Origin of the sequence: Limnobacter parvus, assembly GCF_024623725.1 — a bacterium.
Lineage (GTDB): Bacteria > Pseudomonadota > Gammaproteobacteria > Burkholderiales > Burkholderiaceae_B > Limnobacter > Limnobacter parvus.
On sequence record NZ_JANKHG010000015.1, the window covers coordinates 1 to 86,743 of the forward strand.

General features: G+C 51.9%; 83 protein-coding genes, 5 tRNA genes and 1 other RNA gene. 49 read left to right on the forward strand and 40 right to left on the reverse strand.

From position 1 onward, the window contains the following. The first annotated feature begins 69 nt into the window (after positions 1–69). Both NSP04_RS04940 and NSP04_RS04945 read left to right on the forward strand, forming a co-directional pair. Positions 70–447, forward strand: coding sequence for a hypothetical protein (locus NSP04_RS04940; RefSeq protein ID WP_257511228.1), 378 nt, complete (start codon positions 70–72; stop codon positions 445–447). After that, positions 447–1,541 carry a hypothetical protein gene (locus NSP04_RS04945; RefSeq protein ID WP_257511229.1) on the forward strand — a complete coding sequence of 365 codons (1,095 nt, stop codon included), beginning with the start codon at positions 447–449 and terminating at the stop codon, positions 1,539–1,541. The genes NSP04_RS04940 and NSP04_RS04945 overlap by 1 nt, the downstream gene beginning before the upstream one ends. A 694-nt stretch (positions 1,542–2,235) precedes the next feature. On the opposite strand, the gene NSP04_RS04950 is transcribed toward NSP04_RS04945, so the two are convergent. Continuing rightward, positions 2,236–2,312: transfer RNA gene (locus tag NSP04_RS04950), tRNA-Met, on the reverse strand. 127 nt (positions 2,313–2,439) lie between these two features. Between NSP04_RS04950 and NSP04_RS04955 the strand changes: the two genes are divergently transcribed. From NSP04_RS04955 to dusA, 11 genes are all read left to right on the forward strand, one after another. Beyond that, positions 2,440–2,934 carry a DUF4442 domain-containing protein gene (locus NSP04_RS04955; RefSeq protein WP_257511230.1) on the forward strand — a complete coding sequence of 165 codons (495 nt, stop codon included), beginning with the start codon at positions 2,440–2,442 and terminating at the stop codon, positions 2,932–2,934. Positions 2,935–2,943: 9 nt separating this feature from the next. Continuing rightward, complete coding sequence (locus tag NSP04_RS04960; RefSeq protein WP_257511231.1) at positions 2,944–3,159, forward strand: DUF1289 domain-containing protein; 216 nt, start codon at positions 2,944–2,946, stop codon at positions 3,157–3,159. 457 nt (positions 3,160–3,616) lie between these two features. Next, the gene (gene scpB / locus NSP04_RS04965; RefSeq protein ID WP_306815261.1) at positions 3,617–4,234 is read left to right on the forward strand and encodes an SMC-Scp complex subunit ScpB; all 618 of its coding nucleotides are present in this window, start codon (positions 3,617–3,619) and stop codon (positions 4,232–4,234) included. Continuing rightward, the gene (gene rluB, locus NSP04_RS04970; protein ID WP_257511232.1) at positions 4,203–5,654 is read left to right on the forward strand and encodes a 23S rRNA pseudouridine(2605) synthase RluB; all 1,452 of its coding nucleotides are present in this window, start codon (positions 4,203–4,205) and stop codon (positions 5,652–5,654) included. Before scpB ends, rluB begins: the two co-directional genes overlap by 32 nt. Positions 5,655–5,836: 182 nt before the next feature. Further along, positions 5,837–6,340 (forward strand): ribosome maturation factor RimP, encoded by a 504-nt coding sequence (gene rimP / locus NSP04_RS04975; protein ID WP_257511233.1) that lies wholly within the window; start codon positions 5,837–5,839, stop codon positions 6,338–6,340. Positions 6,341–6,349: 9 nt separating this feature from the next. After that, positions 6,350–7,819, forward strand: coding sequence for a transcription termination factor NusA (gene nusA, locus NSP04_RS04980; protein WP_257511235.1), 1,470 nt, complete (start codon positions 6,350–6,352; stop codon positions 7,817–7,819). 80 nt (positions 7,820–7,899) lie between these two features. Beyond that, positions 7,900–10,725 (forward strand): translation initiation factor IF-2, encoded by a 2,826-nt coding sequence (infB, locus tag NSP04_RS04985; RefSeq protein WP_257511237.1) that lies wholly within the window; start codon positions 7,900–7,902, stop codon positions 10,723–10,725. 26 nt (positions 10,726–10,751) lie between these two features. After that, complete coding sequence (rbfA, locus tag NSP04_RS04990) at positions 10,752–11,153, forward strand: 30S ribosome-binding factor RbfA (protein WP_257511238.1); 402 nt, start codon at positions 10,752–10,754, stop codon at positions 11,151–11,153. After that, positions 11,137–12,159 carry a tRNA pseudouridine(55) synthase TruB gene (truB, locus tag NSP04_RS04995; protein ID WP_306815267.1) on the forward strand — a complete coding sequence of 341 codons (1,023 nt, stop codon included), beginning with the start codon at positions 11,137–11,139 and terminating at the stop codon, positions 12,157–12,159. Before rbfA ends, truB begins: the two co-directional genes overlap by 17 nt. Further along, the gene (gene typA / locus NSP04_RS05000) at positions 12,156–13,976 is read left to right on the forward strand and encodes a translational GTPase TypA (protein ID WP_257511240.1); all 1,821 of its coding nucleotides are present in this window, start codon (positions 12,156–12,158) and stop codon (positions 13,974–13,976) included. The genes truB and typA overlap by 4 nt, the downstream gene beginning before the upstream one ends. 72 nt (positions 13,977–14,048) lie before the next feature. Further along, positions 14,049–15,038: a tRNA dihydrouridine(20/20a) synthase DusA gene (gene dusA, locus NSP04_RS05005; RefSeq protein WP_257511241.1), complete on the forward strand. Its 990-nt coding sequence runs from the start codon at positions 14,049–14,051 to the stop codon at positions 15,036–15,038. A 492-nt stretch (positions 15,039–15,530) separates the two neighbouring features. Here the strand turns inward: dusA and NSP04_RS05010 are convergent, their stop codons facing one another. From NSP04_RS05010 to wrbA, 3 genes are read right to left on the reverse strand one after another with little or no spacing between them, the layout of a single operon-like run. Beyond that, entirely contained in the window at positions 15,531–16,961 is a 1,431-nt protein-coding gene (locus NSP04_RS05010) for an FAD-binding oxidoreductase (protein ID WP_257511242.1), read from the reverse strand. A gap of 4 nt (positions 16,962–16,965) precedes the next feature. Then, the gene (locus NSP04_RS05015; RefSeq protein ID WP_257511243.1) at positions 16,966–17,349 is read right to left on the reverse strand and encodes a DUF2069 domain-containing protein; all 384 of its coding nucleotides are present in this window, start codon (positions 17,347–17,349) and stop codon (positions 16,966–16,968) included. Then, entirely contained in the window at positions 17,349–17,954 is a 606-nt protein-coding gene (gene wrbA / locus NSP04_RS05020; RefSeq protein WP_257511245.1) for an NAD(P)H:quinone oxidoreductase, read from the reverse strand. The genes NSP04_RS05015 and wrbA overlap by 1 nt, the downstream gene beginning before the upstream one ends. A 50-nt stretch (positions 17,955–18,004) precedes the next feature. Here wrbA and NSP04_RS05025 point away from each other — a divergent pair, with 50 nt between their 5' ends. The 10 genes from NSP04_RS05025 (at position 18,005) to NSP04_RS05070 (ending at position 27,618) form a co-directional block, all read left to right on the forward strand. Further along, positions 18,005–19,372 carry a YihY family inner membrane protein gene (locus NSP04_RS05025; protein ID WP_257511248.1) on the forward strand — a complete coding sequence of 456 codons (1,368 nt, stop codon included), beginning with the start codon at positions 18,005–18,007 and terminating at the stop codon, positions 19,370–19,372. A gap of 179 nt (positions 19,373–19,551) precedes the next feature. Further along, on the forward strand, positions 19,552–19,785 hold the full coding sequence (hfq, locus tag NSP04_RS05030) for an RNA chaperone Hfq (RefSeq protein ID WP_008248719.1): 234 nt from the start codon (positions 19,552–19,554) through the stop codon (positions 19,783–19,785). A 37-nt stretch (positions 19,786–19,822) separates the two neighbouring features. After that, entirely contained in the window at positions 19,823–20,944 is a 1,122-nt protein-coding gene (hflX, locus tag NSP04_RS05035; protein WP_257511250.1) for a GTPase HflX, read from the forward strand. Positions 20,945–20,981: 37 nt separating this feature from the next. Continuing rightward, positions 20,982–22,295: an FtsH protease activity modulator HflK gene (hflK, locus tag NSP04_RS05040; RefSeq protein WP_257511251.1), complete on the forward strand. Its 1,314-nt coding sequence runs from the start codon at positions 20,982–20,984 to the stop codon at positions 22,293–22,295. A gap of 2 nt (positions 22,296–22,297) precedes the next feature. Next, entirely contained in the window at positions 22,298–23,164 is an 867-nt protein-coding gene (gene hflC / locus NSP04_RS05045) for a protease modulator HflC (RefSeq protein WP_257511252.1), read from the forward strand. 69 nt (positions 23,165–23,233) lie between these two features. Further along, on the forward strand, positions 23,234–23,413 hold the full coding sequence (locus NSP04_RS05050) for a DUF2065 domain-containing protein (protein WP_257511253.1): 180 nt from the start codon (positions 23,234–23,236) through the stop codon (positions 23,411–23,413). A gap of 27 nt (positions 23,414–23,440) precedes the next feature. Continuing rightward, the gene (locus tag NSP04_RS05055) at positions 23,441–24,637 is read left to right on the forward strand and encodes an ATP phosphoribosyltransferase regulatory subunit (RefSeq protein ID WP_257511254.1); all 1,197 of its coding nucleotides are present in this window, start codon (positions 23,441–23,443) and stop codon (positions 24,635–24,637) included. 3 nt (positions 24,638–24,640) lie between these two features. After that, positions 24,641–25,942 carry an adenylosuccinate synthase gene (locus NSP04_RS05060; protein WP_257511255.1) on the forward strand — a complete coding sequence of 434 codons (1,302 nt, stop codon included), beginning with the start codon at positions 24,641–24,643 and terminating at the stop codon, positions 25,940–25,942. A gap of 35 nt (positions 25,943–25,977) precedes the next feature. Next, the gene (locus NSP04_RS05065) at positions 25,978–26,451 is read left to right on the forward strand and encodes a phosphoribosyltransferase (RefSeq protein WP_257511256.1); all 474 of its coding nucleotides are present in this window, start codon (positions 25,978–25,980) and stop codon (positions 26,449–26,451) included. A gap of 210 nt (positions 26,452–26,661) precedes the next feature. Next, the gene (locus NSP04_RS05070) at positions 26,662–27,618 is read left to right on the forward strand and encodes a DUF481 domain-containing protein (protein ID WP_257511314.1); all 957 of its coding nucleotides are present in this window, start codon (positions 26,662–26,664) and stop codon (positions 27,616–27,618) included. Positions 27,619–27,752: 134 nt separating this feature from the next. On the opposite strand, the gene NSP04_RS05075 is transcribed toward NSP04_RS05070, so the two are convergent. Next, positions 27,753–27,839, reverse strand: a tRNA-Leu gene (locus NSP04_RS05075). 44 nt (positions 27,840–27,883) lie between these two features. On the opposite strand from NSP04_RS05075, the gene rnr reads away from it, so the two are divergent. From rnr to htpG, 4 genes are all read left to right on the forward strand, one after another. Continuing rightward, the gene (gene rnr, locus NSP04_RS05080; protein ID WP_257511257.1) at positions 27,884–30,394 is read left to right on the forward strand and encodes a ribonuclease R; all 2,511 of its coding nucleotides are present in this window, start codon (positions 27,884–27,886) and stop codon (positions 30,392–30,394) included. A gap of 14 nt (positions 30,395–30,408) precedes the next feature. Beyond that, the gene (rlmB, locus tag NSP04_RS05085) at positions 30,409–31,143 is read left to right on the forward strand and encodes a 23S rRNA (guanosine(2251)-2'-O)-methyltransferase RlmB (protein WP_257511258.1); all 735 of its coding nucleotides are present in this window, start codon (positions 30,409–30,411) and stop codon (positions 31,141–31,143) included. Between the two features lie 18 nt (positions 31,144–31,161). After that, a complete protein-coding gene (gene parC, locus NSP04_RS05090; RefSeq protein WP_257511259.1) occupies positions 31,162–33,483 on the forward strand; it encodes a DNA topoisomerase IV subunit A in 2,322 nt (773 codons plus the stop codon). A 95-nt stretch (positions 33,484–33,578) separates the two neighbouring features. Continuing rightward, on the forward strand, positions 33,579–35,477 hold the full coding sequence (gene htpG, locus NSP04_RS05095) for a molecular chaperone HtpG (protein WP_257511260.1): 1,899 nt from the start codon (positions 33,579–33,581) through the stop codon (positions 35,475–35,477). Positions 35,478–35,482: 5 nt separating this feature from the next. On the opposite strand, the gene NSP04_RS05100 is transcribed toward htpG, so the two are convergent. The 4 genes from NSP04_RS05100 to NSP04_RS05115 all read right to left on the reverse strand — a co-directional run bounded on the left by NSP04_RS05100 (position 35,483) and on the right by NSP04_RS05115 (position 38,778). Further along, positions 35,483–35,944, reverse strand: coding sequence for a hypothetical protein (locus tag NSP04_RS05100; RefSeq protein ID WP_257511261.1), 462 nt, complete (start codon positions 35,942–35,944; stop codon positions 35,483–35,485). 144 nt (positions 35,945–36,088) lie between these two features. Next, complete coding sequence (locus tag NSP04_RS05105) at positions 36,089–36,676, reverse strand: outer membrane lipoprotein (protein ID WP_257511262.1); 588 nt, start codon at positions 36,674–36,676, stop codon at positions 36,089–36,091. A gap of 69 nt (positions 36,677–36,745) precedes the next feature. After that, entirely contained in the window at positions 36,746–37,921 is a 1,176-nt protein-coding gene (locus tag NSP04_RS05110; RefSeq protein ID WP_257511263.1) for a vWA domain-containing protein, read from the reverse strand. A 14-nt stretch (positions 37,922–37,935) separates the two neighbouring features. Next, on the reverse strand, positions 37,936–38,778 hold the full coding sequence (locus NSP04_RS05115; RefSeq protein WP_257511265.1) for an AAA family ATPase: 843 nt from the start codon (positions 38,776–38,778) through the stop codon (positions 37,936–37,938). A gap of 196 nt (positions 38,779–38,974) precedes the next feature. Here NSP04_RS05115 and NSP04_RS05120 point away from each other — a divergent pair, with 196 nt between their 5' ends. Both NSP04_RS05120 and NSP04_RS05125 read left to right on the forward strand, forming a co-directional pair. Continuing rightward, positions 38,975–39,316, forward strand: coding sequence for a c-type cytochrome (locus NSP04_RS05120; RefSeq protein WP_257511267.1), 342 nt, complete (start codon positions 38,975–38,977; stop codon positions 39,314–39,316). 22 nt (positions 39,317–39,338) lie between these two features. Further along, on the forward strand, positions 39,339–39,671 hold the full coding sequence (locus tag NSP04_RS05125) for a c-type cytochrome (RefSeq protein ID WP_257511269.1): 333 nt from the start codon (positions 39,339–39,341) through the stop codon (positions 39,669–39,671). A 325-nt stretch (positions 39,672–39,996) separates the two neighbouring features. On the opposite strand, the gene NSP04_RS05130 is transcribed toward NSP04_RS05125, so the two are convergent. The 7 genes from NSP04_RS05130 to fdxA form a co-directional block, all read right to left on the reverse strand. After that, complete coding sequence (locus NSP04_RS05130) at positions 39,997–40,431, reverse strand: DUF1841 family protein (protein WP_257511270.1); 435 nt, start codon at positions 40,429–40,431, stop codon at positions 39,997–39,999. Between the two features lie 22 nt (positions 40,432–40,453). Beyond that, entirely contained in the window at positions 40,454–41,548 is a 1,095-nt protein-coding gene (locus NSP04_RS05135) for a hypothetical protein (protein WP_257511271.1), read from the reverse strand. Next, positions 41,545–42,177 (reverse strand): endonuclease III, encoded by a 633-nt coding sequence (gene nth / locus NSP04_RS05140; RefSeq protein WP_257511272.1) that lies wholly within the window; start codon positions 42,175–42,177, stop codon positions 41,545–41,547. Before nth ends, NSP04_RS05135 begins: the two co-directional genes overlap by 4 nt. Positions 42,178–42,184: 7 nt before the next feature. Continuing rightward, positions 42,185–42,853, reverse strand: a complete 669-nt coding sequence (locus NSP04_RS05145) for an RnfABCDGE type electron transport complex subunit B (RefSeq protein WP_257511273.1) — start codon at positions 42,851–42,853, stop codon at positions 42,185–42,187. Continuing rightward, positions 42,828–44,063: a polyhydroxyalkanoate depolymerase gene (locus tag NSP04_RS05150; RefSeq protein WP_257511275.1), complete on the reverse strand. Its 1,236-nt coding sequence runs from the start codon at positions 44,061–44,063 to the stop codon at positions 42,828–42,830. Before NSP04_RS05150 ends, NSP04_RS05145 begins: the two co-directional genes overlap by 26 nt. A gap of 114 nt (positions 44,064–44,177) precedes the next feature. Then, positions 44,178–44,984, reverse strand: coding sequence for a ferredoxin--NADP reductase (locus NSP04_RS05155; RefSeq protein ID WP_257511276.1), 807 nt, complete (start codon positions 44,982–44,984; stop codon positions 44,178–44,180). Positions 44,985–45,016: 32 nt separating this feature from the next. Continuing rightward, the gene (fdxA, locus tag NSP04_RS05160) at positions 45,017–45,340 is read right to left on the reverse strand and encodes a ferredoxin FdxA (RefSeq protein WP_257511277.1); all 324 of its coding nucleotides are present in this window, start codon (positions 45,338–45,340) and stop codon (positions 45,017–45,019) included. 213 nt (positions 45,341–45,553) lie between these two features. Between fdxA and NSP04_RS05165 the strand changes: the two genes are divergently transcribed. Genes NSP04_RS05165 through NSP04_RS05175 form a run of 3 tightly spaced genes read left to right on the forward strand, consistent with a single transcriptional unit; the run spans position 45,554 to position 47,695 of the window. After that, complete coding sequence (locus tag NSP04_RS05165; protein ID WP_257511278.1) at positions 45,554–46,240, forward strand: LutC/YkgG family protein; 687 nt, start codon at positions 45,554–45,556, stop codon at positions 46,238–46,240. Position 46,241: 1 nt separating this feature from the next. Then, positions 46,242–47,369 carry a TRAP transporter substrate-binding protein gene (locus NSP04_RS05170; RefSeq protein WP_257511279.1) on the forward strand — a complete coding sequence of 376 codons (1,128 nt, stop codon included), beginning with the start codon at positions 46,242–46,244 and terminating at the stop codon, positions 47,367–47,369. Between the two features lie 50 nt (positions 47,370–47,419). Continuing rightward, positions 47,420–47,695: a polyhydroxyalkanoic acid system family protein gene (locus tag NSP04_RS05175; RefSeq protein ID WP_257511280.1), complete on the forward strand. Its 276-nt coding sequence runs from the start codon at positions 47,420–47,422 to the stop codon at positions 47,693–47,695. Positions 47,696–47,712: 17 nt separating this feature from the next. Here the strand turns inward: NSP04_RS05175 and NSP04_RS05180 are convergent, their stop codons facing one another. Next, entirely contained in the window at positions 47,713–48,675 is a 963-nt protein-coding gene (locus NSP04_RS05180) for a Rossmann-fold NAD(P)-binding domain-containing protein (RefSeq protein ID WP_257511281.1), read from the reverse strand. On the opposite strand from NSP04_RS05180, the gene NSP04_RS05185 reads away from it, so the two are divergent. After that, a complete protein-coding gene (locus NSP04_RS05185) occupies positions 48,667–49,695 on the forward strand; it encodes a CDP-6-deoxy-delta-3,4-glucoseen reductase (RefSeq protein WP_257511282.1) in 1,029 nt (342 codons plus the stop codon). The two genes, NSP04_RS05180 and NSP04_RS05185, sit on opposite strands and share 9 nt — an antisense overlap. Positions 49,696–49,703: 8 nt before the next feature. Here NSP04_RS05185 and NSP04_RS05190 read toward each other — a convergent pair whose 3' ends face one another. From NSP04_RS05190 to NSP04_RS05205, 4 genes are read right to left on the reverse strand one after another with little or no spacing between them, the layout of a single operon-like run. Further along, the gene (locus NSP04_RS05190) at positions 49,704–50,435 is read right to left on the reverse strand and encodes an ABC transporter ATP-binding protein (RefSeq protein ID WP_257511315.1); all 732 of its coding nucleotides are present in this window, start codon (positions 50,433–50,435) and stop codon (positions 49,704–49,706) included. Positions 50,436–50,457: 22 nt separating this feature from the next. Next, entirely contained in the window at positions 50,458–51,231 is a 774-nt protein-coding gene (locus NSP04_RS05195; RefSeq protein ID WP_257511283.1) for an ABC transporter ATP-binding protein, read from the reverse strand. Further along, positions 51,228–52,337 carry an ABC transporter permease subunit gene (locus NSP04_RS05200; RefSeq protein WP_257511316.1) on the reverse strand — a complete coding sequence of 370 codons (1,110 nt, stop codon included), beginning with the start codon at positions 52,335–52,337 and terminating at the stop codon, positions 51,228–51,230. Before NSP04_RS05200 ends, NSP04_RS05195 begins: the two co-directional genes overlap by 4 nt. Further along, positions 52,337–53,302: a branched-chain amino acid ABC transporter permease gene (locus NSP04_RS05205; RefSeq protein WP_257511284.1), complete on the reverse strand. Its 966-nt coding sequence runs from the start codon at positions 53,300–53,302 to the stop codon at positions 52,337–52,339. The genes NSP04_RS05200 and NSP04_RS05205 overlap by 1 nt, the downstream gene beginning before the upstream one ends. A gap of 168 nt (positions 53,303–53,470) precedes the next feature. Here NSP04_RS05205 and NSP04_RS05210 point away from each other — a divergent pair, with 168 nt between their 5' ends. After that, complete coding sequence (locus NSP04_RS05210) at positions 53,471–54,601, forward strand: branched-chain amino acid ABC transporter substrate-binding protein (RefSeq protein WP_257511286.1); 1,131 nt, start codon at positions 53,471–53,473, stop codon at positions 54,599–54,601. A gap of 187 nt (positions 54,602–54,788) precedes the next feature. Further along, positions 54,789–55,769, forward strand: a complete 981-nt coding sequence (locus NSP04_RS05215) for a tripartite tricarboxylate transporter substrate binding protein BugE (protein ID WP_257511287.1) — start codon at positions 54,789–54,791, stop codon at positions 55,767–55,769. Between the two features lie 67 nt (positions 55,770–55,836). Here the strand turns inward: NSP04_RS05215 and NSP04_RS05220 are convergent, their stop codons facing one another. Further along, entirely contained in the window at positions 55,837–56,145 is a 309-nt protein-coding gene (locus tag NSP04_RS05220) for a c-type cytochrome (RefSeq protein WP_306815263.1), read from the reverse strand. A 92-nt stretch (positions 56,146–56,237) separates the two neighbouring features. Between NSP04_RS05220 and NSP04_RS05225 the strand changes: the two genes are divergently transcribed. Next, positions 56,238–56,465, forward strand: coding sequence for a TIGR04438 family Trp-rich protein (locus NSP04_RS05225; RefSeq protein ID WP_257511288.1), 228 nt, complete (start codon positions 56,238–56,240; stop codon positions 56,463–56,465). Positions 56,466–56,482: 17 nt separating this feature from the next. On the opposite strand, the gene ilvD is transcribed toward NSP04_RS05225, so the two are convergent. Continuing rightward, the gene (gene ilvD, locus NSP04_RS05230) at positions 56,483–58,171 is read right to left on the reverse strand and encodes a dihydroxy-acid dehydratase (RefSeq protein WP_257511289.1); all 1,689 of its coding nucleotides are present in this window, start codon (positions 58,169–58,171) and stop codon (positions 56,483–56,485) included. 145 nt (positions 58,172–58,316) lie between these two features. Between ilvD and lgt the strand changes: the two genes are divergently transcribed. Then, positions 58,317–59,138: a prolipoprotein diacylglyceryl transferase gene (gene lgt / locus NSP04_RS05235; RefSeq protein WP_257511290.1), complete on the forward strand. Its 822-nt coding sequence runs from the start codon at positions 58,317–58,319 to the stop codon at positions 59,136–59,138. Here lgt and NSP04_RS05240 read toward each other — a convergent pair. The 6 genes from NSP04_RS05240 to NSP04_RS05265 all read right to left on the reverse strand — a co-directional run bounded on the left by NSP04_RS05240 (position 59,135) and on the right by NSP04_RS05265 (position 62,115). Further along, a complete protein-coding gene (locus NSP04_RS05240; RefSeq protein WP_257511291.1) occupies positions 59,135–59,950 on the reverse strand; it encodes a sulfite exporter TauE/SafE family protein in 816 nt (271 codons plus the stop codon). The two genes, lgt and NSP04_RS05240, sit on opposite strands and share 4 nt — an antisense overlap. 74 nt (positions 59,951–60,024) lie before the next feature. Further along, a non-coding RNA gene (ssrS, locus tag NSP04_RS05245) (6S RNA) lies at positions 60,025–60,204 on the reverse strand. Positions 60,205–60,214: 10 nt separating this feature from the next. Further along, positions 60,215–60,547 carry a cell division protein ZapA gene (locus tag NSP04_RS05250; protein WP_257511292.1) on the reverse strand — a complete coding sequence of 111 codons (333 nt, stop codon included), beginning with the start codon at positions 60,545–60,547 and terminating at the stop codon, positions 60,215–60,217. 1 nt (position 60,548) lies between these two features. Next, a complete protein-coding gene (locus tag NSP04_RS05255; RefSeq protein WP_257511293.1) occupies positions 60,549–60,776 on the reverse strand; it encodes a hypothetical protein in 228 nt (75 codons plus the stop codon). 105 nt (positions 60,777–60,881) lie between these two features. Further along, positions 60,882–61,700 (reverse strand): 4-hydroxy-tetrahydrodipicolinate reductase, encoded by an 819-nt coding sequence (gene dapB / locus NSP04_RS05260; RefSeq protein ID WP_257511294.1) that lies wholly within the window; start codon positions 61,698–61,700, stop codon positions 60,882–60,884. 7 nt (positions 61,701–61,707) lie between these two features. Continuing rightward, the gene (locus tag NSP04_RS05265; protein ID WP_257511295.1) at positions 61,708–62,115 is read right to left on the reverse strand and encodes an outer membrane protein assembly factor BamE; all 408 of its coding nucleotides are present in this window, start codon (positions 62,113–62,115) and stop codon (positions 61,708–61,710) included. Between the two features lie 206 nt (positions 62,116–62,321). Between NSP04_RS05265 and fur the strand changes: the two genes are divergently transcribed. Next, on the forward strand, positions 62,322–62,750 hold the full coding sequence (gene fur, locus NSP04_RS05270; protein WP_257511296.1) for a ferric iron uptake transcriptional regulator: 429 nt from the start codon (positions 62,322–62,324) through the stop codon (positions 62,748–62,750). A gap of 17 nt (positions 62,751–62,767) precedes the next feature. Here fur and recN read toward each other — a convergent pair whose 3' ends face one another. Further along, positions 62,768–64,423, reverse strand: a complete 1,656-nt coding sequence (recN, locus tag NSP04_RS05275; RefSeq protein ID WP_257511297.1) for a DNA repair protein RecN — start codon at positions 64,421–64,423, stop codon at positions 62,768–62,770. After that, positions 64,413–65,366, reverse strand: coding sequence for an NAD(+)/NADH kinase (locus NSP04_RS05280; protein ID WP_257511298.1), 954 nt, complete (start codon positions 65,364–65,366; stop codon positions 64,413–64,415). Before NSP04_RS05280 ends, recN begins: the two co-directional genes overlap by 11 nt. A 79-nt stretch (positions 65,367–65,445) precedes the next feature. On the opposite strand from NSP04_RS05280, the gene hrcA reads away from it, so the two are divergent. From hrcA to dnaJ, 5 genes are all read left to right on the forward strand, one after another. Next, entirely contained in the window at positions 65,446–66,462 is a 1,017-nt protein-coding gene (hrcA, locus tag NSP04_RS05285) for a heat-inducible transcriptional repressor HrcA (protein WP_257511318.1), read from the forward strand. A gap of 65 nt (positions 66,463–66,527) precedes the next feature. Beyond that, entirely contained in the window at positions 66,528–67,634 is a 1,107-nt protein-coding gene (gene hemH, locus NSP04_RS05290; RefSeq protein ID WP_257511299.1) for a ferrochelatase, read from the forward strand. 147 nt (positions 67,635–67,781) lie between these two features. Beyond that, positions 67,782–68,390 (forward strand): nucleotide exchange factor GrpE, encoded by a 609-nt coding sequence (gene grpE, locus NSP04_RS05295; protein ID WP_257511300.1) that lies wholly within the window; start codon positions 67,782–67,784, stop codon positions 68,388–68,390. 138 nt (positions 68,391–68,528) lie between these two features. Then, positions 68,529–70,478 carry a molecular chaperone DnaK gene (dnaK, locus tag NSP04_RS05300; RefSeq protein WP_257511301.1) on the forward strand — a complete coding sequence of 650 codons (1,950 nt, stop codon included), beginning with the start codon at positions 68,529–68,531 and terminating at the stop codon, positions 70,476–70,478. Between the two features lie 150 nt (positions 70,479–70,628). Continuing rightward, complete coding sequence (gene dnaJ / locus NSP04_RS05305; protein WP_257511302.1) at positions 70,629–71,762, forward strand: molecular chaperone DnaJ; 1,134 nt, start codon at positions 70,629–70,631, stop codon at positions 71,760–71,762. A 504-nt stretch (positions 71,763–72,266) separates the two neighbouring features. Here the strand turns inward: dnaJ and NSP04_RS05310 are convergent. From NSP04_RS05310 to NSP04_RS14955, 9 genes are all read right to left on the reverse strand, one after another. After that, the gene (locus tag NSP04_RS05310; RefSeq protein WP_257511303.1) at positions 72,267–73,145 is read right to left on the reverse strand and encodes a segregation and condensation protein A; all 879 of its coding nucleotides are present in this window, start codon (positions 73,143–73,145) and stop codon (positions 72,267–72,269) included. 12 nt (positions 73,146–73,157) lie between these two features. Beyond that, entirely contained in the window at positions 73,158–73,340 is a 183-nt protein-coding gene (locus tag NSP04_RS05315; protein ID WP_257511304.1) for a DUF3460 family protein, read from the reverse strand. Positions 73,341–73,385: 45 nt separating this feature from the next. Next, on the reverse strand, positions 73,386–75,092 hold the full coding sequence (locus NSP04_RS05320; RefSeq protein WP_257511305.1) for a SulP family inorganic anion transporter: 1,707 nt from the start codon (positions 75,090–75,092) through the stop codon (positions 73,386–73,388). 8 nt (positions 75,093–75,100) lie between these two features. After that, on the reverse strand, positions 75,101–77,179 hold the full coding sequence (gene metG, locus NSP04_RS05325) for a methionine--tRNA ligase (RefSeq protein WP_257511306.1): 2,079 nt from the start codon (positions 77,177–77,179) through the stop codon (positions 75,101–75,103). Positions 77,180–77,256: 77 nt separating this feature from the next. Continuing rightward, positions 77,257–77,349: transfer RNA gene (locus NSP04_RS05330), tRNA-Leu, on the reverse strand. Positions 77,350–77,364: 15 nt separating this feature from the next. After that, positions 77,365–77,438: transfer RNA gene (locus NSP04_RS05335), tRNA-Cys, on the reverse strand. A 66-nt stretch (positions 77,439–77,504) separates the two neighbouring features. Beyond that, positions 77,505–77,580 (reverse strand) — tRNA-Gly (locus tag NSP04_RS05340). 163 nt (positions 77,581–77,743) lie between these two features. Continuing rightward, complete coding sequence (queC, locus tag NSP04_RS05345) at positions 77,744–78,448, reverse strand: 7-cyano-7-deazaguanine synthase QueC (RefSeq protein ID WP_257511307.1); 705 nt, start codon at positions 78,446–78,448, stop codon at positions 77,744–77,746. A 100-nt stretch (positions 78,449–78,548) separates the two neighbouring features. Further along, complete coding sequence (locus tag NSP04_RS14955) at positions 78,549–79,235, reverse strand: response regulator transcription factor (RefSeq protein WP_306815266.1); 687 nt, start codon at positions 79,233–79,235, stop codon at positions 78,549–78,551. Positions 79,236–79,642: 407 nt separating this feature from the next. On the opposite strand from NSP04_RS14955, the gene NSP04_RS05355 reads away from it, so the two are divergent. From NSP04_RS05355 to NSP04_RS05380, 6 genes are all read left to right on the forward strand, one after another. Beyond that, positions 79,643–80,278 carry an RNA polymerase sigma factor gene (locus NSP04_RS05355; RefSeq protein ID WP_257511308.1) on the forward strand — a complete coding sequence of 212 codons (636 nt, stop codon included), beginning with the start codon at positions 79,643–79,645 and terminating at the stop codon, positions 80,276–80,278. An 8-nt stretch (positions 80,279–80,286) separates the two neighbouring features. After that, a complete protein-coding gene (locus NSP04_RS05360; RefSeq protein ID WP_257511309.1) occupies positions 80,287–80,703 on the forward strand; it encodes a hypothetical protein in 417 nt (138 codons plus the stop codon). A gap of 14 nt (positions 80,704–80,717) precedes the next feature. Beyond that, the gene (locus NSP04_RS05365) at positions 80,718–82,628 is read left to right on the forward strand and encodes a peptidase domain-containing ABC transporter (RefSeq protein WP_257511310.1); all 1,911 of its coding nucleotides are present in this window, start codon (positions 80,718–80,720) and stop codon (positions 82,626–82,628) included. A 20-nt stretch (positions 82,629–82,648) separates the two neighbouring features. Further along, positions 82,649–83,986 carry an HlyD family type I secretion periplasmic adaptor subunit gene (locus NSP04_RS05370; RefSeq protein ID WP_257511311.1) on the forward strand — a complete coding sequence of 446 codons (1,338 nt, stop codon included), beginning with the start codon at positions 82,649–82,651 and terminating at the stop codon, positions 83,984–83,986. 167 nt (positions 83,987–84,153) lie between these two features. Beyond that, positions 84,154–85,653, forward strand: a complete 1,500-nt coding sequence (locus tag NSP04_RS05375; protein WP_257511312.1) for a TolC family protein — start codon at positions 84,154–84,156, stop codon at positions 85,651–85,653. 100 nt (positions 85,654–85,753) lie between these two features. Further along, on the forward strand, positions 85,754–86,743 hold a 990-nt coding region (locus tag NSP04_RS05380; protein WP_257511313.1), incomplete at its 3' end, for a hypothetical protein.

Here is an 86,743-nt window from a genome sequence, read left to right on the forward strand (position 1 = left end):
GACGGGAAACAGTGTCATACGTGGGTCAAATTTCGACGCAAATCTTTACCCTAAGTGGGTCAATTTTGGATGCAACTCAACACCCGATTCCACTTGGACTTTGAAAAGGCGAATAAGGCCAACGGAAAAGCCCAGGCCATCATCTCCTCTCACTCGCCCTTTCTAGTCTCTTCGCTGCCCCACGAAGCAGTGTTCCATTTCAAGAAGGTCAATGGTGCGACGCACATGGCGAATCCACCAGGAGAAACCTTTGGCGCATCGTTTGACGTGCTGATCAAAAAGCACTTCAACCTGCGTGCAACGATTTCCGAGACGGCTGTCCAGGAAATTCGCGAGCGGCTCGCAGATCAGCAATTTACGAATAAACAGAAGTTGGACTGGCTCGAAGACTCAGTCGGCGAGTCGATGGAACGCTCGTACCTCATCAACAAGCTGAGGGCTGGCTGATGCTGTTCGAGATCAAACCGAATCTTCAACAGTCTGCGGTGTTTGATGGTCTCAACCGCTTTTTGAGAGAAACGATGCTGGCCACGCTTGAAGGTAGGACCATAGACGAAACACACCTTCCGGTGGGCCTTTGTGCAGCAATAGCTGGAAATCAGCCTACTCGCACAGCCGTTGATGCTCTCTCTGCGAGGTTGTCGGCGCTTGATCGACGGCAAAAACAAGCACTCAAGGACTCGCTTGCGCTGAACACAGATCCTTGCGTTTTCCTGTCTGATCGGACAGCGCCGCTGCCAGACATACCTGATGCGGTGTTTCCTGTCCTGAAGACTCTCGCAGTTCACCTGTTTCAGCGCACGGCGAAGCTCAGTGGCGTGGAGCAGGCATGTGGTGAATGCATCAACGACCACTACGCTCGCTTCCGTAACGGCAACGCACCAGGCAATGGCAATGTGTGCTGCGCTTGCGGAACGGAGTACCTTGCTCAGGAGGTTCGGGCTGACGAGAATGACAACGAGCAGTGGCGTGGCCCGTACGATCACCTTCTGGCAAAAGATCTGTATCCGCTATACGGAGTCGATCCTAAGAATTTGCTGCCCATCTGTAACACCTGCAACTCCAAAGCCAAGCTGGCCAAAGACTTGGTTTTCAAGGATGGGGTCCGTCGCCTCAGCTTTTCGCCGTGGACCGAACGCGCGTCGTTTCAAGAGATCGAGGTGGTTGTAGATGACGCGAGTGATTTGTTTCCGCGCGTGGTCGTGAACTTTAGGAGCGCTGATTCTGATCGACAAGAAAAGCTCGCGACCTGGGATGACGTCTACCAGATCAAGTCCCGTGTGGAGGGTGAGTTCAGAGAATTGGGAGCAAAGTTGGCCGAAGATGCTCGCGCGCCGGACGATGCATCCTTTTTGGAGAAACTCCGAGAGGCTGGGCTTGCCAAAGCCCAAGCACCAAGGCTGACGCCCTTCAACTACTGGCGCGCGCGCGTCTACGCGGCGGTAAGTGGCATGAATCCACTAAGCCGAGAGGCTTTGCGCCAAGCGTCTGCACCCACGCCCCAAGCGATTCAGGACATGGAGGCGCTGTTCTTCCAGTGAACAGCGGTCTATGTGCAGAAAAGCTGCTCCCGATCAGTGCGCTGGTGACTGCTAGGAAAGGGGCATGTCCAGATTCTTGTATAAACCTGCCGCTCAGGAGCAACATGCTGATCGACCACTTTGGCCGATTACCGGCCATAGCACCGGTACCTCTAGTTTCAATACTCAAACACCGCTCCCCGAAGGTCAGCCAGGTAACCCGCGTCCATGAACCAAGCGTTGGTCAAAAATCATCTCTCTGTGCCCAGAAAATCCAAATTTCCGCGCAACTGAGCATAACAACACGCTATGTCATCTAGCCTCAATACCAATCCAGTAAATGATCTCAGCCAAACCATGGGCACAACCTGGGCACATCTTAGGCACATCCTATTAATAGTCAATTTCCATCCTGAAGGTCACGAATTCCCGAAAATTTCGCACAAAATTTCACTTCACAAACTCGAAAATCCACGACCTTCAGGTTGATTTCCCAAACGGTCATTGGGCACAAAAATGTGAATAGGAAAATTCAAGAAATTTTTACAGATGTGCCCTGTTGACCGTTACTAGGTTTGACCGAAGGTCACAAAAGGGAAAGTGGGTTAAATCGGGGTTGGGCACCAGTTAGGCACATTTTGGGCACACGCTATTGGTGGCCTAGAAAACAAAAAAACCAACCACCGCTAAGTGATTGGTTTTAATGATAAAAATTTGGTTGCGGGGGCAGGATTTGAACCTACGACCTTCGGGTTATGAGCCCGACGAGCTGCCAGACTGCTCCACCCCGCGTCTGGTAAGAACGAAACTATAGCGACTTTTCCACTTGTGTGCAAGTGCACAAACGCAGTTGAGCGCCTGAACTCAACGTCAAAAACCTTTATCCTACTGAAACCACAAGAAAAATTCGCAGTAAAAAATGTTCAAAAAATTCCTGAAAAACCTGTCTGACAAGCCCGAGTTCATGCGCAGGGCGATGAATTTTTATTCACCACTGCGCGGCGCGGGTATTCATGTTCACCACATCAGCGCGAATTTCGACGAAGTTGAAGTGCACATGCCGCTGACCCGTCGCAATAAAAACATCATGGGCACGCACTTCGGTGGTTCGCTTTACGCCATGGCTGATCCATTCTTCATGCTAATACTGATGAAGCGCTTGGGGCACCAGTACCACGTGTGGGATCAAGAGGCCAATATTCGTTTCGTGGCGCCCGGCACATCGCTGGTGAAAGGTGTTTACCAAGTCGATGAGCAAACGCTCGATGAAATCAAATCCAAAGCGGCCACAGGCGAAAAGGTTTTGCACACTTTCAGCACCAACATTACGCACGCCGATGGCTCAGTGGTCGCGCAGGTCAGTAAAGTGCTCTATATTCGCCTGAAGAAGCAATACCGTCCCAACTCCAACTAAAGCAGCATCATGTCCAAATCCGAATACACCAACCTTCCTGTCTGGCCCGAGGCCGATACCCCCTGCGTGGGTTTTTGTTCAACCAACCTGGGCGACAACATCTGCATGGGTTGCGGCCGCACGCTCGACGAGGTGGACGGCTGGCTTTTTAAAAGCGACGAAGAGAAAGAAGCCGTTTGGACGCGCATACGCCAAGCGGGTGTTGGGTATCGCTGGGAAAGCTGAATCCAAAGGGTGGAAGTTACTCTAGAGCGCATGCTCAGTTTTTAATCAACCAACCAAAAACTGTACAAAATCAATAGGCTGAAAATTTTATCCACAGCGAATCAGGAAGGTTTTCCCCGTGCACTGTGGATAAGTTTCAGCGGCTGTGGGGTAAGCCACCGTGGGGATGTTGCGTGCACTGTTTGGATGCAATATGAATTTGTCTCCGACCTTCAAGGGTCACTTTTAGATACGGCTCACCTTGGTGGGCCGTTTTTTTAGAATCCATGGATCAATCCAGTGGTTGCCGATCTGTCGATAACGTGGTTACAATGCGCCAACGGTTTTTAATTTGCCCACAGCGCACTTGTATCACCCTGCGCACCTGCACCCCACTGGCAACAGCCTTTTCGGCCTGCAGGGCCAACCGGCACTAATTCCCATCAACACCAGAATTTCTTAAAGTGAGTCCGCCTGGATGGATCCCCAGCGCGCTAAAAACATATTAGAAGCAGCTTTGCTGTGCTCGGTTGAACCCATCGCCGTCAAGGAATTGACGCGTTTGTTTGACGAAGCCATTGATTCGTCTGTAATTACGACCCTGCTCGAAGACCTTCGCAGGGATTGGACGAACAAAGGACTTGAGCTGGTGCAGGTGAAAACCGGCTGGCGATTCCAGACCCGTGACGACATCAAGCGTTACCTGGAGCAAATGAATCCTGAAAAGCCGCCGAAGTATTCGCGTGCCACCATGGAAACCTTGGCGATTATTGCCTACAAACAGCCTGTTACTCGCGGCGACATTGAATCCATTCGTGGCGTTACCGTGTCTACTCAAGTAATGAAATCACTTGAAGACCGGGGCTGGATAGAGGCGATCGGGCACCGGGACGCCCCAGGCCGACCCGCATTGTGGGCAACCACAGCCCAATTTTTAGCTGACCTGAATTTGGCCAGCCTAAGCGAACTGCCAGCGCTGGACGATGAAAAAGACCAGCAACTGGCTGATGAACTACAGAAAGTCATTCCTTTCGATGTGGGTGACAGCGACAAAACGGAACACGATGAGAACGAACAACAAGCGCAGAGCAACTGAAACACCCAACACACCGAGAACAACTGAGACGGCGTGGGAATCTACCGCAGTTAATGTGGATTCGGAAGGATCGAATCTGGAATGGGGTGAAGTGCTTGACCAGGTTGAAGGACTGAAGTCTGAAGACGCAGGTGGCGCCAACAAAAACCGCAGCAAACTGAACGTGCGCCTGGACCCAGAGCTGGCACCCAAGCTTCACAAAGTGCTGGCCGATTCCGGAATGGGTTCGCGCCGCGAAATGGAAGAACTCATTGTTGCAGGCCGCGTTTCCGTGAATGCTGAACCAGCTCACCTTGGCCAGCGCGTGTTGCCCACCGACCAGGTTCGGGTGAACGGCAGGCTGATTCAGCGCAAAAACAAATCCAAGCCTCCGCGTGTGTTGATTTATCACAAGCCAGCTGGCGAAATTGTGTCGATGGACGACCCACAAGGCCGCACCACCGTATTTCAAAAGCTCCCCAAAATTGCCAACGGCAAGTGGATTGCAGTGGGGCGTCTTGATTTCAACACCGAAGGCTTGTTGCTGTTCACCTCGTCTGGCGAATTGGCCAACCGCTTGATGCACCCCCGCTATGAAGTACAACGCGAATACGCCGTTCGTATTTTGGGCGAATTGACCGAAGAACAGCGCGAACAACTTTTAACCGGCATTCAGCTGGAAGACGGGCCCGCGAAGTTTCTGTATGTCGATGTGGCGGGTGGCGAAGGCGCAAACCGCTGGTACAAAGTGGGTTTGAAAGAAGGCCGCAATCGCGAAGTTCGCCGCATGTTTGAAGCCTGCAAGCTGACTGTTAGCCGCCTGATCCGCACCCGCTTTGGCGACATCATGATGCCGTCCACTCTGAAGCGTGGCCGCCACATGGAAATGGAAGCGCTCGAGGCCATGTCTTACATGCAGTCTTTGGGCCTGAAAGTGGATGAAGCAGCCCAAGAAGGCGCGATTCGCCGTGAACAGAAAAACCTTGGCTCAAAATACAACAAACGCCGCAGCGGCCAGCCTTTGATCGACCCCGGCCTGGCATTCACTACACCCACACAAACTTACCTCACGGTTTCAGGCGCTACTGCAGCAGCAGCGCTAAGCAACCAGAACAATTTGTCTTCTGCGGGTGGTTCTGCCCGACGTGGTAGCAATGGTGGCACGGGAGGTGCCGGCGGAAACGGGCGCACAGGCGACCGAAATGGCAATCGCGCTGGCGCCAATGGCAGTGGGGCGGCTGCACCCGGAAAGTTCGCAAGTGCGGGCAAGCGTACCGGTGGTCCCAGAACGGGCGGACCTTCTGCCAACCGTGGGCCAGGCCGTGGCAATAGCGCTGGCAATGGCGGCGGCAATGCTGGGGGTAACGGCCCAGTGAATGGCAATGGTGGTTCTGCCCAAAAGCCCCAGCAAAGACGACGCAGAAAGGCCCCAACCGTGTAGTTCTGTGCTGGAAATGACTTGAAAACAAAGGCAGTTTCGGTTATTCTCTGAGGCTGCCTGAGCGCCCACTCCAAAAAGGGTGTCTCAAATGAAGTGGGCTTACAGGCCCATTTTTTTTTGGCAGGTCGGTTTTGGCGTACCGCAAAGTACATAGAACAAGTGAATAGGCGAAGAGAAGCGAAGTGATCAATCCTGAAGAATTTGTTGGCAATTCATGGTCTGGCGTGTGGTCAGAGCAATGGGTAACCGAAGCCGACGCCGTGATTGTCTCGCTGGGCCTTGAAGTGGCTGACATTGAACGCGAAGGCAACGGCCTGCTTCGCATCATGATCGATTCGCCCAACGGCGTTACCGTTGAAGACTGCGAGAAGGTTAGTCACCAGCTAACCCACCTGTTCACCGTAGAAAACGTCAACTACGATAGGCTCGAGATTTCCTCGCCGGGCGTAGACCGCGTGTTGCGTCGTAAAAAAGATTTCGAACGATTTCTGAATGAAGAGGTGTCCCTGAAATTCAAACGGGCCGTCAACAATCAGAAGCAGTTCAAAGGTGTATTGCAGCATGGCAAGGCCCAAACATGGGGTGTATTGGTTACACCCGATGGAAAAAACGCCGAGCCTTACTTGCTTGATTTTGAAATAGCTGATTTGGCGGGTGCCCGCTTGGTCCCCCATCTAAAGTTTTAGGAGCCCTGAATGAGCCGTGAGTTGCTTTTATTGGTTGATGCGCTAGCGCGTGAAAAGAATGTTGAAAAAGACATCGTATTTGGCGCGCTGGAATTGGCATTGGCTTCCGCAACCAAGAAGCGCTTCGATGAAGAAGTCGACGTGCGCGTGTCCATCGACCGCGACACTGGCGACTACGACACCTTCCGTCGTTGGGAAGTGGTGACCGAAGAAGACTTTTACGATCCTGCTTACCAAATGGTGCTTGATCAAGCACTTTCGCACGACTCTGAAGCTGAAATGGGCGACTTCATCGAAGAAGAACTCGAGCCCATCGAGTTTGGCCGCATTGGCGCTCAAGCAGCCAAGCAAGTTATTTTGCAGCGCGTGCGCGATGCTGAACGCGAACAGATTCTGACCGACTTCTTGGACCGTGGTGACAAAATTGTCATTGGCCAGGTCAAGCGCATGGAACGTGGCGACGCCATCATTGAAAGTGGCCGAATTGAAGCGCGCCTTCCCCGTGATCAAATGATTCCCCGTGAAAGCCTTCGCCCCGGCGACCGTGTTCGCGCTTTCCTTTGGAAAGTGGATCGCTTGGCCCGTGGTCAACAAGTTATCTTGTCTCGCACATCGCCAGAATTCATCAAGGCTTTGTTCGCCATGGAAGTGCCTGAAATTGAGCAAGGCCACCTGGAAATCAAAGGCGCTGCCCGCGACCCCGGCATGCGTGCAAAAATTGCTGTGTTGGCACATGATCGCCGCATCGACCCCATCGGCACCTGTGTGGGTGTTCGCGGTTCACGTGTACAAGCGGTAACCCAGGAATTGGGTGGCGAGCGAGTAGACATCGTGTTGTGGTCCGAAGACCCCGCCCAATTCGTAATCGGCGCATTGTCGCCAGCCACTGTGCAATCCATTGTGGTGGATGAAGACCAGCATGTCATGGAAGTGGTAGTGGACGAAGCCGAATTGGCTCAAGCCATTGGCCGCAGCGGACAGAACGTTCGCTTGGCCTCCGACCTAACTGGTTGGCAAATCAACATCATGACCCCGGAAGAGTCTGAAAAGCGTTCCGAGGAAGAAGTCGGCAAGCTGCGTGAGCTGTTCACCACCAAGCTGGACGTTGATGAAGAGGTGGCCAACATTCTGATCGAAGAAGGTTTCACCGGTCTGGAAGAAGTGGCGTACGTACCCATTGCTGAAATGCAGGAAATCGACGCATTTGACGATGAAACGGTCGAATTGCTGCGCACAAGGGCACGCAATGCCTTGTTGACTGAAGCCATTGCCCGTGAAGAAATCGTTGAAGGTGCTGGCGACTTGATGTCTCTCGAGGGTGTTGATGCTGATTTGGTGGGCAAGCTGGCCGCAGGTGGAATATCAGACCGCGAAGCCTTGGCTGAGTTGGCCGTGGATGAGCTTGTCGAAATGACAGGCATTGAAGAAGATCGTGCACGCGACGTCATTATGAAAGCGCGCGCACATTGGTTCGAATAAATCGAATCGGGTTATACAGTTTAGTTGAGACGAATCGGGCCACGTGGCCCGGTCAGCAAGGGAATTTGAAGGAATAGTAGATGACCAGTACCACAGTCGCACAGTTTGCCGCAGAGTTGAAAATGCCCGCCGATGTTCTTTTGGAGCAGCTGAAGTCTGCTGGCGTGAGCAAAGCCTCTGAGGCAGATGCAGTTACTGAAGCGGACAAGGGCAAGCTTTTGGAAAGCCTGAGAAAGGCGCACGGATCTGAAAGCGGTCAGAAGAAAATTACCCTTACCCGCAAGCAGACCAGCGAAATCAAACAAGCAGGCCCAGGCGGCCGTGCTCGCACTGTTCAGGTTGAAGTTCGCAAAAAGCGTGTGTTTGTTCAGCGTGCGGAAAAAGCGGGCGAAAGTGAGCCTGTTATGGAAGTTCAGCTTGAACCCGCTGAGCAGGCCCGCCGCGATGCGGAAGCACAGCGCCAAGCCGAATTGAAATCCCGTCAGGAAGCTGAACTGAAAGAAAAACAGGCCAAGCTTGAGCAAGAGCGTGAACGTGAGTTGAAGCTTCAGGAAGAAGCACGTCAGCGGGCTGAGGAAGAGCGCTTGGCACATGAGGCTGTTGAGCAGGCCAAAGCCGAAAGCGCGCGGCCTAGCCAGGCTGAGGAAGAGGCTGACGCCAAAGATGAAGCCGCTTTGGCGGCTCGTGCTGAAGAAGTCAGAGCCCGCGAACAGCGCGCCGCTGACGCCTTGAAAGCTGAGCAGAAAGCCAAAAAGGCAGCCGAAGACGCAGCCAAAGCCAGCGCCAATCAGGAACGTGCCCGGAAGGCTGCGGAGGCTGAGGTGGCTGCCATTAACCGCATGATGTCTCAGCCATCCAAAGTGATGAAAGCTGAAGAGCCGGTTGAGCCACCAAAGGCTGTTGTCAAGAAGCCTGAAAAAGCTGTGGTTGCCGCAGTGGCGGATGATGCATCGGTTGAGCGAGGTCGCAAAGGCGTTCGCCCTGTTGGTGCCAAAGAAGAACCAGGTCGCCGCCGCGGTGGTTTAAAGACACGTGGTGAAACAGGTGTTGGCCGTACAGGTGCGGGTGGCTGGAAAGGTCCTAAAGGCAAGAACAGTCGCCACAACCAGGAACCAAGCAACTTCAATCAGCCCACCGAGCCGGTTGTACGCGACGTACACGTGCCCGAGACCATTACTGTGGCTGAATTGGCTCACAAAATGTCCATCAAGGCAGCCGAAGTCATCAAATGCCTGATGAAAATGGGCCAGATGGTGACGATTAACCAGGTTCTTGATCAAGACACCGCGATGATCGTGACTGAAGAACTTGGACACAAAGCAATTGCCGCCAAGTTGGATGATCCGGAAGCAATGATCGAAGAGGCGGGTGTGGTTCACTCCGAAGCGCCTTCTGTTGCGCGTGCGCCTGTCGTTACCGTGATGGGTCACGTTGACCACGGTAAAACATCGCTACTTGATTACATCCGCAGCGCCAAAGTGGCCTCTGGAGAAGCGGGCGGAATTACGCAGCACATTGGTGCTTACCACGTTGAAACTGAACGCGGCATGATCACCTTTCTGGATACCCCAGGTCACGAGGCGTTTACCGCCATGCGTGCCCGTGGAGCCAAGGCAACCGACATCGTGATTCTGGTGGTTTCCGCAGACGACGGCGTGATGCCCCAAACCATTGAAGCGATTCACCATGCCAAGGCAGCCGGTGTTCCGCTGGTGGTGGCGATTAACAAAGTCGACAAGCCCGACGCCAACCCGGAGCGCGTGAAGCAAGAACTGATTACACACTCAGTGGTACCTGAAGAATACGGCGGAGACTCGCCGATGGTGCCGGTTTCAGCCAAAACGGGTCAGGGCATCGACGACTTGCTGGAGCAAGTATTGTTGCAAGCTGAAGTGATGGAGCTGAAAGCCCAAATTGAAGCGCCGGCCAAAGGCTTGGTTGTGGAATCACGGCTGGACAAAGGTCGTGGCCCAGTTGCCACTGTGTTGGTCCAAAGCGGAACCCTGAAAAAGGGCGATGTGGTGTTGGCAGGTTCTGCTTTCGGTCGGGTTCGCGCCATGATCGACGAAAACGGTCGTTCAATTGATTCCGCAGGCCCCTCAATCCCGGTTGAAATTCAAGGTTTGAGCGATGTACCCGCCGCTGGTGAAGAAGTTATTGTGTTGCCAGACGAACGCAAAGCCCGTGAAATCGCTTTGTTCCGTCAAGGAAAGTTCCGCGATGTGAAACTGGCCAAGCAACAAGCCGCCAAGCTGGAAAATATGTTCGAGCAAATGGCAGAAGGCGAAGTGAAGAGCCTGGCCGTTATTTTGAAAGCCGATGTGCAGGGTTCGCAAGAAGCCTTGTCACATGCTTTGCAGAAACTGTCTACCGATGAAGTCAAGGTTCAGGTTGTACACGCTGCCGTGGGTGGCATCAGTGAATCGGATGTGAACCTGGCCGTGGCCTCCAAAGCGGTCATTATTGGCTTCAACGTGCGTGCTGACCAGGGCGCCCGCAAAACTGCCGAGAACAACGGCGTGGACATTCGCTACTACAACATCATTTATGACGCTGTAGACGAAATCAAAGCCGCCATGACCGGCATGCTGACACCTGACAAGAAAGAAGAAATCATCGGAAACGTTGAAATCCGCGAAGTGTATAAGATCTCCAAAGTGGGTTCGGTTGCAGGCTGTATGGTCACCGATGGTTTGATTCGCCGCAGTGCAGGTGTTCGTTTGCTGCGCGACAACGTGGTGGTGTGGACAGGTCAATTGGCTTCGCTGAAGCGCTTTAAGGACGACGCCAAAGAAGTGCGTCAGAATTTCGAGTGCGGTTTGCAGTTGCACAACTACGACGACATTCAGGTTGGCGACATCCTGGAAGCATTTGAAGTGAAGGAAGTGGCCCGTACGCAACTGTAATGGTTGCGAGGGTTTAAAAGGAAAGTATGCGTCACAAGAAAAAAGCGCCAGCCAGGGGTATTCGGGTTGCCGAGCAAATCCAGAAAGACCTGGCTGAGTTGATCCCCCGTGAGTTGAGAGACCCACGGCTTGGGTTTGTCACGATCACCGATGTGGAACTGACACCCGATTATGCATATGCAACCATTTACTTTTCGGTGTTAACTGGCTCTGCCGAAACCACTGAAGAGGCATTAAATGATTCATCTGGTTTTTTGCGAAATCTGATTTTCAAGAAATTGCACATTCACACGGTGCCCACTTTGCGATTCAAGCATGACCAGTCTGTTGAGCGTGGCGCTGAGATGGCCCAGATTATCGACCGAGCCCTGAAAGGCGAGGGCGGAGGTGCCACAGGTACGGATGGTGGCAATGGTGGTGGCGATTAAAAGGCAAAAGCGTTCGTTGTCGGGCGTGCTGTTGTTTGACAAATCAAAAGGTTTTTCATCCAATCAGTCTTTGCAAATTGTAAAGCGTTTGTATTTCGCTGAGAAAACTGGTCACACGGGCACTTTGGACCCTTTGGCGAGCGGATTGTTGCCCTTGATGTTTGGTGAAGCCACCAAGTTTGCAGCTGATTTGATCGAAGCCAGTAAAACTTATCGAACAACGGTTCGATTGGGTTTTTCAAGCACCACAGGTGATGCGGAAGGTGAATTGACCCAGGTAACTACCAGGGCGCTTGAAAGTATTTCGGAAGAAGAGGTAAAACGCGTGTGCGCGCAGTTTGTTGGTGAAATTCAACAGACGCCCCCCATGTTTTCTGCATTAAAGAAAGACGGCAAGCCTTTGTACGAGTATGCTCGCGAAGGTATTGAAATTGACAGGCCCACTCGAACGCTTTTGATCCATCGATTGGATGTCATAAAGGTTGAGCACAATGCCAAAGACGGTAATCCCGACTGCAGCATTGAACTTGAGGTGAATTGCAGCAAAGGCACCTACGTGCGCACCTTGGGTGAAGACATCGCCAAGGCCTTGGGCACGGCGGGCTATCTCACAGAATTGCGCAGAACCGCAATTGGTGACTTGAAAGTGGAACGCGCGTACACCTTGGAAGCACTCAAAGTGCTCGGTGAATCGGAAACCCCCTTTGACGCTTTGGATGCGGTACTTTTCCCGGTCGATGCCCTGTTGGGCAGCTTGGGTGAGGTCAAATTGAACAATGAGTTTGCGCGGCGTTTTTCGCACGGGCAACGATTGCCACTGGATTTGGTCGACGCCAAACCGGGGCGAGTGCGGGTGTACGGAGAAGCCCCTGCACAGGATGTGAACAAGGATTTAAACAGTAAGGCCTTCAAAGGCGAGCCCAGTTTTATGGGCACAGGCATTTTAGAAACGGATGGGAAGGGCGCCTTGCTTCGACCCGACAGATTGATTCAGGTAAATCTATGACACGCGCATTACGTAACGTTGCAATTATCGCCCACGTGGACCACGGCAAAACCACACTGGTAGACCAACTTCTTCGCCAGTCCGGCACTTTCCGAGATAACGAAAAACTCGAAGAGCGTGTCATGGACAGCAACGACATTGAAAAAGAGCGTGGCATCACGATTCTGGCCAAAAACTGTGCCGTTGAATATGAAGGTACCCACATTAACATCGTAGACACCCCAGGACACGCCGACTTCGGCGGTGAAGTGGAGCGCGTGTTGTCGATGGTTGACTCGGTGTTGCTGCTGGTCGATGCCGTTGAGGGCCCAATGCCCCAAACCCGCTTTGTAACCCGCAAAGCTCTTGCCTTGGGCCTAAAGCCAATCGTGGTGGTGAACAAAGTAGACCGCCCCGGTGCGCGCGTAGAATGGGTTATTGATCAAACTTTCGACTTGTTCGACAAGTTGGGTGCGACCGACGAGCAAATGGACTTCCCGGTTGTTTATGCGTCAGGCCTGAATGGCTACGCAGGCGACACGCCCGACGTGCGCGAGGGCACCATGCGCCCCTTGTTCGAAGCGATTCTGAAACACGTGCCTGTGCGTGACGACGACCCAAATGGTCCATTGCAGTTCCAGATTACGTCACTGGATTACAACAGCTACGTGGGCAAGATCGGCATCGGTCGTATCAAGCGCGGCACGGTTCGTGTGGGTCAGCAAGTGACCTGCATCAACGGACCCGACGGTACACCTTTCAATGGTCGTATCAACCAGGTGTTGAAATTCCGTGGCCTGGAGCGTGTTCAGGAAGAAGAAGCACAAGCAGGTGACATTTGCCTGATCAACGGTATCGAAGAAATTGGTATCGGTACCACCATATGTGCAACTGATGCAGTGGAAGGTCTGGAAATTCCGGCGATTGACGAACCGACATTGACCATGAACTTCATGGTAAACACCTCGCCATTGGCTGGCCGTGAAGGCAAGTTTGTGACAAGCCGCCAATTGCGTGATCGTTTGCAGCGTGAATTGAAAGCCAACGTGGCTTTGCGCGTAAAAGACACAGACGATGACACGATTTTTGAAGTGTCTGGCCGAGGTGAATTGCACCTGACTATTTTGTTGGAAAACATGCGCCGTGAAGGCTACGAGTTGGCAGTTTCCCGCCCACGCGTTGTATTCAAGGAAATTGATGGTGTGAAGTGCGAGCCCTATGAAATGTTGACCGTGGACGTGGAAGATTCACACCAGGGCGGCGTGATGGAAGAACTGGGCCGTCGCAAAGGTGACTTGCTTGACATGTCACCCGATGGCAAAGGCCGCGTTCGCTTGGAATACAAAATTCCAGCCCGCGGCTTGATCGGTTTTCAGGGCGACTTCATGACTTTGACTCGTGGTACGGGCCTGATCAGCCATGTGTTTGACGAATATGCGCCTGTGCGTGAAGGTGGTTCTGCCGAGCGCCACAATGGTGTTTTGATTTCTCAAGACGATGGCGACGCTGTGGCCTATGCCTTGTGGAAACTTCAAGACCGCGGACGCATGTTTGTTTCTCCGGGTGAAGCGCTGTATGAAGGCATGGTGATTGGCATTCACAGCCGTGACAACGACCTGGTTGTGAACCCCATCAAGGGCAAGCAACTTACCAACGTTCGTTCCTCTGGTACTGATGAAGCCGTGCGCCTGGTTCCACCAATCCAGATGAACCTTGAATACGCCGTGGAATTCATTGCTGAAGACGAATTGGTGGAAATTACACCGAAGAACATTCGCATTCGCAAGCGTTTCCTGAAGGAACACGAGCGCAAGCGCGCAAGTCGCGACGCAGCGTAAGCTGGATTTGGCTGGTGTTCAGCCGGATTTCAAAATGGGCGTGGCTTTGGCCTCGCCCGTTTTGTTTGTAAAATGCAAAACATGATTCACCAACCCAGAATTCTTTCAGTGGCACCGATGATCGATTGGACCGACCGGCATTGCCGCAGGTTTCATCGGTCAATTACTCAGCACACTTGGTTGTACACCGAGATGATCACCACCGGTGCACTGGTGTTTGGTGATAGAGAGCGCTTTTTGGCATTCAATGAAGAAGAGCACCCTCTGGCTTTTCAGATTGGTGGCAGTGACCCCTATCACTTGGCTGAGTGCGCCAAATGGATTGAACAAGCGGGCTACGATGAATTGAATTTGAATGTGGGTTGCCCATCAGAGCGGGTTCAAAAAGGTGCTTTTGGCGCTTGTTTGATGGCGGAACCAGCCTTGGTGGCAGACTGTGTGAAAGCAATGCGAGATGCCTGTACGCTTGAGGTGACGGTGAAGCACCGCATCGGTCTTGATTACGATGAAAGCGAAACCATGCTGTATGAATTCGTCGGGAAGGTGAGTGAAGCAGGTTGCCAAACATTTATTGTTCATGCTCGCAATGCAGTGTTGAAGGGGCTTTCACCCAAGGAAAATCGCGATATTCCTCCGCTTCGTTATGAAGTGGTCAAGGGCTTGAAACAGCATTTCCCGCAGTTGCAGTTTATTTTGAATGGCGGTATTACCACCCTTGATGAAATTCAAAGTCACTTGCAGTGGGCAGACGGCTGCATGATCGGTCGCGAGGCCTATTCCAACCCATGGTTGATGTCTGGGTTTGATGCGCTTGTTGGTAAGCCGACAGCGTCGAAAACAAGGTTTGATGTAATCGATGAATTGCGTGGCTATGCTGAACAGGAACTCGCAAAAGGCGAGTCGATTCGGAATATCACCAAATCCTGGTTGGGTTTGTTTCATGGGCAGCCAGGTGGGCGCTTGTATCGGCAAGTTTTATCGGATTCAACCTTGTTGAAAGCGAACAGTTGGCAGGTTGTTGAAGATGCGCTGGCGAAAATGGCCAAGCACGCAACTGCATAGTCAGCGAAAGTTTGCCAATCAGCGCGATTCCGGTCACTCGGCGCGAGTGAAAGCCCAATCAGCGCGAGTCCCAATCGCTCGCCTGAAAACCTGTAGATCCCTTTTTGAAATTCACACTGACTCACCGATCGCGGCAAAAAAGATGGCCGCGTCTCGGTGTTGGCCCTCGGCCAAACGTGGCGTGTGAATTCAAACGGGCAGGTTTTCTTGAAGGCGAAGCGATTGGGACATTGCTGCCGATTGGGCCGTAACCTGGCCGGTGATTCATCACGCACCAGCCAACTCGGCAGAGGGTTTGCTTGTTCCGCACTTCAAGGAAACCGCCCCGTTTGATTTCAGCCGCAGCGGCCGGCCCATGGTCGGCACAAAATTCGGCCATTACTTTTGCCGAATTTTGTGAGCAAGGCTGGATATCAAAAAGGGATCAAGCGGTTTTCAGTGCGGAACGGGCAACCCCGACAAGGTGGCAATGCAAGCTGCAACGCATCGACTTCAAATCAACACCAGCTTCCCCGGGTTGAACAAATTCTTCGGGTCCATTGCCTGTTTAATTGCCACGAAAGCCCCGTAATTGCTGGCGCTTGTGATTTCGCGAAGCAATTCAGCTTTCAACTGCCCAATGCCATGCTCAGCCGACACAGTGCCACCACACTGCAAAATCGTTTCATGCACCAGCTCGTTCAATAGCCCTTGTTGTTGTTTTAGAAACGCTGCAGAATCGACGCCTTTTAGTGCCGACAAATTGAAGTGCAAATTGCCGTCTCCCAAGTGACCAAACAACACTGGCCTCACTTCTACGCCGTATTCCTCAATTGCGTTCATGGCCATGTCATGAAATACCGGCAGTTGAGAAACTGTACACGCCACATCGTGTTTCACATTCAAGCCTTCCTTGGCTTGGGCCTCTGAAATGTTTTCTCGCAACGCCCAGAAGGTTTCGATTTCCCTGCCGTTTTGGGCAATCGCAATGTTGCGCACGCTGGTTTGCTCTTCCAGCAGAGCCTCCAAAGTTTTTGTCACTTGCTCGCGCAACGCTGGTTCTGGTCCAAGTGATGTGAACTCAGCCAGAACATGGTCGCTGGCACCCGGGCAGGTGGGTGCTTTGGCTGGGAAGTGGGTTTGAACCACATCAATTGCGTTGGCATTCATCCATTCATAGCTACTGAGTTCGCTGAACAAGCGGCTTTGTAAAAAGCCGAGTGCGTCGACCGCAGCCTGAATGTCGTCTACGTTTAACCAAGCCACACAGCGGCTTTTGGGGGCAGGGTACACCTTCATGCAGGCAGTGGTTACTATGCCCAAAGTGCCTTCCGATCCAATCAACAAATGGCGTAAGTCATAGCCGGTGTTGTTCTTGCGCAAGCCGCGCAGGTCGCCGCACAAACCGCCTTGTGCATTCACGTATTCCAGGCCAAGGCACAGTTCACGCGTGTTGCCGTAACGAAGCACAGCCACGCCGCCTGCGTTGCTGGCCAAGTTGCCGCCGAGTGTGCAGGTGCCCTCAGAAGCAAGGCTGAGCGGAAAAAGAAGATCGTGTGCCAGCGCATACTCTTGAATTTCATGCAGGGTGTAGCCCACGCTGGCTGTTAAAGTCAGGTTACTTTCATCGATTTCCAACGTTTCACGAATTCGGCCTGTTTTCAAAACCACATGGGCTCGTCTGGCCGCGCTACCTTCGGCTGCCGGCACTGCCCCCCCCACCAAACCTGTATTGCCACCTTGGGTGGAAATGGCCACATTAAACTGGTCGCACAATTTCACAATGCCTTGTACCTGCTTTGTATTTGCGGGCTCAAGCACGGCCAATGCAGTGGTTTGGTAACGTTTTCTCCAGTCGGTGCAAGCATGGTCAATGTCAGCCTGTTGGGCTTTGATAATCAAACCCGGTACTTGTTTCTGCAGCTGATCAAGGAATTCTTGCATGGAGTTAAGCAGCCTTGGTTTTGGGAATTTTGTAGGTGCGTGCATACACGCTGACGCTGGCAAACAGCACAATGGTAAGAACCACCTCAAGCCCTGCCATCAATTGGGAAGCCAATGCCGGGTCGGAACTTGCACGCGTTGCGCCTTCTGCAAAATACAGCCAGACCAGCAGAGACGTTACCTGGTAGGTTCGTACACGTTGCTTGAAAATACCAGGCACAATCAACAACAAGGGCAACACCTTTAAAACCAGCCAGCTGCCACCTGGGCGAATGGGCGCAATAAATAGTTCCCAAGCCACGCAAAGGGCGATAAGTGCCAACAAACTGGAAACGGTTACCCAGTATGCTTTTTTGCGGGTCGATTCTACTTGCCGGGTGCTGCTCATCAGGATTTGTCCATGTGTTGAAGGGCCAATGCGGCTTTGGCCAAACGCGCACCCTGCGCGCGGGCCAGTGATTTTTCATGTTCGGAAATCGGATTTTGACTCTGCCCGCCTGCCCAGTGGCTTACACCATAGGGTGTGCCGCCGGTGGTGGTGTCATTCAATGTCTGTTCGGAATAAGGAATGCCGAGCCAAAGCATGCCGTGGTGGATCAGGGGCAGGGCCATGCTGGTTAGTGTAGTTTCTTGCCCGCCATGCAAGCTGCCCGTGCTGGTAAACACGCAAAATGGTTTGTTGATCAAATCGCCAGCCAGCCAATTGCCAACGGTTCCATCCACGAAATACTTCATGGATGCGGCCATGTTGCCAAATCGCGTGGGTGATCCCATTGCTAGCCCAGCACATTCTTTCAGGTCGCTCGGTTCTGCATAAGGGGGGCCGTGTGCAGGTATGTCGGCCTCGGTCGCTTCGGTGCTTGCTGATACGGTGGGAACGGTGCGTATCCTCGCTGTAACACCTTTGACCGAATCAATGCCCTGGGCAATTTCGCGGGCCAGTTGTTCAGTGGAGCCGTGGCGGCTGTAGTACAACACCAATACTTCAATCATGCTTAAGGGTTATCATGGGGGCTGTTGGAACCCCTATTGTATCGAAGCGCATGAGTTCAGCCGCAACCTCCGAAACAACTGAGACCAAGAGTTTCAAAGCCGTCAGTCAGCCTGTCGAAGAAAGCCAAACCCGCCGTGCACGCTTCATGCGTGGCGCGCGCCGTGCATTCAGTGTGGCCGATGTTGAACTGTCGCCCATGAATTTGCGTTGGTGGATTGCATTTACCCGCTTGGTGGGCCTTCGAATCAGCAGACAACAATTGCCCCAAGTGGCTGCCAGCCTTACCTTCACCACGGTGTTGTCATTGGTGCCTTTGGCCACAGTCGTGTTGGCAATTTTTACAGCTTTCCCAATGTTCGATCGCTTGCAGTCTTCCTTGCAGGGCTATTTAATCGAAAGTTTTTTCCCGGAAACATTGTCCGAAACAATTTTGACCTATGTCACGCAGTTTTCGGACAAGGCCAAGGGCCTGACCGCAATCGGTATAATTTTCCTTGTCATCACGGCCTTGACCACCATGTTCACGGTCGACCGAGTATTCAATCAAATCTGGAACGTTAAGCGTCAGCGTTCCACAATCAATAAAGTGTTGTTGTATTGGGCTGTGCTTTCATTGGCTCCAGTGCTGATCGCCCTGAGTATCAGTGTGTCGACCGCTTTGATAGGTGAGACCACGAGTAGCGTGAACCCGCTGCTGGGTGGCATGTTCCCAGTTCTGAACTTGATTCCGATAACGCTTACCGTGCTGGCTTTTGCATTCATTTACCGGGCGGTACCGAACAGGGCAGTTCACTGGAAAGATGCGCTGGTGGGTGGTGTGTTGGCCTCTGTCTTGTTCGAAATTTCCAAAAAGGCCTTTGCTGCTTACATCACGCATTTTCCAAGCTACACGGCGTTGTATGGGGCTTTGGCCGCTTTTCCCATCTTTTTGCTCTGGATTTATTTGAGTTGGATCATTGTTTTGTTGGGTGCAAGCACGGTTGCTGCTTTGCCAGTGGCTCGCACAGGTTATTGGAGACCCAGTGACCGACCGGGCGAGCGTTGGTTGCAAGGTTTAAGCGTATTGGTGGAGTTGGAAAAATCCCGCCAACAGGCAAGGCCCGGCATGACCATGGAAGAATTACGCGTGTTTGCCAAGGTGCCGCCCGATCAGCTGGATGAAATTTTGAGCCAACTGATTGATCACGGAGTGATTGGATTGCTTGCGAATGTTCGCGGCGACGACCAGTTCGCGTTGATTTGCGACCCTGCGAATATCAGCGCAGAAGTGGTGGCCAAGGCGCTGTGGTTTGATACCTCTTTGACTGCCGAATGGGCAAGTCGATTGCCGCAGTCGACAGCGCGTTTGAGCCAGTTTCAGGACGAGTTCATTCGGCTGCCTCGCTTGTCTCAGTGGTTGGAGCGAACACCCGCCTGAACAGGTGATGTCAACGGAAGTAACTCTTTGGCGTTTGATTTGAACTTTTTGTGAAAAAAGAGTGTCCATATCAACAAAAGAAGGGCTTCTATTTGGCACCCATAGGCGCTTTCTGTACACTAAGCGTGACGAGCCAAAAGCTCTGACATTTAATAATATCAACACAGTCTGGAGCTGTTATGAGTAACAAAGGGCAATTACTACAAGACCCCTTCCTCAATTTGTTGCGCAAAGAGCATGTGCCCGTGTCCATTTACTTGGTCAACGGCATCAAGCTTCAAGGCCAAATCGAGTCTTTTGATCAATACGTGGTTTTGCTGCGTAACACTGTGACCCAAATGGTTTACAAGCACGCTATCTCAACAGTTGTGCCCGGCCGTTCAGTTACATTCACCCCAGAGGTGAAGGAGTAAACCTTATCTTCGCTTTCCAAACACCCCATGGTTTGTTATGACTCGTAGTTGCCTGGTTGCACTCGATTTAGGTCAGCACGAGTTTACTGAAAGCGTCGATGAACTCGCTCTATTGGCCACCTCTGCTGGTGCAGAGGTGATCGGCGTGTTCGTGTCCAAACGACGCTCCCCGGATTCAGCAACTTTTATTGGTTCTGGCAAGGTGCAAGAAATTCTTGCGCACTGTGAGGCCGAGGAAGTCGAGCTGGTCATTTTTAATCACTCCTTAAGCCCTGCCCAACAGCGAAACCTGGAAAATGCAATGGGGCGGCGAGTGATCGACCGTACGGGCCTGATTCTTGATATTTTCGCGATCCGTGCTCGCAGTTTCGAGGGCAAGTTGCAGGTTGAACTGGCCCAGCTGCAGTACATGGCCTCACGCCTGGTTCGCGGCAATACCAATTTGTACGGGCAGCAGGGCGGTATCGGCATGCGAGGTCCTGGTGAAACACAGCTGGAAACAGACCGCCGATTGATCGGTGTGAAAGTAAAGCAGTTAAAAACCCGGCTCGAAAAGCTGCAAAAGCAGCGCCAAACGCAGCGCCGCCAACGCGAGCGTCGTGGGCAGTTTACGGTGGCTATCGTTGGTTACACCAACGCCGGAAAAAGTACTCTGTTTAATTCTGTGGCCAGCGACAAGGCCTTTGCTGCCGATCAGTTGTTTGCAACGCTTGATACCACCACCCGACGCGTGTGGCTTGCACCCCGCGTCGACATGGCTTTGTCTGACACGGTCGGATTTATTCGCGACCTGTCGCACTCATTGGTCGATGCGTTCAAAGCAACCTTGGAAAGTGCGGTGCATGCCGACTTGTTGCTGCATGTAGTTGATGTTAGTTCGCCGGTGCGGCACAGCCAGATCGAAGAAGTGAACAAGGTATTGCTCGAGATTGAGGCTGGGGATGTGCCCCAAATCATTATCTGGAACAAAATAGACGCCTGCGAGCGTTCGGTGGAAGTCGAGCGCAACGAGAATGGTAAGATTTTGTCCGTGGCGGTGAGTGCGCGCTATGGTTTGGGCTTGCTTGAATTGCGTGAATGTTTGACTGAACTTGCAGTGGACTTTTACGCTCAAACCCGTGGGAAAGACACTCAGTCGGACGAATTGCAGTGGGCTTGAACTTCAACAACAAATTTTTTCAGCAGTAGGAACAAGCATGTCAATGAATGATCCGGATTGGGGTAGAAATTCATCGGGAAATCAAAACAACGATGAACCGCCGAAACCCCAAGATCAAGACAATCGCAGACCTGGTGGTCGACAAGACGGGCCACCCGATCTTGATGAACTCTGGCGCGATTTTAACAATCGCGTAAATCGCCTGTTTGGTAAAAAAGGCGGCGGCAATGGCGGTGGTCCACGCGGCCCGTTTGGCGGTGGTGCAGGCAGCGGTGGTCCCAGTATGGAAAATGCCGGCAAGGGTATCACTGTGGTACTTGTTGTTGCAGTGTTGGTGTGGCTGGCCAGTGGTTTTTACATTGTGCAGGAAGGTCGTGAGGGTGTGGTCTTGCAGTTTGGCAAGTACAGCCACACGTCGATGCCAGGTTTTCAATGGCGCATGCCTTACCCCATTCAGTCGCACGAAGTGGTGAATTCGTCTCAGGTTCGCATTATTGAGGTGGGATATCGAAACGATGTCAAAAGCAAGGTGCTGCGTGAAGCCCTGATGCTGACTGAGGATGAAAACATCATCGACATTCAGTTTGCCGTGCAGTACCGCTTGAAAGATGCGGGTGATTACCTATTCAACATGGTCGATCCGGACGAATCAGTAAAGATGGCCGCCGAGACTGCCATTCGCGAAGTGGTTGGTCGAAATGCAATGGACTTTGTGTTGTATGAAGGCCGTGAGCAGATCGCCTTGAACACCGCCGAAGTTATACAGGAAATTCTCGACCGCTACGGCGCTGGCATTTTGGTGTCCAGCGTGACCGTTCAAGGTGTTCAGCCGCCTGAACAGGTGCAGGCCGCATTTGATGATGCCGTGAAGGCCGGTCAAGACCGTGAGCGCTTGAAAAACGATGGTGAGGCTTACGCCAACGACGTCATTCCTCGTGCCCGAGGCAATGCCGCCCGCTTGGTGGAAGAGGCCAACGGTTACCGTGAACGAGTAATCGCGCAGTCTGAGGGTGACACCTCCCGCTTCAAAGCCATTTTGACTGAGTACGAGAAGGCACCGAAAGTCACGAAAGACCGTCTGTACCTGGATGCGATGCAGGAGATTTATTCGAACGTAAGTAAGGTGATTGTTGATACCAAAAACAACAGTCAATTGTTATACCTTCCTTTGGATAAATTGATCGAGAAAAGCGCGCCCGCTGGTGTGGACAATTCCAGTGCCAGCAATGCTGCCGCGGCGGCCAGAGCGGCTGAAACAAGCCCATCGGCGCCGCGCACCACCACAACAACTGAAGGATTTGACACAAGCGCGCGAGATGCCATGCGCAATCGCGACCGGGGAGCACGATAATCATGCCTAAGATATTTGTAGTAATAGCGGCTGCGTTGATCGGCTTTTTCGTGGCCAACACCTGCCTGTATGTTGTTGATCAGCGCCAATTCGCGATTGTGTTTGCACTGGGCCAGGTTGAAGAGGTACGCCAGGAACCTGGCTTGTATTTCAAGCTACCCGCACCATTCCAAAATGTGATTTTTCTGGACAAGCGCATTCAAACAATTGATACGCCTGAGCCTGAACGGTTCATTACTTCTGAAAAGAAGAACCTGTTGATCGATTCTTATATCAAATGGCGAATTGTTGATCCGCGCTTGTATTTCGTCCGCTTGAGTGGAGACACCCGTTTGGCACAAAGCCGCATGTCACAGGTTGTGAAGTCGGCTTTGAACGAAGAAATCACCAAACGCACCGTGCCTCAGATGGTTTCTGGCGAACGCACAACCGTGATGAACACCGTTGTGGAGAAAGTGAAGGACGAAGCCGAAGAAATTGGCGTGGAAATCTTGGATGTTCGCTTGAAGCGGGTTGATTTGTTGCCAGAAGTGAGCGAATCGGTGTTCCGACGCATGGAAGCTGAGCGCAAGCGGGTTGCCAATGACCTACGAGCCACGGGTGCTGCTGAGGCTGAACAAATTCGCGCGGATGCCGATCGACAGGTTGTGGTAATTCTGGCGGAAGCGTACAGAGAAGCACAAACTATCAAGGGGGAGGGTGATGCAAACGCCGGTTCGATTTATAATGCCGCTTTTGGTCGCAATCCTGAGTTCTATTCCTTTTACCGCAGTTTGGACGCTTACAGAAAATCTTTGACGTCCAAGTCTGATGTGATGGTTGTTGATCCGCAGTCCGATTTCTTCAAGTTCCTGCAAAAATCGCAGTAAATTGGGAATTATCGCGAACGCGGCATCAATCCGCCTTTGCACGAAAGGTCTGGCTCTGGAAACCGTGAAATGAGCGAGACCTTTTGGTTGGCCCTTGCCCTCGTGCTGGTTCTCGAGGGCATTATGCCTTTTCTTTTTCCCAAGCAGTGGAAAGAGACCTTCCTCAAGATCGCTTCACTCACAGAAGGTCAGATACGTTTTGTGGGGCTGGTGGCGATTCTCGTCGGTATCACGCTTTTTTTGTTTTAAAACACTCGCTTAAGAGTTGGAATAGTCATGTCTGCTTGGCTTTTGCCAGAGTCCGTTGCCGATGTTTTGCCTTCCGAGGCCCGGCGCATTGAAGAATTGCGAAGGTCTTTGCTGGACCGGTTTCGCGTGTACGGCTATGAATTGGTCATGCCGCCCATGTTGGAATACACAGAATCGTTGTTGGGCAACGCCGATGCGTCGCTGAATTTGCAAACTTTTAAGTTGCTGGACCAAGCCAGTGGCCGCATGTTGGGTTTGCGGGCCGACACCACCCCACAAGTGGCGAGAATCGATGCGCATATTTTGAATCGCAAGGGTGTCACCAGGCTTTGTTATTGCGGCCCGGTGCTTCACACGCAGGCTTTGGGTTTGCACACCACCCGTGAACCGATGCAATGTGGCGCTGAGCTTTATGGCTGCGGCGGCGTTGAGGCCGATCTTGAAATTCTGAATTTGGCAGTTGATACACTGAACCTGTCCGGTTTGAAGGGTTATCGTCTTGCACTGTCACATGCAGGTTTGCTTGCCGCTGTGGTCGACGGCGAAGGTTTTAGTGATGAACTGATTCGCAGTTTGCACAGTCGTTTGGCGCAGAAAGACCGCCCGGCACTTGAGGGGTTGCTGCTTGACGCATCCAAGGCATGTCGGCAACACGTTCTGGCCTTGTTGGGTTTGTACGGTGCTGTCGGGGGAAGTAACTGTGTGCTGAATCGAGCCGCTGAATTACTGCCCAGAAATCCCAAAGTGGCCGCGGTGCTGAATGAGTTGCGTACATTGATTGCCCGCCTGCAAGAAACGGTGTCGGCCATGCCAACGCTTATCCTTGATTTGGCAGATTTGGCCAGCTTTGATTATCACAGCGGCCTGATTTTTTCGGCTTATGTGGAAGGTTGTCCGAATGCAATTTTGCGTGGTGGCCGTTATGACGATGTAGGCGCTGTGTATGGCCGCGCACGGCCAGCCACTGGTTTTTCAGTGGATTTACGCGAATTGGTTTCGTTACAGGCAGTTCATTCAAAACCCAAAACAGCCATCCGTGCGCCTTGGGTTTACGACACTGAATTGATGGCTGTAATACGCGAGTTGCGCGGCCAGGGTGAGGTGGTGCTTCAATCGCTGCCCAATACCGCCCAAGAAGAAGAAGAGTTTGTATGTGATCGGCAGCTTGTACAGGCCAACGCCGTGTGGAAAGTGGTGCCGATTGGCATGAATCAGGAGATATAAGACATGAGTTTTCGAAATGTGGTGGTAATTGGTACCCAGTGGGGCGACGAGGGCAAAGGCAAAGTGGTTGACTGGTTGACTGACCATGCCCAAGGCGTTGTTCGCTTCCAGGGTGGTCACAATGCTGGCCACACCTTGGTTATTGGTGGAAAGAAGACCATCTTACGTTTGATTCCCTCAGGAATTTTGCGTCCTGACGTTCAGGTGTTCATTGGCAGTGGTGTGGTGTTGTCGCCTGAGGCGCTGCTCAGTGAAATCGATGAATTGCAGGCGAGTGGTATTTCTGTTGAAAGTCGCTTGAAGATCAGCGAAACCTGCCCTTTGATTCTCGATCATCACATTGCTTTGGACAAAGCCCGTGAAGCCAAGCGTGGCGATGCAAAAATTGGCACCACAGGCCGGGGCATTGGCCCAGCGTATGAAGACAAGGCTGCTCGCCGCGCTTTGCGGGTTCAGGATCTGTTTCACCCTGAAAAATTCCGCGCCAAGCTCGATGAAGTGCTGGATTACCACAACTTCGTGCTGACTCAGTATTTGGGTGCCGCGCCAGTGGATGCGCAGGTGGTGTTCGACAAAGCGATGGCCTTGGCGCCACGTATTAAAAACATGGTGGCCGATGTGCCCACCTTGCTGCAAAAAGCCAATGACGAGGGCAAGAATTTGCTATTTGAAGGTGCACAAGGGGCGCTGCTTGATATCGACCACGGCACATTCCCGTTTGTGACCAGCTCCAACTGCATCGCTGGGGCGGCCTCGCCCGGTGCGGGTGTTGGCCCCCAGCGCTTGCAATATGTGCTGGGTATTACCAAAGCCTACGCCACACGTGTGGGTTCTGGTCCATTCCCCACTGAACTGTTTGACGACACGGGCATGTACTTGGCCAAAAAGGGCAATGAATTTGGCTCTGTAACGGGGCGCCCGCGCCGCTGTGGCTGGTTCGATGCTGCCGCTTTACGCCGTACTATTCAACTCAATGGTGTTTCTGGCTTGTGTATTACCAAGCTGGACGTACTGGATGGCCTTGAAATCATCAAGATGTGCGTGGGTTACGAGCTGGCCGATGGCACCAAGACTGACATTCTGCCTTTTGGTAGCGACAAGGTTGAAGGCTGCAAGCCGATTTTTGAAACCTTTCCGGGTTGGAAGGGCACTGCTTTCGGTGTAAAAGAATTTGATGACTTGCCGCCAGAAGCCAAGACCTACCTGAAGCGTATGGAAGCTGTGTGTGGCGTGCCTGTTGACATGATTTCAACTGGACCAGACCGCGACGAAACCATTGTGTTGCGTCACCCCTACAAGGCCTGAACTTAGAAAGCGCTTGATTTCCTGAGCTGTATCGCATGAATAAACTGCATGTTGATTATGAGCAGTATCACCACCTGATTGATCGGGTGGTTGATGCGGTAGAAAGCTCGGGTTATCAGCCTGACCTGATCTTGGGAGTTTCCCGGGGTGGACTTTTTCTGGCCGATGGTTTGTCACGTTCCTTGCGCAAACCCATGGCGGTGATCGCTGCATCTTCTTACCGCGAAAGTAGCGGTACATCCCAGGGCGACCTGCAAATTTCTTCCACGATTGCATCGGTAGTCCCTGTTGCTGGTCAAATTCTGTTGGTCGATGACCTTGCTGATTCAGGCCACACACTTCGGGCTCTTTGTACGCATTTAAAGCAGTTTTGTCCGCAAATTGAGCAGCTGAAAACCGCAGTTGTGTGGGTTAAGCCTTCTTCGGTTTTCAAGCCTGATTATGCAGCGCAATATCTTGAGTCGGATGCATGGATCGTACAGCCTTTCGAGACCCGCGACTTTACGTGAAATTTATTGTTAACTTCTAATAAAAACCGCTGATTTGTAGTCTAAAAACCCGCAAAAGCCAGTGTGGTATCCTAACGGTCACTTTCAATGTATCAAGGAGACCTAGGGACAATGCCCTTTTTGAATGAAGTAAACCTCAAATTCCCCACCCCCTGTTCCAGATTAGTACTTCTTAGTGCTTCAATTTTTTCCCTGCTTGGTACCCCAGTGATGGCTGCCAGTGTGGTGCTTGAAAACGGTGATCGTTTGACCGGCGAAGTCATCAAACTTAGCGACAATATTTTGACTTTCAAGTCGCCTTTGTACGGTGAAGTGGAGTTGCCATGGAAAAAAGTGACCGAGCTAATAAGCGACGATGGCGTGATTGTTCAACTTAAAAATGGCAACACCGCAAAGGGCCGTGTAGCCCTGAGCGCGCAAGGTGATTTGACAATAGATCAAGGAAATTTGGGGCAGTCCAGCACTTTGACGAAAGCGGATGTGGCATTGTTCAACCCCCCGCCGGTGGACAATTCGGTGAAATACAGTGGACGTGCCAATTTAGGCGGTGTGTTCAACCGGGGGAACTCGGAAGACGATGCTTTGAATTTTGATACACAGTTTATCGCCAGAACACCGGGAAATAGGTACACAGTAGAGGCGGAAGTAAATGAGGCGGATTCAGCTGGAATAACAACCACATCGAACCGCTATTTACTGACTCAGTACGATGCGTTTCTAAGCGAAAAAGACTATCTATTTGTGAATGCCAAAGCTGAGCAAGACAAGTTGGCTGACTTGAATTTGCGTACTTCACTGGGCGGTGGTTACGGTTATCAGTTTCTTGAGACTGACATTGTAAAATTGTCGACCGAATATGGTTTGGCTTATATCAATGAGGATTATGAAATAGCGCCTGATGAGTCGTTTCCGTCACTAAGTTTTGGTCTGGATTACGAGCGGAAGTTTTGGAAGAAGAAATTGGTTTTCTTCAACAACTATGACTTGTCAGTTAGTTTGGAAGACACGGCAGATGCATTATTCGGGACCAAAGTGGGGGTTCGAGTGCCGATTGTTGAAAATGTAAATGTGGCCACGCAGGTGAATTTGGATTATGACAACATGCCGCCACCTGGGGTTGAGAAGACCGACACCAGTCTGATTTTCAGTGTGGGTTACGGTTTTTAGCCGCAAGCAAAAGGCGAATTTGTGCTGCTTTCATCAGTGGCAATGCAAATTCGCTAAGAGCCTTTGAAATTCAGAAAAGAAGCTGGGAAAGTGCTGTACACTTCGATGAAACGCACAAGAACAGAGAAAACAGTTGGTGCCCAGGAGAGGACTCGAACCTCCACAGTGTTACCACCACTAGGACCTGAACCTAGCGCGTCTACCAATTCCGCCACCTGGGCACAGGTGCGAGCCGTGAATTCTAATGAAATAAATAAATTTGTCAATGCATAAAACAGAAATAAAAATCCCAAGTCGTGAAGACATCCTGGCTGTACTGCGCCAAGCGCAAGCCCCCTTAACCCGCGAACAGGTTTATGAACACCTGAAACTTTCGGAAGACCAAGTTCCGATAATTGAAAAACGACTGAATGCCATGGAACGTGATGGGCAATTGATGCCCAACCGAAAAGGCATGCTTTTACTTTCAACCAAACTTGATTTTGTGGCGGGTAAGGTGGCCGGCCACCGCGATGGTTTTGGTTTCCTGATTCGTGATGATCGAGGGCCTGACGCATTCCTTTCACCGCGTGAGATGCAGAAAGTACTGCACGGCGACCGAGTGTTGGTGAGAATTACCGGCACCGACCACCGTGGAAAGCCAGAAGGGACCATCGTCGAAGTCACCGAGCGTAAGACCAATCGCCTTGTTGGGCGACTGGTTTCAGAGCGTGGGATTTTGCTGGTCATTCCCGAGGACCAAAGAATCAAGCACGACATTCTGGTGTCGCCCAAAGATGTGGGCAATGCCACACCTGGAAAGGTAGTCACTGTAGAAATTATTGAACAGCCCACGCGCCATTCCCAGCCGATCGGCAAGGTGGCCGAGGTACTTGGCGAGCTGGACGACCCCGGCATGGAAATCGAAATTGCTGTTCGCAAGTTCGATGTGCCATATGAATTCAATCTGCTGACGATGAACCAGGCTGAAAGCATTCCCAGTGAAGTTGAACACAAAGACTTGAAGGGTCGGGTTGATCTTCGCGATGTGCCGTTTGTGACCATTGATGGTGAAGACGCCCGCGATTTCGATGATGCGGTGTATTGCACGCCGTCGAGTGACACCAAGGAAGGGTGGCGTTTGTTGGTGGCGATTGCCGATGTAAGCCACTATGTGTTGCCCGGCACGCCGATTGACCAAGAGGCAACCAAGCGAGGCACGTCTGTTTACTTCCCGCGCCGGGTTATTCCCATGTTGCCCGAGAAACTGTCCAATGGCCTTTGTTCGCTGAATCCCGGGGTCGATCGTTTGGTGCTGGTGTGCGACATGATTATCGGCCCCAAGGGCGCGATCAAGGCCTACCAGTTTTACAATGGCGTTATTCATTCTGCTGCACGTTTAACCTACAACCAGGTTTGGGATGCGCTGACTGATTCACAAAGCATGACTGCGAAAGCCATGGGCCATGTGTATGGCGATGTCGAAAATCTCTACACCTTGTTCAAGGTACTTTTCGAGTCGCGCCAGCGCCGGGGTGCAATGGAAATTGACACCGTGGAAACGCAGGTGATGCTAGACCCAGATGGCAAAATCGATAAAATTGTTGCGAAGCGGCGCAATGATGCGCACCGCTTGATTGAAGAATGTATGTTGGCCGCCAACGTGTGTGCAGCTGATTTTCTGGAGCGCAGCAAGCACCCCAGTTTGTACCGCGTACATGAAGGTCCCACTGTCGAGAAACTGCAAAACCTGCGCACCTTTTTGCGTTCGGTTGCCTTGACACTGGATGGTGGCGATGACCCCACAAGTCTGGATTACGCCAACCTGATGAAAAAAATTCAGGGGCGCCCCGACCAGGCTTTGCTTCAAACCATGATGCTGCGTTCCATGCAGCAGGCCATTTATACGCCGCACAATAGCGGGCACTTTGGCCTAGCGTATCCAGCCTATGCGCATTTTACTTCGCCAATTCGTCGTTACCCGGACCTGATGGTTCACCGAAGCATCAAGGCCCTGCTGGGTGGCAAGCGCTATGTGCCGATGCCACTGGACGAACGCGAATTCGAGGATTACGACCCGAAGCGCAAGGTCGACAAGGCTGAAGAAATTTCGCGTTGGGACCAATCAGGTAACTGGTTTTCATCAACCGAACGCCGTGCTGATGAAGCGTCGCGCGATGTGATGTCGTGGTTGAAATGTTTCTTCATGAAAGAACGTGTGGGCGACACATTCCAGGGTCATGTTTCCGGTGTGACCAGTTTTGGTTTGTTCATTACGCTGGATGCCTTGTACGTAGAAGGCCTTGTGCATGTGTCTGAACTCGGTACGGAGTACTTCCAGTACAGCGACAGCCTGCATGAACTGCGTGGTGAGCGCAGTGGCATTCGCTACCGCTTGACCGACGCAATCAATGTGCAGGTTTCTCGCGTAGATTTGGATGCGCGACGAATTGAATTCCGCCTGGTGCAGGGCGTGAAGTTTGAAAGCCTGATGCGCGAGCCTGCAAAACCCAACGGCAGGGCAGGAAACCGCCCGCAACGCCAACAGGGTCGCCGCACCAACACTGCCCAAATGCAGGCGGCGGTTCAAGATGCGGGCAAAACCGCACCTGTGTTGCCACCGGAGGAAAACAGCAATTCCCGCGGCGTGAACAAGAAGCGGGCTGCTGATGAATCCCGCAGCAAGGCTGCTGCTGAGAAAAAGCGCAAGGAAGAAATTCAAAAAGCCAAGCGTGTCAGCAATCTCAAGCCCGCCACTGGGTCTAAAATGCGCACTGCAGCAAAAAAACCTAGATAAGCGGAGCGTACCAATTGGCCATTTTGTATGGTTTTCATGCCGTGTCGGCCCGGGTAAAAACTGCCCCGGCCAGCGTGGAAGAGGTGTTGGTTGACCAACATCGCAAAGACAAACGCATGCAGCAATTCATCGACAAGTTGAAAGCTGCCGGCGTAAAAGTTAGCCTGGCTGATTCTGACCGCCTTGAAAAAGCGGCAGGTCACAAACAGCACCAAGGCGTGGTGGCATTTGCCAAGGAATTGGCAAAATCCAATGATTTGTTTGAAATCATTGAAACCAATGGCAAGAACACCTTGCTGTTGGTGCTTGATGGTGTCACCGATCCGCACAATTTGGGCGCTTGCCTGCGCAGCGCCGATGCGGCAGGTGTGCATGCAGTTGTTCTGCCCAAAGACAAATCGGTGGGTATTACCCCAGTGGTGTCGAAGGTGGCCTGTGGCGCGGCCGAAACCGTGCCGGTAATCACCGTGACCAACCTGGCCCGCACGCTGGAAGAAATTCAAGACGCGGGTGTTTGGTGCATCGGCACGGCAGGTGAGGCCAGCGACACCCTGTACGACGCTGATTTGAAAGGCCCCATTGCTTGGGTGCTGGGTGCAGAAGGCGACGGCATGCGTCGCTTGACCCGTGAAAAATGCGATCAACTTGTGCAAATTCCGATGATCGGCAGTGTTGAAAGCTTGAACGTGTCGGTGGCCAGCTCGGTGTGCTTGTTCGAAACCCTACGTCAACGTCAATTCTCAAAATAAGAAAACTCGAAGCACTGCATGGAACAACTTACCCTGGACGCCCCGCCACCCTCTGGTGACGATTCTGAAACGATTACCCTTGGACTGTACGCCGAGCGCGCCTACCTTGATTACGCCATTTCCGTGGTGAAGGGCAGGGCCCTGCCAGAGTGTTCAGACGGGCAAAAGCCCGTTCAGCGCCGAATTTTGTATGCCATGAATGAAATGGGTTTGGCCAACAATGCCAAGCCTGTGAAATCGGCCCGTGTGGTGGGCGATGTGCTGGGTAAATACCACCCGCACGGCGACCAGGCTGCTTACGATGCGCTGGTGCGCATGGCACAAAACTTTACGCTGCGTTACCCCTTGATCGATGGCCAAGGCAACTTTGGCAGCCGAGATGGTGACGGTGCAGCCGCCATGCGTTACACGGAAGCCCGCCTAACGCCGATTGCCAAGCTGCTGCTGGATGAAGTGGACATGGGTACGGTTGATTTTGTACCCAACTACGATGGCAGTTTTCAGGAACCCAAGCTGCTGCCTGCCCGCTTGCCCTTTGTGCTGCTGAATGGTGCTTCCGGTATTGCGGTGGGTATGGCCACCGATATTCCGCCCCACAACATTCGGGAAGTGGCTGCGGCCACCATCCATTTGATCAAACACCCAAATGCGGATTTGGACACCATCATGGGCCATTTGCCGGCCCCTGACTTTCCGGGTGGAGCACAGATCATTTCCCCTGCCAGTGCAATGAAAGAAATTTACGCGGGTGGCCGTGGTTCGATCAAAGTGCGCGCGAAATGGGATATTGAGGAAATGGCGCGGGGCCAGTGGCAGTTGGTGGTGAAAGAATTGCCGCCCAACACCAGCACCGCCAAAGTACTCGAAGAAATTGAGGAGTTGACCAACCCCAAGGTGAAGGCGGGCAAGAAAGGCCTTTCTACGGATCAGCAAAACCTGAAAGCGCAGGTGCTGGCCATGCTCGATGCCGTGCGCGATGAATCGGGCAAAGAGAATGCAGTGCGTTTGGTGTTCGAGCCGAAGAGCCGCAATGTGTCAGTTGAAGAGTTTTCGAATTTGCTGCTGAGCCACACCAGCCTGGAAACCAACACCTCGATTAACCTAGTGAGCATCGACAATGCAGGCCGCCCGGGCCAGCGTGGTTTGATCGCCATGCTGCTGGACTGGATTGAATTTCGCAAAGTGTGCGTAACCCGCCGCAGCCAGCACCGCTTGGGGCAGGTGAATGACCGCATTCACGTGCTGGAAGGGCGGCTGATCGCCTGGTTGAACATTGATGAAGTGATCAAGGTAATTCGCGAAAGCGATGAACCCAAGCCTGCACTGATTGAAGCATTCAAGCTGAGCGAACGCCAGGCCGAAGACATTCTTGAAATTCGACTGCGCCAGTTAGCCCGCCTTGAAAAAATCAAGATTGAACAGGAATTGGGCAAGCTGGCCGAGGAAAAAGCAGACCTTGAGGCCTTGCTGGCCGATGAAGGCAAACTGAAAACCCGCATCATCGGCGAAATTCGCAAAGACACCGACACCTACGGCGATGATCGCCGCACCTTGATTGAAGAAGCAACCAAGGCCAGCATTGAGGTGAAAGTGGTGGAAGAGCCCACCACAGTGATTGTTTCGCAGAAGTTCTGGATTCGAAACCGGCAAGGCCATGGGCACGATGAAGCGCAATTCAGCTTTAAAGTGGGAGATGCCCTGCAAGCCGCTTTTGAATGCAAAACCACCGACAACACCTACTTGTTTGGTGCAGGCAATGCGCTGGGCAAGGTGTTCAGTGTGCCGGTTGCCGCTTGGCCTGGCGGCCGCGGTGACGGCATACCCGCACAAAGCCTCGTCGAGCTGAATGGAGGCACCCTGAGCCATGCGCTGGCAGCACCTGCTGCCCAGCCAGTGTTCTTGGCCAGCAGCGCAGCCTATGGCTTCTTGGCGACCGCAGGCAATATGGAAAGCCGCATGAAGGCGGGCAAGCAGTTCATCAGCCTGAATCCTGGCGAAAAACTGTTGCAGCCGGTGCTGTTGCAGCCTTCAGACGACCGCGTGGCGGTGCTGGCGGAAAGCGGGCGTTTCCATGTGTTTATGCTGGACGAATTGAAGCAGCTTTCTGGCGGTGGCCGGGGTGTGCAGTTGTTGCCGCTTGATGAAAAAGACACTTTGCTGGCTGCAATTGCATTTGGCCCAAGCGACAGCCTTGTGGTGGCGGGTACTGGGCGGGGTGGTAAAGACCGTGAAGAAATACTGAGGCCTGCATTACTGGTTGAACGCCTTGGAAAGCGGGGCCGCAAGGGTAAGGAACTGGACATCAAGTTCAAGGCCGATGCGCTTCGCAAAGTCGTCTAAAAATGAGCCCTTCGGGGCTCTTTTTTTGTCTTGAAATTTCAGCTTGAATCCCCATATGCCCCTCATTCCAAACAGAACATGAAGGGAGCAATAACATGGGTGCAATGAAGGAAACAATGGGTTTTCAAACGGAAGTGAAGCAACTTCTGCATTTGATGATCCATTCCCTGTATTCGAACAAAGAAATTTTTCTTCGCGAATTGGTTTCCAACGCTTCGGATGCCTGCGACAAGCTTCGTTTTGAAGCCATCAACAATGCAGGGCTTTTCGAAAACGACAGTGAACTGAAAATTCGCGTGGGATTCGACAAGGAAGCTCGTACAGTCACCATTGAGGACAATGGAATCGGCCTAAGCCGCGAAGATGCCATTGAACACCTAGGCACCATTGCAAAAAGCGGCACGAAAGAGTTTTTCGGCAAGCTAAGCGGCGACCAGCAAAAAGACGCGGCTTTGATTGGCCAGTTCGGCGTGGGTTTTTACTCAGCCTTCATTGTGGCTGACAAAGTAACCGTGCGATCACGCAAAGCAGGCCTGTCGGCCGCTGAAGGCGTGGAGTGGGAATCCAAGGGCGACGGTGAATTCAGCGTTGAAGCTGTTGAGAAACTGGACCGTGGCACACAGATTGTCCTGCACCTGAAAGCCGATGAAGACGAACTACTTTCCGGCTGGAAATTGAAATCCATTCTGACCAAGTATTCCGATCACATTTCCCTGCCCATTCAAATGTTGAAAGAAGAATGGGACGAAGAAGCGGGCGGCATGAAAGCCACCGGCGAATGGGAAAATGTGAACAAGGCCAATGCGCTTTGGGCCCGCTCGAAAAGCGATATTACTGCCGAGCAGTACAACGAATTTTACAAAACCATCAGCTTTGATTTCGCAGACCCGCTGGCTTACACCCACAACCGCGTTGAGGGTGGTCGTTCCGAGTACACATCGTTGTTGTATGTGCCGGCCAAGGCGCCTTACGACCTGTGGGACCGGAACCAGCAAAAGGGCATCAAGCTGTATGTAAAGCGAGTGTTCATCATGGACGACGCTGAGCAGCTGATGCCACCGTACATGCGCTTTGTGAAAGGTGTAATCGATTCTGCCGACTTGCCATTGAATGTGTCGCGTGAAATTTTGCAGGAAAGCCGCGATGTCAAAGCCATTCGCGAAGGTTCAGTTAAAAAAGTGCTGGGCCTGCTGGAAGACATGGCCGCAAACGAAGCCGAAAAATACGCCACATTCTGGGGTGAATTTGGCCAGGTTTTGAAAGAAGGCATGGGCGATGACCCGGCCAACAAAGACCGCATTGCTAAACTGCTGCGTTTTGCCTCCACTCAAAGCGAAGGCGAGGCCCAAACAGTTTCGCTGGCCGATTACCTGGGCCGCATGAAGGAAGGTCAGGACAAGATCTACTATGTGACTGCCGACACGTATTCAGCCGCCAAGTTTAGCCCTCACCTGGAAGTGTTCAAGAAAAAAGGTGTGGAAGTGTTGTTGCTCAGCGACCGCGTCGATGAATGGATGCTTTCTTACCTTCAGGAATTCGAGGGCAAGGAGCTGCAAAGCTGTGCCAAGGGTGGTTTGGACCTGGGTGCGCTTGAAGACGAACAAGACAAAGAAACCAAGAAAAAGGTCGAAGACGAGTTCAAGGATGTACTGAAGAAGGTGGAAGGCCTGCTGAAAGACCGCATCAAAGAAGCTCGGGTGACCTTGCGCCTAACAGACAGCCCGGCCTGTATTGTGGCAGATGAGGCGGGCATGAGCGAGCATTTGAAGCGAATGTTAAAGCAGGCTGGTCAAAATGCGCCAGACACCAAGCCCATTCTTGAACTGAACCCTGAGCACCCTTTCATTCAACGTTTGAAGATTGAAAGCAGTCACTTTGATGAATGGGTCAATGTGTTGTTTGATCAGGCTGTATTGGCCGAGGGCGGACAACTGGAAGATCCAGCTGGTTTTGTTCGCCGCTTAAACATGCTGCTGTTGACCGTAAAGGCCTGAGTATTTTAATGAGTCAAGGGTTGGGCTTGATTACTTAAGGCCCAACCCAAACGGCTTTGCAGTGCATTGGCCAAGTAAAGTGATTGTTCAAAGAAACGTTGCACATATTTCAAATCGGCTTGGGTTAGCAAAGTTTCTTGCCAGCGCAGTTGAAATTCCGATTTGTTTTTGTCCTCCCACATATACACGGGCAAGCGGACACGTTCCATCAATGAATTGAATTGCAAACACTCTTTGCGAATTTCGTTCACATTGCTGTGTTCATCGTTTTCTATCACGCGATGGATGCAGGTAATTTCCATCAAGCCCTGGTCCATTTCCTTGATTTCAAGCCACGCATTCGGCGAGCTGGACATCAGCTTGATCGGGTTCTTCTTCACTGCGTCATCCTTGTAATACGGGCATTTGAGTTGACCTATCCAAGAGGCCAAAGCATTCAGTAATTCTTGATTGTTCAATGAGGTCATGGTGGTGTTGGTTCTCAGTAAGGGCAGCAGGAATTAAACCTGAGTGCCTCGTTGACTGTAGTGGTTCCACCAATTGCCGCTTTAAATGAAAAAGGCCACCCATTTCTGGGTGACCAAACGAATCCTGTAAACAGATGAGCGGGTTTACAGGCTAGAGGTGATCTGACCGTTGACTACTTTTACACGGTCGCCAGACTGCCAGCTTGGTGCGTTGCTGAAGCTGAACACGTCTGAACCGCCATTGTCGTACTGCACAACAACGTCATACTGTGTGCTCGACTTGCGATCTTTCTCGATTTTGTTGCCCAGCACTGCACCACCAACCACGCCGGCCGCCGTGGCAACCTTGTTGCCGCTACCGCCACCAATCTGGTTGCCCAACAAGCCACCAACTACGCCGCCAGCCACAGCACCGATACCGGAGCCTTCGCCTTGAATGGTGGTTTGACGAACTTCAACCACGCGGCCACAGGTGCTACAGGTTGCCGCAGTTTGAACAGGAGCTGGTTTTGCAGCTGCCTTTGTGGCTGCTCGTTTTTCAGCAGCTTCCTCTTTGGCCTTGGCTTCATCTGCAATGCGTGCTTCTTCTTCCATTTGGGCGATTTCTTGGTCGCTCATATTGGCTTCGCTACTGGGTAGCATGCCTGTCATGGATGCAATTGCGATTGCGCTGGCCAAAATAATGGCTACAGCAGCAGTAATGATCAATGGGTGAGTACGTTTATTTTCCATTTTCTATCTCCACACGAAATGTGTTTGTGTTGCTAATAACGAGGAGGGTCAGAAAAAGGAATACAAGGATTACTTACTAAGATATCGCATTGCAGTTTCGAGCCCACCGACCGTTAGGGGGTGCATGCGGTGTTCCATTACTTTTTGAATGATTTCAACGCTTTGGCGATATTGCCACAGCCCTTCGGGTTCCGGATTCAGCCAGACGGCCTTCGGAAAACGATCAAGAAAACGGCGCAACCACACTGCGCCAGCTTCCTTGTTATTGTACTCGACCGAGCCTCCAGGCTGGAGTATTTCGTAGGGGCTCATCGTGGCGTCGCCAACAAAAATTAAGCGGTAATCGCTGTTGTACGTGCGCAGTATGTCTGTGCTCTGAAATCGCTCGCTGTGGCGACGGTGGTTTTTTTTCCACAAAAAGTCATAAACGCAGTTGTGGAAGTAATAAAACTCCAAATGTTTGAATTCGCTTTTCGCTGCACTGAACAATTCCTCGGTACGGCGAATGTGATCGTCCATCGATCCACCCACATCCAGCAGCATCAAAACCTTTACTGAATTGTGGCGTTCAGGGCGCATTTTCAAATCCAGCCAGCCTGCATTGCGCGCAGTGGACTCGATCGTGTTGTCCAAGTCGAGCTCTTCCTGCGCACCTTCACGTGCAAAGCGGCGCAGCCGTCGCAGGGCAATCTTGATGTTGCGGGTCCCAATTTCCAGCTCGTCGTCATAATCCTGATACAAGCGTTGGTCCCACACTTTCACGGCACGGCGGTTGCGGCTTTCATCCTGACCAATGCGTACACCTTCCGGGTTGTAGCCATTGTTGCCAAAAGGTGACGTACCGCCCGAGCCAATCCACTTGCTGCCACCCTCATGGCGTTCCTTTTGTTCCTTCAGCAATTCTTTCAAGCGGTCCATGAGTTTGTCGAGCCCACCCATTGCCTCAATGGCGGCCATTTCCTCAGGGGTGAACTCGCGGTTGAAACGCTTCTCCAGCCAGTCTTTGGGCAACTGGGCGAACAAATCCATGTTCTTTTCCAGCCCCTTGAAATAGCTGCCGAATACCTGGTCGAAGCGGTCATAGAACCTTTCATCTTTGACCAGGGTAAGGCGGGACAAATGATAAAAATTGTCCAGGCTGGGCGTCATGAACTGTGCCTTCATCCCTTCAAGCAGGGTGAGGTATTCCCGCACAGTCACGGGAATTTTGGCATCGCGAAGTTGAAAGAAAAAATCCAGTAGCACAGCAAAAACCCTAATCAGCGACCCTGGCGGGCCATGAACACCAAGCGGTTAAACAGCTCTACATCTTGCTCGTTTTTCAGCAAGGCGCCGTGCATGGGTGGAATGGCGTCTTTGCCATCTTTGGCTTGCAGGGCACTGGCTGGAATGTCTTCGGCCAGCAACAGGCGTAGCCAGTCGATCAGTTCGGATGTGGTGGGTTTTTTCTTCAGGCCAGGCAAGGCGCGAATGCCAAAAAAACTGGCCATGGCGGCGTCTAGCAGTTCTTTCTTCAGGTTCTTGAAGTGCACGGCCACGATGCTTTCCATGGTGGCTTTGTCAGGAAACTGAATATAGTGGAAGAAGCACCGGCGCAGAAACGCGTCTGGCAGTTCTTTTTCATTGTTCGAGGTAATGATCACGATGGGGCGGTGCTTGGCCTTGATCAATTGCTTGGTTTCATAGCAAAAGAACTCCATGCGGTCGATTTCGCGCAGCAGGTCGTTGGGAAACTCGATGTCGGCCTTGTCAATTTCATCGATCAACAACACCACGGGCTTGTCGCTCTCGAAGGCTTGCCACAACACGCCCTTCACTATGTAGTTGGCGATGTCTTTAACCCGCTCGTCACCAAGTTGAGAATCGCGCAGGCGGCTAACGGCGTCGTATTCGTACAAACCTTGTTGGGCTTTGGTGGTTGACTTGATGTGCCACTGCATCAGCTCCAGATTCAATGATTCAGCCACTTCCTCGGCCAGTAGGGTTTTGCCCGTGCCAGGCTCGCCTTTGATCAACAAAGGGCGTTGCAGGGTAATTGCGGCATTTACTGCCAGTTTCAGGTCTTCCGTGGCGACGTAGGTTTTGCTACCTTCAAAACGCATTTTTGTAATTCCTTGTAATTCGATAGGGTAAGTGTAAGTGCAATTTAGGGGCGATTTGCTGAATTTTTCATCCAAATTGGCGCTTTCAGCAAGCTGTTCATAGACTAAGTGCCCGATCAACCGTAAAATGGCAAGGTTTTTGTCCAGCGCCCTAGAGCGGCTGGCCACCAATTACATTTGTTGACGAGAGAGCGAGATGAAACGTATCGGTTTGACTGTTCGCGCCATGGGCGCTATGAGCTTGTTGGCGGGCTTGGCTTTTGCTGCCCCAGCCCAGGCTGTTGAAGGCAACGCCGAAGCTGCCGCGTCCAAGAAGTCCATGTGCATTGGTTGCCATGGTATTCCAGGCTACAAGGCCAGCTTCCCTGAAGTTTACAACGTGCCTTTCATTGCCGGCCAAAATGCCAAGTACATTGAAGCGGCTTTGCTGGCCTACAAAAAAGGCGACCGCAAGCACCCGACCATGCGCGGTATTGCTGAAACCCTGACTGAACAAGACATCGCTGATTTGGCCGCGTACTACGCACAAGCCAAGTGATTCGCAACAAGGACACATTGAAATGAAAACTACATTCGCAATAGCGGCTGCTTTGTTTGCAGCGTCATTTTCTGTTCAGGCTGCCGATATTGCAGCAGGCAAAGCCAAGGCGGAAGCACAATGTGCGGCCTGCCACGCTGTTGAAGGCAATTGGAACAAGACCATGGACCCTTCCTACCCCAAGCTGGCCGGTCAGCATGCTGACTACCTGGCCAATACGTTGAAGCAGTATCAGAAAGGCGGACGCAACAACGCAATCATGACGGGTATGTCAGCTGGTTTAAGCCAGCAAGACATCAAAGACCTGTCGGCCTTCTTTGCGTCGCTGGAAGGTGATTTGTATCTGAAGAAGTAAGCTGATCACTGGCCTATGCTTATAGGCCGGGCCTGTTTGAAAGAACCTGCGTGGATTTATTTCTACTGCGGGTTTTTTTATTGCCTGTATTTTCGCCAATTCGGCGCTGCTTCAGGCCATCTCGTCGTGGGTTGCCTGTTCCGCACTGAAAATCGCTTAATCCCTTTTAGAATTTATCCTTGCTCACAAAATTCGGCAAAAAGGATGGCCGAATTTTGTGTCGGCTTCCAGCCGAACGCTGAGGCTGAATTCAAACGGGGCAATTTTCTTAAAGTGCGAAACAAGCAAACCCACTGCCGATTGAGCAGAAACTTGCGCCGATCAATCAAACCCCGCTGTGTTCCAGAATGCATTGAATGTAGTTGTCACTGCTGAAAGCCACGCCATTTTTTTGTTGCTGATAAATTTGTTCAGCCAAACATTCAAACACTTGGTGTGCTGCCTTGTGTTCATCACCCATTTTGGCGCAAAGTTTTGTAAACGCATCGCGAATACCCGGCGGTTGGTCAATGCTGACTTGCTCGGCCACAGCCAAATGCATGGACAAATGCAGAAACGGATTGCTTTGCCCCGCTTCCACTGAATAATCCGCTGCCAGAATTGCTTCAGGTTCGGCATCAAAAATCGGAAAGTATTCCGGGTGCTGGGTCATCCACTGCAAGGCCAGACTCTCGGCCTCGCTAAGCGGATCTTCCTTGTGGTATTTCTTCCAGCTGTTCAGGAAAAACAGGCGTGCTTGGTCTCGAGTCGGGTTGAACATGGGTTAAATCACCTTTGCGGGTTCACACCTGCGGGCTGTTAAACAGACACAGGCTAAGTCGATTGTTTCTGGGTGGTGTAACCACCGTGTCGCCGTTGTTGAGCCAAGCCGCTTGCCCGAACACGCCAATCCATTCAGTTTCCGGAAAGTGGTTTAGCACCGTGGCAATGTCATTGTCATCGGCGTGGCACATTTGGCTGCGCTCAAAGCCGGCAAACAAAATGCCAATCTGGGGGGCGTTCTGATCAAAATGCTTGTTCACGGCAGGCATCCACTGCTTGATTTCCCGGTCAATGGCTTTCGGCGTGCGGTGAGCCAAGCGAACCATTTGCCCTTTCAGCACTGGTGCGGCCAAACCCAAGGTGCCGTCTGCATGAATTTCCATCACGGGTATCCAGCTTTCGCCTTTTTCATGCACCACTTGTAGCCGCAAGCCGACTGGGCGCGGTTGCTCACTGGGGCATTTCAGGGCCACTGCCGCTTTTTCTTCAGCCACTTGAATCAGGAAAAGCCCGTTGCATTCACTCACTTCTTTGGCAGGGCTTAGGAAGGTGAGCCCCTCTGAGTTGAGCAACAGGGGGTTTAAAACCAACAACTCGGTGGAGCAAATGGCTTCACCGCTTATTCGACCATGTTCAACACGCGGCATTTTTGCGTAATTGGCGCCATAGGACAAAAGCCCCAAGGTGTCGGCCGCAACAATGCTTGAGTCGGGCTCGCACTCAGCAATTTCCCAATGGTCTGAAAGCACCTGTTCATGTTCTACCATGCACAAGGTAAGCGCTGCATGGTCAGTTGGAATGCCTTCTTGGCGTACTTCGAATTCTTTGCCGAACACGGCCACCAAAATTGCAGGTTCGTTGCTGAATACCTGACCCTCGCCCAGCAGGCCCGAGGCGCAACCGCCCCACACATTCATGCATTTGGTTTTACCCACGCAGTGTTGCGCTATTTCTTGCAAGATGGGTGCGAAGTGCGGGGTGCAAAGCAACACAACCCGGCTGATGTAGTCCGAATGCCTGCGCAAGCCTGCTTTCTGAACAGCGTCCTCGATGACGCGCTGCGCGTTATCCAGCGTGGCCTCTTCAAATATCTGAACACAAATTGCGTGGCTCATATTGTCTTCTTTTTGAATTCGCACAAGTCCACGATACTACAACGAGTGCATTCAGGTTTGCGTGCCTTGCACACGTAGCGTCCGTGCAAAATAAGCCAGTGGTGGGCGTTTAGCATGAATTCTGGGGGCACCAATTTTAAAAGGCGCTTTTCAACTTGCAACACATCTTTACCGGGTGCGATGCCGGTTCGGTTGCTGATGCGAAAGATATGGGTGTCTACCGCCATGGTGGGTTGACCAAATGCGGTGTTTAATACGACATTGGCTGTTTTACGGCCCACGCCAGGAAGGCTTTCCAAGGCGTCGCGATCGGCCGGCACTTCGCCATTGTGCTTGTCGCGTAGTATCTCAGCAGTTTGTACCAAGTGTTTTGCCTTGGAGCGGAACAGCCCGATTGTCTTAATGTACTGTTCAACACCTTCTACGCCCAAGGCTGCGATAGCGGCGGGTGTATTGGCCACTGCGAACAGTTTGCGGGTGGCAATGTTTACACCTTTGTCGGTTGCCTGTGCGCTAAGTAGTACGGCAGCCAACAATTCAAAGGGTGTGGTGTATTCAAGTTCGGTTTTCGGCTCGGGGTTGGCCTGCTGAAAACGCGTGAATATTTCGGTGCGCTTTTCTTTGTTCATGACATGTTCAGGCTTCTGTGGTTTTCTCGGCTTGTCTGCGTGCACGTGCCCTGGCCAGTGCGGCTTGAACCACGGCCTTCTTGGCTGCGGCGTCAGGGCTGGGTGAATCATCAAGCTCATCCAGTTTATGAATGGCTTTGGCTTCAAGGCGCATGGCCTGTTCTTCTTTTTGGCGTTCCAGGCGAATTTCACGGTTTTGCATGCGTGCGCGTGCAGCGTGTGCCTGGGTTTGATCCCAATCACTGAATTCAGGCAGGAACACCATGTCGATGCAATCTACAGGACAGGGCGGTATGCACAACTCGCAACCTGTGCATAATTCAGCCAGCACGGCATGCCGGCGCTTGCTGCTGCCCACGATTGCGTCGACCGGGCATGCTTTAATACACAAGGTGCAGCCAATGCAGTGCTGAGGGTTGATGCTGGCAATGTGTCGCTCGATAGTAATGCCGCAAGCGGGGTCCACTGGCTTTTCAGGTTTGTCGAGCAACTTGGATAGTGCCCTGATAGTGGGCTTGCCGCCTGGGGGGCAGCGATTCAAATCAACTTCTTGTTTGGCCAGAGCAGTGGCGTAAGGCAAGCAGCCCGCAAACCCGCACTGGGTGCATTGGGTTTGTGGCAGCAGGTTGTCTATTTCTTGTACAAGCGCTTCATGCATTCTTGGCGATGAATTCACGGATTTTCGGGTAAGTCTTCTCGCGCCAACGGCGACCGCTGAAGATACCATAGTGTCCGCATTCCTTGGCTTCGTAGTGTTCTTTCTTGGCGGCGGGCAAGTTCTTGCACAAGCCCAAGGCCGCTTTGGTTTGGCCCGGGCCTGAAATATCGTCGAGTTCACCTTCCACAGTCAGCAGCGCCACAGTTTTTACATCTTCGGGCTTTACCAGCTGTCCGCGAACTTCCCAAGTGCCCATGGGCAAGGCGTGGTCTTGGAACACGGTTTTGATGGTGTCCAAGTAATATTCTGCGGGCATATCGAGAACGGCATTGTATTCATCGTAGAACTGGCGGTGGCTTTCAGCGCTTTCGCCATCGCCTTCGACCAAGTGCATGTAGAAATCGTAGTGGCTTTGCGCGTGTTTGTCCGGGTTCATGCTAACGAATCCCAAGTGCTGCAAAAAGCCAGGGTATACGCGGCGCAGGTAACCAGGGTAGGTGTGCGGCACGCTGTAGATCACATTGTTTTCAAACCAGGAAAATGGCTTCTTGGTGGCCAGGTTGTTCACTTCAGTCGGGCTTTCACGGGTGTCGATTGGCCCACCCATCATGGTCATGCTTTTGGCCTGCTTGGGGTCGTTGTTCGATGCCATCAGTGAAACTGCAGCCATCACTGGCACGGTGGGTTGGCACACTGAAATCAAATGGACGTCTGGGCCAAGAAGTTGAATGAATTCAATGCAGTAATGCACATAATCGTCTAGATGAAAAGCACCTTCCGACAATGGCACCATGCGCGCATCTACCCAATCGGTGATGTACACATCGTGATCTTGCAGCAGGGTTTTCACTGTATCGCGCAGCAAAGTAGCGTGGTGGCCTGACAAGGGCGCAAACACCAATACTTTGGGTTGAGGCTTCAGGGGCTTTGATTCCGCAGGTACCATTTTGCGGAAATGAATTAACTTGCAAAAGGGCTTGGTTTCAACAATTTCCTGAATTACCGTTACTTCACGGTCACCACATTTCACAATGTTAATGCCGAACTCGGGTTTTTCATATTCCTTACCCAAACGGTACATTAACTCGAAACCAGCGGAAATTCGGCGGGCCATGGGCATGTGGGCCAGGGGGCTGAATGGGTTGCTGTATAGCTTGGAGCCTGCTTCCGCCCAAATTGTCATTGGGTTGAGAATGGCTCTCTGAAATTCGTGCATTTGGTACAGCATGTGTTGCCTCCGGCTTTATTAGGCGATTGTCTTGATATGACAATTATGCGTCAGGATACAGACGATTATCTTGCAAACAATGCTGCGTTGCAACATGTTTGTATGCGTCTTCAGTCACCAATAGTTTTCTACTGCAATTTCGCCCGGGCTGTTGCGGCGCGCAGGCGAGTAGCCTTGGCTTTTAAGTACCTTGCGGATGTCGGTCACCATTTCAGGGTTACCACAAATCATGAAGCGGCTTCTATCTGTGCTTAAATGCAGGCCAGTGTGTTCGCTGAGCTGGCCGTTTTCCAACAACATAGTGATGCGTTCGGAGAGGTGACCATGGATTTTTTCGCGGGTGACAACGGGCACATAGAAGAAGCGCTTTTTCACATCATCAATCAGTTCGCTGAGCACCGGGTGCTCGGTAAACCCATTGATCATGTCTTGATAAACCAATTCCTCTGCTGTTCGGGCGCTGTGCACCAACACAATGTTCTCGAACTGCTCCCAGGTTTGTGGGTCGTGCAGTATGGAAAGAAAAGGTGCCAGGCCGGTGCCCGACCCCAGCAGCCACAGGTCATTTCCGGATTCAAAACGCGCTGTGGTTAAAAAGCCGAAATTGGTTTTGTCGATGTAAATGGGCGAGCCCACTTCAAGTTGGCTTAGGTGGCTGGTGAATGCGCCGTCAGGTACAACGATGGAAAAGAATTCAAGATGTTCATCGTATGGACCTGACACCATGGAGTATGCGCGCCAGATTATTTCTGGCTCACCTGGTAGATTTAACGTGTTGTCAACGCCGAGCCGGGCGAATTGCCCGGCAGTGAATCGAAACCCGCTTGGGCGGGTGCAAGTGAAGGAAAACAGTTTTCCCGGTACCCACACTTTAAGGCTGGTGATGGTTTCCCGGGTGTATTTGTCTTCAACTTCACTCATAAAACTGCTCTGGTAAAACCGTCAGGAAGTCATTACTTCTCAAGGTACTGCAATTTGTCTTTCACGTCTTTCCAGTCGTCCGCATCTGGCAGGTGCGCCTTCATGCGTGTAATGCTTGGCCAGTCTTTGGCCAAATCAACGTTCATTTCAATGAATTTGACCTGGTCAGCGGGTACGTCTTCTTCAGCGTAAATCGCGTTCACTGGGCATTCAGGAATACATACTGCGCAGTCGATGCATTCATCGGGGTCGATGACCAGAAAATTGGGACCTTCGCGGAAACAATCAACTGGGCATACATCCACACAATCGGTGTATTTGCATTTGATGCAGGACTCGGTAACTACGTGTGTCATGGTAAGGATGCGTGATTCGACAAGATAACGTCGTATTGTAATCGATTGGAGTGCTTTGCACCTGAGGCCCCACTCGAAATCATTCACTGGCATGGGGCATACCCTAGGCGTAAGTTCCATCTTGTTTTTCTATAATGGACGCTATGAATCTAGGGTAAGGCGTGATGTTGAACCCCACTTGACAACCACGACTGCCGAATTTAAAGGTGCACTTTGAGCCATTCTTTCAATGACGATGACCTGGACACTTCACAGGCAAGGTCTGAAATTCTGAAGCGAATTCGCAGCCTGCAGTCCAGGCCCGAAACAATGCATGGCAACGAACTGCGTTTGGCGCAAGATTATTTGGCGCGTAAAACAAGGGGGCCTTTGCCAAAGCCAGTTGAGAACGTGGTGGCGCTGTTTGAGGAAAAGTCTAAGGGCATGCTGTGCACCGTGCGCCGCGTGAAATCCGAAGCCGAGGCCGCAAATGCCTGCGCCGATTACCTTGCAGAACAGAATTTGAACGGCACTGTGGCGATATGGCCGGCCTTGAAGCACCTGGACTGGTCGGTGTTAAGCCATGAAAGCCGCTTGGGTGCGCCCACAGGCGACGACTTGATCGGTATTAGTGCTGTGGCGTGCGCCGTGGCGGAAACCGGCACGCTGGTGTTCGCTAGCAAACCCGATGAGCCCGCCAGTACCCACTTGCTGCCCGAAACCCACATTGCGATTGTCCATGAAAGCCAAGTGGTGCACACCATGGAAGATGCTTTTCAGCGATTGCGCGAACAGGGCCGTGTGATGCCACGTGCTTTAAATTTTGTATCGGGCCCTTCTAGAACCGCAGACATTGAACAGACCATTGTGCTAGGTGCGCATGGACCTTACCGGGTGCATCTTATTCTGGTTGGGAAGTAATATGCGCGACGACTCCAGGCGACGCTTTGTTCAAACAGCCTTGGCTGCGGGCGCGGGTGGTGCTTTATCGACAAGCGTCCACGCACAGGCTCCTGCAGTTTCGAAAACAAGCAGTCCAATTGTTTTTAAGTTTCAAAGCACCTGGCCAACCAAAGACATTTTTAATGAATTTGCGCAGGATTTTGCAAAAAAAGTAAATGACATGTCGGGTGGTGAGCTTCGCATCGATGTGTACCCTGCCAATAGCATAGTGAAAGCCTTCGGTATCCAAAATGCGGTGCACAAGGGCCAACTGGATGGTGGGCATGGCGTACCTACATATTGGCACGACCGCCATGCGGCTTTTTCCTTGTTCGGAAGCGGCCCCAGTTTCGGTATGAGTTCAAATCAAATTTTGGCCTGGTTCCAATACGGCGGTGGTCAACAGCTTTATGACGAACTGGTGCAAAAAGAGATGAACCTGAATATTCAGGGTTTCATGTATGGACCGTTGACACCACAGCCACTTGGCTGGTTCAAAAACAGAATTGAAAGTATCAAGGATCTGGAAAACTTGCGTTTTCGCGCTGTTGGTTTGGCTGCTGAGGTGTTCAAAGAATTGGGATTGAATACAACGGCGCTGCAACCTGCCGATATTGTGCCTTGGCTCGACAAGGGCTTGATTGATGCAGCGGAATTCAACAACCCTAGTTCAGATCGTGCCTTGGGGTTTCCCAGTGTGTCGTCAGTGTGCATGATCCGTAGTTTTCATCAAAGCAGTGAAGTGTTTGAAGTCATATTCAATAAACAGCGCTTTGACAGCTTGCCCTTCGCATTGCGGTCGATTATTCGTTACGCCCTGCAGGCTTCATCAGCCGATTTAAGCTGGAAAGCGTCTGACCGTTTTTCAACCGATTATGAAGAAATGCGCCGCAAACAGGGCGTGCGCTATTTTATTACCCCCGACGATATTCTGAAAGCCCAGCTAAACGCCTGGAGAAAAATAATCGCGCGCGAATCAGCCAGTAGCCGAATTTTCAAACGCATTATTGATTCGCAAATGCGGTTTGCAAAACGGGTGGTTGGCTTTGAAATTGATCTTACACCTTCCAATAAAATGGCTTTCGATTTTTGGTTCTCTACCGTGTAAGCCCGTGCTGGGTTAATATTTAGCAACCACACTTCGAAGAGAAAGAAACCATGTCGGACATTCATGCACGCAAAGAACACAACATGTCTTTGGAAGAAGCCAAGCAAACTGCTCAAAAACTAGCCGACCAATTGCAGAAGGAATTTCAACTGGACAGCCAGTGGCAGGGCAATACGCTGAACTTCACGCGTTCCGGCGTGAAGGGCAAGCTGGATGTGACCGACAAAGACGTGACCGTAGACATTTCCCTGGGCTTTATGTTGAAAGCGTTCAAGGGAAAAATTCAAACTGAGATCGACAAGAACATCGACAAGATGTTTGCCTGAAACGCGCGGATTGCCCGTTAGGCTTTTCGGTTCAGGAAATCTGCCACGCTGGGGTATCGCAAGCGAAACCCCAGTTTCTTTTGATTCAGCGATTCAATACGCCGTGATTCCGACATGAAGCTCCACATCATAGGGCTGACCATTTGCTTGACTTGTTCACGCGAAAATCGGGGTGGGCGCGGCAGTTCGAATGCATCGGCCACTAGGTCAAAATAATCGCCCATTTTGCTGGGTTTGGCATCGCAGGCATTCACCACATTAAACACGCCCCCTTTGTAATTCACCCAATGGCATAGGCGACCCAAATCAAGTTCATGAATGTGGTTGGACCATGCATCTTCATCGGGCAACAAGGCGGGGGTGCCGTTTTTCAAGCGATCAATCGGCAAACGTTCATCGCCATAAATGCCAGGGGCACGCAGCAAATGAATATGCACGCCATGTTTCAAGCCAAGGCGCAGTTGGCTTTCAGCGTGTACGCGCCGCTTGGCCCGGTCCGATTGCGCATTCAGCGGTGTGTACTCATTGATCCACTGGCCTTGCGCATTGCCATACACACCGGTGGTAGACACATAGCTGATTCGAGGTGCTGGCTTGCCAAAAAGATGCGCGTGCGTGGCAGACCACAGCACGAGTTTTTTTAGTGTGTTGTCGATGGGTACTGCTGAATTGGGCGGTGCCATCCAGATGATTCGGTGCCCCAGTGAAATCAAGCGCAACAAATCCGCTTTGGAATTCAGGTCAACAGCCATTGGGCGCGCCTTGTGCGCAACGATGGCACTTCGCTTTGCCGTCGTATCCACCCCGGGGCGGTAAGTGGCTGTAAAATATTGATCTGGATAGGTTTGCAACAAGACCAAGCCCACTTGCCCACAGCCTGCAATGCATATTTTGCTTTGCCGAAAGCGCCGGGGCAAACTGCGTTTGAAAAATAGCCCCATGGGTTTGTCGCTGTCACGGAAAGTAGTTTGATGATTCACAACGTAGAAGTTCTTCCCAGTCAAAAACAATTTGAATGCGAGGCCGACGACACGATTTTGTCTGCGGCACTGCGCGCAAACGTTATTTTGCCATATGGCTGCAAAGACGGTGCATGTGGTTCATGCAAGGCCGAATTGATTGAGGGGCAGGTTGAATACGGCACTTATCAGGCCCGTGCGTTGAGCGAGGAAGAACGCGTGCGCGGTAAAGTGCTGACCTGCTGTGCAAAGCCCTTGAGTCCGATCAAGTTGAAAGTGCGCGAGCTTTCCGGCCTGGGCGATATTCCGATCAAGAAAATGCCATGCCGTTTGCAAAGCATTGAAAAGCCTGCTGCGGACGTGGCCGTTTTGAAATTGCAGCTGCCTGCCAACGAGGTATTGCAGTTCAATGCCGGCCAGTACATCGAGTTCATGTTGCGCGATGGCACGCGGCGCAGTTATTCGCTGGCCAATGCGCCTTACCAGGAGGGTGGCATTGAGTTGCATATTCGGCACATGCCGGGTGGTGTGTTCACCGACCATGTGTTCAGCACCATGAAGGAACGAGAAATTTTGCGTTTTGAAGGGCCGCTTGGTACCTTCTTTTTGCGAGACGACACCACCAAACCGGTGGTGCTGTTGGCCAGTGGTACCGGTTTTGCGCCAATCAAATCGTTGCTTGAACAAGCCTTTTTCAAAAACAGCACGCGCGAATTTGTGTTGTATTGGGGGGCACGCACCAAAGCTGATTTGTACATGCAGGCGTTGCCCGAGCAATGGGCGCTGGAACACAGCAACTTTAAATTTATACCAGTGTTGTCGGCTGCAACGCCCGACTGCAACTGGCAGGGCCGAACCGGTTTTGTTCATCGTGCCGTGATGGAAGATTTTCCCGACCTCAGTCAACACCAGGTGTATGCCTGCGGCGCACCGATTGTGATTGAATCGGCACAACGCGATTTCACGGCAGTGTGTGGTTTGCCTGAAGATGAGTTTTATGCGGACTCATTTACTTCCATGGCTGATTCAATTGGTACCTGATTTGTTACCTAAGCGGGCGCTTGCCCCAAGTAGGTTTCACGTATTCTGGGGTCGTTGATCAGCTTGCTGGCCAGACCGGTGTAGTCGATCAAACCGGAATCCATCACATACGCCCGGTTGGCAATTTGCAGCGCGATGTGCGCGTTTTGTTCAACCAATAATATGGTCATGCCTTGCAGGTGTACCTGTTGAATCACTTCAAATATTTTTTCAACCATCATGGGTGCCAGCCCCATGCTGGGTTCATCGAGCAGCAACATGTCGGGTTTGCCTATCAGTGCGCGGGCAATGGCCAGCGTTTGTTGCTCGCCACCGCTGAGTGTTCCTGCAGTCTGGTTGAGCCGTTCTTTCAGGCGTGGAAAAGTATCTAACAAGTATGCAAGGTCGTTTGCCAAGTCCGCTTTGGATGCTTGTTTTCCCGTGTGGCGGCTGTAGGCACCCAACTCAAGATTTTCCAGCACAGTCATTCGTGTGAACACGCCGCGGCCCTCGGGTACCAAAGCCATGCCGTGTCGCAATCGCTGGTGTGCGGGCATGTTTAACAAATTCACATCGTGTTTGAAAAGTGCTTGCTTGGCCTTGAAAGGCAACAGCCCGGCAATTGCTTTCAGTGTGCTGGTTTTGCCCGCACCGTTGCAGCCAATCAGGCAAACCAGCTCACCCTGTGCTACTTGAATATCGATGCCTTTCACCGCTTGAATACAGCCATAGGCAACACTTAAGCTTTCGATTTGAAGCATTGGGTGCGTGTGAGTTATCGAGTTAGCCATGGTGTAGCCCACCCAAATACGCTTCTATCACCGCGGGCGATTGTTGTACGTGTGCAGGTGTTCCCTGCGCAATGACCTTGCCGTAATCCAGCACAGTCACCTGGTCGCAAATACCCATGACCAGTTTCACATCGTGTTCAATCAATAAAATTGATTTGCCGTCTTCGCGAATGCGCTGCAGCAGTTCTCTCAGCTTTAATTTTTCAGTGGCATTCATGCCAGCGGCAGGTTCATCCAGTGCCAGCACCTGTGGGTTGCTGGCCAGTGCCCGGGCAATTTCAAGCCGCCGTTGATCGCCATATGAAAGTTGAGTGGCCAAATAATCAGCGTATTGCGCAATGCCCACGTAGTTCAGCAAAGCCATCGCTTGTTCACGAATTCTTTGTTCTTCCCGGCGTTGCGCGGGGGTGCGAAACACTGCACCCAAAACGCCTTGTCCGGTTCGGCAGTGCATACCCACACAGACATTTTCAAGTGCGGTCATGCTGTTGAACAGGCGAATGTTCTGAAAGGTTCTGGCAATGCCCATGCGTGCCACTTCGTTGGGTGATGATGGTTTGTAGGGCTTGCCGTTGAAGGTGAATTGCCCTGCATCGGGCGTGTAAAGCCCGGTGATTAAATTGAAGCAGCTTGTTTTTCCTGCACCGTTGGGGCCGATCAAACCCACCACTTGGCCATGTTCAATAGCAAGGTTTACGCCGTCGACAGCGCGCACGCCGCCGAAGTGTTTCTGCAAGCCTGTGGATGTGAACAATGCCGGCTTCATGTTGCACCCCTTACCCCATTTGCATGCTGGCCTTTGCGCTGGGGCCACAAACCTTTGGGGCGGTACAGCATCACCAAAATCATGGTTAGGCCGTAGATGAGTGATCGCAGAATTTCAGCATCCACCAGCACTTCGCCAAACAAAAAGTTTTGCAAGGGTACCACCACTTCACGCAGCAATTCCGGAAAGCCTGACAACAGCAAAGCGCCCAAAATAACGCCGGGAATGTGACCCATGCCACCGAGAACAACCATGCACAGCACCACAATCGATTCCATCAACCCGAACGATTCCGGGCTAATGAAACCCTGAAATGCAGAGAACATGGAACCAGCCACACCACCAAACGAAGCCCCCAGTGCGAAGGCCAGCAACTTCATATTGCGCGTGTTGATGCCCATGGCTTTTGCTGCCAGTTCATCGTCACGTATGGCGGCCCAAGCGCGGCCAATTCGGCTGCACTGCAAGCGCATACAAATCAAGATGATGATGAGTGTCAGCGCCAGAAAGAGGTAGTAGTACAAGTGCAGGGCGGGCACTTCGAACCCGAACATTTCAATTGTTCGTGAAAAACGCACGCCAGCAATGTTCACAGGTTCAATCATGTTGATGCCCTGGGGACCATTGGTGATGTTTAGCGGAGCGTTCAGGTTGTTCAAGAACAGGCGAATAATTTCGCCAAAACCCAAGGTAACAATGGCGAGGTAATCACCGCGCAGGCGCAAGGTGGGTGCCCCCAGCAACACGCCGAACAGGGCTGCTACAGCCGCGCCAATCGGGATCATTAGCCAGATTGAAAAATTCAGGCCATTCGGAAACAGGGCGGCGATTGCTTCGAAGTTGTCCGTTAAGTGCGGTGATGCGAGCAGCCCGTACACATAAGCCCCGACCGCATAGAATGCGATGTATCCCAAATCCAGCAGGCCTGCAAAACCCACCACAATGTTCAAGCCCAAGGCCAGCATCACATACAGCAGGGCAATGTTTAGCACCCGCACCCAACTATTGCCCAGCATGCTCGCAAACCAGGGTAGGGCGGCCAATGCAACAGCCACCAACAAGAAGCCTGCTATTTGTTTTTGGCGATCGGAAATGCGAGTGTTCATCATGCCCGGTCTGAAACCCTTTCACCCAGCAGGCCGGAAGGGCGCAAGGTGAGCACAAGAATTAACACGGCAAACGCAAAAATATCCTGATAATGTGAACCCAAAAAACCACCCGTCAGTTGGCCCAAATAACCAGCCCCCAGGCTTTCGATCATTCCAAGCAACAGGCCACCCAACATGGCACCGTAAATATTCCCAATGCCGCCCAGCACCGCAGCGGTGAATGCCTTCAGCCCGGGTAGAAATCCCATGTAAAAATGCGCCACTGCATAGTTGGCTGCCACCATTACCCCAGCCACCCCAGCCAGTGCAGCACCAATTACGAATGTGGCTGCGATTACCGAGTTGGCGTTGATGCCCATCAGGCTGGCAATTTGCGGGTTTTCAGAAGTGGCACGCATGGCCTTGCCCAAGCGGCTTTTTTTCACCATAAAGGTTAGCGCCAGCATCAGCAGGGCGGACACCACAACAATCAGGATTTGAATTGGGGTAATCGACACAATGCGTTCGTAGTCGGCTTCGGGTGTGGGTACAAAAGTGTGAAGAACAATGGGATCGTTGGGCAGCGTGGTTGGAAAAATCAGGTAATTTCGCCCCCAGATAATCATGGCCAATGTTTGCAACACAATCGAAACACCGATGGCCGAAATTAAAGGGGCCAAGCGTGGCGCGTTGCGCAAAGGCCGATATGCGAAACGTTCTATTGTGAAGCTGACCGCCATGCACACTGGTATGGCTGCAACCACGCCGCTGGTCAATAAAAGCCAGCCGGGCAGGTCTGGGTTAATTCCCACCAAGGCACTGATGGCGCTGAACGCTGTTAAAGCGCCAATCATCAACACTTCACCATGTGCAAAATTGATCAAGCCCAGCACGCCGTACACCATGGTGTAGCCCAAGGCCACCAAGGCATAAATGCTGCCCAGCACCAAACCATTGATTAACTGTTGAAGAAGAATATCCAAGCCATGTCCGTTTGCGGTGTTTGTTTTGATTTTAAAGAAGCATAGATCATGTTTAAACACGCACTGCGCAAATTTTCAGAAAGAAGTCAGTTTAGTGACATGTGGTTCACGCCTCCTTTTCAATGCTACATTTGTGGGATTCAATACCAAAGATTCATGGAGGTTTGCATGCTTAAGCCATCGGCTTTGTTGGTGCTAGGTTTGTGCTGTTCGGTGGGCAATGCTCAAGCCAAAGAGGTGCTTGTCAAAATAGGTCACATTGCGCCTTTGTCGGGCCCGCAGGCGCACTACGGCAAAGACAATGAGTCGGGCGCGCGCATGGCCATCGATGATTTGAATGCCATGAAAATTCAACTGGAGGGTGGCACTGCCAAATTTCAATTGGTGGCTGAAGACGATGCGGCCGATCCAAAAACCGGTGCCATCGTGGCGCAAAAATTGTGTGATCAAAAAGTGAATGGCATCGTTGGCCACCTGAATAGCGGCACCACCATTCCCGCTTCCCGCATTTATTACGATTGTGGCATTCCTCAAATTACCCCTTCGGCCACCACACCAAAGGTGACACAACAGGGATTTGAGTCAGTGTTTCGGGTCATTGCGCACGATGGTGTTTTGGGTGTGGCATTGGCCAAATACACAGTGTCGGACATGAAAGCAAAACGCGTGGTTGTGATTGATGATCGCACTGGTTACGGCCAGCCTTTGGCCGATATTTTCGTGAAACAACTGCAAGCCAATGGAATCAAAGTGCTTGAGCGCCACTACACCAACGACAAGGCCACCGACTTCGCGGCAATTCTTACCGCAGTAAAGCGGGTGAACCCCGACGTGATTTTTTACGGGGGCATGGATGCACAGGCTGGGCCCATGCTGCGGCAAATGAGGCAACTGGGCATAAAAGCCAAATTAATTGGTGGAGACGGAATTTGCACAACCGAACTGACCAGGCTGGGTGGCGACAACGTGGGTTCCAACGTGCTGTGCGCCGAGGGTGGCGTTGCTTTGAGCAAGATGCCAGGTGGCCCTGCTTTCGAGAAGCGATTCAAGGCCCGTTTCAAAACAGACATTCAGGTGTACGCACCGTTTGTTTACGACGCAGTCATGACCATGGGCATGGCCATGAAGGCAGCCAAGTCGGCCGACCCCAGGAAATACCTGCCTAAACTGAAGGATATTCGCTATGAAGGTGTGATAGGCACCATTGCGTTTGATGAGGTGGGTGATGTTAGGAATGCAGCGGTAACCCTTAATTCTTATGGCCCCCAAGGCAAGTTTCCCTTGAAGGTAATGAACTGACAATTTCAGTCTGAATTTATAACTGAAATCTATTTGTTTATTTTGTAAAATGTATTGAAATATATTTTTAACATTGCCGAACTTCGCAATGTTTCTAACCACTTAAGTTTGAATCAGGGTCGGTATGTTGAACCCGGATTTGCGTCAGGGTCTCGACGCCCCATCAAACTGAAAGTGGAGAAAATTAATGATTTTCTGCAGTGTTAAGAAAACCGTGTTTGCCGCCTTGTTGGCGGGAGCCGGTGGGTTGGCCTTTGCCGACAGCTATCCAAACAAAACCATTACCTTGGTCGTACCTTTTGCTGCAGGTGGTACTACCGACATTGTGGCTCGAATTGTGGCCGACAAATTGGGAAGGGAATTGGGGCAAGCTGTAATTGTCGACAATCGCGGTGGCGGCGGTGGCAGCATAGGTGCGGGCGTGGTAGCAAAGGCCAACCCGGATGGTTACACACTGGGTGTGTCGACATTGTCCACCCATGCTGTAATTTCGGCATGCAATCCCAAAGTAGCATATAACCCTGTAAAAGATTTCAAAGCCATCACCAACATGGCTGGTTCGCCGAATGTACTTACCGTAAATCCAAAATTCCCAGCCAAAGATTTCTCGCAGTTCCTGGCGCATGTGAAGAAGAATCCAGGCAAGTTAAGTTTCGCGACTTCCGGGCAGTGCAGTATTCAGCAAATGGTGGGTGAGCAGTTCAAAGTAGAAACGGGCACGGACATTCTTCACGTGCCGTACCGTGGCGCTGGTCCGGCCTTGAATGATTTATTAGGTGGCTCTGTGGACATGATGTTCGACAACTTGCCGTCTTCCATGTCGCACATCAAGTCAGATCGTCTTCGTCCACTGGCTGTGGCTTGGCCAACGCGCATTGATTCACTGCCCAATGTGCCCACTTTTAAAGAATTGGGCCTAGCAGCGGTGAATGAGCCTGTTTGGTACGGTTTGGTTGCACCTGCAAACACCCCTGACGCGATCATTCAAAAGCTGAATGCAGCAACGGTGAAAGTCTTGAAAATGCCGGAAGTGCAGGAAAGACTACGTGCCAGTGGCGCTGAGCCTGTGGGCAATTCGCCTGCTCAACATGCCGCTGAAATTAAGCAGGAAATGGAAAGAATGCAAACCTTGGTGAAAAAGCAGAATATTCAGTTTGATGGTTCGTGAACTGACGTTGTGAAATAAAAAAAGCCAAGGTGTTGAACCTTGGCTTTTTGTCGCAACTGATTCGAAATTACAGCGCCAGAACCCACGCTGCCAATTTCTTGGCTTCGTCTTCAGTCACATTTTGCGCAGGCATTGGAACTGGGCCCCAGTTGCCTTTGGAACCGTTCTTGATTTTGCCTGCCAGCATTGCTTCAGCACCTGCTTGGCCTTTGTACTTGGCAGCCACGTCTTTAAACGCTGGGCCAACTACTTTTTTCTGAACCTGGTGACAGGCCAAACAAGCTTTGCTCTTGGCCAGTGCTTCATCGGCGCTGGCAGACAACGGAAGCGCCACCAAAGTGGCTGCAATTGCCAAGACACCCATCTGCTTGATCATACTGAACTCCTCATCTTGTTACAGTTATCACATTAATAACGTCTTGGGCGTCATTTTGGCAGACAACCCGCTTGTTTGTCATGATAAACAGCATGATTTTTATCCTTCTGGGCATCGTTTTGTTGTCAATGAAACTGGTAGACATACATCCTGTTGCCGGTTGGGAGTGGCATTTCTTCGCAGTACCCTTCATTGCAGCAATTGTTTGGTTCGAATTTCTGGAACCTATGCTGGGGCTGGACGTAAAACGGCAACTGAACAAAAAACGACAGTTTGAAGCGCGTGTGCATGGCGCTCAAAACAAAAAACCCCGACGCTAAGGGCCGGGGTTTTTGTTTTACAGGTCCAGATCGCCATCGGTAACAGCGCCTTTGCTTGCGCTACTGGCCAATGCTGCAAACTTCGCCAGCACACCGGTGGTGTAACGTGGCTTGGGTTTTACCCAGGACTCACGTCGCTTGGCCAGTTCTCCATCACTTACATTGATTTGCAGCAACTTTTTGTGTGCATCCATGGTGATTGAGTCGCCCTCATGAATCAGCGCAATGGGGCCGCCCACATACGCTTCGGGTGCCACGTGGCCCACCACCATACCCCAAGTACCGCCAGAGAATCGACCATCGGTAATCAAACCCACAGTTTCGCCCAAGCCCTTACCAATAATGGCTGAAGTAGGGGCTAACATTTCCGGCATGCCGGGACCGCCTTTGGGGCCCAGGTAGCGAAGAATGATTACATCGCCGTCTTTGATCTTGTCGCCCAAAATCGCGTCCATCGCGCTTTGTTCGTCGTCAAATACCTTGGCTGGGCCAGTAATCACCGGGTTTTTCAAACCAGTGATTTTGGCTACAGCACCTTCGGGTGCCAAATTACCCTTCAGAATCGCCAAGTGGCCTTGCTTATAAAGGGCTTTTTCAATCGGCATGATCACGTTCTGGTCTTCACGCGGCTGGGCAGGAATGTCTGCCAGCGTTTCAGCAATGGTTTTGCCGGTGATGGTAATGCAGTCGCCGTGCAGCAAGCCTGCGTCCAGCAATACTTTCATAACCTGAGGAATGCCGCCGGCGTCGTGCAGGTCGGTTGCCACATACTGGCCAGAAGGCTTCAAGTTACAAATTACCGGGGTGCGCAGGCGCACGCGCTCGAAGTCTTCGTAGTCCCACGCCACATCGGCTGCCTTTGCAATGGCCAGGAAATGAAGCACCGCATTGGTGGAACCACCGGTGGCCATCAGCACAGCCACAGCGTTTTCAATCGACTTTTTGGTGATGATGTCGCGCGGCTTCAGGTTGTTGCGCACAGCCTCAATCAGCACGCGGGCTGATTCTTCAGTTGAAGTGACTTTTTCTGCGTCAATGTTTGACATGGTCGAAGAATAGGGCAGGCTCATGCCCAGTGCTTCAAACGCAGAGCTCATGGTGTTGGCGGTGTACATGCCACCGCAGGAACCAGAACTTGGGCAGGCATTTTTCTCGATGCCTTTGAAGTCTTCTTCGCTCATGCGGCCAGCCGTGAATTCACCCACCGCTTCGAATGCTGAAACAATGGTCAGATCTTTGCCTTTGTAGCGACCAGGTTTGATCGTGCCGCCGTACACGTAAATGCCGGGCACGTTCATGCGGGCCATGCCGATCATGCCGCCTGGCATGTTCTTGTCGCAGCCGCCGATTACCAGCACGCCGTCCATCCACTGGCCTTGCACTGCAGTTTCAATACAGTCGGCGATCACTTCACGGCTAACCAAGGAGTACTTCATGCCCTCGGTGCCCATGCTCATGCCATCTGAAATGGTGGGGGTGCCGAAAATTTGTGGGTTACCACCAGCAGACTTCACCGCCGCCACGGCCGCATCAGCCAATGGCTGCAAACCGCTGTTGCACGGCGTGATGGTGGAATGGCCGTTCGCGATGCCAATCATGGGGTTGTTGAAGTCTTCGTCTTTGTAACCCATGGCGAAGTACATGGCGCGGTTGGGCGAACGGGCAACGCCTTGGGTAATATTCTTGGAACGTCGATTGATGCTCATTGCAAAAGCTCGCAGGTGGAATTGGATTCAAAACGAGAATTTACCATTTTATGGTGCACCGCTGGGCGCTTGGGGGCACTCATTCATCAAAGGGTAGTCCCTAGGGCAGTACAATTAGGCTGTTTTAATTATCCGGGCGTTGTCCATGTTTGTTCATCCTGAATTTGATCCCATTGCGATTTCAATCGGCCCTGTGGCCATTCGCTGGTACGGCTTGATGTATTTGCTGGCTTTTGTGGCTTTCATCATGCTGGCCAAGCGCCGCTTGCATTTGTTTCCGGCCATCAAAATTTCCGATGTAGACAACATGCTGACCTGGGCAGTTTTCGGCGTTATTTTGGGCGGGCGTTTGGGCTATGTGATTTTTTACAAGCCTGAGTACTACATGGCAAACCCGGGCGAAATTCTGGCGATTTGGGAAGGGGGGATGTCCTTCCACGGCGGCTTTTTGGGTGTGCTGCTGGTGTGTTTTATTTATGGCAAGTTCAAGGGTTGGAAGTTTTTTGATGTGATGGACTTTGTGGCCCCAGCTGTGCCCATTGGGTTGGCCTTGGGGCGTTTGGGCAACTTCATTAACGGCGAATTGTGGGGCCGCCCAACCGATGGCTGGTGGGGTGTGGTGTTTCCGCAGGCGGGCGATGCCATTGCGCGGCACCCTTCGCAGCTTTACCAAATGAGCCTGGAAGGCATTGCCCTGTTTGTTGGCCTGTGGTGGTTCGCCAGCAAACCCCGTGCACGCGCAGCCGTGTCGGCCTGGTTCTTGATAGGTTATGGCGTGGCCCGATTTGTTGTTGAATTTGCGCGCGAACCTGACCGCTTTTTGGGAACGTTGTCGCTTGGCCTTTCCATGGGGCAGTGGCTGTGTGTACCCATGATTCTAAGCGGTGTGGCGTTGCTGATGTGGTCACGGAACAAACCCACAGGGCTTGAAACCATGACCGCACTTTTAAAACAGCAGAAAGCTTAAAACCCGGTTGCGGCTTTGTAGATCATCGACACCGCGATAAAGGTCAGCAAAATTGCAAAAATTCGTTTGATCTTCTTCACTGGCAGGGTGTGCGCAAGCCGTGCACCCACCGGCGCGAAAAATACGCTTAAGCCGGCCACACACACCACCGCTGGCAAATACACATAACCCAGTGAACCAGCAGGCATGCCCTCAAGATGCCAGCCGTTCACCACATAGCCAATGCTGGCAAACACGGCAATGGGCAGGCCAAGGGCGGCCGATGTGGCCACTGCGTTGCGCAGTGACACATTGCTCCACACCATAAAGGGCACAGAAATAAAACCGCCGCCTGCGCCCACAATGCTTGAAACCGTACCAATTACGGTGCCAACTCCTGCAAGGCCTGCTGCTTTGGGCAGGGTGCGAGTGGGTTTGGGTTTTTTGTCGGCAAACATTTGGTAAGCCGAGAAGAATACGAACACTCCGAACACCAAAGCCAATTCACGCGTTGGCAGATACGACACAATTTTTGAGCCGATAAACCCGCCAAGCAAAATGCCGGGGGTCAGGAATTTCACGATGTCCCAGCGCACCGCGCCCGCCTTGTGGTGGGCACGCATGCTTGAAATACTGGTGAAAATTATAATGGCCAGCGAGGTTGCAATGGATGAATGCACCACATGTTCAACCGGTACACCCTGACCCACCATCAGGAAGGTGAGGAAGGGCACCAGCAACATGCCGCCGCCAATTCCAAGCAGGCCTGCCAGTACACCGCTAACAACGCCAAGTACAAGCAGGGAAACAATGAAAACTGGATCGAACGTCATGATTAAAAGGTTGGAGTGAACCTGAATTGAATAAAAAAAGAGGCGATTGAACGGTTGTTCAATCGCCCCGGTGTGGGGTCTCTGCCGATGCCATACTGGTCCGATCCCTGAACCTAAGGTTCAAGTGGGTCGCAGTGTTAGGGTCTTTAGGTTTCCCTGACAAGAGGGAATCACACCGACCCTTAAAAGTCCGCAACCGGGATCACAGATATTGGTTCACGGAATACTGACCAATACAGACACGGCAGAGATAAAACGAATTCTTTACTCGAACAAATCAGCGTTTTTAGGCTTTGTGGTTGTAGCGTTTAAACTGACATCCACCATTTGTTCAATGACTTCGATTTTACGCTCAATCGTCTCAATGTCCAGCCCTAAAACAGGGTTAGAAGGGTTACTACCAACGAGCGACTCATGCGCAATTTGCAAAGCGGCCATCACGGCGATTTTGTCGAGCCCAACCACCTTGCCAGTATTGCGAATGCTGGACATTTTGGTTTCTACAATGTTGACCGCTTGCTGCAGGGCTGCACGCTCTTCGGGTTTGCAGGCGATGCGAAATTCCCGACCCATGATTTTTACATCGAGTGCTTCCAATTTATTCCTCCGAGTTCAGTTCAAGTTCAGGGAACCACTGGTTCAGCATCTGGTTGATTTGACCTTGGGCGTGAGTCACTTTTTTCTGAAGCTGCTCATTGTCGCGGCGCAAGGCGTCCACTTGATCCTTGGCACTTTTGGCTTCTGTGCGGCTTTGCTCAAGCGCTTTGGCCATACTGGACACTTTGACTTGAAGTTCGTCGAGTTTCGCAAGCAGGGATTGCGTCATTGGCTGGCTCCATCAGCGGGCTGGCGAGCCCGTGGGTTACTGTTATTGGTGTTTTAACTAGACTATACAGTCGCTTACGGCAATCTACTACAGTTTCGCTTTAGGTTAGGACAAAGTTTTCAGGCCCAACACGTCTTGCATGTCGAACAAACCTTGATCGCGCGCCATTAAAAACTGTGCTGCCCGAATTGAACCTTGCGCGTAGGTCATGCGGCTAGACGACTTGTGTGTAATTTCAATGCGCTCGCCCATGCCGGCGAACAGCACGGTGTGGTCACCGACAATGTCGCCACCGCGAATCGTCGAAAAGCCGATGGAGCCCGCTTTTCGCTCGCCGGTAATGCCTTCGCGGGCGAACACGCCCACATCTTGAAGGTCCACGCCCAAGCCTTGTGCGATCACTTCACCCATGCGCAACGCGGTGCCTGAAGGCGCATCCACTTTTTTGCTGTGGTGCGCTTCTATCACTTCAATGTCGTAGCCTTGGGCCAATATTTTTGCAGCCACTTCAAGCAATTTGAATGTGGCATTCACGCCAACGGCCATATTGGGTGACCAAACCATGGCCACTTTATCTGATGCTTTCTTCAAAGCCTCCAGTTGCTTGGGCTCGAAACCAGTGGTGCCGATCACGGCTTTCACCTTGTGTTTCTCGCAAAGCTCGAGGTGGTGCAGGGTGCCTTCAGGGCGGGTGAAGTCGATCAGAATATCGGCGTTGGAAAGCGCAGCTTCCGCATTATCGGTCACATTCACACCCGAATTGACGCCCATGAAATCGCCAGCATCTCGACCTATGCTGCTTGAACCTGCCTGGTCAAAAGCGCCAACCAACGTACATTCGGGGTTGTTCAAAATGGCTTCAATCAGGGTTTTGCCCATGCGCCCACTGGCGCCAGCAATCGCAATTTGAATTGGTTTGGTCATGGTGTTTTTATTTAAGTACGGGGGCTCGTTCATCGCCGCCGACGGCAGATTCACCTTCTTTGATGTCATCTGCGGGATTTTCGGAAGGCAAAGGTCCGGTTGGGATCTCTTTGGTTGCGTCTGGTCCCAGAATGTCGGTTGGATTGACGGGCAAGTTCTCGCCGCCGTGGCGGGCCACACGTTCATTTTCGAAGATTACGGTGTAGCGCGACTGGATTGCATTTCCATCGGCTTGCAAAAGGCGATACACATAATCCCATCGATTGGTATGAAACGCATCGTTCAGCAAGGGGGTGCCCATGATAAAGCGAACCTGTTCTTTCGTCATGCCCACTTGCAGTTTTGCAACATCTTGTTGGGTGATGAAGTTGCCTTGCTGGATGTCAAATTTGTAGGGCTTGACGAAAGAGGGCACGTAGTTGTCCGGAATGATTGAACACGCGGAAACCCCTAGGGACAGCGCTGAGCAAAGAATCAAATTCAGTCGTAGAATACGCATTGTTTTGTGAATTCGCATGTGAAGTGGGAACAGAGTACCTTAATCGGTGCGTGAACATGTCCTGCAAAGGCGTTATCATAAGCTACTTGAACTCGATTAAGCCTCAGAATGGTATCAAACTCATGACTACAGCAACGGATCTTAAAAGCATTGGTTTAAAGGCAACGCTGCCACGAATGAAAATTCTGGAATTGTTCCAGAGCGGCAATCACCGTCACCTAAGTGCTGAAGACGTTTACAAGTTGCTGTTGCAGGAAGACCTCGACATCGGTTTGGCCACGGTTTACCGGGTGTTAACGCAATTTGAACAGGCTGGTTTACTGGCACGCCAACATTTTGAAACCGGGAAGTCGGTGTTCGAACTGAACGAAGGCGAGCACCACGACCATTTGGTGTGTGTGCAGTGCGGCAAAGTGGTTGAATTTTTCGACGAGGAAATTGAACGTCGCCAAAAAATGATCGCCAAAGACCGAGGGTTCGAGCTTCACGACCACGCTTTGTCGCTATACGGTTCGTGTACCAAAAAAGATTGCGAAAATAAACGCAAGTAACTTCGTGGCAACTCAATTCAGCTGTTGGCCGAGGCAATCATTTCATGCGCCGCTGTGCGCGTGGCTTCGGTAATTACTTGCCCACCCAGCATTCTTGCAATTTCCTCGATACGCGCCTTCGATTCCAACAGAACAATTTTTGAGCGTGTAGTTTGCGCGGTAATGTCTTTGCTGACCTGAAAGTGATTGTGACCTTGCGCGGCCACTTGCGGTAGGTGGGTTACACACAGCACCTGCTTGTTTTTGGCCAGCATGCGAAGGTAACGCCCAACGGTTTCCGCCACGGCACCCCCGATGCCGCTGTCGACTTCATCGAATATCAAGGTGGGTACGGCGGTGCTTTCCACAGTGTTTACGGTAATGGCCAGGCTGATTCGGGCCAATTCACCTCCTGACGCCACTTTCTGGATGGCTTGTGGCGTGACACCTGGGTGCCCAGCCACGCGGAACTCAACTGTATCGCTGCCCTTGGGCGACGGCTCGCCCTTGGACACGTCGACCACAAACACGCCACCTTGCATGCTCAGTGTTTGCATGGATTGGGTTACTCGGTCTGACAACGCTTTAGCCGATGTCCTGCGTGCATCGCCAAGTGCACCGGCTTGAATGTCGTAGGCTTTCTGGGCACTGCTCAGTTCCTTTTGCAATTTCTCGACATCAAAACCTTCTTCCAGGCCCTTGATTTCGGCTTGTACGCTTTCCAGCTCTGCATGCAATGTTTCCGGCTGAATTCGAAGTTTGCGGGCTGTTTCGTGCCACAGTGACATGCGCGCCTCTACCTCTGCAAGCGTTTCAGGGTCAAGGTCGCTGTGTTTTAAGTAATTGCCCAGGTCGTAGCTGGCTTCGCGTATCAGGATTTCACCATCTGAAAGTGTTTTCACCACACTTTCAAGTGAGGAATCGCGGGTACTTAGATGGCTGAGTTTCTCGATGACATGTGAAAGCTGATCCAGCAGCGCATTTTCATTTTGCGACAACACATCACTGGCGTGCTGGGTGCCTTCAATAAGCTCTGCACCGTGACTTAAACGGTCGAAATCGGTGCTTAAGGTTTCCCATTCGCCTGGCTTGGGTGCCACTTTGGCCAGCGAGTCCATTTTCCATTGCAAGTTTTCAAGGCGTGCGGCCCGGTCTTCCTGGCTGCTTTGTGCATGTTTCAGCGCTTTTTCAGCCAACTTGAAAGCTGAGTAAGCTTTGGCGGTGTTTTGAACCAGTGCGGCGTGCTGGCCAAAATCATCGAGCAGGCGTAGTTGTTCGCCCTGCTTGGCCAGGGTTTGAAATGCATGTTGACCATGAATGTCGATCAGTGTTTCAGAAAGGTCTTTCAAGGTGCTGGCCGGTACCGGCGTGCCGTTGATATAAGCTTTGGAGCGGCCGTTTGATTCAACTGCGCGGCGCAGGTGCAGTTCACCTTCACTGCAGTCAATGGATTGTTCATCCAGAATGGCTTTGGCGGCGGGGTTGATTTCGAAAACAGCGGTGATATTGGCGCGGTCGCAACCTTCGCGTACCTGCGATGCATCGGCGCGTGCACCCAAACAAAGCGACAGGGCATCGATCAGGATTGATTTGCCCGCACCGGTTTCACCCGACAGCACCGACATGCCCGGTGCAAAATGCAAATCGAGTTTGTCAACGATTACAAAATCTTGAATGGTCAAACTACTTAGCATGGCCGCTGTCTCTTAGTCCTCGTGTGCGATTTGGCGCTTCTGTGGGGCTTGCACTCCAGTGCAGTTTTTGCCGAAGCATTGCGAAGTAATCATAGCGCACCGGGTGCAAAAGCTGGATAGGGCGGGGTGACACCTTGATCCGAATTTGATCACCCACTTTGGCCCTGCCATTGAATTGCATGTCGAAGTGCACACCGGTTTGCTTGCCGCCGGTCACGATAATGTCGATGGTGCTGTGTTGGGGCAGGGCGATTGGGCGGTTGGTCAGCGCATGTGGGGCGACTGGCACAATTAAAAGGCCAGCAAGGCTTGGGTGCAAAATGGGGCCGTCGGCTGACAGGGCATATGCAGTAGACCCGGTAGGGGTAGACACAATTAAGCCGTCTGCACGCAGGTCGTACATGAAAGTGCCGTCCACTTCCACGCGCAATTCAACCATGCCACCCACAATGCCACGGCTGATCACGATGTCGTTCAAGGCAATGTGGTTTTCAACGACTTTGCCCTGTCGCAAAATTTCACCTTGTAAGTAGGCCCGGTTTTCAGCAACCGATTGTCCTTTGATGGTGTCAATCAAGGTGGGGTCAATGTCGTCAAGGCGAATGTCAGTCAAGAATCCCAGGCGACCTTGGTTAATGCCAATTAAAGGGATATTGCAATCGGCCAGTTCGCGCGCTGTGCCCAGAAACGTACCATCACCGCCAATAATGACCGCAATTTTTGCTTTTTTCTTGATCAGTTCAAGGCTGGCAAATTCAAAATTTGGGTGGTTGTCTTCCGTTTTTATTTTTCTGTTTGCATTGCTGCTCAACATGGAATCGCAAACCAGCACATTGAACGCGTTGGCGGCCAACAGGTCAACCACGCTGCGCCAAATGGCTTGTTTTGGGGAGGCGCCATGTTTGGCAAACACAGCAATGCACATCCCTTTCTGTTTCGGCATTCTTGATTCCCTGTTTTTGTCGTAAAGTGAAGCCTGAGACTCAATCGTATCGCAACACGCATTTGAAGTGACATTGATGATAGACGAACGCGCCCGTTCCATATTGAAAACATTGGTTGAAAGGTACATCACCGATGGCAGCCCTGTGGGCTCCAGGGCTTTGTCGAAGTATTCAACCCTCGATTTGAGCCCCGCCACTATACGGAATGTAATGGCCGATCTGGAAGAATTACGCCTTGTGGTGTCGCCGCATACCTCGGCGGGGAGAATGCCTACGCCCCAGGGCTATCGCATGTTTGTTGATTCTTTGCTGACGGTTAAGCCCTTGGCCATTGACGTGCAAGCTGCTTTGAATGGGGGAATACAGCGGGAGGACCCCAACCGTGTGCTGAGCAAGGCGGTGAATTTGCTGTCCAGTTTGTCATCATTTGCTGGCGTAATTACCGCACCGAAAAAAGCGGCCTTGTTTCGACATGTGGAGTTTTTAAGTCTGTCGGATCGCAAAGTGTTGTTGATCATCGTGACGCCCGATGGTGATGTGCAAAACAGAATTTTGATTGTCGAGAAGCCCTACGCTCAAAGCGAATTGACCATGGCGGCCAATTTCTTCAACCAGCATTTTGCGGGGTTGAGTTTTTCACAGGCCAAACAAAGATTGTCTGAAGAGCTTCACCAAATCAGCCAGGACATCAGCAACTTGATGCAGGCCGCTGTGAATGCGGGCACGGAATCTGAAGAAAGCCAGACCGATGGTGTGTTGCTATCCGGTGAACGCAAACTGCTGGATGTGTCCGATTTGTCAACGGACATGGACAGGCTGAAAAAAATGTTTGGTGTATTTGAGCAGCGAACAGCCCTATTGCGTCTGCTTGAGAGTTCTAACAGAGCTGAAGGCGTGCAAATTTTTATCGGTGGGGATTCAAGCCTGGTGCCTATGGAAGAAATGAGCGTGATTTCTGCGCCTTACCAGATCAACGGTGAGGTGGTGGGAACGCTGGGGGTGATTGGCCCCACGCGCATGGCCTATGAGCGACTGATCCCAATTGTGGACATCACATCGAAACTGGTTTCTTCGGCGTTGTCTGATCCGGAGTAAGGCAAGCCACCCCGGCAGCCAGCTTTGGGTATACTTTCAGGCTTGTTGTTCATTAGGTAGTATTCATGCGCACCGAAGCCCCATTCCGTCATGGCACGCCACAAAAAACTGCGGTTTTGCTTGTTAATCTGGGTACGCCCGACAATGCAGACACGCCATCACTAAGGCGATACCTGAAGGAATTCCTTTCTGACCCCCGCGTGGTAGAAATTCCCAAGCTGATTTGGTGGATCATTTTGAACTGCATTATTTTGCAGATTCGCCCCAAAAAATCTGCTGCGAAATACGCCACGGTGTGGACAGATGAAGGTTCGCCCTTGATGGCGATTGGCAAACGGCAGGTGCGTGTTCTTTCTGAAGCTTTTAAAGCGCGTCGCTGGGACGTGAGGGTGGAATTGGCCATGCGGTACGGTAACCCGTCGGTGGCCAGCCGCATGGACATGCTGCGCAAAGACGGATATGACCGGGTGCTGGTGTTTCCGCTGTACCCCCAATATGCGGCGGCCACCACGGCGTCGGTATTTGATGCAGTGTTTGATTGGGCCAAGCCGGTGCGCAATATCCCTGAACTTCGCTTGGTGAAGCACTACCACGACCACCCCGCCTACATTCACGCACTGGCAGAAAGCGTGCGCAAGCACTGGCAAGCCAATGGCAAGCCGAATTTTGAGCAAGGCGACGTGCTGCTGTTCAGTTTTCACGGTGTGCCCGAAATGACCTTGTTGAAAGGTGACCCCTATCACTGCGAATGCCACAAAACTGCGCGTTTGCTGGGCGAGGAATTGGGTTTGCAAAAAAGCAATTACCGTGTGACCTTCCAAAGCCGTTTTGGCAAGGCCAAATGGCTTGAGCCCTACACCGACAAAACCCTGGAAGCGCTGGGCATGGCTGGCACCAAGCGAATTGATGTGATGTGCCCAGGCTTTATGGCTGATTGCCTTGAAACGCTTGAAGAAATTAACCAGGAAGGACGCGAAGACTTCCAGCATGCAGGGGGTGGTGAGTTTCATTACATTCCCTGTTTGAACGACAGCGAATTGTCGGCAGCCATGTTGTCTGAAATTACTGCGCAGCACATGCAAGGTTGGCCCGTGGACATGGGGTACGAGGAATCGATGGCGCAGGAACTCGCGGAAAGTCGCAAACTGGCACTGGAAATGGGTGCCCAATAGTTTTATTGCTGGCTGTTTCCCGCTTTTTTTCGCGAATATGTCGTTTGGGGGCTTGAAATTCATGTTCAAGCCCCCAATTGCCGTCCAGAGTAGGGGCGATGCGTGAAGCGCTGGTCGCCCCGTTTAAATTAAACGGAGGAAAAAGACATGTCAGAACCCACTGGAAAGCCGAACACAGACGAACAACAGTCTGCCCAGGCCCCAGAAGGTCAGCAGCAAGGTGCGCAGACCCAGAATGAAACCGAGCAGCAGGCTCAGCAACAAGAGGCACCCGCACCGCAAGATGAGCTTTCCGTGCTGAAAGCTGCACTTGAAAATGCGCACCATGAGGTTGAGAAGTCCAAGGAAGTGTATTTGCGCTTGGCCGCTGACATGGAAAACCTGCGCCGCCGTACTCAGGAAGATGTGGCCAAAGCCCACAAGTACGCAATTGAGTCTTTCGCAGAGTCGTTGGTGCCAGTACGCGACAGCCTGGAAATGGCTTTGGCTGTTGAAAATCAAACTCCAGAAGCCTTGAAAGACGGCGTTTCAGCCACGTTGCGCCAGCTCGAAGCAGCATTCGAGCGGGGCAAAGTTGTTGTGTTAAACCCGGTTGGTGAGAAATTTGACCCCAATCAGCACCAAGCTGTAGCAATGGTGCCCGGTAGCTCGGTTGATCCCGCTGTTGCACCCAACCATGTGGTGTCGGTGTTGCAAAAGGGTTATTTGATCAACGATCGTGTACTGCGCCCAGCTTTGGTCTCGGTTGCTCAGTAAGTTGCAAAGCAAGTTACACAACGAAATTTTTAAGCGGGGTTGAAAAACCCCTTGAACTGGAGGGCTTTAGCCCCATATTCAGTTCAACCAAGCAGGCTTAACCAAACATTACAGCATTTAGAAATTACGGAGAAATTCATGGGAAAGATTATCGGCATTGACCTTGGCACCACCAACTCTTGCGTGGCTGTGTTTGAAGGCGGCGGTTACAAAGTGATTGAAAACTCGGAAGGCGCGCGCACAACCCCTTCCATTATTGCTTACATGGAAGACGGCGAAATTCTGGTAGGCGCGCCCGCCAAGCGCCAGGCCGTGACTAACCCAAAGAATACCTTGTACGCGGTAAAGCGTTTGATTGGTCGCAAGTTTGAAGATGCAGAGGTACAAAAAGACATCGACATGATGCCTTTTACCATCATGAAAGCCGACAACGGCGATGCATGGGTAGGTGTTCGTGATCAGAAATTGGCGCCTCCTCAGGTGTCGGCTGAAGTGCTGCGCAAGATGAAGAAAACCGCCGAAGACTACTTGGGCGAAGAAGTAACAGAGGCGGTAATTACTGTGCCTGCCTACTTTAACGACAGCCAGCGCCAAGCCACCAAAGACGCAGGTCGCATTGCTGGCCTGGATGTAAAGCGCATTATCAACGAACCCACTGCCGCTGCTTTGGCATTTGGTATGGACAAGGCCGAGAAGGGCGATCGAAAAATTGCGGTGTACGACTTGGGTGGCGGTACATTCGACGTGTCAATTATTGAAATTGCCGACATCGATGGTGAAAAGCAGTTTGAAGTGTTGTCGACCAACGGCGACACCTTCCTTGGTGGTGAAGACTTCGACCAGCGCATTATTGACCACATCATCGACGAGTTCAAAAAGAACAATGGCGTTGATTTGTCCAGAGACCCGATCGCTTTGCAGCGCATTAAGGCTGCGGCCGAGCGCGCGAAGATTGAGTTGTCTTCTTCACAGCAAACAGAAATCAACGAGCCCTACATTGCGATGGCCAATGGCGCACCTGTGCACCTGACCACCAAGTTAAGCCGCTCCAAGCTGGAAGCTTTGGTGGAAGACCTGATTACCCGCACCGTAGACCCCATGAAGATGGCCTTGAAAGATGCGGGTGTGTCCGCTTCGCAAATCGATGACATTATTTTGGTCGGCGGCATGACTCGCATGCCCAAGGTTCAGGAAGCGGTAAAGAACTTCTTCGGCAAAGAGCCCCGTAAAGATGTGAACCCCGACGAAGCCGTGGCCGCTGGTGCAGCCATTCAGGGTTCTGTGTTGAGTGGTGACCGCAAGGACGTGTTGTTGCTGGACGTGTCGCCCTTGTCTTTGGGTATTGAAACCATGGGCGGCGTAATGACCAAGATGATCGAGAAAAATACGACCATCCCGACCAAGTTCAGCCAAGTGTTTTCTACTGCTGATGACAATCAACCTGCTGTGACCATCAAGGTGTTCCAGGGTGAGCGCCAGATGGCGAACGACAATAAAAGCCTAGGTGAATTCAACCTGGAAGGCATTCCACCTGCACCACGCGGTGTGCCCCAGATTGAAGTGACCTTCGACATTGATGCCAACGGCATTTTGCATGTCTCTGCGAAAGACAAAGGCACTGGCAAAGAGAACAAGATTGTGATCAAAGCCAACTCTGGTTTGAGTGAAGACGAAATCCAGAAAATGGTGAAAGACGCGGAAGCCAATGCGGCTGATGATGCCAAACGCCGTGACCTGGCTGAAGCCAAAAACCAGGCCGATGCGCTGGTACACAGCACCCGCAAATCGCTGGGTGAATATGGCGACAAGCTGGAAGCAGGCGAGAAGGAAAAAATTGAAGCTGCATGTAAGGCTTTGGAAGAAGCAGCCAAGGGCGAAGACAAAGACGCTATTGATGCGAAAACCAAGGAATTGGCAGAGTCAGCCCAAAAGCTGGGCGAGAAAATGTACGCTGACATGCAGGCGCAACAAGCCGCTGAAGGAGCTGCTGCGGGTGCTAACCCTGGTGGTGCAGAGCAGGCTTCTTCCAAGAAAGACGACGCCGATGATGTAGTGGATGCCGACTTTAAGGAAGTGAAAGACAAGTAATGTGGGCAGCGAGGCGCCTTCGGGTGCTTCGCATGAAACCAAGGGCGCACTGGCCGGCTGCAGAATTTCGCGGTTTTTCAGTGAAGCCCTTTTTGTACGAATAAAAGCAGTGTTTCGCGAACTCCGTGAACTGCGTGAATCGAGACTGACATGGCAAAACGGGACTTCTACGATATTTTGGGTGTACAAAAAAATGCCACTGACGATGAGCTGAAAAAAGCCTATCGAAAAATGGCCATGAAGTACCATCCAGACCGCAACCCAGACAGCAAGGATGCGGAGGCCAAATTCAAAGAGGCCAAAGAAGCCTACGAAATGTTGACCGACCCCAAGAAGCGTGCAGCCTATGACAGGCATGGCCATGCAGGCGTGGACCCGAACATGGGCGGTGCAGGTGGCGCCGGCGGCTTCTCGGATTTCTCCGATGCGTTTGGCGATATTTTCGGAGATATTTTTGGCGGCCGTGCAGGCGGCGGCGGTGGTTCGCGCCAGTCACAGATGTACCGTGGTTCCGACCTGAAGTACAACATGGAAATTACGTTGGAGCAGGCGGCCAAGGGTTTTGAAACCCAGATTCGCGTGCCTGTGTGGGACAACTGCGGCACCTGTTCTGGTAGCGGCGCCAAGCCCGGTACGAAACCTGAAACCTGTTCCACTTGTGGTGGCTCGGGTGCCGTGCGCATGACGCAAGGTTTTTTCAGTGTTCAGCAAACCTGCCCGAAATGCCATGGCACAGGCAAGATGATTCCGCACCCTTGCAACGACTGCGAAGGTTTGGGGCGCAAGAAAACCAACAAAACCCTGGAAGTGAAAGTACCTGCCGGTATTGACGATGGCATGCGAATTCGCTTGAGCGGCAAAGGCGAGCCAGGCGTGAATGGCGGCCCGGCTGGCGACTTGTATGTTGAAGTGCACCTGAAGGAACATTCTGTGTTCCAGCGCGATGGCGATGACCTGCACTGCGAAATGCCGGTTTCATTCGCGGCTGCGGCTTTGGGTGGCACCATTGAAGTGCCCACTTTGGGCGGCAAGGCCTCTTTTGACATTCCGGAAGGCACGCAGACTGGCAAAACTTTCCGCTTGCGTGGCAAAGGCATCAAGGGCGTTCGTTCGTCTTACCCTGGTGACTTGTTCTGCCACATTGTGGTGGAAACGCCAGTGCGCTTGTCAGAAAGACAGAAGGAGTTGCTGAAGGAATTTGAGCAATCTTGCACGGCCGATGGTGACAAGCATTCCCCACGGGCGAAGGGTTGGATGGACAAGGTGAAGGATTTCTTTGGCTGAATGTGATGCACCTCGGGTTGAATTGATTGTTGGTTAGCAGGTACCGCATTGGATTCTGCCTTGATCAAGTCGAATTCCCCGGTATTGATTCTTACTCGGTGTATGCGAAAAGCCAAAGGCTTGTTCGCATCGACCTTGCAGGTCGCACCTCGCTGTGAATCAAACCGGGCGCCTTGATCTGAATCGGCAGAATCCAATGCGGTACCTGCTAACCAATTACGTATCCATCTGCAACAGCCAGAGCCGCATCGCTTTGAATTAAGCAACTCACCAACCTGTTCAAGCATCTGCGAAGTTCGCATTGCCGTCCATCCACCTTCAAGAAAGCCTGCCCGTTTGTTGCATTCCCTTTCCGTTCGGCAACGCCGAAAGCGCAGCCCGCCTGCTTTTTTGGCGGGTGTGCTTAGGGCAGGGAATTCAACAAGGAGGGGGTAGTCAGGCTTTCAGGTGGTGGAGGGCATGCGGCTTCGCAGATGCATTAAAACAGCGGCGTTGCAAATGAAATCAAATCGGTAAGATGCTGTCTGCACCACTGCCACCGGTAGCTTCATACCCCAACCGAACATAGATCGGCGCAAACGGTTCTGCCTGCGTTACTTTCACCAAACCCTCGCGGGTCAGTTCCAGCATGGCGATGAAGTTCACCACCACCACAGGCACGCCACGTTCAATGTCAAACATGTCAAAAAACTCCACAAACTTTTGAGTTTGCAGGCGGCGCAAAATCATCGTCATGTGTTCACGCACTGACAATTCTTCACGTGAAATGGTGTGTGCTTTCACCAACGAAGCACGGCGCAAAATGGCTTGCCACGCATCACGCAGTTCATCCGGGTTTACATCTGGAAAACGTTCAACAGTGTTGGGGTCGTGGTACGCGTGTGCTATCCAGAAATCGCGACCCACCAGTGGAACTTTGTCCAGGTCCTGTGCGGCCAGCTTCATTTGCTCATATTCAATCAGGCGGCGGGCCAGTTCAGCGCGAGGGTCTTCGGCTTCGTCTTCGCCATCTTTTGGAATAACCGGCAACAACATGCGAGATTTAATCTCGATCAGCATGGCTGCCATCAACAGGTATTCAGCCGCCAATTCCAGGTTGCGGGTACGAATTTCCTCGACATAGGTTAAATACTGGCGAGTCAACTCAGCCATTGGGATGTCGAGAATGTTGAAGTTTTGCTTGCGAATCAGGTATAGCAGCAGGTCGAGCGGCCCTTCGAAGGCCTCTAGAAAAATTTCCAGCGCATCTGGTGGTATGTAAAGGTCTTTGGGCATGTTGAACAGCGGCGAACCATACAGGCGCGCCAAACCCACGCCATCCACTGTATTGGGTGTGCTGTCTTTGGGGGTTAGAACGCTGACGTCTTCCAGATCGCTGCTCAAGTGCTTGCTGCCCTACTTGTTTTGATACACGTAAGGCTTTTGCGGCACTTTGGCTTCTTTGAAATCTTCTTGAAGCTTAAGGTTCAATTGTTTGTCCCACAGCAAAGAGCGGCCTTTTAATTGCTCGCCTTCCAGGTGGGGGCGTTCGTTCTTGAGTTGCGTCAAAAACTGGGTTACTTCCGATTCATATTGCATGGTGGTGTGCCAAATAAATGGTTTATAAGGATTTTTTCTATTTTATCAGGCGCCAGCCTGATCCTCGACAGAAATTGCATGCGCATGTGCCATGGCTGCAGAAAAGTCGTCCTGGATTTGACCGGGGAGCAATTGCGCAGCAAACCCGCTGCGTTTGAATAATGACAATGCCTGGCTGTTCAAGCCAGCGAATATTACAGTGTGGCCAGCACGGTGAAGGTCGGAATTCAATTCCTGAAGCCCTTCCAGGGCAGTGGTGTCAATCGATATCGTTTGATGCAAGTCAAGAATCAACACTTTTGTTGAATTGTGGGTGTTTAAAATCAGGTTTTCGATTTTCCCAACCACTGCGAAAAACAGTGAGCCGTAAATTTTGTAGGCCACAATGCCTTTTGCGCGGTCTTCATCCTTCAGATAAATCGGAATGAACTCGGTCAGCGTTGAAACCCGGTAAATGAAGAATACGCCTGCCAGCACCAAGCCCACCTGCACCGCCACGGTCAGGTCAACCACAACGGTCAGCAAGAATGTGGCCAGCATGATGACCTTGTACATGGCTGTGTACTGCTTCAATTTCGGGAATTCACGCCATTCACCCATGTTGTAGGCCACGTACATCAGCACTGCGGACAACACCGCCAGCGGTATGTGAAACGCCAAAGGGGCTGCAAGCAGCATGATAATCAACAAGGTGAAGGCGTGAACAATACCGGCAACCGGCGAGTTGCCTCCTGATCGGATGTTGGTGACTGTGCGTGCAATGGTGCCTGTGGCGGGCATGCCGCCAAACAAGGGCGATGCCATATTGGCCAAACCTTGCGCCATCAGCTCCTGATTGGGGTCGTGTTTTTCATGGGTAATGCCATCGGCCACGCGAGCGCACAGCAGCGATTCAATTGCACACAGAAATGCAATCGTGAGTGTTGGGCCGATCAGTGTTTGTACGCTGGCCAGTTCAATCGAAGGCCAAGCCAGGGTGGGCAGGCTTCGAGGAATTTCACCAAACTTGCTGCCAATGGTTTCAACATTTAACCCCAACAAGAAAGACACCAAAGTACCTGCCACAAGCAATATCACCGAACCGGGCACGCTTTGCAGCATTTTTGGAAAGCGGCCCTGAGTGTGCCCCTTGGCGAGCACCGCAAATAATTTTGGCCACAAAAAAAGGAAGGCCAGGCTGATGCTGGCCAGCACAAAGGCTGACCAGTTGAGCCCCGGTATGGACTGTAGCAGTGCCCAGTTTTTCTCGAAAAAATTGCCTTGGGTAATGCCGATATCTAAGCCGAAAAAGTCTTTGATTTGCGATAGGGCAATCAGCACCGCAATGCCGTTGGTGAAACCAATCACTATGCTTACCGGGATTAAACGCACCAGGCTGCCCAAGCCGGTCAGCCCCATCATGAACAAAAGCACACCGGCCATCAGGGTGCAGGCGATCAGATTGGCCACGCCGTATTGGTTCACAATGCCCAGCACCACCACAATAAAGGCGCCTGCCGGGCCGCCAATTTGTACGCTTGAACCACCGAAGGCCGAAATGATGAAGCCTGCCACGATGGCAGTGAATAAACCTGTTTGCGGTTCAAGCCCGCTGGCGATGGCAAAAGCCATGGCCAGGGGAAGGGCGACGATACCTACTGTAATACCGGCCCCCAGGTCTTTCAAAAAACGCTGGGAGTTGTACCCCTGCAAGCTGCCGACAATACGTGGCTTGAAAGGCTTGAGCGTTTTCAGAAACTGGGGTTTGGCCATGTATTCCTTTAGCTTATTTTCATTCCCGGGGTAAGTTTGCCCAAGGCAGTCAGGGTACTCAGCGCTTGGTCGTTGTCAGAGGCCGCGCACAGCACCATGCCCTCAGATACACCAAACTTCATTTTTCTGGGGGCCAGGTTGGCAACCACCACTACGAATTGCCCAGTCAGGTTTTCAGGCTGATAATGCGCGGCAATGCCCGAGAAAATGTTGCGGGGCTTTTCTTCACCAAGATCGACGGTTAATTGCAATAACTTGGTCGATCCCTCAACAGCTTTGCATTCTTTCACAAGGCCGATTCGCAATTCGATTTTGGTGAAGTCATCAATACTGATGAATTCTCCTGACGTGGTGCTTGCATTCGCGCTGGACGCTTTGGCTGCTGTTTTCGCCGCCGCAGCGGGTTGAGCAGCTGGCGCCAGCGACTGCTTGTTCGCATCAATTAATGCGTCAATCTGCTTTTGATCCACACGTTGCATCAAGTGTTTGAAGGCCTGAACGGGTGTGGCGCTGCCAAGCGGTGTGTTTACATCGGCCCAGGTCATGGGGGCCACACCCAAAATATTCTCTGCGTTGCCGGCCAGAACGGGCAGCACTGGCTTCAGGTACAGGGTTAGCAAGCGGAAAGCTTCAAGGCAAATTGAACATGCAGTTTGCAGTTCCAGTTGTTTGTCTGGGGTTTTCGCAAGTTCCCAAGGCTTTTCCTGATCCACAAAGGCGTTAACTTTGTCGGCACAGGCCATTACTTCGCGAATGGCCTTGCCGAATTCGCGTTCGTCGTAATGCGTGGCAATGGCGGCGGCTTGTGCGCGAATTTCAAGAAGCAGGGGGTGCTGCATGGCGGTATCAAGCACACGGCCTTCGAAGTTTTTCACCAAAAAGCCTGCGCTGCGGCTTGCAATGTTGATGTACTTGCCCACCAAGTCGCTGTTCACACGGGCGGTGAAATCCGCAAAACTCAAATCCAGGTCTTCCATCGTGGAATTCAGTTTGGCGGCAAAGTAGTAGCGCAGCCATTCCGGATTCATGCCCTGTTGAATGTAGCTTTCGGCAGTAATGAAGGTGCCGCGGCTTTTGCTCATTTTTGCGCCATCCACGGTCAGGAAGCCGTGTGCATTCACCTTGGTGGGCGTACGCAAACCCGCGAATTCAAGCATGGCGGGCCAGAACAGTGCGTGGAAATACAGAATGTCTTTGCCGATGAAGTGAATCATCTCGGTATTGGTGTCAGCTTTCAGGAATTCCTGATAATCCACACCAATCCGTTCGCACAGGTTTTGGAAACTCGCGAAGTAGCCCACTGGCGCGTCTAGCCATACGTAGAAGTATTTGCCTGGTGCGTCTGGAATCTCGAAACCGAAGTAGGGTGCATCGCGGGAAATGTCCCAGTCGGCCAATTTGCCGCTGCCTTCTTCACCTAGCCATTCCTGCATTTTGCGGCTGGCTTCCACTTGCAAGCGACCTGGGCTTTGGGTCCATTGGCGCAGGAAGTTCTCGCAGCGCGGATCGGAAAGTTTGAAGAAATAATGGTCAGAGCTTTTGCGTACAGGCGCTGCACCGGAAACGGTGGAGTAGGCGTTTTTCAGCTCTGTGGGCTGATAAGTGGCGCCACAGGCCTCGCAAGAATCGCCGTATTGGTCTTTCGCGCCGCATTTGGGGCACTCGCCCTTGATGAAGCGGTCGGGCAGAAACATTTCCTTGACCGGGTCGTAAAATTGTTCCACCGAGCGGGTTTGAATCAAGCCCGCGTTGCGCAGGCGTGTGTAAATGGTCTCACAATGCGCTTTGTTTTCGGGCGCGTTGGTGGAATAGTAATTGTCAAAACCCACATGGAAACTGGCGAAATCCCGTTGGTGCTCGGTGCTAACGCGCGCAATCAGTTCCTCAGGGCTAATCCCCTCGGCTTGCGCGCGCAACATAACCGGTGTGCCATGCGTGTCGTCGGCGCACACGTAATACACCTCGTTGCTTTGCATTTTCTGAAAGCGAACCCAGATGTCGGTTTGAATGTATTCGACCAAGTGGCCCAAGTGAATGGCACCGTTGGCATACGGCAGGGCAGAGGTAACAAGAATTCGGCGAGTCACGGTGTGGTTCTTTGAGGTTGTTCTAGATGCAATGCTCCATTGTACGCGCGATTGATAGTGTGAGAAGTGCTTAGCTGTGGTGCCCGGGACCGGAATCGAACCGGTACGCCCCTTTTACGGTAAGCGACGGATTTTAAGTCCGTTGTGTCTACCAATTTCACCACCCGGGCAGATGGGTAAAAACTTGGAGGCGGGGGTCGGAATCGAACCGGCGTACACGGAGTTGCAGTCCGCTGCATGACCACTCTGCCACCCCGCCAAGGGTGTTCCACCAAAATATGGCGGGCAAAGAAAAGGGGAAGTGTATCACTTCCCCTTAGGAATTTGGAGCGGGAAACGAGACTCGAACTCGCGACCTATACCTTGGCAAGGTATCGCTCTACCAACTGAGCTATTCCCGCATTTCAACGACTTGACGTCGCTGAGAGAACGAAATTATAGCAAGAAAATTTTTTGTGTCAAACGTTTTTGACAAATAATTTTAATTATTCTCTTCTTGCTTAAAGATTGTGCAAAACCAAGCCAGATGCGGTTTTCCGTTGGGTCGACTATTTCCATTTCAAGCTATTGATTCTGCTGTGAAATGTAGTTATTCCAGCCGCGCTGGCGCAAATCACAGGCGGGGCATTCGTCGCAACCAAAACCCCAAGGATGTTCGAGTGTGCGGTCTCCTGTGTAGCAAGTGTGTGTATCGCGACGAAGGATTTCGATCAATTCTGCGCCGCCCAACTGCTCGCCCAGGTGAAATGTTTCTGTTTTGTTGATCCACATCAGCGGTGTCTCAAAACGGAATGAGCTGGCCATGCCCAGGTTGGTGGCTACTTGCAATGCTTTTAATGTGTCTTCCCGGCAGTCCGGGTAACCTGAAAAATCGGTTTGACACATGCCACCGACCAGTGTCGACAAACCTCGGCGATAAGCCACCGCGGATGAAATCAGGAAGAAAACAAGGTTGCGGCCCGGTACGAAGGTATTGGGCAGTCCGTTCTCACTAAGCTCGATTTCGCGTTCCTCTGTTAAGGCGCAATCAGAAATCTGCCCAAGCCAGCTTAAGTCAATGACCCGGTCTTCACCCAGTTTGGCAGCCCATTCTGGAAACTGGGCCTTGAGTTGCTCTAATACTGTCAGGCGACATTCCAGTTCGATGCGATGCCGCTGGCCGTAGTCAAAGCCAATGGTTTCTACATGGTCGAATTTGGACAGGGCCCAAGCCAGGCACACTGTGCTGTCTTGCCCACCTGAAAACAGCACGAGGGCTTTTCTTTTCATAGTTGTTGAAATCGGAGCGCGGTAAAACCACTATTTTAACGGCACAAATAAAAAACCCCGCTACATCACGCGGGGTTTAAGGGAATGTGGTTACTAATATCTAGCTGGCCATGCCAGTTGAAATGGCGTACTTCACAAGTTGCACGCTTGAATCCAGATTCAGTTTTTGTAACAGGCGGGCGCGGTACGCGTCGATGGTTCGAGGGGACACCTTAAGCAGCTCGGCAATTTCCCTGCGCGGACGGCCTTGGGCGATCAGCGTCAACACCTGACGTTCCCTGCGCGTCAGTTGGGTGCCTTCTTCCTGATCCACAAAAGCGTGCATTTGGCTGGATTGCTCCACTCGCTCAGCGCCAGCTTGATTGATGGGGGAACGATTACTTACCAATTCTGGCGCCACATAGCGTACACCGGTTGCCACGGTGTCGATTGCCTCACGGAGTGTCTCGACCGAAGACTGTCGGCTGACACAAGCCCAAACCCCTGGCTTGAAGGCCATAGCCAAAATATCCTGCGCGCTTCCTTCACAAACCAAAACCACTCTCACATCTGCGTAGTGGGCACCAATGTGATGAACTACAGATTCGCCGTGCCTATTTCCTTTCTCGATTGTAATCACAACAATTCGGGTTTCGGCATTCGCGAGGTGATTGTCAATTTCTTCCAATGTGGTTCGATTGGTGACGAACATGGGTTGCAAGCTGACCGTTCGCAGGGGTGATGGATCATGAATGCCGGTGCCTCGAGATGATGTTGGTCGACCTGCCAGGCTTTTGTCGTTCTTCATAGTCCCACCCACGGTTGACTGGCTTGGCCAGCTCGGAATAAAGGTCATGTTCGTCCCGCTTAGAATTGTTGGGGTTGTCGCTTATTGGATTTGTACTTCTGGCGGGAAATTTTGGATTCAGCGATGTAGGTAATTGTCGCGAGGTTGAGCAGCATGGGGGCCCGGCTTTTTAGTGCCTGTGTAAGCAAATAGACAGTGTAAGTACTGTTCGCCAATCGGAACTTTTGCTAGTATCCCTAGACCGAGGGATACTCTAGGGTTACATCACTCACCTGGGGCACCCCCATTCAGTGGTTTGAGCAGTAAAACTTGGCCTTTTTGATAGAACCAAAGATCCGTGCTGACTGTAAATTGACAGTAACAGGACATTTCAAACACACAGACATTCCATCTTGGGGACAGCTAGGTTGAGAGAAGAGCTTGCATCTTTAATTGAACGAATTGCAAACCGCGATCGGCAGGCGTTCGAGCAGTTGTATCAGCTCACGTCCCGAAAGATGTTTGCAGTTGCCCTGCGCATCGTTCGGGAGCCTGGTATGGCCCAAGATGTACTCCAAGATGCTTATATTCGTTTATGGCGTTACGCGCATACCTTCAACAACAAGCTTTCTGCGCCCGAAACTTGGCTTCACCAAGTCGTTCGTAACCGGGCGCTGGATCTGTTGGCTCAAAACGGTCATACGGTGAATTCAATTTCACTGGATCAATTTTCAGATCCTGACGACGATTCCAACGACTTGGTATTTGAGGCCCATTCTGTATGCAGTGACGACAAGGAAAGTGGCCGCGTGATGCAGGCCTGCGTGCAAAAGCTTGAAGGAAAGTACCGACAGGTGTTGACCTTGGCTTACACCCATGGAATGAGCCATGCAGAAATATCAGAGCACCTCGAGGTACCGCTGGGTACAGTAAAAACCTGGGTTAGGCGAGGATTGATTGAATTGAAAGCTGTTTACGATGAATTTCAGTCAGACGGTTTGGTGGCAATGGCGGCGAACAATTCCCGCAGAAAAGACGCTGAACAATCAGGCTTTTTGGTCTAGGAGGCCACATGACTGACGATGAAAAAAACTGGCTGGCCGCAGATTATGTGCTGGGTGTGATGCGTGGCGTCGAGCGCACGGCTTTTGAAGGCCTGTTGCGAACAGATTCAGTTCTGGCCAAATCGGTTCTTGGCTGGCAAGAGCGTTTGAGCCTGATTGATTCCAAACCCAACGTGCTTTACCCAACAATGTCAGAAGCCGAGGTCGATGCGGCGTTAAGCAGCGTGTTCGATCGCGTGTGCAAGGCCATTGAAGCGCATCCTGAATCAACACCCAAGCTGGAAAATCCGTTGGCCCGATTGACTCGAGAGCAGTTGGCTGGCATGCGACCTGCGGTTGTTCGACTCATTGCCTCCTATTTGGTGTTGCTTGAGCGTTTGAAGGCGCAGCAGTTGCGCATGGCTGGTTCGGCGGGTGCTGTGTAAACAAGGGATTTGCGATGTCGGTTAAATATTTGTTTAAAGAAAGACTTGAAGCGCTCTGGAATTTCGGGCTTAAACCTGACAAGTCCGAAGAAATGCAATCCGAGTCAAACACGGTAACCCCAGCTAATTCCAAAACTGTGGAAGGCGTCATTCGCAGCGCCATGCCCTTGTTAAAGAGGGCGGCTTTGCTGTCCATTTTTGTGAACCTTGTGGCTTTGTTCCCGGCTGTTTTTGCCCTACAGGTTTACGATCGGGTTATTTACCGTTCTGGTCTGAATACGCTAACTGCCTTGCTCATCGGTATGGGCATTTTGCTGGCAGCAGACCTTATTTTGCGTTCATTTCGCGCCCGTGTGTTGCGCGTGGCTGCCGTAAAAATCGACGGGCAAGTGGCCAGCAAATTGATGAACAAGGTTTTGGCAATTCCTTTGCGTCAGCTCGAGGCGCGTTCTACCGCCGCCTGGTATTCATTGTTCAAGGATGTAGACACAGTGCGGGTGGTATGGAGTGGTGCTGTTGCCATGACCATTCTCGATTTGCCATTTGCTATCCTTGCAATCGGTTTGATCGCGACCATTGCACTGCCCGTATTGCCTGTTGTTTTGGTGGGTATTGTTTGTCTGGCGGCTTTGTCTTGGTACAGTTCAGGCGAATTCCGAAAGCGCAGGGTTGAAGAATTTTCCCGAGCACGCCGCCGCGACGAAGTGTTGGCTGAGGTATGCCGAGGCCGTGAAGCCATCAAGAGTTTGGTGCAAGACGATTCAGCCAAGCGCGCCTGGGTATCTAGCTACAATTCCTGGGTACAGGAGTCATTTCAGAAAAATGGAGAAATGGAAGACCAGCGAGAGCTGTCAGTTTCCATCATGCTGTGCGTGAACGTTGCCATCACTGCGGTGGGTGCCTACGCTGTGATTAATCAATGGATGACTGTGGGTGGACTGATTGCATCAAACATGCTTGCCGCCAAAGCGATTGGTCCCTTGGCTGCGTTGACTGGTCACTGGCGTTCAATTGCACATTCCCGAGAAGCCACTGATCGCTTGAACAAGGTTTTTGATGCGGATGAAGAAAAGCAGCACACTGGTTTGAATCTTCCTATGCCTTCGGGCGCGTTGCGCCTTGAAAATGTGAGTTACCAGCATGTGGGTGCTCAGAAAGAAGTGGTGAAATCTGTTTCAGCGCAAATTGGTCCCCGCGGCATATATGGTTTGGCTGGTGACAACGGAGCAGGTAAATCAACATTGCTCAAATTGTTGCGTGGCTTGTATGAACCGCAAGGCGGGCGTGTTTTGCTGGATGAATATGACTTGTCGCAGTTTTCACGACAGGAACTCGCCAAATGGATCGGATTCTTGCCGCAAACATCGCAACTGTTTGAGGGCACCATCGTTGAGAACCTGCGTCGCTCTAATCCCGATGCCAGCGATGAGCAAATTCTGCTGGCTGCAAAACGTTCTGGGGCCCATGAATTCATTGCCAAAATGCCCGATGGTTACATGACTCAGGTGGGCGAGGGCGGTAACCGACTTTCGGGCGGGCAGCGCCGCCGCGTTGCGATTACCCAGGCATTTTTGTCAGATGCACCCGTGCTGTTGCTCGATGAACCAACCAATGACCTGGATTTTGCGGCTGAAACCCATTTAATGGCTGTCTTCAAAAGCTTGGCCACGGTTAAAACAATCATCATGGTGACCCACTCGGTTCGCCTTATGTCGATCTGCGACAAAATCATTTACCTCGACAAGACGTCGAAGTTGCATGTCGGAGCTACACCAGAAATGCTGAAGTTGCTGTATGGAATTTCCGTACCCAAGCCTGTGGCTGCTGCACCCAAGGCGGCTTCGCAGGTGGGTACAGAGGCCATGACGAAAACGCTTGAGGGCGAATCCAGTTCAGACAACGGCGGCAAAGCCGCCCAAGCGTGATGAGCGAAGGTAGAGAGATTATGAAGTCCAACAATGCATTGGCCGAAGTTGGCAGAAACGAGCTTAAGCCCTATGAAGTGCCCGCACTGTACAAGCCTTCTGGCGGCGGGTTCGACACCAAAAGTCGTTTCGCCCTCGGTTTGATTGCCCTTTCATTGTTCGCTTCCTTGTTTGTGCGTGTGGACCAAGTGGTGACCGCGCCCGGCAAGGTGGTCCCATCTACTCGCGTTAAAAGTATTCAGCACTTGGAAGGCGGCATTGTTCAAGACCTCGCTGTGAAGGAAGGCGATGTGGTTAAAGAGGGCGCTGTTTTGGTTCAGTTGAATCTGGCCACCTCTGGCATCAATATCGAGGAATTGAAAAGCCGACGTGCCGCGCTGGAAATGAGCCGTGCCCGTTTGCTGGGTGAAGCAGCGGGCAGGCCGCCCGAATACCCTTCCGAAATAATTGCAGATTATCCAGATTTGTACCGCACCGAGCAGGCCACCTATATTGCTCGCATTACGGAATTAAACGGCATTTTGGGCGTGAACGACAGCCAAATGTTGGGCAACGAGGGCAAAGTCGGTGAGCTTCAAGCCAAACTGGACGGTTTGGAGAACCGCTCTTTGACCACACTGCGTGAACTTGAAATTACGCGTGAACTGGTGCGTGAACGGCTGGTTTCCCAGCTTGAGTATTTGACAAAGAAGCGTGACTACGACAGTTTGACTGCCGAGATCGCCTCGATGCGGCAAACCATTGCATCGGCGCAGGCTTCAGTGGGGCAAAGCCGTGCGCGTCGGGTTGAAGAAGATGGCAAATTCAGACGGCGAGCCGCAGACGAACTGACCACACTCGAAAGACAGTTGGCCAGTTTGAAAGATGAAATCAATAGAGCCAGCGATCAACGTGACCGTGCGGTGATTCGATCGCCCATCGATGGTGTGGTGAAAAACCTGAAGTTACAGGCTGTGGGCAACGTGGTTCGACAAGGCGAGCCGATCATGGAAGTGGTGCCGGTTGATGAAGTGTTGGTGGTTGAAACTCGTTTGTCTCCTGCCGATCGAGGTTACGTGTCGATGGAACAGCCCTCTGAAGTAAAAGTGTCGGCTTATGACTTTTTGCGCTACGGCACCCTGCCTGGAAAAGTGACCCAAATTGCCGCTGATACCGACCCGGGCACAGAGGACACCGGCCCTTATTACCGCCTGATTGTGAGCACGGACAAAGCTTTCTTCGGTACACCCGATGCGCCACTTCGAATTTCCCCGGGTATGACAGCAGATGTGGACATTAATGTGGGTTCACAACCGTTCATTTACTATTTGTTAAAACCCGTATTGAAGTTAAAGCAAGAAGCCTTCAGAGAGCCTTAAAGTTGCAAATGACAACACAACTGAAAAAGTCCCACAAAGGTCAATGGGCTCGAAACGCGCTGTGTGCGATGGTTTCGAGCCTTGTCGCTTTCCCCGCAAGTGCTCAGCAAGCCGTCTCTGAGAACGAGTTCCTGGCTCGGAGAATTCCACCTGCCGAAGCAGCAACCATGTCGAAGGAGGAGCTTAGTAAGGTACGCTTTTTGAATATGCTGCGCACCAATCCCGAAATAGTCACATCCCGCATTAATGTCAATGCCTCGCAGTTCATTGAAGACGGAGCACGGGCGGCTTATTTCCCAAGAATTACAGTGGGCGCAAATGCCAGTTCCAGTTCAACTGTGACCAATCGGCAGTCGACTGACATCACCGTGTCGCAACCCATCTACACAGCAGGGCGTATCACGGCTCGAGTCAAAGCTGCTGAAACTGACGGCACCATTGCCGATGGTCAGTTTGTTGAAACTATTCAGGACGTGGTGCTGGAAAGTTTTTTGGCAAGCAGTACTTTGTCTAGAAATGCCTTGCTGGTTGAGGCCTCGCGCGCTGCAGAAGCTGCTGTAGCCCAGCTTTTGGCTCTTGAAGAAAGGCGAGTTGAGCTTGGCGGCAGCGGCGTGACCGATGCCCAGTTTGCCAAGGCACGTCTGGCAGTGACGCGAGATCGCCTGGTCAACTTCGAAGGCCAGTTTGAAGAAGCCCGTGCAACTTATTTTCGTTACTTTGGCGTATACCCAGAAGGCTACAATGTGCCCGAGTTGGAGGTGCAGAGAACCATGCTGCCCCAGCTGGTCGATGACGCGGTAACCAAGGCTCTTTTTTCCAACCCGGAAATACGGGTTGCCGAAAGTCAGATCGTGAAGGCAAGACATAACTACACAGCTGAGGAAGCCAGCCAATATCCGTCATTGAACCTGGTCGGGATCCAGCAGTTTTTCGGTGAGCCCGATCCGTTCACCGGGGACAGAACAGACAGCTCGGTGAACCTTCGCTTGCAATACAGTGCCTTTTCAGGCGGTGAACAGGTGGCCCGAGTAAATCAGGCTGCGGCGACCATTGACACACGCCGAGCACAATTGGCGGCGGCCCGATTGCGTGTTGAAGAAAGCGTGCGTTTTCAGTGGGGCAAGTGGACCGCTGGGCAGTCGCGTTCAGTGACCCTGCGCGGTGCGTATGTTGATTCTTTACAGGTATTTAAAAACCGAAAACGATTGCGCGATTTTGGACGTGAAACCGTGATTGTGATGCTCGATGCGCAGGTTGAATACTTTAACGTGCTGATCGCATACATCAATGCCGTATTCGATGCGAGAGACGCCAGCTTCCGCCTGATGCATGCCATGGGTTTGATGATGCCCACCCCGGGTGCCGAGGCCGATTGGTTTGGTCTGTTTTTCTCTCAATCCCCTGAGCGTGAACGTTTGGAAAGTAGTTTGCAGGACACTGCGGACATCGCCAGTAGCCCTGCGGACCAGAAAATTGCAGAGAAACTGGGGCTGGATGTAAGCCAGACTGAAATGGAAAAAGCTGCGGGTTTTGTCTTAACGCCCGCTCAAAAGTTGGAAGTGGAAAGAAGCTCGCAGCGCAGCAGGGTGCAGGGTAGTGATGCCGAGAAAGACACCCGACCAACGCTTCGGCCAGCGCCCATTCTGGATCCTCGATTTTATCGGTAAATCCTTGATTTTTGTCAGTAAAATGCCCACAATCATCGAGAAGGGGCATTTTACTGCCTTACTTCATCCATTCGCGGCAACGTAACCCTGAGAAACTTGGATGAACGGGGAAATTCCCAAAGGAATGACAAAGATGGGCGACGACATTCATAACACCAAGACCACTGCGGAAGACATTGCGATTGAGCGAGTCGAACAGCAGCTTGCCGCGCCAGACGCGATGAATATGCAATTCTTGCAGTCCACTCTGAATACCGATGATTTCTCGGGCCTGGGTGCGAACACTGGTTTTGCTGGTGTCGCTGCGAAAAGCTCAATTCCATTGCCGGCCAATTCCGGATCGAGCTTTTCTGGACTTTCGCCAGCCTATTCGGGTGCTGGTTTGCTGGGCGCTGTTGCCGCGGCAGACATGGGTGGTGCGAGCTCCGCCATGGGCATGGCTGCACAAGTGGCCAGTGCTGCTCCAGTTACGTTTGGCAAGAATTCAGTGGGTGAATCTGCCACTTTGTCAGGCTTGGGCAACAAGGCCCTGGCACAGCCTGCAGACATTTCCCGCATTCTTGACAATTCTCCTTTGTTAAAGCCAGTTGCCAACGCGGACGGTAGCATGGTGCCCGTCTCAGCAGAGTTTTCACAGCTAATGGCCATGCTGCAAGGAAATGGAAACGGGGTGAACCCCGATGACGCGCTGATGAGTCTTGTTGGTGGTTTGGGTGCGAACCCAAGTGCTGACAGCCTGCAGCAAGCCATTGAAGCAGTATTGGATCAAATCGGATTGCTGAACAGTACTTTTGAGCCCGTATTCGACGGGTTGGCTGGTGAGGTACAAAACCAGTTGTCTGCTCAAAATGGATTGTCCAGCACTGATTTGGGCTTTTCAATTTTGAACGATGCGGGATCAGTTTCTACTTCATTGACCGACTTGTTGGGTACTTTAAATGTGGGCTCAAGCCCCCAGCTCGATGGCTTGTTGAATTTGGACTCAACGTTTGACGACATTGCTTCTTTGGTCGGTTCATTGCCTGATTTGGATTTGTCGCCTGTAGTCGATCCGATTATTGAGATTGTGGACGGCATCACAGACCCAGTG

Coding starts and splice junctions, on each gene's coding strand:
- NSP04_RS04940 (WP_257511228.1), top strand. CDS start 70: ATGCAACTCAACACCCGATTCCACTTGGACTTTGAAAAGGCGAATAAG.
- NSP04_RS04945 (WP_257511229.1), top strand. CDS start 447: ATGCTGTTCGAGATCAAACCGAATCTTCAACAGTCTGCGGTGTTTGAT.
- NSP04_RS04955 (WP_257511230.1), top strand. CDS start 2,440: ATGTTCAAAAAATTCCTGAAAAACCTGTCTGACAAGCCCGAGTTCATG.
- NSP04_RS04960 (WP_257511231.1), top strand. CDS start 2,944: ATGTCCAAATCCGAATACACCAACCTTCCTGTCTGGCCCGAGGCCGAT.
- scpB (WP_306815261.1), top strand. CDS start 3,617: ATGGATCCCCAGCGCGCTAAAAACATATTAGAAGCAGCTTTGCTGTGC.
- rluB (WP_257511232.1), top strand. CDS start 4,203: ATGAGAACGAACAACAAGCGCAGAGCAACTGAAACACCCAACACACCG.
- nusA (WP_257511235.1), top strand. CDS start 6,350: ATGAGCCGTGAGTTGCTTTTATTGGTTGATGCGCTAGCGCGTGAAAAG.
- infB (WP_257511237.1), top strand. CDS start 7,900: ATGACCAGTACCACAGTCGCACAGTTTGCCGCAGAGTTGAAAATGCCC.
- rbfA (WP_257511238.1), top strand. CDS start 10,752: ATGCGTCACAAGAAAAAAGCGCCAGCCAGGGGTATTCGGGTTGCCGAG.
- truB (WP_306815267.1), top strand. CDS start 11,137: ATGGTGGTGGCGATTAAAAGGCAAAAGCGTTCGTTGTCGGGCGTGCTG.
- typA (WP_257511240.1), top strand. CDS start 12,156: ATGACACGCGCATTACGTAACGTTGCAATTATCGCCCACGTGGACCAC.
- dusA (WP_257511241.1), top strand. CDS start 14,049: ATGCAAAACATGATTCACCAACCCAGAATTCTTTCAGTGGCACCGATG.
- NSP04_RS05010 (WP_257511242.1), bottom strand. CDS start 16,961: ATGCAAGAATTCCTTGATCAGCTGCAGAAACAAGTACCGGGTTTGATT.
- NSP04_RS05015 (WP_257511243.1), bottom strand. CDS start 17,349: ATGAGCAGCACCCGGCAAGTAGAATCGACCCGCAAAAAAGCATACTGG.
- wrbA (WP_257511245.1), bottom strand. CDS start 17,954: ATGATTGAAGTATTGGTGTTGTACTACAGCCGCCACGGCTCCACTGAA.
- NSP04_RS05025 (WP_257511248.1), top strand. CDS start 18,005: ATGAGTTCAGCCGCAACCTCCGAAACAACTGAGACCAAGAGTTTCAAA.
- hfq (WP_008248719.1), top strand. CDS start 19,552: ATGAGTAACAAAGGGCAATTACTACAAGACCCCTTCCTCAATTTGTTG.
- hflX (WP_257511250.1), top strand. CDS start 19,823: ATGACTCGTAGTTGCCTGGTTGCACTCGATTTAGGTCAGCACGAGTTT.
- hflK (WP_257511251.1), top strand. CDS start 20,982: ATGTCAATGAATGATCCGGATTGGGGTAGAAATTCATCGGGAAATCAA.
- hflC (WP_257511252.1), top strand. CDS start 22,298: ATGCCTAAGATATTTGTAGTAATAGCGGCTGCGTTGATCGGCTTTTTC.
- NSP04_RS05050 (WP_257511253.1), top strand. CDS start 23,234: ATGAGCGAGACCTTTTGGTTGGCCCTTGCCCTCGTGCTGGTTCTCGAG.
- NSP04_RS05055 (WP_257511254.1), top strand. CDS start 23,441: ATGTCTGCTTGGCTTTTGCCAGAGTCCGTTGCCGATGTTTTGCCTTCC.
- NSP04_RS05060 (WP_257511255.1), top strand. CDS start 24,641: ATGAGTTTTCGAAATGTGGTGGTAATTGGTACCCAGTGGGGCGACGAG.
- NSP04_RS05065 (WP_257511256.1), top strand. CDS start 25,978: ATGAATAAACTGCATGTTGATTATGAGCAGTATCACCACCTGATTGAT.
- NSP04_RS05070 (WP_257511314.1), top strand. CDS start 26,662: ATGGCTGCCAGTGTGGTGCTTGAAAACGGTGATCGTTTGACCGGCGAA.
- rnr (WP_257511257.1), top strand. CDS start 27,884: ATGCATAAAACAGAAATAAAAATCCCAAGTCGTGAAGACATCCTGGCT.
- parC (WP_257511259.1), top strand. CDS start 31,162: ATGGAACAACTTACCCTGGACGCCCCGCCACCCTCTGGTGACGATTCT.
- htpG (WP_257511260.1), top strand. CDS start 33,579: ATGGGTGCAATGAAGGAAACAATGGGTTTTCAAACGGAAGTGAAGCAA.
- NSP04_RS05100 (WP_257511261.1), bottom strand. CDS start 35,944: ATGACCTCATTGAACAATCAAGAATTACTGAATGCTTTGGCCTCTTGG.
- NSP04_RS05105 (WP_257511262.1), bottom strand. CDS start 36,676: ATGGAAAATAAACGTACTCACCCATTGATCATTACTGCTGCTGTAGCC.
- NSP04_RS05115 (WP_257511265.1), bottom strand. CDS start 38,778: ATGCGTTTTGAAGGTAGCAAAACCTACGTCGCCACGGAAGACCTGAAA.
- NSP04_RS05120 (WP_257511267.1), top strand. CDS start 38,975: ATGAAACGTATCGGTTTGACTGTTCGCGCCATGGGCGCTATGAGCTTG.
- NSP04_RS05125 (WP_257511269.1), top strand. CDS start 39,339: ATGAAAACTACATTCGCAATAGCGGCTGCTTTGTTTGCAGCGTCATTT.
- NSP04_RS05130 (WP_257511270.1), bottom strand. CDS start 40,431: ATGTTCAACCCGACTCGAGACCAAGCACGCCTGTTTTTCCTGAACAGC.
- NSP04_RS05135 (WP_257511271.1), bottom strand. CDS start 41,548: ATGAGCCACGCAATTTGTGTTCAGATATTTGAAGAGGCCACGCTGGAT.
- nth (WP_257511272.1), bottom strand. CDS start 42,177: ATGAACAAAGAAAAGCGCACCGAAATATTCACGCGTTTTCAGCAGGCC.
- NSP04_RS05150 (WP_257511275.1), bottom strand. CDS start 44,063: ATGCTGTACCAAATGCACGAATTTCAGAGAGCCATTCTCAACCCAATG.
- NSP04_RS05155 (WP_257511276.1), bottom strand. CDS start 44,984: ATGAGTGAAGTTGAAGACAAATACACCCGGGAAACCATCACCAGCCTT.
- fdxA (WP_257511277.1), bottom strand. CDS start 45,340: ATGACACACGTAGTTACCGAGTCCTGCATCAAATGCAAATACACCGAT.
- NSP04_RS05170 (WP_257511279.1), top strand. CDS start 46,242: ATGCGCGACGACTCCAGGCGACGCTTTGTTCAAACAGCCTTGGCTGCG.
- NSP04_RS05175 (WP_257511280.1), top strand. CDS start 47,420: ATGTCGGACATTCATGCACGCAAAGAACACAACATGTCTTTGGAAGAA.
- NSP04_RS05185 (WP_257511282.1), top strand. CDS start 48,667: ATGATTCACAACGTAGAAGTTCTTCCCAGTCAAAAACAATTTGAATGC.
- NSP04_RS05190 (WP_257511315.1), bottom strand. CDS start 50,435: ATGCTTCAAATCGAAAGCTTAAGTGTTGCCTATGGCTGTATTCAAGCG.
- NSP04_RS05195 (WP_257511283.1), bottom strand. CDS start 51,231: ATGAAGCCGGCATTGTTCACATCCACAGGCTTGCAGAAACACTTCGGC.
- NSP04_RS05200 (WP_257511316.1), bottom strand. CDS start 52,337: ATGAACACTCGCATTTCCGATCGCCAAAAACAAATAGCAGGCTTCTTG.
- NSP04_RS05210 (WP_257511286.1), top strand. CDS start 53,471: ATGCTTAAGCCATCGGCTTTGTTGGTGCTAGGTTTGTGCTGTTCGGTG.
- NSP04_RS05215 (WP_257511287.1), top strand. CDS start 54,789: ATGATTTTCTGCAGTGTTAAGAAAACCGTGTTTGCCGCCTTGTTGGCG.
- NSP04_RS05220 (WP_306815263.1), bottom strand. CDS start 56,145: ATGATCAAGCAGATGGGTGTCTTGGCAATTGCAGCCACTTTGGTGGCG.
- NSP04_RS05225 (WP_257511288.1), top strand. CDS start 56,238: ATGATTTTTATCCTTCTGGGCATCGTTTTGTTGTCAATGAAACTGGTA.
- ilvD (WP_257511289.1), bottom strand. CDS start 58,171: ATGAGCATCAATCGACGTTCCAAGAATATTACCCAAGGCGTTGCCCGT.
- lgt (WP_257511290.1), top strand. CDS start 58,317: ATGTTTGTTCATCCTGAATTTGATCCCATTGCGATTTCAATCGGCCCT.
- NSP04_RS05240 (WP_257511291.1), bottom strand. CDS start 59,950: ATGACGTTCGATCCAGTTTTCATTGTTTCCCTGCTTGTACTTGGCGTT.
- NSP04_RS05255 (WP_257511293.1), bottom strand. CDS start 60,776: ATGACGCAATCCCTGCTTGCGAAACTCGACGAACTTCAAGTCAAAGTG.
- dapB (WP_257511294.1), bottom strand. CDS start 61,700: ATGACCAAACCAATTCAAATTGCGATTGCTGGCGCCAGTGGGCGCATG.
- fur (WP_257511296.1), top strand. CDS start 62,322: ATGACTACAGCAACGGATCTTAAAAGCATTGGTTTAAAGGCAACGCTG.
- recN (WP_257511297.1), bottom strand. CDS start 64,423: ATGCTAAGTAGTTTGACCATTCAAGATTTTGTAATCGTTGACAAACTC.
- NSP04_RS05280 (WP_257511298.1), bottom strand. CDS start 65,366: ATGCCGAAACAGAAAGGGATGTGCATTGCTGTGTTTGCCAAACATGGC.
- hemH (WP_257511299.1), top strand. CDS start 66,528: ATGCGCACCGAAGCCCCATTCCGTCATGGCACGCCACAAAAAACTGCG.
- grpE (WP_257511300.1), top strand. CDS start 67,782: ATGTCAGAACCCACTGGAAAGCCGAACACAGACGAACAACAGTCTGCC.
- dnaK (WP_257511301.1), top strand. CDS start 68,529: ATGGGAAAGATTATCGGCATTGACCTTGGCACCACCAACTCTTGCGTG.
- dnaJ (WP_257511302.1), top strand. CDS start 70,629: ATGGCAAAACGGGACTTCTACGATATTTTGGGTGTACAAAAAAATGCC.
- NSP04_RS05315 (WP_257511304.1), bottom strand. CDS start 73,340: ATGCAATATGAATCGGAAGTAACCCAGTTTTTGACGCAACTCAAGAAC.
- NSP04_RS05320 (WP_257511305.1), bottom strand. CDS start 75,092: ATGGCCAAACCCCAGTTTCTGAAAACGCTCAAGCCTTTCAAGCCACGT.
- queC (WP_257511307.1), bottom strand. CDS start 78,448: ATGAAAAGAAAAGCCCTCGTGCTGTTTTCAGGTGGGCAAGACAGCACA.
- NSP04_RS14955 (WP_306815266.1), bottom strand. CDS start 79,235: ATGAAGAACGACAAAAGCCTGGCAGGTCGACCAACATCATCTCGAGGC.
- NSP04_RS05360 (WP_257511309.1), top strand. CDS start 80,287: ATGACTGACGATGAAAAAAACTGGCTGGCCGCAGATTATGTGCTGGGT.
- NSP04_RS05365 (WP_257511310.1), top strand. CDS start 80,718: ATGTCGGTTAAATATTTGTTTAAAGAAAGACTTGAAGCGCTCTGGAAT.
- NSP04_RS05370 (WP_257511311.1), top strand. CDS start 82,649: ATGAAGTCCAACAATGCATTGGCCGAAGTTGGCAGAAACGAGCTTAAG.
- NSP04_RS05375 (WP_257511312.1), top strand. CDS start 84,154: ATGTCGAAGGAGGAGCTTAGTAAGGTACGCTTTTTGAATATGCTGCGC.